At 28.3% G+C, this 115,343-nt stretch carries 118 protein-coding genes and 1 pseudogene (2 of these 119 cut by a window edge); 23 read left to right on the top strand and 96 right to left on the bottom strand.

Going from position 1 to position 115,343, the window contains the following annotated elements; genetic code table 11:
- The 3 genes from K0039_RS13890 to K0039_RS13900 form a co-directional block, all read right to left on the bottom strand.
- Window positions 1–1,395: the 5' portion of a YhgE/Pip domain-containing protein gene (locus K0039_RS13890; RefSeq protein ID WP_228105674.1), read on the bottom strand. The gene continues 753 nt to the left of window position 1, outside the view; the window shows 1,395 of its 2,148 coding nt (coding positions 1–1,395); it begins with the start codon at window positions 1,393–1,395; its stop codon lies beyond the left edge, outside the window.
- Window positions 1,396–1,716: 321 nt separating this feature from the next.
- Window positions 1,717–1,938 (bottom strand): NifU family protein, encoded by a 222-nt coding sequence (locus tag K0039_RS13895; protein ID WP_039678857.1) that lies wholly within the window; start codon window positions 1,936–1,938, stop codon window positions 1,717–1,719.
- Between the two features lie 126 nt (window positions 1,939–2,064).
- Window positions 2,065–3,414 (bottom strand): purple acid phosphatase family protein, encoded by a 1,350-nt coding sequence (locus K0039_RS13900; RefSeq protein WP_228105675.1) that lies wholly within the window; start codon window positions 3,412–3,414, stop codon window positions 2,065–2,067.
- 170 nt (window positions 3,415–3,584) lie between these two features.
- On the opposite strand from K0039_RS13900, the gene K0039_RS13905 reads away from it, so the two are divergent.
- Window positions 3,585–4,238 (top strand): HAD family hydrolase, encoded by a 654-nt coding sequence (locus K0039_RS13905; protein ID WP_306665650.1) that lies wholly within the window; start codon window positions 3,585–3,587, stop codon window positions 4,236–4,238.
- Window positions 4,239–4,276: 38 nt separating this feature from the next.
- Here the strand turns inward: K0039_RS13905 and aroF are convergent, their stop codons facing one another.
- From aroF to K0039_RS13925, 4 genes are all read right to left on the bottom strand, one after another.
- A complete protein-coding gene (gene aroF, locus K0039_RS13910; protein ID WP_228105677.1) occupies window positions 4,277–5,281 on the bottom strand; it encodes a 3-deoxy-7-phosphoheptulonate synthase in 1,005 nt (334 codons plus the stop codon).
- Window positions 5,282–5,298: 17 nt separating this feature from the next.
- Complete coding sequence (locus K0039_RS13915; RefSeq protein ID WP_228105678.1) at window positions 5,299–5,571, bottom strand: chorismate mutase; 273 nt, start codon at window positions 5,569–5,571, stop codon at window positions 5,299–5,301.
- 203 nt (window positions 5,572–5,774) lie between these two features.
- Window positions 5,775–6,470 carry a CPBP family intramembrane glutamic endopeptidase gene (locus tag K0039_RS13920; RefSeq protein ID WP_228105679.1) on the bottom strand — a complete coding sequence of 232 codons (696 nt, stop codon included), beginning with the start codon at window positions 6,468–6,470 and terminating at the stop codon, window positions 5,775–5,777.
- Between the two features lie 94 nt (window positions 6,471–6,564).
- Complete coding sequence (locus tag K0039_RS13925) at window positions 6,565–6,876, bottom strand: helix-turn-helix domain-containing protein (RefSeq protein ID WP_228105680.1); 312 nt, start codon at window positions 6,874–6,876, stop codon at window positions 6,565–6,567.
- Between the two features lie 394 nt (window positions 6,877–7,270).
- On the opposite strand from K0039_RS13925, the gene K0039_RS13930 reads away from it, so the two are divergent.
- Entirely contained in the window at window positions 7,271–8,377 is a 1,107-nt protein-coding gene (locus tag K0039_RS13930) for a DEAD/DEAH box helicase (RefSeq protein ID WP_228105681.1), read from the top strand.
- Between the two features lie 37 nt (window positions 8,378–8,414).
- Here the strand turns inward: K0039_RS13930 and K0039_RS13935 are convergent, their stop codons facing one another.
- The 8 genes from K0039_RS13935 to K0039_RS13970 form a co-directional block, all read right to left on the bottom strand.
- Window positions 8,415–8,681: a hypothetical protein gene (locus K0039_RS13935; RefSeq protein WP_228105682.1), complete on the bottom strand. Its 267-nt coding sequence runs from the start codon at window positions 8,679–8,681 to the stop codon at window positions 8,415–8,417.
- A 118-nt stretch (window positions 8,682–8,799) separates the two neighbouring features.
- Window positions 8,800–9,246 (bottom strand): YaiI/YqxD family protein, encoded by a 447-nt coding sequence (locus tag K0039_RS13940; protein WP_228105683.1) that lies wholly within the window; start codon window positions 9,244–9,246, stop codon window positions 8,800–8,802.
- A gap of 15 nt (window positions 9,247–9,261) precedes the next feature.
- Window positions 9,262–10,101 carry an anti-sigma factor domain-containing protein gene (locus tag K0039_RS13945; RefSeq protein ID WP_228105684.1) on the bottom strand — a complete coding sequence of 280 codons (840 nt, stop codon included), beginning with the start codon at window positions 10,099–10,101 and terminating at the stop codon, window positions 9,262–9,264.
- Between the two features lie 8 nt (window positions 10,102–10,109).
- Window positions 10,110–10,760: an RNA polymerase subunit sigma gene (locus K0039_RS13950; protein WP_228105685.1), complete on the bottom strand. Its 651-nt coding sequence runs from the start codon at window positions 10,758–10,760 to the stop codon at window positions 10,110–10,112.
- Window positions 10,761–10,950: 190 nt separating this feature from the next.
- A complete protein-coding gene (locus tag K0039_RS13955) occupies window positions 10,951–11,781 on the bottom strand; it encodes an aldo/keto reductase (protein WP_228105686.1) in 831 nt (276 codons plus the stop codon).
- A 150-nt stretch (window positions 11,782–11,931) separates the two neighbouring features.
- Window positions 11,932–13,788, bottom strand: a complete 1,857-nt coding sequence (locus K0039_RS13960; RefSeq protein WP_331476761.1) for an ABC transporter ATP-binding protein — start codon at window positions 13,786–13,788, stop codon at window positions 11,932–11,934.
- Complete coding sequence (locus tag K0039_RS13965) at window positions 13,781–16,084, bottom strand: ABC transporter ATP-binding protein (protein WP_228105687.1); 2,304 nt, start codon at window positions 16,082–16,084, stop codon at window positions 13,781–13,783. Before K0039_RS13965 ends, K0039_RS13960 begins: the two co-directional genes overlap by 8 nt.
- 29 nt (window positions 16,085–16,113) lie before the next feature.
- A complete protein-coding gene (locus K0039_RS13970) occupies window positions 16,114–16,581 on the bottom strand; it encodes a MarR family transcriptional regulator (protein WP_228105688.1) in 468 nt (155 codons plus the stop codon).
- A 359-nt stretch (window positions 16,582–16,940) separates the two neighbouring features.
- Between K0039_RS13970 and K0039_RS13975 the strand changes: the two genes are divergently transcribed.
- On the top strand, window positions 16,941–17,666 hold the full coding sequence (locus K0039_RS13975; RefSeq protein ID WP_228105689.1) for a hypothetical protein: 726 nt from the start codon (window positions 16,941–16,943) through the stop codon (window positions 17,664–17,666).
- Window positions 17,667–17,737: 71 nt separating this feature from the next.
- Here the strand turns inward: K0039_RS13975 and K0039_RS22010 are convergent, their stop codons facing one another.
- The 3 genes and pseudogenes from K0039_RS22010 to K0039_RS13985 all read right to left on the bottom strand — a co-directional run bounded on the left by K0039_RS22010 (window position 17,738) and on the right by K0039_RS13985 (window position 19,078).
- Entirely contained in the window at window positions 17,738–17,926 is a 189-nt protein-coding gene (locus tag K0039_RS22010) for a LysM peptidoglycan-binding domain-containing protein (protein WP_265589488.1), read from the bottom strand.
- Between the two features lie 24 nt (window positions 17,927–17,950).
- Window positions 17,951–18,055 (bottom strand): annotated as a pseudogene (locus tag K0039_RS22820) (LysM peptidoglycan-binding domain-containing protein); the annotation flags it as partial.
- Between the two features lie 12 nt (window positions 18,056–18,067).
- On the bottom strand, window positions 18,068–19,078 hold the full coding sequence (locus tag K0039_RS13985) for a GH25 family lysozyme (protein ID WP_228105690.1): 1,011 nt from the start codon (window positions 19,076–19,078) through the stop codon (window positions 18,068–18,070).
- Window positions 19,079–19,244: 166 nt separating this feature from the next.
- Here K0039_RS13985 and K0039_RS13990 point away from each other — a divergent pair, with 166 nt between their 5' ends.
- Complete coding sequence (locus K0039_RS13990; RefSeq protein ID WP_228105691.1) at window positions 19,245–20,576, top strand: CoA-disulfide reductase; 1,332 nt, start codon at window positions 19,245–19,247, stop codon at window positions 20,574–20,576.
- Window positions 20,577–20,591: 15 nt separating this feature from the next.
- Entirely contained in the window at window positions 20,592–21,095 is a 504-nt protein-coding gene (locus K0039_RS13995) for a thioredoxin family protein (RefSeq protein WP_228105692.1), read from the top strand.
- A 64-nt stretch (window positions 21,096–21,159) separates the two neighbouring features.
- On the opposite strand, the gene ilvA is transcribed toward K0039_RS13995, so the two are convergent.
- Both ilvA and K0039_RS14005 read right to left on the bottom strand, forming a co-directional pair.
- Window positions 21,160–22,377, bottom strand: coding sequence for a threonine ammonia-lyase (gene ilvA, locus K0039_RS14000; protein ID WP_228105693.1), 1,218 nt, complete (start codon window positions 22,375–22,377; stop codon window positions 21,160–21,162).
- A gap of 430 nt (window positions 22,378–22,807) precedes the next feature.
- On the bottom strand, window positions 22,808–22,978 hold the full coding sequence (locus tag K0039_RS14005) for a (2Fe-2S)-binding protein (protein ID WP_228105694.1): 171 nt from the start codon (window positions 22,976–22,978) through the stop codon (window positions 22,808–22,810).
- A 152-nt stretch (window positions 22,979–23,130) separates the two neighbouring features.
- On the opposite strand from K0039_RS14005, the gene K0039_RS14010 reads away from it, so the two are divergent.
- Window positions 23,131–23,556: a putative ABC transporter permease gene (locus tag K0039_RS14010; protein WP_228105695.1), complete on the top strand. Its 426-nt coding sequence runs from the start codon at window positions 23,131–23,133 to the stop codon at window positions 23,554–23,556.
- Window positions 23,557–23,899: 343 nt separating this feature from the next.
- Here K0039_RS14010 and K0039_RS14015 read toward each other — a convergent pair whose 3' ends face one another.
- The 13 genes from K0039_RS14015 to K0039_RS14075 form a co-directional block, all read right to left on the bottom strand.
- A complete protein-coding gene (locus K0039_RS14015) occupies window positions 23,900–24,868 on the bottom strand; it encodes a replication-relaxation family protein (RefSeq protein ID WP_228105696.1) in 969 nt (322 codons plus the stop codon).
- A gap of 246 nt (window positions 24,869–25,114) precedes the next feature.
- Window positions 25,115–26,080: an SPFH domain-containing protein gene (locus K0039_RS14020; RefSeq protein WP_228105697.1), complete on the bottom strand. Its 966-nt coding sequence runs from the start codon at window positions 26,078–26,080 to the stop codon at window positions 25,115–25,117.
- Between the two features lie 12 nt (window positions 26,081–26,092).
- Window positions 26,093–27,199, bottom strand: a complete 1,107-nt coding sequence (locus tag K0039_RS14025; protein WP_228105698.1) for a TFIIB-type zinc ribbon-containing protein — start codon at window positions 27,197–27,199, stop codon at window positions 26,093–26,095.
- Between the two features lie 75 nt (window positions 27,200–27,274).
- On the bottom strand, window positions 27,275–27,964 hold the full coding sequence (locus K0039_RS14030) for a PspA/IM30 family protein (protein WP_228105699.1): 690 nt from the start codon (window positions 27,962–27,964) through the stop codon (window positions 27,275–27,277).
- A 473-nt stretch (window positions 27,965–28,437) separates the two neighbouring features.
- Complete coding sequence (locus K0039_RS14035) at window positions 28,438–29,910, bottom strand: CapA family protein (RefSeq protein ID WP_228105700.1); 1,473 nt, start codon at window positions 29,908–29,910, stop codon at window positions 28,438–28,440.
- A gap of 180 nt (window positions 29,911–30,090) precedes the next feature.
- On the bottom strand, window positions 30,091–31,767 hold the full coding sequence (locus K0039_RS14040) for a formate--tetrahydrofolate ligase (protein WP_228105701.1): 1,677 nt from the start codon (window positions 31,765–31,767) through the stop codon (window positions 30,091–30,093).
- 291 nt (window positions 31,768–32,058) lie between these two features.
- Window positions 32,059–34,179: a PTS sugar transporter subunit IIABC gene (locus K0039_RS14045; protein ID WP_228105702.1), complete on the bottom strand. Its 2,121-nt coding sequence runs from the start codon at window positions 34,177–34,179 to the stop codon at window positions 32,059–32,061.
- Window positions 34,180–34,431: 252 nt separating this feature from the next.
- Window positions 34,432–35,187: a hypothetical protein gene (locus K0039_RS14050; RefSeq protein ID WP_228105703.1), complete on the bottom strand. Its 756-nt coding sequence runs from the start codon at window positions 35,185–35,187 to the stop codon at window positions 34,432–34,434.
- A 122-nt stretch (window positions 35,188–35,309) separates the two neighbouring features.
- The gene (locus K0039_RS14055) at window positions 35,310–37,049 is read right to left on the bottom strand and encodes a bifunctional diguanylate cyclase/phosphohydrolase (protein ID WP_228105704.1); all 1,740 of its coding nucleotides are present in this window, start codon (window positions 37,047–37,049) and stop codon (window positions 35,310–35,312) included.
- 87 nt (window positions 37,050–37,136) lie between these two features.
- Window positions 37,137–37,244 carry a cyclic lactone autoinducer peptide gene (locus K0039_RS14060; RefSeq protein WP_018592166.1) on the bottom strand — a complete coding sequence of 36 codons (108 nt, stop codon included), beginning with the start codon at window positions 37,242–37,244 and terminating at the stop codon, window positions 37,137–37,139.
- A 58-nt stretch (window positions 37,245–37,302) separates the two neighbouring features.
- Window positions 37,303–37,947, bottom strand: coding sequence for an accessory gene regulator ArgB-like protein (locus K0039_RS14065; RefSeq protein ID WP_228105705.1), 645 nt, complete (start codon window positions 37,945–37,947; stop codon window positions 37,303–37,305).
- The gene (locus K0039_RS14070; protein ID WP_228105706.1) at window positions 37,940–38,422 is read right to left on the bottom strand and encodes a hypothetical protein; all 483 of its coding nucleotides are present in this window, start codon (window positions 38,420–38,422) and stop codon (window positions 37,940–37,942) included. The genes K0039_RS14065 and K0039_RS14070 overlap by 8 nt, the downstream gene beginning before the upstream one ends.
- A 221-nt stretch (window positions 38,423–38,643) precedes the next feature.
- Entirely contained in the window at window positions 38,644–38,859 is a 216-nt protein-coding gene (locus K0039_RS14075; protein ID WP_228105707.1) for a small, acid-soluble spore protein, alpha/beta type, read from the bottom strand.
- A gap of 154 nt (window positions 38,860–39,013) precedes the next feature.
- Here K0039_RS14075 and K0039_RS14080 point away from each other — a divergent pair, with 154 nt between their 5' ends.
- On the top strand, window positions 39,014–39,385 hold the full coding sequence (locus tag K0039_RS14080; RefSeq protein ID WP_228105708.1) for a hypothetical protein: 372 nt from the start codon (window positions 39,014–39,016) through the stop codon (window positions 39,383–39,385).
- Window positions 39,386–39,453: 68 nt separating this feature from the next.
- Here K0039_RS14080 and K0039_RS14085 read toward each other — a convergent pair whose 3' ends face one another.
- The 3 genes from K0039_RS14085 to K0039_RS14095 all read right to left on the bottom strand — a co-directional run bounded on the left by K0039_RS14085 (window position 39,454) and on the right by K0039_RS14095 (window position 42,520).
- On the bottom strand, window positions 39,454–39,612 hold the full coding sequence (locus K0039_RS14085; protein WP_228105709.1) for a hypothetical protein: 159 nt from the start codon (window positions 39,610–39,612) through the stop codon (window positions 39,454–39,456).
- A gap of 84 nt (window positions 39,613–39,696) precedes the next feature.
- Window positions 39,697–41,226 carry a cardiolipin synthase gene (gene cls / locus K0039_RS14090; RefSeq protein ID WP_228105710.1) on the bottom strand — a complete coding sequence of 510 codons (1,530 nt, stop codon included), beginning with the start codon at window positions 41,224–41,226 and terminating at the stop codon, window positions 39,697–39,699.
- 130 nt (window positions 41,227–41,356) lie between these two features.
- On the bottom strand, window positions 41,357–42,520 hold the full coding sequence (locus K0039_RS14095) for a class I SAM-dependent methyltransferase (RefSeq protein WP_228105711.1): 1,164 nt from the start codon (window positions 42,518–42,520) through the stop codon (window positions 41,357–41,359).
- A 181-nt stretch (window positions 42,521–42,701) separates the two neighbouring features.
- On the opposite strand from K0039_RS14095, the gene K0039_RS14100 reads away from it, so the two are divergent.
- Entirely contained in the window at window positions 42,702–43,676 is a 975-nt protein-coding gene (locus K0039_RS14100; protein WP_228105712.1) for a tocopherol cyclase family protein, read from the top strand.
- Between the two features lie 40 nt (window positions 43,677–43,716).
- Here the strand turns inward: K0039_RS14100 and K0039_RS14105 are convergent, their stop codons facing one another.
- From K0039_RS14105 to K0039_RS14130, 6 genes are all read right to left on the bottom strand, one after another.
- On the bottom strand, window positions 43,717–44,922 hold the full coding sequence (locus K0039_RS14105; RefSeq protein ID WP_228105713.1) for a patatin-like phospholipase family protein: 1,206 nt from the start codon (window positions 44,920–44,922) through the stop codon (window positions 43,717–43,719).
- A gap of 118 nt (window positions 44,923–45,040) precedes the next feature.
- A complete protein-coding gene (nrdG, locus tag K0039_RS14110; protein ID WP_228105714.1) occupies window positions 45,041–45,550 on the bottom strand; it encodes an anaerobic ribonucleoside-triphosphate reductase activating protein in 510 nt (169 codons plus the stop codon).
- A 41-nt stretch (window positions 45,551–45,591) separates the two neighbouring features.
- Window positions 45,592–46,455: an FAD-dependent thymidylate synthase gene (gene thyX, locus K0039_RS14115; RefSeq protein WP_228105715.1), complete on the bottom strand. Its 864-nt coding sequence runs from the start codon at window positions 46,453–46,455 to the stop codon at window positions 45,592–45,594.
- The gene (locus K0039_RS14120) at window positions 46,455–47,306 is read right to left on the bottom strand and encodes a bifunctional 5,10-methylenetetrahydrofolate dehydrogenase/5,10-methenyltetrahydrofolate cyclohydrolase (protein ID WP_228105716.1); all 852 of its coding nucleotides are present in this window, start codon (window positions 47,304–47,306) and stop codon (window positions 46,455–46,457) included. The genes thyX and K0039_RS14120 overlap by 1 nt, the downstream gene beginning before the upstream one ends.
- Window positions 47,307–47,368: 62 nt before the next feature.
- Entirely contained in the window at window positions 47,369–49,498 is a 2,130-nt protein-coding gene (gene nrdD, locus K0039_RS14125; RefSeq protein WP_228105717.1) for an anaerobic ribonucleoside-triphosphate reductase, read from the bottom strand.
- A gap of 410 nt (window positions 49,499–49,908) precedes the next feature.
- Complete coding sequence (locus K0039_RS14130; protein ID WP_228105718.1) at window positions 49,909–50,391, bottom strand: deoxycytidylate deaminase; 483 nt, start codon at window positions 50,389–50,391, stop codon at window positions 49,909–49,911.
- 263 nt (window positions 50,392–50,654) lie between these two features.
- On the opposite strand from K0039_RS14130, the gene K0039_RS14135 reads away from it, so the two are divergent.
- Entirely contained in the window at window positions 50,655–51,044 is a 390-nt protein-coding gene (locus tag K0039_RS14135) for a 4Fe-4S binding protein (protein WP_228105719.1), read from the top strand.
- A 67-nt stretch (window positions 51,045–51,111) separates the two neighbouring features.
- Here the strand turns inward: K0039_RS14135 and K0039_RS14140 are convergent, their stop codons facing one another.
- Complete coding sequence (locus tag K0039_RS14140; protein WP_228105720.1) at window positions 51,112–51,585, bottom strand: ferritin-like domain-containing protein; 474 nt, start codon at window positions 51,583–51,585, stop codon at window positions 51,112–51,114.
- A gap of 213 nt (window positions 51,586–51,798) precedes the next feature.
- Between K0039_RS14140 and K0039_RS14145 the strand changes: the two genes are divergently transcribed.
- On the top strand, window positions 51,799–52,053 hold the full coding sequence (locus K0039_RS14145) for a hypothetical protein (protein WP_228105721.1): 255 nt from the start codon (window positions 51,799–51,801) through the stop codon (window positions 52,051–52,053).
- A gap of 140 nt (window positions 52,054–52,193) precedes the next feature.
- Entirely contained in the window at window positions 52,194–52,907 is a 714-nt protein-coding gene (locus K0039_RS14150; RefSeq protein WP_228105722.1) for a DNA alkylation repair protein, read from the top strand.
- A gap of 38 nt (window positions 52,908–52,945) precedes the next feature.
- On the opposite strand, the gene K0039_RS14155 is transcribed toward K0039_RS14150, so the two are convergent.
- The 22 genes from K0039_RS14155 to K0039_RS14260 all read right to left on the bottom strand — a co-directional run bounded on the left by K0039_RS14155 (window position 52,946) and on the right by K0039_RS14260 (window position 74,445).
- Window positions 52,946–53,779 carry a deoxyribonuclease IV gene (locus K0039_RS14155; RefSeq protein WP_228105723.1) on the bottom strand — a complete coding sequence of 278 codons (834 nt, stop codon included), beginning with the start codon at window positions 53,777–53,779 and terminating at the stop codon, window positions 52,946–52,948.
- Between the two features lie 11 nt (window positions 53,780–53,790).
- Window positions 53,791–54,255, bottom strand: coding sequence for a methylated-DNA--[protein]-cysteine S-methyltransferase (locus K0039_RS14160; protein WP_228105724.1), 465 nt, complete (start codon window positions 54,253–54,255; stop codon window positions 53,791–53,793).
- A gap of 275 nt (window positions 54,256–54,530) precedes the next feature.
- On the bottom strand, window positions 54,531–56,315 hold the full coding sequence (aspS, locus tag K0039_RS14165) for an aspartate--tRNA ligase (protein WP_228105725.1): 1,785 nt from the start codon (window positions 56,313–56,315) through the stop codon (window positions 54,531–54,533).
- A gap of 79 nt (window positions 56,316–56,394) precedes the next feature.
- The gene (gene hisS, locus K0039_RS14170) at window positions 56,395–57,657 is read right to left on the bottom strand and encodes a histidine--tRNA ligase (RefSeq protein ID WP_228105726.1); all 1,263 of its coding nucleotides are present in this window, start codon (window positions 57,655–57,657) and stop codon (window positions 56,395–56,397) included.
- A complete protein-coding gene (gene hemZ / locus K0039_RS14175; protein ID WP_228105727.1) occupies window positions 57,647–59,119 on the bottom strand; it encodes a coproporphyrinogen dehydrogenase HemZ in 1,473 nt (490 codons plus the stop codon). The genes hisS and hemZ overlap by 11 nt, the downstream gene beginning before the upstream one ends.
- A gap of 35 nt (window positions 59,120–59,154) precedes the next feature.
- Window positions 59,155–59,772 (bottom strand): MBL fold metallo-hydrolase, encoded by a 618-nt coding sequence (locus tag K0039_RS14180; protein WP_228105728.1) that lies wholly within the window; start codon window positions 59,770–59,772, stop codon window positions 59,155–59,157.
- 14 nt (window positions 59,773–59,786) lie between these two features.
- The gene (gene dtd, locus K0039_RS14185; RefSeq protein WP_228105729.1) at window positions 59,787–60,236 is read right to left on the bottom strand and encodes a D-aminoacyl-tRNA deacylase; all 450 of its coding nucleotides are present in this window, start codon (window positions 60,234–60,236) and stop codon (window positions 59,787–59,789) included.
- Window positions 60,237–60,245: 9 nt separating this feature from the next.
- Window positions 60,246–62,453, bottom strand: a complete 2,208-nt coding sequence (locus K0039_RS14190; RefSeq protein ID WP_228105730.1) for a RelA/SpoT family protein — start codon at window positions 62,451–62,453, stop codon at window positions 60,246–60,248.
- A 76-nt stretch (window positions 62,454–62,529) separates the two neighbouring features.
- Entirely contained in the window at window positions 62,530–63,042 is a 513-nt protein-coding gene (locus tag K0039_RS14195; RefSeq protein WP_228105731.1) for an adenine phosphoribosyltransferase, read from the bottom strand.
- A 12-nt stretch (window positions 63,043–63,054) separates the two neighbouring features.
- Window positions 63,055–65,514 (bottom strand): single-stranded-DNA-specific exonuclease RecJ, encoded by a 2,460-nt coding sequence (recJ, locus tag K0039_RS14200; RefSeq protein WP_228105732.1) that lies wholly within the window; start codon window positions 65,512–65,514, stop codon window positions 63,055–63,057.
- Window positions 65,515–65,675: 161 nt separating this feature from the next.
- The gene (locus tag K0039_RS14205) at window positions 65,676–66,173 is read right to left on the bottom strand and encodes a gamma carbonic anhydrase family protein (RefSeq protein WP_228105733.1); all 498 of its coding nucleotides are present in this window, start codon (window positions 66,171–66,173) and stop codon (window positions 65,676–65,678) included.
- A 2-nt stretch (window positions 66,174–66,175) separates the two neighbouring features.
- Complete coding sequence (gene scfB, locus K0039_RS14210) at window positions 66,176–67,549, bottom strand: thioether cross-link-forming SCIFF peptide maturase (RefSeq protein WP_228105734.1); 1,374 nt, start codon at window positions 67,547–67,549, stop codon at window positions 66,176–66,178.
- 141 nt (window positions 67,550–67,690) lie between these two features.
- Entirely contained in the window at window positions 67,691–67,834 is a 144-nt protein-coding gene (scfA, locus tag K0039_RS14215) for a six-cysteine ranthipeptide SCIFF (RefSeq protein WP_018592136.1), read from the bottom strand.
- A gap of 64 nt (window positions 67,835–67,898) precedes the next feature.
- The gene (locus tag K0039_RS14220) at window positions 67,899–68,261 is read right to left on the bottom strand and encodes a TIGR04086 family membrane protein (protein ID WP_228105735.1); all 363 of its coding nucleotides are present in this window, start codon (window positions 68,259–68,261) and stop codon (window positions 67,899–67,901) included.
- Window positions 68,262–68,316: 55 nt separating this feature from the next.
- A complete protein-coding gene (gene yajC / locus K0039_RS14225) occupies window positions 68,317–68,598 on the bottom strand; it encodes a preprotein translocase subunit YajC (RefSeq protein ID WP_018592134.1) in 282 nt (93 codons plus the stop codon).
- Window positions 68,599–68,669: 71 nt separating this feature from the next.
- On the bottom strand, window positions 68,670–69,791 hold the full coding sequence (gene tgt, locus K0039_RS14230) for a tRNA guanosine(34) transglycosylase Tgt (RefSeq protein ID WP_228105736.1): 1,122 nt from the start codon (window positions 69,789–69,791) through the stop codon (window positions 68,670–68,672).
- A 47-nt stretch (window positions 69,792–69,838) separates the two neighbouring features.
- Window positions 69,839–70,321 (bottom strand): hypothetical protein, encoded by a 483-nt coding sequence (locus K0039_RS14235; protein ID WP_228105737.1) that lies wholly within the window; start codon window positions 70,319–70,321, stop codon window positions 69,839–69,841.
- A 29-nt stretch (window positions 70,322–70,350) separates the two neighbouring features.
- A complete protein-coding gene (queA, locus tag K0039_RS14240) occupies window positions 70,351–71,376 on the bottom strand; it encodes a tRNA preQ1(34) S-adenosylmethionine ribosyltransferase-isomerase QueA (RefSeq protein WP_228105738.1) in 1,026 nt (341 codons plus the stop codon).
- A 117-nt stretch (window positions 71,377–71,493) separates the two neighbouring features.
- A complete protein-coding gene (gene ruvB / locus K0039_RS14245) occupies window positions 71,494–72,510 on the bottom strand; it encodes a Holliday junction branch migration DNA helicase RuvB (protein WP_228105739.1) in 1,017 nt (338 codons plus the stop codon).
- A 21-nt stretch (window positions 72,511–72,531) separates the two neighbouring features.
- On the bottom strand, window positions 72,532–73,134 hold the full coding sequence (gene ruvA / locus K0039_RS14250) for a Holliday junction branch migration protein RuvA (protein WP_228105740.1): 603 nt from the start codon (window positions 73,132–73,134) through the stop codon (window positions 72,532–72,534).
- A 10-nt stretch (window positions 73,135–73,144) separates the two neighbouring features.
- Window positions 73,145–73,648, bottom strand: a complete 504-nt coding sequence (gene ruvC / locus K0039_RS14255; protein WP_228105741.1) for a crossover junction endodeoxyribonuclease RuvC — start codon at window positions 73,646–73,648, stop codon at window positions 73,145–73,147.
- A 215-nt stretch (window positions 73,649–73,863) separates the two neighbouring features.
- Complete coding sequence (locus K0039_RS14260; protein ID WP_228105742.1) at window positions 73,864–74,445, bottom strand: hypothetical protein; 582 nt, start codon at window positions 74,443–74,445, stop codon at window positions 73,864–73,866.
- Between the two features lie 156 nt (window positions 74,446–74,601).
- Here K0039_RS14260 and K0039_RS14265 point away from each other — a divergent pair, with 156 nt between their 5' ends.
- Window positions 74,602–74,913, top strand: coding sequence for a hypothetical protein (locus tag K0039_RS14265; RefSeq protein ID WP_228105743.1), 312 nt, complete (start codon window positions 74,602–74,604; stop codon window positions 74,911–74,913).
- A gap of 184 nt (window positions 74,914–75,097) precedes the next feature.
- Window positions 75,098–75,421 carry a DUF1540 domain-containing protein gene (locus K0039_RS14270; protein ID WP_228105744.1) on the top strand — a complete coding sequence of 108 codons (324 nt, stop codon included), beginning with the start codon at window positions 75,098–75,100 and terminating at the stop codon, window positions 75,419–75,421.
- A gap of 50 nt (window positions 75,422–75,471) precedes the next feature.
- Here K0039_RS14270 and K0039_RS14275 read toward each other — a convergent pair whose 3' ends face one another.
- The 5 genes from K0039_RS14275 to K0039_RS14295 all read right to left on the bottom strand — a co-directional run bounded on the left by K0039_RS14275 (window position 75,472) and on the right by K0039_RS14295 (window position 79,420).
- Complete coding sequence (locus K0039_RS14275) at window positions 75,472–75,942, bottom strand: hypothetical protein (RefSeq protein WP_228105745.1); 471 nt, start codon at window positions 75,940–75,942, stop codon at window positions 75,472–75,474.
- 84 nt (window positions 75,943–76,026) lie between these two features.
- On the bottom strand, window positions 76,027–76,437 hold the full coding sequence (locus tag K0039_RS14280) for a hypothetical protein (protein ID WP_228105746.1): 411 nt from the start codon (window positions 76,435–76,437) through the stop codon (window positions 76,027–76,029).
- A 315-nt stretch (window positions 76,438–76,752) separates the two neighbouring features.
- Window positions 76,753–76,941 (bottom strand): RING finger protein, encoded by a 189-nt coding sequence (locus tag K0039_RS14285; protein WP_228105747.1) that lies wholly within the window; start codon window positions 76,939–76,941, stop codon window positions 76,753–76,755.
- Between the two features lie 149 nt (window positions 76,942–77,090).
- Window positions 77,091–78,365: a MerR family transcriptional regulator gene (locus K0039_RS14290; RefSeq protein ID WP_228105748.1), complete on the bottom strand. Its 1,275-nt coding sequence runs from the start codon at window positions 78,363–78,365 to the stop codon at window positions 77,091–77,093.
- A gap of 152 nt (window positions 78,366–78,517) precedes the next feature.
- Window positions 78,518–79,420: a LysR family transcriptional regulator gene (locus K0039_RS14295; RefSeq protein ID WP_228105749.1), complete on the bottom strand. Its 903-nt coding sequence runs from the start codon at window positions 79,418–79,420 to the stop codon at window positions 78,518–78,520.
- 211 nt (window positions 79,421–79,631) lie between these two features.
- On the opposite strand from K0039_RS14295, the gene K0039_RS14300 reads away from it, so the two are divergent.
- Complete coding sequence (locus K0039_RS14300; RefSeq protein ID WP_228105750.1) at window positions 79,632–80,798, top strand: MFS transporter; 1,167 nt, start codon at window positions 79,632–79,634, stop codon at window positions 80,796–80,798.
- Window positions 80,799–81,080: 282 nt separating this feature from the next.
- Here the strand turns inward: K0039_RS14300 and K0039_RS22025 are convergent, their stop codons facing one another.
- The 3 genes from K0039_RS22025 to nadE form a co-directional block, all read right to left on the bottom strand.
- Window positions 81,081–81,215, bottom strand: a complete 135-nt coding sequence (locus tag K0039_RS22025) for a hypothetical protein (RefSeq protein WP_265589490.1) — start codon at window positions 81,213–81,215, stop codon at window positions 81,081–81,083.
- A gap of 250 nt (window positions 81,216–81,465) precedes the next feature.
- Complete coding sequence (locus K0039_RS14305) at window positions 81,466–82,182, bottom strand: YebC/PmpR family DNA-binding transcriptional regulator (RefSeq protein WP_228105751.1); 717 nt, start codon at window positions 82,180–82,182, stop codon at window positions 81,466–81,468.
- Window positions 82,183–82,308: 126 nt separating this feature from the next.
- A complete protein-coding gene (gene nadE, locus K0039_RS14310; RefSeq protein WP_228105752.1) occupies window positions 82,309–83,064 on the bottom strand; it encodes an NAD(+) synthase in 756 nt (251 codons plus the stop codon).
- Window positions 83,065–83,223: 159 nt separating this feature from the next.
- Between nadE and K0039_RS14315 the strand changes: the two genes are divergently transcribed.
- Window positions 83,224–83,592 (top strand): sulfite exporter TauE/SafE family protein, encoded by a 369-nt coding sequence (locus K0039_RS14315; protein WP_018592117.1) that lies wholly within the window; start codon window positions 83,224–83,226, stop codon window positions 83,590–83,592.
- Window positions 83,592–83,957 carry a sulfite exporter TauE/SafE family protein gene (locus K0039_RS14320; protein WP_228105753.1) on the top strand — a complete coding sequence of 122 codons (366 nt, stop codon included), beginning with the start codon at window positions 83,592–83,594 and terminating at the stop codon, window positions 83,955–83,957. Before K0039_RS14315 ends, K0039_RS14320 begins: the two co-directional genes overlap by 1 nt.
- A 41-nt stretch (window positions 83,958–83,998) precedes the next feature.
- Here the strand turns inward: K0039_RS14320 and K0039_RS14325 are convergent, their stop codons facing one another.
- The 5 genes from K0039_RS14325 to hflX all read right to left on the bottom strand — a co-directional run bounded on the left by K0039_RS14325 (window position 83,999) and on the right by hflX (window position 88,779).
- Window positions 83,999–85,492 (bottom strand): tetratricopeptide repeat protein, encoded by a 1,494-nt coding sequence (locus K0039_RS14325; RefSeq protein WP_228105754.1) that lies wholly within the window; start codon window positions 85,490–85,492, stop codon window positions 83,999–84,001.
- A 63-nt stretch (window positions 85,493–85,555) separates the two neighbouring features.
- Complete coding sequence (locus K0039_RS14330) at window positions 85,556–86,200, bottom strand: YigZ family protein (protein ID WP_228105755.1); 645 nt, start codon at window positions 86,198–86,200, stop codon at window positions 85,556–85,558.
- A 73-nt stretch (window positions 86,201–86,273) separates the two neighbouring features.
- Window positions 86,274–86,705, bottom strand: coding sequence for an NUDIX domain-containing protein (locus K0039_RS14335; RefSeq protein ID WP_228105756.1), 432 nt, complete (start codon window positions 86,703–86,705; stop codon window positions 86,274–86,276).
- A gap of 110 nt (window positions 86,706–86,815) precedes the next feature.
- Window positions 86,816–87,487, bottom strand: a complete 672-nt coding sequence (locus K0039_RS14340) for a HEAT repeat domain-containing protein (RefSeq protein WP_228105757.1) — start codon at window positions 87,485–87,487, stop codon at window positions 86,816–86,818.
- A gap of 14 nt (window positions 87,488–87,501) precedes the next feature.
- Window positions 87,502–88,779 carry a GTPase HflX gene (gene hflX, locus K0039_RS14345; RefSeq protein ID WP_228105758.1) on the bottom strand — a complete coding sequence of 426 codons (1,278 nt, stop codon included), beginning with the start codon at window positions 88,777–88,779 and terminating at the stop codon, window positions 87,502–87,504.
- Between the two features lie 153 nt (window positions 88,780–88,932).
- Between hflX and K0039_RS14350 the strand changes: the two genes are divergently transcribed.
- The gene (locus tag K0039_RS14350) at window positions 88,933–89,196 is read left to right on the top strand and encodes a cysteine-rich small domain-containing protein (RefSeq protein ID WP_228105759.1); all 264 of its coding nucleotides are present in this window, start codon (window positions 88,933–88,935) and stop codon (window positions 89,194–89,196) included.
- A 63-nt stretch (window positions 89,197–89,259) separates the two neighbouring features.
- On the opposite strand, the gene K0039_RS14355 is transcribed toward K0039_RS14350, so the two are convergent.
- The 4 genes from K0039_RS14355 to K0039_RS14370 all read right to left on the bottom strand — a co-directional run bounded on the left by K0039_RS14355 (window position 89,260) and on the right by K0039_RS14370 (window position 93,226).
- Complete coding sequence (locus K0039_RS14355) at window positions 89,260–89,892, bottom strand: TIGR01906 family membrane protein (RefSeq protein ID WP_228105760.1); 633 nt, start codon at window positions 89,890–89,892, stop codon at window positions 89,260–89,262.
- A 60-nt stretch (window positions 89,893–89,952) separates the two neighbouring features.
- Window positions 89,953–91,509: an ABC-F family ATP-binding cassette domain-containing protein gene (locus K0039_RS14360; RefSeq protein ID WP_309164796.1), complete on the bottom strand. Its 1,557-nt coding sequence runs from the start codon at window positions 91,507–91,509 to the stop codon at window positions 89,953–89,955.
- A 156-nt stretch (window positions 91,510–91,665) separates the two neighbouring features.
- Window positions 91,666–92,403, bottom strand: a complete 738-nt coding sequence (locus K0039_RS14365) for a zinc dependent phospholipase C family protein (RefSeq protein WP_228105762.1) — start codon at window positions 92,401–92,403, stop codon at window positions 91,666–91,668.
- Window positions 92,404–92,416: 13 nt separating this feature from the next.
- Window positions 92,417–93,226, bottom strand: a complete 810-nt coding sequence (locus K0039_RS14370; RefSeq protein WP_228105763.1) for an N-acetylmuramoyl-L-alanine amidase family protein — start codon at window positions 93,224–93,226, stop codon at window positions 92,417–92,419.
- A gap of 159 nt (window positions 93,227–93,385) precedes the next feature.
- Between K0039_RS14370 and K0039_RS14375 the strand changes: the two genes are divergently transcribed.
- The 3 genes from K0039_RS14375 (at window position 93,386) to K0039_RS14385 (ending at window position 98,000) form a co-directional block, all read left to right on the top strand.
- Window positions 93,386–93,811: a hypothetical protein gene (locus K0039_RS14375; protein WP_228105764.1), complete on the top strand. Its 426-nt coding sequence runs from the start codon at window positions 93,386–93,388 to the stop codon at window positions 93,809–93,811.
- 363 nt (window positions 93,812–94,174) lie between these two features.
- On the top strand, window positions 94,175–95,023 hold the full coding sequence (locus K0039_RS14380; protein WP_228105765.1) for a SpoIVB peptidase S55 domain-containing protein: 849 nt from the start codon (window positions 94,175–94,177) through the stop codon (window positions 95,021–95,023).
- Window positions 95,024–95,360: 337 nt separating this feature from the next.
- The gene (locus K0039_RS14385; protein ID WP_228105766.1) at window positions 95,361–98,000 is read left to right on the top strand and encodes a transglycosylase domain-containing protein; all 2,640 of its coding nucleotides are present in this window, start codon (window positions 95,361–95,363) and stop codon (window positions 97,998–98,000) included.
- 42 nt (window positions 98,001–98,042) lie between these two features.
- On the opposite strand, the gene spoVAE is transcribed toward K0039_RS14385, so the two are convergent.
- The 9 genes from spoVAE to K0039_RS14430 form a co-directional block, all read right to left on the bottom strand.
- The gene (gene spoVAE, locus K0039_RS14390) at window positions 98,043–98,405 is read right to left on the bottom strand and encodes a stage V sporulation protein AE (RefSeq protein WP_228105767.1); all 363 of its coding nucleotides are present in this window, start codon (window positions 98,403–98,405) and stop codon (window positions 98,043–98,045) included.
- 12 nt (window positions 98,406–98,417) lie between these two features.
- Window positions 98,418–99,431: a stage V sporulation protein AD gene (gene spoVAD, locus K0039_RS14395; RefSeq protein WP_228105768.1), complete on the bottom strand. Its 1,014-nt coding sequence runs from the start codon at window positions 99,429–99,431 to the stop codon at window positions 98,418–98,420.
- A gap of 34 nt (window positions 99,432–99,465) precedes the next feature.
- The gene (spoVAC, locus tag K0039_RS14400) at window positions 99,466–99,924 is read right to left on the bottom strand and encodes a stage V sporulation protein AC (protein ID WP_228105769.1); all 459 of its coding nucleotides are present in this window, start codon (window positions 99,922–99,924) and stop codon (window positions 99,466–99,468) included.
- Window positions 99,925–100,062: 138 nt separating this feature from the next.
- Window positions 100,063–100,827, bottom strand: coding sequence for an RNA polymerase sporulation sigma factor SigF (gene sigF, locus K0039_RS14405; protein WP_228105770.1), 765 nt, complete (start codon window positions 100,825–100,827; stop codon window positions 100,063–100,065).
- A gap of 26 nt (window positions 100,828–100,853) precedes the next feature.
- The gene (gene spoIIAB, locus K0039_RS14410) at window positions 100,854–101,282 is read right to left on the bottom strand and encodes an anti-sigma F factor (RefSeq protein ID WP_228105771.1); all 429 of its coding nucleotides are present in this window, start codon (window positions 101,280–101,282) and stop codon (window positions 100,854–100,856) included.
- 21 nt (window positions 101,283–101,303) lie between these two features.
- Entirely contained in the window at window positions 101,304–101,636 is a 333-nt protein-coding gene (gene spoIIAA / locus K0039_RS14415) for an anti-sigma F factor antagonist (RefSeq protein WP_228105772.1), read from the bottom strand.
- A gap of 512 nt (window positions 101,637–102,148) precedes the next feature.
- On the bottom strand, window positions 102,149–102,664 hold the full coding sequence (locus K0039_RS14420) for a folate family ECF transporter S component (RefSeq protein ID WP_228105773.1): 516 nt from the start codon (window positions 102,662–102,664) through the stop codon (window positions 102,149–102,151).
- A gap of 511 nt (window positions 102,665–103,175) precedes the next feature.
- Window positions 103,176–104,840 carry a DEAD/DEAH box helicase gene (locus K0039_RS14425; protein ID WP_228105774.1) on the bottom strand — a complete coding sequence of 555 codons (1,665 nt, stop codon included), beginning with the start codon at window positions 104,838–104,840 and terminating at the stop codon, window positions 103,176–103,178.
- A 170-nt stretch (window positions 104,841–105,010) separates the two neighbouring features.
- A complete protein-coding gene (locus tag K0039_RS14430) occupies window positions 105,011–105,982 on the bottom strand; it encodes a calcium/sodium antiporter (RefSeq protein WP_228105775.1) in 972 nt (323 codons plus the stop codon).
- 359 nt (window positions 105,983–106,341) lie between these two features.
- On the opposite strand from K0039_RS14430, the gene pflB reads away from it, so the two are divergent.
- Window positions 106,342–108,573, top strand: a complete 2,232-nt coding sequence (pflB, locus tag K0039_RS14435; protein WP_228105776.1) for a formate C-acetyltransferase — start codon at window positions 106,342–106,344, stop codon at window positions 108,571–108,573.
- A gap of 271 nt (window positions 108,574–108,844) precedes the next feature.
- Window positions 108,845–109,585, top strand: a complete 741-nt coding sequence (pflA, locus tag K0039_RS14440; RefSeq protein WP_228105777.1) for a pyruvate formate-lyase-activating protein — start codon at window positions 108,845–108,847, stop codon at window positions 109,583–109,585.
- A gap of 78 nt (window positions 109,586–109,663) precedes the next feature.
- Here pflA and K0039_RS14445 read toward each other — a convergent pair whose 3' ends face one another.
- The 3 genes from K0039_RS14445 to K0039_RS14455 form a co-directional block, all read right to left on the bottom strand.
- Window positions 109,664–109,834, bottom strand: a complete 171-nt coding sequence (locus tag K0039_RS14445) for a fluoride efflux transporter FluC (protein WP_228105778.1) — start codon at window positions 109,832–109,834, stop codon at window positions 109,664–109,666.
- Window positions 109,835–110,138: 304 nt separating this feature from the next.
- Entirely contained in the window at window positions 110,139–111,335 is a 1,197-nt protein-coding gene (thiI, locus tag K0039_RS14450; RefSeq protein WP_228105779.1) for a tRNA uracil 4-sulfurtransferase ThiI, read from the bottom strand.
- A 13-nt stretch (window positions 111,336–111,348) separates the two neighbouring features.
- Entirely contained in the window at window positions 111,349–112,500 is a 1,152-nt protein-coding gene (locus tag K0039_RS14455; RefSeq protein WP_228105780.1) for a cysteine desulfurase family protein, read from the bottom strand.
- Window positions 112,501–112,989: 489 nt separating this feature from the next.
- On the opposite strand from K0039_RS14455, the gene K0039_RS14460 reads away from it, so the two are divergent.
- Window positions 112,990–113,985: an asparaginase gene (locus K0039_RS14460; protein ID WP_228105781.1), complete on the top strand. Its 996-nt coding sequence runs from the start codon at window positions 112,990–112,992 to the stop codon at window positions 113,983–113,985.
- Window positions 113,986–114,109: 124 nt separating this feature from the next.
- Here K0039_RS14460 and K0039_RS14465 read toward each other — a convergent pair whose 3' ends face one another.
- A complete protein-coding gene (locus tag K0039_RS14465) occupies window positions 114,110–114,832 on the bottom strand; it encodes an amino acid ABC transporter ATP-binding protein (RefSeq protein ID WP_228105782.1) in 723 nt (240 codons plus the stop codon).
- Between the two features lie 24 nt (window positions 114,833–114,856).
- Window positions 114,857–115,343, bottom strand: the 3' portion of a protein-coding gene (locus K0039_RS14470) for an amino acid ABC transporter permease (RefSeq protein WP_228105783.1). Its footprint extends 185 nt past the window's final position; the window shows 487 of its 672 coding nt (coding positions 186–672); the start codon falls outside the window, past its right edge; its stop codon occupies window positions 114,857–114,859.

Consider the following 115,343-nt stretch of genomic DNA (forward strand, 5'->3'; position numbering starts at 1 on the left):
ATTTAGCGCAGATTCTGCTTCTGGAACTTTTTTCTTTATATAGTCAATTGACTCATCTGCATCTCCTGATAAATTAATTGCTGTATCTAATATATTATTGATTTTAGGAAGTTTATCTTCTGCTTTTTCTAATAATGATATAACATCGCTAGATACAGTTATTCCCTTATTAAATATTTCATTAAGAGGAGCTGCTATTTTAGTGTCATAATTATTGAATAAGTTACTAGTAATTTTATTCACATCATTTAGCACAGTTACAATTCCATTTAAGTTATCTAATGAAGGTTTTTCTCCATTATTTATTTGTTCTTTAACTTTTGCTAAAGATGCCTTCACTGAATTAAGCTTACTATTTATTTCATTAATAGAGTCTATAGTTCCTTGAAGAGATGTATCAGGTGTTATTTTATCTAATTGAGTTAAAAAGTCTGATAGTTTAGTTGATATGGATAATAAGTGATCAACTTTGTTATAAAGACCATCTGCTAACTCTGGTGCATTTTCATATCCTTTTTCTATAGCTGTTATCAAATCTCCTACACCGCTAGCTACTGATGATGATATATCATTTATTATTTTTATATCATTTTTTATAGTTGGAGCAATATCATTCATACTAGATTTTGTTCCTTGTAAAAACTCTTTTACATCTTTAGATATATCAATAGAATTTTTTAATGTTGATTCTATTTGAGGCATATCATTTTGAAGTAATTTAGATATTTCACCAATTTGGCTAGACGCATCACTAGCTGTATTTAAAATATTATCTATTTTACCAAACTTGCCTTGAACTTCAATTAAAGAATTTTCTATTTTTGTAAGCATAGGAAGATTTTCTTCCAATGATATTCCCAAATCATTTAATGTTGTGAATACTGCTTCACTGGCTGTTTTTACAACATTTTGATCAACTTGTAGTTGTATTGTAGATGCCCCTTTATCTGTTATCTTTGGTGCAATTGCATTTATTTTTTCATTTACTGTATATTTGATTTCTGCTTTATGTATGTCCTTGCTTAATACTGATATAATATTTTTAGAGAAGTCTGGTGTAATTTCTATTGAAGCATAGTATTTACCTGTCTCAACACCTTTCTTCGCTTCTTCTTCATCAACAAATTTCCATCCTAAGGAGTTGTTATTTTTCAGCTCATCCACTAATTTATCTCCAACATTCAAATCTTTCTCGAATAAAGTTGCTCCTTTATCGTTGTTAACTACTGCCACTGATATATTAGATGTATTACCATAAGGATCCCAAGAAGCCTTTATATTGAACCAAGCATATAAAGATGGTAATACTGCAAGTGCTATTAGCACAATTATTAACGCCATATTCGTAGATATATCTTTTAAATCATCTCGAAATATTTTAAATATATTTTTCATAAGTATTCCTCCACTAAGTTGTAAGTTAAAAATGTCTTATTTGTGTTTTAACTTATTTTTTGATTTATTTTTAATATTTATACAGAAATCCTTCATATGTATTAAATACAATTAGTAAACAATTTTTGTTATTTACAAATTTTGTTAGATTTTTAAGCATTATATATTATATAACATATATTTGAAAATATAAATACAAATCCATATTTTAACATTAATTACTTACTTTATACAAGTTTTGTAAAATATAACTAAAATCATTATTTTAACACAATAAAAGACACTCAATAATGAGTGCCTTTCGTATATAATAAATAAAATTTATACTCCTACTACTTTTGTAACTCCTGGAACTTCTTTAACTAATAGGTTTTCTATAACTGCTTTTAAAGTCATAGTAGCACCTGGACATCCAGAGCATGCCCCTTTTAGTCTAACCAAAACAACCCCATCATCACTAACTTCTACTAATTCCACGTCTCCCCCATCTCTTTGTAAAACAGGTCTGACTTTTTCTAGCACTTCTGCAACTTTTTCTTTCATTATATGAACCCCCTTAAATATATTTTATATAATATATTTATAATTATATACCATGTCCAAATAACGCACCACAATGGAGCTTAATTATTTCATTTTATTATTATATAATAACAAAATTTGTATAAATTATTTTTGTATAATTATTTTATTATCAACAGGTTTATCTCTATTTACTTCGTAAGTAATTATATTTATTAAGTCCTGTTTAATTTCAATTACAGTGTATGTTGGTATTTCTTCAGAATAAATTTTTTTTATATACTTACTTTTATTTTTGTCTTGTTTATAAAACTTACTTCCTGTAGAAGAACTTCCTGTTATATAAGTTATTCCTTCATTATTTTTTATTATATCTACTTTTTCTTTTGAGTTTTCCAGCCTTTCCACTGTAAAATCCATTATTTTTTCATTATTTTTCAGTGGATAAGTTCTAGAGTATATATGATCATGACCGCATAAAACTAAATCAATTTTACTATCTTCTAATATTGGGGGCATTTCACTTCTTAATATTTTTATATCCTTATCATCCTCATGTTGTCCACCACCATAAATATCATGATGAAATACTGCAACTTTCCATTTCATATCTTTATTTTCTTCTACAGCTTCATCGATAAATTTTTTATGCTGGGATATATTTAAGTTATTTGTATTGACAAATAAATATAAAGTGTTTCCATAGGTAAAGTAGTAATCCCCTCCTGCTATAGTTTCTCCTAAATTAGTTAAGTTTGGCATATTAAAGTGATTACAAAAGTTCTCATTATCTTTGTCGTGGTTTCCAATGGCATTTGCTATTGGTATATGTCGCAAATAACTAGGTGATAAAAAACCAGAGTATTCTAAATTACTTTTATAAGTTTTGGATAAATCATAACTATCTTCTGTTGCATTAGTTACATCTCCACCACATACTATAAAGCTAGGATTATTACTTTTATCTACTGATTTTTTTATAACTTTATTCCAATTATAGGCATCCTTTTCTACTCCATCTTCATTAGATTTCATTTTTTTTGATGAAGCTCCAATTTGTGGATCTGCCATAAATACAAAAGTATAATTTTGAAAATCTTGTGTTTTATACTCTAATGGTTGGCTCCATAGTCCATCACACTCATATGAATAAATATAAGTTGTATTGGCTTTTAGGTTTGTAACAGTCACCTTATTACTTATAAATCCATTCCCTATATCAATACTTTCTCCCTCAAATATTCTTTCTTTTGCACCCTTTTCCCAAATTTTTATTTTGCTTGTTCCATGAGAATATTTGCTATACCAAGAAAAATTAAGCATGCTCTCATTTTCCCCTGGCGTTAAGCATATTTCTGAGAAATATTCTAATGATATCTGTTCTTTGCCATAGTTCAAAAAGCAATTTTTATTTTCTTTTGAAATAGACAATACAGGAAAAAATATTATAATAATAATAGACAATAAAATACTAATTATTTTCCTTTTATTTTTCATTTTTCACTCCTAAAATAATACTTGTTTTTAATATTATTTAATATTAGTGATAAATTATTTATCTTAATAATTAAAATGTAAAATTATATTAGAAATAAATTAGTAAAAATACCACATTAAAATTTATTCGTGGTGTATATAATAACTTAATAGAGATAAGGGGATTTATGATGAATTACAACACTTTGATTTTTGATTTAGATGGCACTCTTTTAAATTCTTTAGATGATTTAGCTGATAGTGTTAATTATGCTTTAGAAAAATTAAACTTTCCCATTAGAAGTAAGGAAGAGATTTGTTCTTATATTGGAAATGGTATTGAAAAATTAATTGAGCTTTCACTACCAGATAAAACTTCTTATGATAAATTTGCAGAATGTTTATTTATTTTCAAAAGGTATTATTCTAAAAATCTAAGAAATAAGACTAAACCTTATGATGGAATAATTGAATTACTTGATTATTTAAAAGAAAATAAATATAAAACAGCAATTGTATCTAATAAATTTCAAGATGGCGTTACAGAATTAAATGACCATTATTTTTCAGAGTATATTCAAGTAGCAATAGGGAAATCTCCTGAAAGAAGAAAAAAACCATACCCTGATACAGTGTTAAAAGCTATGAATGACTTAGATTCGTCTAAAGATAAGTGCTTATATATTGGTGATAGTGAGGTAGATTTTAAAACAGCAAAAAATGCGAATATAGATTTTGTAGGAGTTTCTTGGGGATTTAGAGATAAAAATGTATTAGAAGATTTAGGTGCAGATTATATAATTAATGCTCCAAATGATTTAATATCTATATTAGGTTGTAAATAGTTTCAATAAAAAAGGAGCATACGCTCCTTTTTTTATATTTAACCTTCTAAACTAGATAGTATTTTTATTTTTTTCATAAGTTTATCAAATTGTTCTGGTGTTATTGATTGTTGTCCATCAGATAAAGCCTTTTGAGGGTTATTATGAACTTCTATCATAAGACCGTCACATCCTGCAACTACAGCAGCTTTTGACATAGACTCCACATATTCACTACTTCCTGTTCCATGACTTGGATCTACTATTATTGGTAAATGTGAATGTTTTTTTACTACAGGAATAGCACTTAGATCTAAAGTATTTCTAGTATAAGTTTCAAAAGTCCTTATTCCTCTTTCACATAAAATTATATTTTTATTTCCACCTGCCATAATATGCTCTGCGCTAAGAAGCCATTCTTCTATTGTTGAAGATAGCCCTCTTTTTAATATTACTGGCTTGTCAGTTTTTCCTACTTGTTTTAATAAATCATAGTTTTGCATATTTCTTGCACCAATTTGTATTACATCAACAGTATTCATGAATTCATCTAAATAGCTAATTGACATAAGCTCAGATATAATAGGAAGGCCTGTTTCCTTCTTTGCAATTTCCATTAATTTAAGTCCATCTAGTTCTAATCCTTGGAAACTATATGGAGAGGTTCTTGGCTTAAAAGCTCCTCCTCTTAAAAAGTTGGCTCCACTTTTTTTTACTTTTCTTGCAATCTCAACAATTTGCTCTTCACTTTCCACAGCACAAGGTCCAGCTATTATTCCAAGGTGTTTATCTCCAATTTTATTACCATTTATATTTACAATAGTATCTTCTGGATGGAATAATCTATTTGCTTTTTTATATGGTTCTTGAACCTTTAATAATTTTGATACACATTTTAAAGCTTTAACTTTTTCTAAATCAGATTCTGATGTATCTCCTAATATTCCTATAACACAGTTGTGTTTTCCTTTTGAGACATTAACTCCTAAATTTTTATTTGTTATATAATTTACTACTTGATTTATATCGTCACTAGTGTAGTTTTTGTCCATTACTACAATCATAGTTTGCCTCCCTCTATTTAGCGGTGATTTTCTTCATTTTGTATCAGTTTGCTTAAATTCATTAGATTTCTAAAAAATCCTTCTAATACAAATCTATAATCCTTGTTTTTTAAATAAGATAAATTTTTTTGAATAACTTCTTCTTCTCTCTTAGCATTTAAAATTCCTATTTCTTGCTCTTTTTTGCATCTTGATATTTCTTTTGATATATCCATACGTCTTTCAAATAATTCAGTTATCTGCTTATCTATTTCATCTATCTCATCTCTATAATTCTTTAAGTTGTCCATAATTTTCTTCCTTTCTTATTCAATTTAAAAAAGAGAGCTTATGAGCTCTCTAATAATATCTAATTTATGTAGATATTTCAATAGTTTCTTATTTATTTTATTATTATAAGAAATCTATAAGTATAAGTGAACTCACAATCATGATCTTCCTTTTACTTATTATTTTATCAAGTCATTTTAGTTATTCCATATTTATTAAAAACTTACCTTGCAAAAAAAACATTTATCAAACTATGTACAAATATACATAAATAAATATCTTTATATTTTATTTTAACTATTCCAAGTATAAAGGCTATTATTAAGCCAAGGAATACTTTCGAAATAATTATATCTATTGTAAAAAATGAACTACCAACTACACTTAAGTTCTGACTTACTATGTCCCAATAACCTATTTTAAATAAAGCTGATAACAAACTTACAATTACTAAAACTTTTTTTTCATCTTTTTGGAAACTTCTAATATAGTTCCATACATAATCTCTAAAAATCACTTCTTCAAATATAGGTTGCGCTATTAAAGCTAATGTAAGTATTATTAAATTAGATGATACATATCCACCATAAAAATATGGTGATACAAATATGGCACATAAAGCTGCCCCACCTAATATTAATCTTATATATTTATTATCATATCTGTTATTTAACTTAACCAGCCTTTGTCCTGGTGGATTGAATAAATCATTTCCCCTCAAAATAAGAGAAAGACTTATGCCAACTAACATAATAGATATAATATTAGCAATATTAACATTTTCCAATGTGAAGTTTAACTGACTTAAAAATATATATTTTATAATTACCCTAGCAATCTGTACTATAACCAGCAAAATAATAGCATCTAAAACATATTCTTTATTTTTAGAAATATATCTATCTTCTTTTATATTCAAACATATCACCCACAATTTATTTTGTATAGTATTCATTATAGCACAGTATTAGTAATATATAGAAATATAAAATCATAATAATTTAAGTCTTTAATTAGTCATATAATCCATTTAAAACTCTACAAACTGTCGCCTTACTCCATGAAGTTTCTTTTGATATTTCTCTGTAACTAAGTCCATCATTTCTTAGTTCTTTTATTTGCTCAATATCTGAGTCCTTAATTTGTTTTTCTTTTGGTTTCAGATTGTTTCTTAATAATCTTAAATGTTCAATCTCCTCTTTTAAACTCTCTATTTCCATTTGTTTTGCTCTTAATTTTTCTTCGTAAGCATCTCTCATTTCATTAAACTCTTTAATATAATTAACTTTCCAATCATCTGGTGATTTTGTTTTAAATAATCCCATTTTATTACACCTCTATTCATATTTATTTCCTTCAATATAAGATAATTTCTTTATTTCCAACGAAATTCCTTGTAATTTACAATTAAATCTATTCTAAAAATTAGTCTAAAATTCAACCTTTTTTATTAATTTTCAAAATATTATTTTGTTTTTCTATGAATTAAGAGTATCTTCTTGGTTAAATATTAAAATAATAATATTTAATTTGTATTGACGTAGGATTTATTCTTGTAATGTGATATTATAAATTAGATAAAAAATATATAAAATTAACTTCTCTTTACACACTATATATCTTTCCTATGATATTAAACTAACATATGGGAATTTTTCTTTAGGTACATTTGTTGCTTAAAATTTAGAGAAGTAAAATTTATAAAGAGAGGTCGTAAATATGAATTTTAAAGAATTAGGCATAGGTAATGACTTTGTAAATGAGTTAAGTCAAATGGGAATAAAAACTCCTACACCTATACAAGAAGAAGCTATTCCTTTAATTTTAAATAAAAAAGATATAATTGCTCAATCTCAAACTGGTACAGGTAAAACTTTCGCCTTCTTATTACCAATGTTTGAGAATATTAACCCAAAAGATAATAATATTCAAGGATTAATTATTACCCCAACTAGAGAACTTGCTATTCAGATAAGTGAAGCTGCTCAAAAATTGAATAAAGCTGAAGAAATAAATATATTAGCTGCTTACGGTGGAAAAGATATAAAATCTCAATTAAATAAATTAAAAAGAAGTATTCATTTAGTAATTGCTACTCCTGGTAGGCTTTTAGATCATTTAGATAGAGATTCTATAAATCTTAGTAAGTTAAAAACACTTGTTATAGATGAAGCTGACCAAATGCTTTTAATGGGCTTTAAGAACGAGATGGAAGCCATTATAAAAGAAACTAATAAAAAAAGACAAACTTTGTGCTTTTCAGCAACTATGGATTCTGATGTAAAGAAACTAGCTTTCAGACATACAAAAGATCCTGCCGAAATAACAATAAAGAGTAAAGAAATAACTTTAGACAGTATTAGACAGGAAGTTGTTGAAACTACAGATAGACATAAAAAAGATGCTTTGTGTAAAGTGTTGAATGAAGATAATCCATTTATGGCAATTATTTTTTGTAGAACAAAAAGAAGAGTTGATGCTTTAGAAGAGGCTCTTGCTATTGATGGCTATAATTGTGAAAAATTACATAGTGATATTTCTCAATCTAAGCGTGAGAGAATAATGAAATCTTTTAGAAAAGCTGATATTCAGTATCTGATTGCTACGGATGTAGCCTCTAGGGGTCTTGATATTACTGGTGTAACCCATATTTATAACTATGATATACCAGAAGCTAGTGAAGATTATATTCATCGTATAGGTAGAACTGGTAGAGCTGGAGAAGATGGCTATACTTGTATGTTTGTTGATCCTAAAAATACTAGAACCTTAGAAGAAATTGAAAGTGATATTAAATATAAAATTCCTAGAAGAGTTTTAGAATAATTTAATAAAAAAACCTATCTAATTTTAGATAGGTTTTTTAATTATGATCAATCATAAATTTAAATTTAATACATAAATCATGCTTACATAAATCTATCAACTTGTAGGCAACGTGATTTTTCGGTTCATTATCATCCTCATCTTCATCGATTCCTATAGATACTATTTTTTGATTTTCATAATCAAATTTAATATTAATATTAGGTGTATAAAAGTCTTTTATATCCACAGAAAAGTCATATAGTTTATCTTGTTTATTACTTTCAATACTCTTAATTATTAAATGTTTATTTTCAAATAACAAATTATCACCATCCTTATATAATCTATATTTTCCATACTTAGTAAATTTATAAATAAAAAACAGTATTAATTTATTTATTAATACTGTTTTTCATATCTTTTTTATTTTAAGATTATTTTTAATTACTAATAAGGAATTTTTTGCAAACTTCAACTAAAGTTTTTTCAAAATTATTATTGTCTTCGTTAGATCTTTTCTTAGGTCCTTTAACTTTGCCTCCACTTTTTCTAATTTTTTTAGATATATGTCTGTTATAAAGTAACCTATCAATATTGTCATTTGTATAGATTAAACCATTTTGATTTATAACATAAGATGCTTTATTAATTGCCATTGCTGCTAAACCATAATCTTGTGTTATAACAATATCTTCTTTTTGAACAAGATTTATAAGTGCAAAATCAACAGAATCTGCTCCTTTCGAAAATACCATTGTTTTTGCTCCTTCTTTATTAAAAACATGGGAGGTATCACACATTATAATAACATCTATATTAAATTGTTTTGATACCTTTATTGTTAAATCTATTACTGGACATCCATCTCCATCAATTAATATTTTCATATTATCTCCTATTTTTTAATCATCATCTTCATTGCCATCATCGTCATCATCATCGTCGCCCTCAGATTCATTTTCAGTTCTATCTTCTAACTCGTCTTGCAACTCATCCATAACTTCTTCATTTAAATAAACATTATCTTTACCATTTGCACCTAAAAGAGTCATAATTTCATCTACAGACATGTTTTCTATTGTATCTTCTAAAGTATCTTCATCTAGATCACATAATGCCTCATATCTACCTATACTCACACCTTTTTCTTTTGCAAGTGCTATATCTTCTTCAGTTCCTTTTAAATAAACAAACTTTGTATTATTTAATCCTTTACTAACCATATCTTTTACTTCATTTTCATACTTATCATTACTAATTTTATTAGTAAAGGTAAATCCTACTATACCTTCTTTACTATCACCATGATTTTTACTTAAATACTGTTCTAATATCTTTATTCCTTCTTCCAATGTTTTACCCTTTAATTCCTCTAGGTTAATTCTCTTGCCATCATCATTAAATCCATAAACATTGACTATATTTTTATTTTTATCTAATTCAAACTCAATACTTGGGTTGATATCTATAGACATTAAGGCATAAGTCCCATCTTTAGTATTATTTTTTACTATAGGTACTACTAATAATACTAGCATTGCAGCAATAGTCAAAAAAGGTATGATTTTATTTTTCATAGTATTTCTACTTTTAGTTAATTTATATAAGTCCTCTTCTAAGAAAATTATTGTGTCTCCAACTTGCATGTTTTCCTTATTTCTTATCCTAACAACAGTAGAGTCGTCTTTTAGAACTAAGGAATATTTTTCTTTTACTTCAAGTATAATTCCTTTATTATACATAATTCAACCTACCTTTTTATCCATAATTTTAAATTTCTATAATTCTTATCAAATATTATAATTACTGTAATAATAAATTTTTTACTACCTTTAATTATTTTTTCTGTTACATTAAATTGAAGTGAAATTCTTTTTATTGGTAATCTCTTTTTTTCATACATAAAATCTACTAGGGGGTTTTCTTTGCTGACCTTTTCAGATAGGTTTATAGCATTTTCTCTTGTTTTTTTATGTTTTGGAGCGTCATCAACTAAATCCTCAAAATCAAAACCAAATTCCTTCATATGCAACTTTAAATTTTCTATTTCATCTTTTAAATGGTTTTTGTCTTCTTTAGGATTAATAATTTCTTCACTAAATTCTATACCTTCTTTTTTTAAACTTTCTAAGGATGGGTCTAAACGATGTTTGTTTTCTTTTAATAAATAGTTTTTTATTCTACTACTTATTACTAAACTTGCAAATGGTAGAAATGGACCTTTATCTTCACTATATTTTTTCATAGCTTCATGAAATGCCAGTACACCTATACTAAACTCTTCATCATTTTCAATGGAAACATATCTCTTAGTTACTTTGCTTATTGATTTAATGATAAAAGGAAAATGTTCTTCAATAAATTCATTTTCCTCTGTGAAATTGCTTATTTTTAAATTCATTTATCTTCCTTTCTTTGTAATTTATATTCACTTATTTATAATAATTAAAATTGTAATCCTAGTTTTATGGCGAAAGAATCCAACTTCAATTCCTTTTGTATTATATAATACAATTACTATTTATTATTTAGGTACTTTTTCCCTTGTTAGCAGAATTTTTTTAACAAAAAAAGAGATTTAAAAATCTCTTTTATACTACTTTATATAAATTTTCATATTTTTGTGGTTTCATTCTTTCATTTTTATTAATAGAATCTATTTCGTCAATATCTTCTTTTTCTATCTCAAAATCAAATATATTAATATTTTCTTTAATTCTATTAAGTTTACTTGTTTTTGGTATGGCAATGACGTTATTTTGTAAATGCCATCTTAATATTATTTGTGCCTCACTTTTATTATATTTTTGAGATAATTTTTTAATTATGGTATTGGATGACAACTGTCCTCTCATTATGGGACTCCATGCTTGAACTACAATATTATGTCTTTTGCAGACTTTTAATAATTCTTTTTCTGAACGTTTAGGATGTATTTCTATTTGATTTACCATAGGGTTTATTTCTGAAAAACCTATAATTTCTTCTATTTGCTTTACTGTAAAATTACAAACGCCTATTGCTCTAACCTTTTTTTCTTTGTATAAATACTCCATAGCTCTCCAAGTTTCTTTAATGTTTTCTGTTGGCCAATGTACTAAGTATAAGTCTATGTATTCCAATCCCAACTTGTCCAAAGATTTATTAAAAGCATTTATTGTATTTTCATATCCATCATCATCAATCCATACCTTCGTAGTTACAAATAATTCTTCTCTATGTATACCAGACTCTCTGATACCTTTACCTATACCTTCTTCATTATTATAAAATGATGCTGTATCTATATTTCTATATCCTAAATCAATTGATTCTTTTATAATATTACAAGCTTCATTATTTTCGTTTTGTAACTTATATGTTCCAAAACCTACAATAGGAATTTCTACCCCATTAGATAATTGTCTAATCCTTCTTTCCATTTTTTAACCTCCACTAAAATGTCATTCACATACCCACAATTTTAATAATATATTATTTATTGTGAACCAGCAACTATATTAATATAACCAAAAACACCTTAAATATATATAATATATTTAAGGTGTTTTTTTCTTTATATATAATTATATTTACATAGCTTCTTTATCTGCAAATTGTGAATTATATAAATTTGCATAGAAACCATCTTTTGCTAATAATTCTTCGTGATTTCCTTGTTCAACAATATCTCCATCATTAATAACTAATATTAAATCTGCATTTCTTATAGTAGATAATCTGTGAGCAATTACAAAACTTGTTCTTCCTTCCATTAAATTATCCATAGCTTTTTGTATTAAAAGTTCAGTTCTTGTATCAACAGAACTTGTTGCTTCATCTAATATTAATATTTTAGGATCTGCCAATATTGCACGAGCTATAGTTAATAATTGTTTTTGACCTTGTGATATATTACTTGATTCTTCATTCAATAACATATTATATCCATCTGGTAAAGTTTTTATAAAGTGGTGAACATGGGCTGCTTTAGCAGCATTTATTACTTCATCATCACTAGCATTTAATCTACCATATCTAATATTTTCTTTTATTGAACCACTAAATAACCAAGTATCTTGAAGAACCATTCCAAATAATTCTCTAAGTTCTCCTCTATTGAAATCTTTAACATTATGACCATCCACAAGAATAGCTCCAGAGTTTACATCGTAGAATCTCATTAATAATTTTATCATAGTTGATTTACCTGCTCCTGTAGGTCCAACTAAAGCAACTTTTTGTCCTGGTTTTACATGAGCTGTAAAGTCTTTAATTATAGTTCTGTCTTTATCGTATCCAAACTTAACATTTTCAAAATCAATTCTACCTTCTAATCCTTCTATACTTACAGGATTTTCTACTGTTACATCTTCTTCCTCTTCATTTAGGAATTCAAATACCCTCTCGGCTGCAGCTGCTGTAGATTGTAACTGATTTGATATTTGAGCCATTTGTGCTATTGGTTGATTAAAACTTCTTACGTATTGAATAAATGACTGAATATCACCTACTTCAATTCTATTTTTTATAACTAAATATCCACCAAGTATTGAAACCACAACATAACTTAAATTTCCAACAAACATCATTATAGGCTGCATTGTACTTGATAAAAATTGAGCTCTCCATGCTGAATCATATAATTTATTATTAATTTTATTAAATTCTTTTATAGATTCTTCTTCTCCGTTAAATGCTTGCACTACTATGTGACCACCATATAGTTCTTCCACCTGTCCATTGACATTACCTAAGTATTCTTGTTGGCTCTTAAAGTACTTTTGAGATTTTTTAATAACAAAAGAAATTATAAATAATGATATTGGTATAACTACTAATGCACTAACTGTCATAAGTACACTTATAGTTAACATCATTATTAATACTCCTACTAAAGTAGTAACAGATGTTATTATTTGTGTTAAACTTTGATTTAAACTCATTGCTAAAGTGTCTATATCATTTGTAAACCTTGATAATACTTCCCCATGAGTTTTTGTATCAAAATATTTCATAGGTAATCTATTTATTTTTTTCACTAATTCATCTCTAAGGTTATATGCTACCTTTTGAGAAATACCACTCATTACGTACCCTTGTATAAATGAGAATATAGCACTTACTACATACAGTATAACTAAAGCTATTAATATTCTCTTTATAGCTTCAAAATCTATTCCAGTACTATTTCCAGATACTTTACCAACCAAACCATTAAATATTTCTGTTGTAGCTTTACCTAATATTTTAGGTCCTATTACTGAAAATGTTACGCTTCCTATGGCAAATATAAATACTATTATTATCGATAATTTATATTTAGCCAAGTAAGACATTAATGTTCTCATTGTTCCCTTGAAGTCTTTTGCTTTTTCTATTGGTCCACCTATTGCAGGACCACCCATAGGTCCTCTCGGTCTTCTTTGTCTATTGCCTTCTCTACTCATTTTCTAACTCCTCCTTTGAAAGTTGTGATAATGCTATTTCTTTATAGATTTCACAATTTTTTAGAAGTTCTTTATGCGTTCCTATTCCAACTATTCTTCCTTCATCTAATACTACGATTTGATCTGCATCTAAAATTGTACTAATTCTTTGAGCTACTATTAAAACTGTACTCTCTTTAGTTTCTGTCTTTAATGCTTTACGAAGTTTTGCATCTGTTTTAAAGTCTAGGGCAGAGAAACTATCATCAAATATAAATACTTCTGGATTTTTTGCTATTGCCCTGGCAATAGATAATCTTTGTTTCTGACCACCTGATACGTTTGATCCACCTTGAGATATTTCAGAATCAAATTTATCTTCCTTATCATTTATAAAATCTATTGATTGAGCTATCCTTGCTGCTTTTATTATCTCTTCTTCTGTAGCATCTTTTTTACCATATCTTAAGTTTGAATCAATCGTTCCAGAGAATAATACTCCTTTTTGTGGAACATAACCAATTTTATCTCTTAAGTCATGAAGCGATACATTTTTTATATCAGTCCCATCAACTTTAATTTCACCTTCTGTGACATCGTGGAATCTTGGTATTAAATTAATTAATGTTGACTTACCACTTCCTGTACTTCCAATAAATGCTGTTGTTTCACCTGGTTTTGCTGTAAAGTTGATATCATGTAATATTTTTTCATCTGCATCAGGGTACTTAAATGAAACATTTTTAAATTCAACTAAACCTTTTTTATTGTTGTCAAAAGTTTTAGGATTTTTATCTTCTTTAATTACTATATCTTTGTCTAATACTTCATTTATACGTTTAGCTGATACTGCTGCTCTTGGCAACATAACAGAAACCATTGATATCATTAAGAATGACATTACTATTTGCATTGTATATTGAATAAATGCCATCATATCTCCAACTTGCATTGCTCCAGTATCAATATTTTTTGCACCTACCCAAACTATTAATACTGATATAACGTTCATAACAAGCATCATAGCTGGCATCATACAAGACATCATTCTGTTAACAAACATATTTACTTTAGTTAAATCTTTATTAACTCCATCAAATCTATTTTCTTCAAATCTTTCTGTACTAAATGCACGTATAACAGGAAGCCCTGTTAGTATTTCTCTTGTTACTAAATTTAATTTATCTACTAAATTTTGCAATAATTTAAATCTAGGCATTACTGTTGAGAATAATATCCCTACTATTATAACAACACCTATAACTGCTACACCTATAATCCATGTCATTGATGTATTTGTATTCAGTGCTTTGTATATACCTCCAAGTGCCATAAATGGTGCATAAAATACCATTCTTAGCATCATAACTGTCATTTGTTGTATTTGTTGTATATCATTTGTACTACGTGTTATTAACGAGGCTGTAGAAAACTCAGTCATTTCTTTACTAGAAAATCTCATTACTTTTTCAAAAGTTTTAGATCTTAAAGTACGTCCTAAAGATGCTCCTACTTTTGATGCCAAAAATCCTACTGTAATAGCTGCTATCACACTTAGTACAGTTATTCCAATCATTATTGCTCCTGTAGTAAGTATGTACTTTGTTTGAAGACTTCCAGTATCTATACCAATTTCATTGTATTCATTCTTAACAAAAGATACAGCACCTTGACTAATCATGGCATCTGGTAAATCAATAAGTTGTTTATCAATTTCTTTAATCATGTCATCTCTTTGATCTTTTGTCATTGACTCTAATATTGTAAACATATCCATATTTTCTAAATTAGTATTCATTGAAGAATTTGGCATATTTCCTTGTGACATGTTTTGTGATGCCATATTAGACGTCATGTTCTTTTTCATTTGTTCTTGAATCATTTTACTTGATTCATCATCACTTTGTAATCCATATAGAATTAATTCTGGCTTACCAAGTATATCCTCTAATTTTGATAAAGTATTTTCTTTATCTGTATTTAATAAATATAAATCTTCTTTATCTAATGCTGGATATGATTCTTTGTATTTATTAAATTCATCACTACTTAAAGAATCCTTACTTAATAATTTATAATTATCTAGTATAGTATTTTTATTTTTATCACTCATAAAAATAAAAAGTTTATCCATTTGACTTTTTCTTATTACCTCTGGAACAGAATTTTCTATTCCTCCTTGTTGTATACCTATATTAATAATATTTGAAGTATAAGTAGGTAAAGATAGTTCACAACTTGCTTGGCCTGCTAAAAGTAATATAATAATAAAAATTATAAAACTTGAATTTTTTAAATGCTTAAATATTTTTAACATCTTTTCTCCCTTTCTTCATTTTTATGATTTTATTTCTCTGACTGTAATTCTTCTATGACATCATAAAGTTTTCCAAACAGACGAATTAAATTATCTGTATCTTCTTCGCCCATTCTTTCAATTACTTGACAAGTAAAGTTTTCAAATTTTTTATTTTGATCCTTTCGAAATTTCTCTCCTTCTTTCGTCAGTTTTACATACACAACTCTTCTGTCACTTTTATTAGAAGTCCTTTCAATATATCCTTTTTCCTCCATAACATTTAACATCTTTGATGTAGCTGGCTTCGTAATACACAGATCTTTCGTTAATTGCGATGTTTTCATCCCATAATAATTTTCATCTTCTTTATTGCTCAAGCAATCATTATAAATAACTTTCATTGTCATAAGCATGCCTGGTTGAAATTCTTGAGATTTTTTATGCTTATGAGCTAGCTTTTTTATTTTTGCTATAGAATCTAAAAACTCTTTAGATTTTTTTTGTAGCATACTCATTTGTTCTATCCCTTTCCGTTTATTTTAGTTACCTATACAAATAGTTAACTATGGCAACTATTAGTATAAGGAACTTTTTTTATTTAGTCAAGTTAAATTTTATATTGTTAACACAATAACATTTTAAGGATATAATATACTATTATTCCATTATTATTTGTATTTATCTCCTATGAATAATATGTTTTTGATGTTGTAAATATTTTATATTTTAAGTAAATATTTGTGTTTTATTTTCATTGATGACTTTTTAGAATGATTGGTAAATTTTTCACATTTATTAGTTATAAATGATATAATTATATTAGATATATTTTTATGTATTATATATTTTTTTTATAAGGGTGGGTTGATGAGTTATGAAGTTTGATTGTTTTTATTATCCTATTTTAAGTAAAGATGAGTGTGTAGTTAAATGTATTGAAGGAATTCGTAGTTTTAATTTTGGAGATAAAGTTCCTACAAAAACTTTATATTACAACTATAATTCTAGTTTTGTTATTTTCCAAAATAGTAAGTTATTTATTGTTGAGGATGGCGTCCTAAAAGAAGAAGCTAATATAGATGATCTTAAGTTCCCATTAAAAATCATATTTAATCGTGGAACTCAATTAACAATTGATAAAAAATCAGATCTATCATCTATAAGACTACTAGTGCCTGGATTTTTTGAAGATGAAAAATATTTAGGTGAGTTATTCTTCCTATCAGAAGTTTATACAAGAAGAATAAGAGATGCTCAATATCGTGTAATGAATGACCTTACTAATTCAGTAAGAGATGTTAAATACCTTAATGATGAAATTCACAAGGCAACAAAAAGCTTATTAAGTCAATTAAAAGTCATACAAGAAAAATTCATAAAATTAATTAAAGATAATCCTTCTTTAATTGACGATTATCTAAATTATATGAACTTTGATAATGAAGAAGATATGTTACAAATTGGAATCAATAAATATTTTGAAGAAGATACAGAGCAATATAATGAATATAGAAAAAATTCTTTAATATACAATAGGAAGCCTATCTATCCTAAATTCAAATTAGAACATCTAGTAAGTTCAATTAATAAATATAAATAATATTATAGATTTCATAAGATATAAAAAAGCTATATCAAAACAAATTTATTGTTCTGATATAGCTTTTTAAATTAATTCAATCTAATTACATGACCTTCATATAATTCTTTATCACTTGTTAAGTTATTATTTTCTAGTAAATCTTTTTCTGTTTTATTAAATTTTTTAGCTATTTTTGATAAAGTGTCTCCTTTTTGAACAACATAGTAGTCCCTAAATCCTTTTCCATCTTTTATCCTTCCTGAAGATTCTATTTTCAATACTTCACCTGCATATATTAAATTAGGATTTAATAATCCATTTAATTCTACTAAATCTTCAACTGTGGTATGAAATCTTTTAGCTATACTATAAAAAGTATCTCCTGATTTAACAATATACGTTATTATATACTGTTTATTTTAAATTGATTTACTTGGACCCTTTTTAAGGCTTGGTATCTTTAGTATTTCTCCTGGATATATTAAGTTTGGATTTGATATATCATTTAATTGAACAAGTTCATCCACTGTTGTATGAAACTTACCTGCTACACTTGATAGTGTATTTCCACTCATTACAACATAAGTGCTATAGAATTTTTTTCTAAGTTTTTTTCTTTCTTCTCTTTTTTCTTTTGGATAAATTTTTAATATTTGTCCTGGATATATTAAATTAACATCTGTAATACCATTAATACTTCCCAATTCCTTTACTGAAACCCCATATCTCTTAGCTATTTCACTTAATGTATCTCCATCTTGTACTGTATAGTAAATTACTCTTTTATCTTTTGACTCTTCTTTTCTAGTGCCCGGAATATGTTTTTTATCATCTAAAAATATTGTCTCATTAAATATATCTAGATCTGTATTTGTATCTATTCCTTCTACCCTACCTGTATCAGAATACTGCCATGCTGCATATTTATCTCCCCATATTGGGTTTGACTGAGGTGCATTTGTGTCAATCTGAGCAATCCATAAAGGGTAATTCTCTAACCCTATACCTGCATATAAGTTATTCTGTGCAAAGTTTGTATAAGTATATACAGCTACATCCATTCCACTTAGTCTTCTAACTTCTTTTAAAAATTCAATTGCTTGCTTAGTCAACTCATAATTACCAAGTCCTCCTGTTTGTTCTAAATCTAGCACTAATTTAATATCTGCATGAAGACCACTTATTGCGTCTATAAAATATCTAGCTTGCTCCACTGGTGTTGGAGAAGATCCTGGATTAAAAAAATGATAAAAACCAATTTTTAAATTATTTCTTTTTGTACCATCATAAAATTCTTGTAAATATGGATCTCTATAAAAAGTTCCTTCTGATGCTTGGATAATAACCGCTTCTATACCGCTATTAGCCACATCTTTCCAATCGATTGTTCCTGACCAGTTACTTACATCTATTCCTCTGTATTTAGACATATGTTTCCTCCAATATAATAAATTCTATATAAGAAAAATAAACTAAATACCTTGATTTATTATATTTTTCTTATATAAATCTTGTGATTAGATTATTTATGCTCTTTTCAGGGTATTATCATAATGATAGAATAAATATTAATAATTTATACTTAAGGAGATAAAAATGAAAATTGTTATAATAGGAGCTGTAGCTGCAGGTATGTCTGCTGCTGCAAAATTAAAAAGAATAAAGCCTGATTATGAGGTTATAGTGTATGAAAAAACTGACATAGTATCTTTTGGAGCTTGTGGCCTTCCTTATTATGTGGGCGGATTTTTCCAAGATTCTAATATGATGATTGCAAGAGAAAAGTCAAAATTCATAGAATCAGGAATAGATTTAAGAACTTTTAAAGAAATTATAGATGTAAATACTGATAGCAAAATTCTTACTATAAGAGATTCCTTAACTGAGGAAATCTTCACAGATAATTATGATAAATTAATGATTGCCACTGGAGCAAGTAGCATTATGCCTTCTTTCGATAAATCATATGAAAATTTAACTACTCTAAAAGATATGAATGATGGCATAAAGCTTAGAGAGTTAATGCATAAGGAAGAAAATAATAATATAGTTATCGTAGGAGCTGGATTTATAGGAATAGAAACTATTGAAGCCGCTAAAAAATTAAATAAAAATGTTCATTTAATCGGCAAAAGTAATAGAGTTTTAAACAAAGTATTTGATAAAGAAATTACGGATTTATTAGAAGAGGAATTAATAAAAAATAATATACATTTACATCTTGGTGAAACTGCTAAAGAATATGTTGGAAATAATAAAATAACAAAAGTTATAACTAATAAGTGTGAAATAGACACAGATTTAGTGGTTATGGCCATAGGTGTAAAGCCTAACACTTCATTCTTAAAAAATACAAATATAGAAATGCTTCCTAATGGTGCTATAGTAGTTGATGAGCGTGGTAGAACATCAGTTAAAGATGTTTATTCTGCTGGAGATTGCGCAACTATAAAAAGTTTAGTGACTAATGAGGATATGTACGTTCCTTTAGCTACTGGCGCAAATAAATTAGGTAGAATTGTAGGTGAAAATTTAGGCGGTATAGAATCCTCTTTCCCTGGATCTTTAGCTTCTAGTTGTATAAAAGTTTTAGATATGGAAGCTGCTGTTACTGGTCTTACAGAAGAAAAAGCCAAATCGCTTAACATTAATTATAAAACTAAATGTATAACTAATTATAATCAAACACACTACTATCCAGGTCGTGAAAAATTATTAGTTAAATTAGTTTATGATGCAAAAACTAAAGTTATCCTTGGTGGTCAAATAGCTGGGTACAAAGATGCTGTTCAAAGATCCAATGTAATAGCTGCAGCTATTACAGCAGGTATGAATACAGATCAACTTGGCATGCTAGATTTATGCTATGCACCTCCCTTTGCTACTACATGGGATGTTTTAAATGTTGCAGGAAATGTAAGTAAATAATCTAGGAGGAAAGTTATGAATAAAATGACATTGAAAGAATTATACCAGGTTGGCTGCTCTTTTGAAACTTCAGTTGGTGAAGGTTCAAAAAGTGAAAGAGCTAGGATAGCAAAAAATTCATCAAGAATAATTTTAGATGATGAATTAACAAATAATATTATGAGCTTTGACAAAGAAATAAAGTTCTTAGTTGCTGGAGAAATATGGTGTCCTGATTATCAACTAAATGGATCCGTACTAAAAAGATTTATAGATTTAAATACTAATTTTGATATGTCTATAGTTACTATGGCCAGAGGAAAGAAATTTTTAGAACCTATTTTAGGTATAGAAAATGCTAAATATCCATTAATAGTTGTTTTAGACAAGGACTTTAATATCCTTGGATCATTTCAAGAAAGACCAGAAATCGTAAAAAACATAAAAAACTTTGATGAAATAAAACTTGATTATTATAAAGGCCAGTATTTAATAAATTCTGCAAATGATATTTGGAATATAATAAAAAATATTAAATAATAAAAAAGACTATCATATTGATAGTCTTTTAATCTATATTTTATTCCCTAATAACTATATATTTTTATAATTCAGTTACTTTAAATCCAGCTGCTTCTATTTCACTTCTTATTTTAGCTATATGATTATTATCAAATGTTTCAAGTATGAACTCTGCTGATTGTTTTCCTATAGCTCCACCTGAAGATAATCTCGTTTGATTAGCATTTAATATATTTGCATTATTTTCGCTTATTATTTTTATTAATTCTAAGAATCCACCTGGTTTGTCAGTCATTATTGTAGAGAATGAATATCTTCTTCCCTCTTTAGCTAAACCTGCGCCTATAACTCTGTATAATGTGTTAACATCTACGTTACCACCAGAAACTATACAAACAACTTTTTCCCCTGAAGCTGGTTGATATTTCTTAGATAATAAAGCTGCTGTTGAAACTGCTCCAGCACCTTCAGAAACTATTTTTTGATGTTCTAATAAGAATAACATTCCTTGAGCTATTTCTTCTTCAGTTACAGTTATTACTTCGTCAACTAATTCTTTTATTATTTCAAAAGTAGCATCTCCTGGAGTCTTAACAGCTATACCATCAGCTATTGTAGCAGCATGGAAAGCGGTTGTAACTTTTCCATTTTTTACTGATTCTTGCATTGAAGGTATATTTGCAGTTTGAACACCTACAATTTTTACATTTGGGTTTAAAGCTTTTGCAGCTACTGCAACACCAGCTATTATTCCCCCACCGCCAATTGGGCAAAGTATAGTATCTACTTCATTATTTAATTGTTTAAACATTTCTAAAGAAATTGTTCCTTGTCCAGCCATTACATATTCGTTGTTGAATGGATGTATGAAAGTAGCACCAGTTTCTTTTTGTATTTCTACAGCTTTTGCATAAGCATCATCGTAAACTTCCCCGTTTAATACAACTTCTGCTCCATATCCCCTAGTAGCAGAAACTTTTGCAAGAGGTGCAGTAGCAGGCATTACTATTGTAGCTTTAATCCCAGTCATTTGTGCTCCTAATGCAACACCTTGAGCATGGTTTCCAGCACTTGAAGCTATGACACCGTTTGCTTTTTGTTCGTCAGTTAAATTTGCTATTGTGTTAACAGCTCCTCTTACCTTGAAAGATCCTGTCTTTTGTAAGTTTTCACACTTATAGAAAACGTTAGCCCCTGTCATTTCACTTAAAGTTTTACTTTCTAAAACAGGAGTTTCTTTAACTACACCTTTAATAGTTTCTTGAGCTTTTTTTACATCATTTAAAGTAACTTTTAACATATTAATCTTCCCTCTCTTTGTATATATAATAAAATGTTTTGTATTAGTAAATCATTTTCCCACCTTGTAAAACATTTTCCCAATCCATTCCTTAAGTACGAATTTATTATACAATAATCATATAAAAATATCAAACAACTTTATTTTATATTCCCAATAAAAATTATTCATATTATTTTCTTATTATATTTAGAATATTTAGCATATTTTTTAAAGTTGGCTTTAATACTTAATTGGAGAAAATACCCATATTATAAAGCATGACTTTTTTACCAAATTTTTACATATAAATATCCTTAAATTACCAGCATAATTTATTAATTTTAGGGTAAGTTTTGTATAAATTTCTGATATAATATCTAAAAAATTTTTACATATCCACAAAAAAATAAGAGGACTTTCCAGTCCCCTTATTACCATGTATTAATTGTTATAATACTTCTTTAAGTGCTTCTTCAATTTCACAGTCACATCCACCACAGATTGTTCCCGCTTCAGTGATTTCTTTTATATCGTCTACTGTTTTAGCTCCACTAGCCACAGCTTTTTTTATATCTTCTAATGAAGTTCCCATGCAATCGCATATTATTCTATCTGACATTATAATTACCTCCTAATTGTCTTTTGTAATATATATTTACCCCCTATTTATTCTACCTAAACAAAATTTGTTACTTTTTTTGCCATGTATGTTAATTCATTGGTTAGAAAAAATAATTACTAATATTAAGAAATTTATAAGGAGTAGAATATATGAAAATTTTAAATACTATACTAAAATATTTAACATTATTTCTCATCGGAGGTATAACATATTATTTCATTGAAATTGCATATAGAGGATATTCCCATTTTTCAATGGTAATAGTAGGTGGTCTTTGCTTTATACTTATAGGATCTATAAACGAATTCTCAAATAAAGAAATCCCTTTATTACTTCAAATGTTAATTTCTGTACTTCTTGTTGATATTGTAGAATTGTTTTCAGGAATTATAATAAATAGAATATTATTATTAAATGTATGGGATTACTCACAACTAAAATATAATTTTTTAGGTCAAATATCATTAAATAGCTCTATTGCTTGGTTCTTTTTGTCACTTTTTGCTATATATATGGATGATTTATTAAGATATGTTATTTTTAAGGAAAAGAAGCCAAGATATAAATTTATATAAAAAAATAAAGCCCTGCTACGAGGGTACAGGGCTTAAGGTTCATAATGATAGATAAAAGAGTGTGAGGGAATCTATCATTATACGGGTATTTAAGTAAATTATTAAGCTAGTCTTTCTATGCTTTAATAATACCTTATTAATATGAATTTAATGTAAATTTTTTATGAATGAATGTAGAATTTTAGCTATAAATACTTTTTTATTCTATTTTTCAAAAATAATTCAATCTAATTTATTAAACAACAGCATATTTTATTTTTCTACAATAACTTTTTTAAATTCAGAAATATTTTGCTAATAAAAATATCACCGTGGATAAATTCTATCCATGGTGATATTTTTATTAGCATTTAAATAAGAATGAGAATAAGTTCTTTTTACTTTGCTTTTCCTCTAATGCAAAGAATGCTTCTTCTAAGTTATATAGTAATATCCTATCAAAAGTGAATATTATATCTATATTAACTTCCTCTTGTCTGCCCTTAATCATACTCATGATTTCTATCATATGATCATAAGACTCACCTTGTACTATTAAGCTTGGCTTTTCACTAAATTTAATATTTAAATTATCATAATGTTCAATTACATTCTCATATCTAAGTAACTTGTTTGAAAATTCTTCTTTCCAGTTATCTGTTTTTCTAACAACTTCTACTAGATAACTTTTACCATCATTTGTTAACATTGACTGAGGTCTCACTATGCAATTTCTTATATTCTCATTTAGTATTATTTTAGAAACTTTAAATTCTGTATCTGTTTCCATCACTTGTGTCAATAATTGATTAGATGCTAATAAACACTTAATTTTTGCAGTTTTGATTTCGCTTACATATCCTTGTGAATATGTTTTCCTGTCCAATGCTCTTAATAATCCTATTCCATGATAACCTAAGTAATAAGCTTTATATGAACTTGTACTATTTTCTGATACAAACTCAATTTGTTTTATAAAGCTTTTTTCCTTCAATCTTGTTAGTTTTCTGGCTACTGATTTTGATTCTACATTTACCCCACCTTTATTTAGATATGTAGTAATTTGTAAAGAAGTTGCAAAAACTAAATTATTAATAGCAAATAGTATCATTTTTTCAACTTCACCAATATGGCCCTTTTCCAATAAAAAATCTACTTCTGATTTTGATGTAGTTCTCTTTGGCCTATTGATCTTATGATTGTCCCCTTTATAAGATGCAAATGGTGATAATTTAGTTTCAATATACTCTTCATTTGGATTTTTTAAATCTACTGCTGTACAGTACTTTCCTATAGGTGAAACCAACTCTGTACTCTTTCTTTTGTTCCTCATAATACTCCCCCCCTGATGTGTCTAGGAAACATAATTAATACTTCCATTAAATAGCATATCTATATTATAATATTTTTTAATATATTTTACATTTATAATTATTTAAAATTAAATAAAATTTTTATTTTTCGTTTAATTTAATAAGATATGTTATTATTTTTTTATATTTGAATAAGCCAAATATATTCTAATATAGATAACAATAAAAAAGATATAAGTTATATATAACTTATATCTTTTTTATTGTTACGCTAATTTTGCTCCACAATTTGGGCAGAAGTTGGATCCTTCATTTTTTGCCCCACAGTTTGGACAGAAGTTAGGTTTTTTTTCTCCAGATGAACTTTCTTGAGTTTCATTATTTTGTGGCTTTTTATTCATATTCTCAACCATTTGTTGGCCCATCATCATTCCAACTTGCATTCCTGCCATATCAGAAGCCATAGAACCTCCAGAGCTACCTTTTGATAAAGAGTCTGCCATGGCAACTTGATTATATTTATTCATATCACCAATCATGCTATGAGATGCAGCTTTTGTAGCCATTTCTTGTATCTCTTTTGGATATGATACACTTGATATAGTGAAGTTTGTAATGGCTATTCCTATCTTCTCCATTTCCATATCCAAGTCTTCCTGTATTCCCTTAGATATTTCAAATGCATTTACTTGAAGGTTGAAAATATCTTTACCTTCTTTTACTATCCATTTCATGATAACTTGATCCAACATAGACATGATACGTGATTTTACATCTTCTATGGTAAATTGTTTTTTAATCCCTGCAATTTTATCAATTAGTACTTCATAGTCTGATATCTTACAACAGAATGTACCAAAAGATTTTATTGGCATTCCTCCTGGAAGTCCTGGTGATGGTATATTAATAGCATTTTTTGTTCCCCATTTTACTGTTAATTCCTTTGTATTAACAAATAAAACTTCAGCTCTAATGCCACTATTAAATCCAAATCTAAATCCTTTTAATGTTGATAAAAAAGGAATTATTTCCGATTCCATATCGAAACTTCCTTCATCTTTAAAAATTCCTTCGATTTTACCATTATACATAAAGATAGCATCTTGACCCATTCTAACAACTAGTCTACTACCTTTTTTTATTTCTTTATTGTCCCATTTCCAAAATAGCATGTCATCTCTAAATTCTTCCCATTCAACTACATTGGAAAATTGGTTGCTAAATAGTCCCATAATACTAACCTCCTAAAACGTTATTTCTTCCAAGGAAGAAACAGTTTCATCTTTAACTAATTCACTATACTTAATTTTTTTGTCATCATTATAACTCACATCTTCATCTGATGATGCTAAATAAATTCCAAATAATATACCTAATATTACTATAACTATGGCTGCAATTTTAACAAGGCTCTTTGGGTATTCGCCTTTAATTTTCCCATTTTCTCCATTTATTAAAACATTGTATTGTCTATCTTTGTATGTATAAGCAGTTGAATAAACAGGTATAAAAATATGTTTATATGTTTCATCTGAGTAAGAAGTATGAAGTCTTACTGAACGAACTCTATTATAGCGCCTTAACACATCTCTTTCAGCCATATAATGAATATCATTTCTCATTTTATTCATGGCATTACTGTGTGCATCCTTCAAATCTACAGTATATATTTCTGAGCAATAGCCTGACATATAATCTGGTGAATATGATGCCACATCCTTTGTATTATATGGTTCAATCCACCCTAAAAGATTCTCACTCAATTTATTTGATGCTCTAACTAAAACATCATCAAAAAAATGATTTATATGGCCACTGGTAGGATACCACTTAGTTTCTATTCTTGTATGTTTTTCACCTTCACTATCTTCATATTCCACTCTATAATCGATTCCACCCATTGCAGTATAGTTAGTACTTGTATCAGCATCAAATGTCCAATAAGGCATGTAAATTCCTTGAACCTTATCCTTTTGATATAAAGTTTTTAAAACATTTGGAGCAAGCCATCTTTTTTTTATCCATTGACTAAATATAGATTCTACATCGTACTTATCTATTTTAAATGGAATTACACCATCTGGAATTATAGATTCAATTTGTTTTTGAGATAAAACATAGTGAGATCCACAGTATGGGCAAGTAGTTGCTGTACTAGTTGCATCAACTTCTACTCTAGCTCCACATCCTTCACATTCCATACTTGTAGAATTTTTTTCCTCTACTTTTATTGTCTTAATTGCATGAATATCAAGATTATGTTCTATAACATACTCTGGATTATTTTTTATTTCAACTTCAGTGCCACAGTTAGGACATTTTAGGGCTTGAGCTGCAGCATTAAATTCCATAACTCCCCCACATCCTTCACAATAATAAGACTTACTTATAAAATCACCCCCATAAAACATAATCTTTTAAAAATTTTATAATCCTAATTTCTTTTTTAAAGCTTGTAATTCATTATCTACTTCAGAATTACTCTCTTTATTATTATCATATTTGCTCATTAAATCTTCTATGCTTTCTTCTTCTTTTAAAGAATTTAATTCAGACATCGCATTAGCTTCATCTAACTGTTTATTTATTTTATCTTCCATTTTATCAAAAGCATATAAATTTCCTTTGGCTCCGTTCACACTTGAGCCAATCTTATTTAATCTTTCTTGTGTTTTAGCAACTGCTAGCTTAGCTTTTAATTGGTCTCTTCTTGCATTTAATTCACCTATATCTTTAACAAGTTTATCATGCATGCTTCTCATTTTTGTAGCATTATCTGTAGCTATATCATAAGATTGTTGTAAACTTTGTTGATTTTTAGATAATTGGGTTTTCTTTTCTAAGAACAGTTTTGCATCAGATTCATTTCCTGCTATTAAAGCTTTCTCAGCATATTTTTGCATTTTATTTATCTGTTCATTGCATTCATCTAACTCTCTTTTCGCTCTTTTTTCTTCAGCCATTACAGATGCAGTTTCACCTTTAACTTTTCCCAAATCACTTTCTAAATTTCTTAAGTATTGATCAATTATTTTTGATGGATCTTCTGCCTTATCCAATAATGCATTAATGTTTGAAGACATAATGTCTTTGAATCTTGTTATTATACCTGCCATTTAAAACCCTCCTATTTACAACTCTTTAGCATGTAATAATTATTAAAAATTTTAGTCTAATATACCTACTTTTTTAAATAATATTAATATAAAAAGTATACCATGTTACTTATAATTCTTTGCAAGTTTAAACAAAAAAGTTGAACTCTATAAGAGTTCAACTTAAATATTTTTCTAAAATTATTTTTTATTTCTTTCTAGATTTTTTATTTAATATAAAAATGGCCAAAACAGCTAATATACTTCTGCTAATCCATAAAATCAAATTATTTTCATCTCTTGTTTTTGGTGCTTTTTCACCATTTTTCAGATAATAGATATTTATAACTATATCTTTATATATCTCTTATTACTCCTTTTACATTTCCTATTATTTTAATATGTTTATAATTATGATTATTAATATTACAAACCTTTAAGTTTATCATATTCATTCACAAATAATTATGTAAAAAATAAACCCTTATCAGGATTTATTTTTTTAATTGACTATAAGATGTTATCTCTGGCATGGTTGCATTTACAACATCCTGTATTCTCATATATGATTCATTTAATTCAGAATTTTCTATTCCACCATTAAAGTCTTTCGATATTGGTGTTACTAAATAAGGAATGCTATCGTATTCTTCAAAAACATAACAAGGAATATACCCTTCATCTGCTAAATATACTTTTCCTTCTTTATCTCTCTTTAAGTTTAAAGTTAATATAAAGTTATCTTTAGTTACAGGTTTATATTGATGTGATATAAAGTTTCCTAAAGAATAGACAACAGGTACCTTTCTATTATCCCTTGTTTTTATAACTTCAAATGTCTGAAGTGCATGAGGATGAGAACCTATTATAAAATCTACACCTGCATTAGCCATTTCTTCAGCACTTTTTGCTTGATCTTCATTATAATCATTTGTATACTCTTCGCCCCAGTGATTATAAGCAATAATATACTCTGCTCCCATAGCTTTTGCATCCTTTACATCTTTTTCTATAGCTTCTTTAGTATATCTATTAATCATAACCTCCTTTATATCTTCATCCAATGTTATATCTTTTTCGTTAAAATCTTCACTGTAAGACATTAGTGCAATTTTTATCCCATTTACATCTACTATAATAAATCTTTGCTCATCTTTATCTCTAAAGGATCCTGTATATGCAAATTTATATTGCTCAAGTAAATCAAGAGTTTGTAATATACCCATTTCGCCATCGTCAGCTATATGATTATTTGAATTAACTAAAGCATCAAATCCTGCATATTTTAAAGCATCTAAATACGTAGATGGTCCATTACAATGAGGTTGACCGCCTAGTTCTTTTTCTTCACTCATATAAGGGGATGTATTCGATAGTAGACTTTCTAAATTTCCTGCCACAAAATCTGCTTTAGAAAATATATCCTTAACCATATTAAAACTATCATTAAACACATAAGTTCCATCTTCTGTTTTGCCTGCTTCTTGCTGCCTTGTTTGACACATTAAGTCTCCAGTAAACATTAGTAAAGCATCATTTGTATTCTTTGCAGATTTATTTGTATAAACACCATTTTCTAAAGTATACCTCGGTTCTGATATCTCACTTAAAGGCTCTAATAAATCTCTATAAACTATAACTACTGTCTCTAATACATCTCCACCTTTGTCTTTACCTACAACAGTTGTACTTCCTATCATATTTCCTATTATATTCCCATTTGGATCTATAGTTGCTACCATTCGATTATTTGAATAATATTCTACATCATTATTTTGATTTGCTGTATAGTTTATATTTGTAGCTTGTCCTAATTTTAAGGAGACAATTCTTTTTTGAACACTTATATGTTTATTATCTGCAGCTTGTACTTCAACTTCTATTATTCCTACAATTAAAAGAGCAATAGTACTTATACATATTAAATTTTTTAATATATTATTTTTTTTCTGATTGTGATTAGTCACTCTATCTCCTCCTGATCTTTTTTTAATTAAAATACTTTCTGATTATATCAGATTTATTTAATATTTTTCAATAATTACTTATTACCATATACATGTTCAAACTTATTTGTGCCAAAAATAAAAGTAGCAATAACCATAAACTATTGCTACTTTTGTATATACTTTTATCATTTGTCTAATTTAGAATAATCCCACTATTACACCATTTTCATCAATATCTATTCTTTCAGCTGCTGGTATTTTAGGTAATCCTGGCATTTTCATAATATCTCCTGTTAAAGCAATTATAAATCCGGCTCCAGCACTTATATTAATTTTTCTAACTGTTATTCTAAAATTTTCTGGTCTACCTAATTTCGAAGGGTCATCTGTTAATGAATATTGAGTCTTCGCCACACATATAGGAAGATTTGCAAATTCTAATTTTTCTAAATTAGCAATTTCTTTTTCTGCTTCTTTAGTAAAGTCTACACCTTCAGCTCCATATATTTTAGTAGCTATTTCATTTATTTTTTCTTTTATGCTTCCTTCTAGTGGGTAAGCATATTCAAAGTTATTTTCTTCTTGGCAAAGCCTTACTACTTCTTTAGCCAGATCAACTCCACCTTCTCCACCTTTTGCCCATACTTGTGATAAAACTACATTTACACCTAAATCATTGCATCTTTCTTTTATTAAGTCAATTTCCTCCTGGCTATCTGTTGGAAACTCATTAATTGCAACAACTGCAGGTAACTTAAATACTTGCGTAATATTTTCCACATGCTTTAATAAGTTTGGCAATCCAGCTTCTAAAGCTTCTAAATTTGTATCATTTAAGTTAGATTTATCTACCCCACCATTATATTTTAAAGCTCTTACAGTAACTACAATTACTACTGCATCTGGCTTTATATCAGCCATTCTACATTTTATATCTAAGAATTTTTCTGCTCCTAAATCTGCTCCAAATCCACCTTCTGTTACAACGTAGTCTGCAAAATTCATAGCCATTTTTGTAGCTATTATAGAGTTACATCCATGAGCTATATTAGCAAATGGCCCTCCATGGACAAAGGCTGGTGTTCCTTCTAAGGTTTGAACTAAATTAGGTTTTAAAGCATCTTTTAATAAAGCTGCCATTGCCCCATTAGCATTTAATTCTTTAGCTGTTACAGGTAAATTTCCGTAAGTATATCCAATAATTATATTCCCTAACTTTTCTTTTAATTCATTAATATTATTTGCTAAGCAGAAAGCTGCCATAACTTCTGATGCTACAGTTATATCAAATCCGTCTTCTCTAACTATACCATCAACTTTTCTACCCATACCACAAACTATATTTCTTAATTGTCTATCATTCATATCTACGCATCTTCTCCAAGTTATAGTCCTTGGATCAATATTTAATTTGTTGCCCTGATGTATATGGTTGTCTATCATTGCTGCTAATAAATTATTTGCTGCTCCTATTGCGTGAAAATCTCCTGTAAAGTGTAAGTTTATATCTTCCATTGGTATAACTTGGGCATAACCTCCACCAGCGGCTCCACCTTTTATTCCAAACACAGGTCCTAAAGAAGGTTCTCGTAGTGCAACTATTGAGTTTTTACCCATTCTTTGTAAACCATCTGCTAAACCTATAGTTGTCGTAGTCTTCCCCTCTCCTGCTGGAGTTGGATTTATTGCTGTAGTTAAAATTAACTTAGCTTTTTTATCCTTTTTATGTGTTTTCAATAAGTTGTAATCAATCTTAGCCTTATATTTTCCATAAAACTCTAATTCATCTTCATTTAATCCTAATTTTTTACCGATTTCTCTAATATGTAGAGGTTTTGATTCCTGTGCTATTTCTATATCTGATTTAAAATTCATTACATTTATCCTCCAAAATATTACAATTATTTAACTATATTATAAAATAATTTGTAAAAATAGTATATATGAAAAACATATTTTATGAACATTTTTATATTTTTACGAGTTAAAATACGTCTTTTTGCAAACATTATTTACTATGTAATTTTATCCAATATAATTTATACCCTCATTTATGCTTTTTCACACTAAATAATTAAATATGTTTATCCTGCTTCTAATAAATTTTATACTTGATATTTTATATATTAAAAAAGATGTAGGTATTTAGACCTACATCTTTATAAACTATTTAACTGATATCAATTTATCTTTTTCTTTTACTGAACCTTTAGCCATAGCTTCCACACCTTCATAACTATCTGTGTTAGTCACTATTACAGGGGTAACAGTTGGATATCCAGCTTCTTTTATTTTTTCTATATCAAATTCTACTAAAAGATCCCCTGCCTTAACTTGGTCACCTGCTTTAACATGAGTAGTAAAATGCTTACCATTTAGTTTAACAGTATCTAAACCTATGTGTATTAATACTTCTACACCGTTGTCCGAAGTTAATCCCACTGCATGTTTTGTATCAAATACTGTTGAAACCACTCCATCTACTGGTGATACCGCTCTACCAATAGCTGGCTCTATTGCAACACCTTTTCCTAACATACCTTCAGAGAACACTCCGTCCCCTACTTCTTCTAAAGATATTGCATTACCTTCTATTGGAGCTACAATTATATAATTATTTTCAACTTTATCTTCTTTTTTTTCTTGCTTAGTCTCTACTACATCTAAATCTGCTGCAACCTCAATATTAGCACCGCTTGCTATAAAATCTTCTAAGTTTGATTTTATAACTGTAACCCTTGGTCCATATATAACTTGTATTCCATTACCTTTTATTATAACACCTGCTGCTCCACTTGACTTTAGTAAAGATTCACTTACCTTAGAAGAATCTTTTACAGTAACACGAAGTCTTGTCGCACAACAGTCTAAATCACTTAAATTATCTTGTCCACCTAAACCTTTTAATATCATAGCTGATATCTTATCATCTTGATTTGATGAGTTTGCTGAACTTCCTTCTTTTTTAGCATTTACATCTGCTCTTGTATATAATTTTACTTCTTCTTCATCATCATCTCTACCAGGAGTTTTGAAGTTAAATTTCTTAATTAAGAAGGTAAATAAGAAATAGTAAACTGCAAAGTATATTAAACCAACCCATATTATATTTAACCAATGAGTTTTAGCATTCCCTTGTAATATACCAAATAATGTTAAGTCTATTAAACCTCCAGAGAATGTCATACCAACTCCAACATTTAGCATGTGCATTATCATATATGAGACTCCTGCAAGTACTGAGTGTATTACATATAATATTGGAGCAACAAATAAGAATGTAAATTCAATTGGCTCAGTTATACCTGTTAACATTGATGTTAATGCCGCTGATAATAATAAACCTCCGACAACTTTACGCTTTTCTGGTTTAGCACATTTGTACATTGCAAGTGCTGCACCTGGTAAACCAAATATCATAAGTGGGAATTTACCAGACATAAATCTAGTAGCCTCTACACTAAATTGTACAGTAGATGGATCTGCTAGTTGCGCAAAGAATATATTTTGAGCACCTTCTATTAATTGTCCTCCCACCATTGCAGTACCACCAACAGCAGTTTGCCAGAATGGTAAGTAGAATACGTGATGAAGTCCAAATGGTATTAAAGCTCTTTCCATAAATCCATATACCCAAGTTCCTGCATATCCTGAACTTTGTACTATATTACCAACTGAATAAATAGCACTTTGTACATTTGGCCATATATAGAACATTAATATACCAACAAATAAATAAGTTATTGCAGATATAATAGGAACAAATCTAGTTCCACCAAAGAATGATAATACTTGAGGTAACTCGATTTTGTAGAAACGATTATGTAACGCTGCTACACCAAGTCCTACTATCATACCTCCAAACACACCCATTTGAAGTGAGTTTATACCTAATACACTTGCTGTAGAACCAGCAAGCATAGCTTCTGTTCCACCATTAATGTTTATCATTGCACCAATAGAAGCATGCATAATTAAGAATGCTATTGCTCCAGATAAAGCTGCTACTTCTTTTTCTTTTTTAGCCATACCAATTGCAACACCCATTGCAAATAATAATGGTAAGTTTGCGAATACTATATCTCCTGCATTACTTAAAACCGTTAAGAATGCATTTATAGGTGTTCCTGGTCCCATAACACCCATTAATCCATAAGCATTTAACATTGTTTCATTAGTGAATGATCCACCAATTCCCAAAAATAAACCTGCTACTGGTAAAATAGCTATTGGTAGCATAAACGATCTACCTACACGTTGTAAAACACCAAATATTTTGTCTTTCATTAATTTCGGCCTCTCCCTTATTTAATATTATATAATCGTCTTCACAATCATATATAGTTTACCTTAATTTCTATAATGATACTATCATAGCTTGAATATTCATGTCAATATTTTAATGCAACCGTTTGCATTATTATTTTTTATATTTATATTTATTTTTTTTTACAACTAAATTATATATAATTTACCCATTTTATTTAATTTCAAACAAAAATAAGTGCCCTTAATGAGCACTTATTTATAATATTATTTCTATTTTGACAATAACTCCAACATATCTTCCAGTTCATCATAAGGCATTTTATTTAAAGACATGCAATTATATAGTAATGTTCCCACTCCTTGAACTTTTATCTTAGAAGGATTTATTTGAACCACATCTAACACTAACTTTCCACTTCCATTTAGTATTGATTTTTGTATCATATCTAAAGTATCTTGTAAAATTCCTAATAGTTTATAGTCTCTTATACCTAGCTTAGTATAGTCTTCTCTCTGTAATATTGGAATTTGAATAGTTTGAGAAATTACGTACATATTAATTAATTTAATTTGACAATAAGTTAATTGTCTAGATAATTTTATTAATCTATTACATTCATCTCTATCTAAATCATCCTTAAACATTATATTTCCAAGTAAATATCCATAATATTTTAACTTGCTTTCCTCATGTTCGTTTCTAGAAGATATAAGTATTCCATTCATTATTTCTTCCGCCAAATATTGATTATTTAAATTTTCTTCCAAAAAAAGCTCTTTTCTAATAAAATTATTATTGTCTAGATTTTCTTTTATTATTTCTAATGAATAGTACAAGGTAATTAATATTCTTTTACTTTCTTTATATGTGTATATATTTTCATATAAATCATTTATAAAACTCTCATATAGTTCTTCTACTTCACCATTATAATCTTTATGCTTTAATGTCTTCAATATATTTTTAATGTTATTAGTTAATTGGTCATTTGATTCAAATATGTATTTGACTCCTACATCTCCCATATCTCTATCTCCTTCGAATATATTTTTATAATCTAAACTTAACTTAATTGTAGCAAAAATATTTTAATAAACAATATAAAAAGCTTTCTAAAAATAATATTATTCTTAGAAAACTTTTCATTTTAAGCACTTCTATTCACATCATTCATTAATGGTAAAATATTCTTTAATCCTTCAGGTTCCTTTTTCTTTATCATATCATTTTGAAGCATATCTATAAATTTAGATACTAATTCTACATCGAAATGAGTTCCTGCACATTTTTTTAACTCTACAATTGCTTGATTATAATCTTTTCTTATATTATAAGGTCTTTTCGATGTCATAGCATCAAAGCTATCTATTATTGTTAACATCCTAGCTAGATATGGAATTTTATCTCCTTTTAAATTACAAGGATACCCATTTCCATCATATCTTTCGTGATGATATTTTATTATAGGCTCAACTGCATTAAAGTCTTTTATATTACTTACTAAATCAGCCCCCAATGTTGGATGTTGTTTTAAAACATTAAACTCACTTTGAGATAATTTTTCTCTTTTATTTAATAATTCTTTTGATATTTCTAACTTTCCTATATCATGCAAATAAGCCGCCAAAAGTAAATCTTTTCTAGACTGCTCATCTAAATTTAAATATGTTGCAAATTTTTTAGCATAAATAACTACTCTTTCCGAGTGACCGTAAGTATATTTATCTTTTTTATTTATTTTATTTAACATACTTGCAATAGATTCTAATGCCCTTTTGTCAATGCTACTATCTATTTCATCCAATATATTATAATATCTTTCAACACGATTCTTATCAAAAGATTTTGCTCTATACAGTGCATTATCCGCAAGTTCAATTAATTGCTTTTTATTTTTCGCCACCTTTGGATAAGTTGATACACCAATAGACACTGTTATATGCTTATTAGGTTGATGTTCTTGACCTGAAAAATATGTTTGTTGTATATTCTGTCGAATTAATTCTCCTAAGTTTAGCGCAGCTTCTTCTGTTTGATTATATAAAATTACAGCAAACTCTTCGCCTCCATAACGAGCTACTTCTCCTAAATCGTCAACTGTATTTCTTAAAATTTCGCCTAACCTTGTAAGGAGCCAATCTCCTTTTTGATGTCCATTTATATCATTATAATTTTTAAAATTATCTATATCCATAAACAATAAAGAAACTTCTTTATCTTCTTTTTGAGAATTAACTATATATGAGCCTAATACATCCTGAAAACTCCTATGGTTTAATAAACCTGTAAGTCCATCCTTTACTGCTAATTCTTTTAATTTTAAATTATAATCGCTTTCTATATTAATGTATAAAGAAATAATAAAAGATGTTATTAATAAAGAACTTACTAATATTATATCCCCTTCAAAATGTCTTGCTGTATCCATACTACTAATTAGAGGTGTATAATCTACATTTACTAAGTTAAATGCAAGTATTATCAATGATACAGCTACAGTTATAGCAAAACTTATTTCTTTCTTATATTGTATAGAACATATTAATATTATAATTGTACTGATATATTTAAAAGAGCTATTTGACCCTCCTGTTTTCGACATTAAAATAATAAATAAGCCTAATAATATCAAAACTTCTATTACATTGTAAATTGTTGGCATATTAAAGAAACTTTTTTCTGTATCTCCATACATCATTTTTGAACAAAATATCATAAATGGTGCTATACAACAGGCTAAAACAATTACAAGAAGTATATTATCCATATCTAGCGCTATATTGTAATAGCTTATAATATTTAAAGTTGCTAATATAATATATAAAAATTTTAACCCAACTAAAATTTCTAATATTTTCAATCGTCTTTCATAATCAAATTCGTTCATATGTATTCACCTATATATTAAATAATTACTATAAAAATAACATATCAAAAGAACCATAAGAATATTTTCCTATGGTCCTTTAACCTATTACTCTTCTCTTAAAGATTTTGGAACTTCAGGCTCAAAGAATATCGCAAAACAATATGTACTTGTATTTTTTGCAATTTTAGTAAAAAAATTCGCTAATACTCCCATCGTTACATCTCCTTTGTAATAATTTTTATATTAACACATACTTCGTTAATATCACAATCTAAATTTTAAACTTTAATAAAACCTTATCTATAAATAATATGGATTTGCTTCCTACAATTGTTAAGGATAACATTTGCATATATATACCTAAGGATATACATAACACTAATGAATTCAAATTCAAATTTAACAAGTTTAACAATATATTAAATATAAATAATATTATACACACAAAATATACACAAAATGAGTTTTTTCTTAATTTTTTCCTTATCGCTTCTTTTTTTAATGGCTTATTTTCTGATGGCACAGGACATTTTTTGTATAAAATAATAAAAGAATGAATTAATATAATTACATCTATTGAATATAGCACTCCTAATTTTGCATTTATCAAAGACTTACCTATTAGAGCAAATATATATGATAATATTATCCCTGTTATTAAGCATCTATTTGGACTTGAACAATGTATGCCTCCAGAGTTTCTTTTCATCAGTCCCGCTACTAAAGATATTATAACTATCTGAAATAATGTACTAGTTAAAATTCCAAATAAAATAGTTAGTATTGCTGCCATGCATATATGTAGAAATGCAAATATTCCATATTTTAATACTTCAAATTCATCACTTGACTTATCTTTAGATCCACATAATCTAAAGGCAATCTTGTCAGAAAGATTTTCAGTTATACTATTCATTATGTTTAACTATACTCCCCTCTTGAAGTTTTTTTATGATAAATTCTATTACAAAAGCTAAAAGAACAAGTATGATAAGAGATGGCAATGTATAAAATGCGCCCCTTATAGTATAATTGTTTACTAAAGCATTTCTAGAAACGTTAAATACGTTGGTTAATAAACTTATATAAATAAATTCACTAAGTATTAAACATAAAAATAGCTTACACAATGCTATTATACAGTTCATGAAACTATCTTTCGATACATCTACTAGTATAAATAAAACAAGAGCCATTCCTATAATCGTGTGTATGCCAAAACTAATTGGAAGCATTCTAATAAATGACTGAATTATTCCTAACATTAATGTCTTTTTGCATAAAGTTCCTATTGATATTTTTAAATTTAAAAAGTAACATCCTACTAGTAGCATTATCGCACACTCCGGAAAACTTCTAACTAAAATATAATCCAGTGATGTATGTAACATAATTTTCTCCTTTAATTTAACTATTACAAGAAAATTGTAACACAAATATAGAAAATTTCTACATATTTTACCACTTTTTTTATATATAATTTTTTATTAGCATCCAGTCAATATGTTATTTTGTAATATTTACTACAACAACAATTTGTATTATAAACATTTTCATAACTATATTTTAGCATATAAATAATAAAAAAGACTGCATCAGCAGTCTTTTTTATCTATTTTTTATAATATTGTCTAATTAATTCTTCTTTTCCCATATTTACTAGAGTTTTACTCATTAACCCTCCTAAATCTCCACCTTTCTTGCCATTCGCATAAGAGGTTTTATCTCCTCCTGATATATCATGTTCCATACCTAATTCATTTGCTATTTCCATTTTCATTTGATTTAAAGCTTCTCTTGCATTTGGATTTACAATTTTATTAGCCATAAAAACCTCCCATTATACTTTTAATATTATTTTTTACAATTACTCATTCTATTATTTTGAAAATTTTGGTTTATAACTATTACCATGATTTACATGTATATAAATATTAATTTATAGTAAATCCTATAATTAATAATTTAATGGAGGTGCTAATATGAATAATTTACATCTAAGTGATGATGAATTAGTTGAAAATTTTGAAAGTGCCAGTCCTTGGTTTGTCGGCTTATATATGGAGACCTTTCTAAATAATCTAAATTTCTTATCCAACAGGCAAACTAAAAATGAATTTACAGCAGATATACATAGATATGACCCCATATTAATTGATGAAAATATTCTAGATATTTATAATAGGGTTGAATCATTATTGAGAATAATTAAAGGCAATAGGGTTCTTGATGCATTAAAAATGGTGCTTGATTATGATACTGATACAATTTATGATATTTATGCTCGAGAAGAAGCAATTTACTTATTAGCTTTAATAAAAAATGGTAAAGTTACCTTACCAAAGTCTAATTAAATAAAAAAATTAATGCTCTCAACAATAAACATAAAATTTATTACTGAGAGCATTTTATTGGTTATACTCTAATTTAGCGATGTAAAAAAATAATCATACCCCATAGATGTGGCAACATTACAAAACGCCCCCATAGGATCTTCTTTATTTCTTATTTCAAGGAACTTTTTCCTAATTAGTTGATTATTTCTTGATTCTTCAAGAATTTTCACTAATTTTTCATTCATAGTAGCAACCCACTTACTTATATAAAATACTTTACATATTTCTTATTTTTAGGATAAAATTGATTTATTTGTCAATTTACATTGCTACATAAGTGGTGCAAATACTCTAAGTATTGCTTGCCATAAGGCATATCTTCTTCCGGCCTTTATGTCTTCCTCAGAAAATTCTCTACTTTTTAAAATTGTATCTAAAGCATCTTTTTTAATATCACTTAAACACTTGCATTTATATAAATACACACCACACTCAAAATGTAAGTATAAGCTTCTATAATCCATATTTATTGTACCTACAGTTGCAACTTCATCATCACAAACAAATACTTTAGCATGAATAAATCCTGGAGTATATTCATATATCTTCACGCCGGCTCTTATTAATTGAGGATAATAAGATCTTGTAAGCTTAAATACAGTCTTCTTATCTGGTATTCCTGGCGTTACTATTTTTACGTCTACTCCTTTTTTAGCAGCTAAACAAAGGGCTGTCATCATTTCATTATCAATAATCAAATATGGTGTAAAAATATATACATAGTTTTTTGCACTATTTATAATATTTAAATATACATTTTCTCCTACAACCTCTTCATCTAAAGGTGAATCTCCATAAGGTTGTACAAATCCATCACTTACAGTAGTTTCAAATTGATGTACTTCTGGTTTATAAATAGAAAAGTCTTCATCTGTTTGTCTAGTAGAATTCCACATTTCTAAAAACATCATGGTTAAATTCCATACACCTTGTCCTTTTAACATAACCCCTGTATCTTTCCAATGCCCAAACCTAACTTTTTCATTAATATACTCATCAGCTAAATTTATACCACCAGTAAACCCTGTATGTCCATCTATTACTGTAATTTTGCGATGGTCTCTATTATTCATAACAAGAGATAATAAAGGTTTAAAAGGATTAAAAGCAATACATTTTATTCCCTTCTTGTCTAAAATTTTATCATATCCATAAGGAAGAAGAGATATACAACCCATATCATCATACATAAGTCTTACATCTAATCCTTCTTTAGCTTTTTGCTCTAGTATTTCTAAAATACCATCCCACATCTTACCTTCTTCAATAATAAAGTATTCCATAAATATATATCTTTTTGCTTTTTTTAGTTCTTTAATTAAATCTTCGTAATTATCCTCTCCCAGACTATAATATTTAACCTCCGTGTTTTTGTACATAGGATAGCCAGCTGCACAGTTTATATAATTCATGTGACCATAAATTGTTTTATTTTCTTTTTCAACTTCTTCTGATATATCTTTATCTTGTCTTAAATATTTACTTGTCTTTTCCTGAACTTTCTCTAAACGGTGTCTCATCTCTTTAGAAGGTTTTTTATTACCTAGTATAAGATATAATATACCTCCTGTGATATTAAAAATTAATATTGGTATAATCCAAGCCAATTTATAAGCCGGATTATCACTTTTATTTATAATCCAAAGTACTACTAAAGCACTTATGGCAGTACACATAATAGGTACTATTGCTGAAAAATGACTGAATTTTATTAATAAATATAAAAATATTCCAAGTTGAATAGCAATCATTACCCCAATGACTACCATTCTGCTAAATAATAATCTCAATATCTTCATGAACTGTCTCCCTTCAAAACTATATATGAATAAAATATAATTCTTTAAATTATAACATATGTAAATTTTTAAGCAAACTATTTATTACATTTATAAAACTCAAGAACCATGGGCCCTTGAGTTTTTGCATCTAAATTAAATTATCTTCTTTTAATAAATTGTATAAAGTTGGATTAAAATTAAATTCTTTCATTAATATTTGTACTTGTTGTAGCGATTTTTCTTTTTTATCTTTTGATAAATTGGATTTTGAGGCTCTTATTAAAATATTTTTAGGCGAATGCGATATATCAATAAACTCTAATAGTTGAGCCTTATATCCTACATATTCTAATAAATTACCTCTCACTGAATCTGTCATAAGAGCTGCCACTCTTTCTTGTATGATCCCATACTTATTTAAAATATCTAAGTTTTCAGCCTTCATTTGATAATTAAATTCATGTTGACAACAAGGCACAGAAAATATCATTTTTGCATTCCATTTAATTGCATTATATAGCGCATAATCAGTTGCTGTATCACATGCATGAAGTGTAATAACCATATCTACCTTATTATTATATTTAAATCCATTTATATCTCCAAGTTCAAAATGTAAATTATCAAACTTATATTTTTTTGATATTTCATTACATTTTTTTATTACATCTTCTTTTAAATCCAATCCTATCATTTTTACATTTATCTTTTTAATTTCTACAAAATAATAGTAAAGAACAAAAGTTAAATATGATTTTCCACAACCAAAATCTAATATTGTTAATTCTTCATAATCATTTTTCTTAATTTCATCATCAATTATCTCAATAAATCTATTTATTTGCTTATACTTGTCATATTTTGAATTTACAACTTTACCCTCTTTAGTAAAAACCCCTAAGTCTATAAGAGGTTGAATAAGCATACCTTCTTTAAGAATATAGTTTTTTTCTTTGTTATGTCCTTTATTAACTACATTTTCATTATTATTTTTCTTTTTCCCTAAAAAAACTTTACCTTTTTTAGATATTTTAACATCATAAGTTGTATTATTTGACCAAGCATTTAATTGTTTGAAGTCTTCCTTCATATATTCAAGTACTTTATAATTTAAGTCTTTTGTTTCTATATTTTCATGAAATACTTGCTTGTCTGTAAATTTTTCTATTTGATAATATTTTTTATTATTTTTTTCTTTTAGCTGAAAAACTATTTTATTGTATTTTATCTCTTTATTCTTTTTATTACTTATAACTACTTTTATTATATTATCTTTACATATTTCATTTATTATCTTAACTGTATCTTCCATTCATATCACCTATTTTTCATTATCTTCATTGCACTACTTATTATACCATTAAGTATTATCATATAATTAAATTTTTTATATACTTATAAGACTTTTTCTGTAAATAATAAGGATATTTGTTGTTTTTGTTATATTTTTTCTTATTTTTCATATTAATAATGATATAAGCAGGAGGTATATTATGAAAGAAACTTTTAATCCACATTTATATCATGGAAAACACAAAAATAAAAACTTCTTCGAAGGGTGGTATTTTAAAATAGTCGACAAGAAAAATGATTATAAACTTGCCATAATTCCTGGTATTTCTTATGGCAATAACGAAGATGAGCACCACTCTTTTATACAAATTTTAAATGGAAAAGAATCTACTTTTAATTATTTATCTTATGATGTAAATGATTTTAGATATAATAATAAGAGATTTAGGATATGTATTAATTCTAATATTTTTTCTTTAGAAAACATAAGTCTCTCTATAGATTCTAATGATCTAAATATTCATGGTAATCTAATATTAAAAAATTTAGTAAAATGGCCAGGTAGTATCGTTAATCCTGGTAGTATGGGATTTTATAATTATTTAAAATTCATGGAGTGCTATTCACATGTATGTGCTTTGAATGGATCTATTGTTGGAGATTTAAATATTAATGGCATAAATGTGAATTTTACAGCAGGAAAAGTATATATTGAAAAAAATTGGGGTAAAAGCTTTCCAAAATCTTGGTTATGGATTCAAAGTAACTCTTTTAAAAGTAGAAAAGCTTCTATAACTTGTTCTGTAGGAACCATACCTTTCCCCATAAAGGACTTCACAGGCTTTATTATAGGCCTTACTTTGGAAAATGAATTCTATAGTTTTACCACAATTAACCATAGTAAAATTAATATACAAAATTTTGGAGATGATATTACTTTAACAGTAACTAAAAATAACCTTAAATTAACCATTAAAACTTATACAAATCCAAAAGATTTTTTAGTATTAAAAGCACCTAATCAAGGTTCTATGACATCTACTGTAAAGGAAACTATAAATGGTCAAGTGTATATACTTCTAGAAGATACTAAAATAAATAAAAAAATATTTGAAGATATAGGTCTTAGTACTGGAGTAGAGTACGGTGGAAATTTTTCTTCACTTTTTAAATAAAAAAATAGATAAGTTTGAAAAATACAAACTTATCTATTTTTTATTCTTCATCTTCAAGTAAACATAATAATTTTTCATTTATTATATTCATATCTACTTGAGTAATATTTTCAATAGCTTTTCTTTTTAATCCTCTTAGACTAATTTGAACCTTTTTATGGAAACTACTTTCTTTTTCATTATCTTTTATTATGTTAAAAAAATCTAATAAGGAATATATTTTAAATTTTTCTATTTGTCTTTCCTTTGCCATATTTTCCAAAAGTGCAATAATAATATCTTGATAGTTATCTTCTTTATTTAAATTTAAATACTTTGATAAATTAGGTAATATAAATTCAAATAACATTCTTTTGGGAGGAATATCTTCTAACCCCATACTTATTCCTATATCTATAATCAATTCATCAGGTAATCCTAAAAGTTTGCTAAAAATTAAATCCTCATCTACTGGCTCTATATAGTACTCTCTTCCTTTTAACTTTCTTATAGACTTAATTGCATCATAATAACCCAGTTTAATATTTCTATGGGCTAAATCTTTTGTAAAAATAAAAGTTCCACCTAAATCCATAGACGGCTGAATTTCAACCACATTTACACTTTCATCAATATGTCTTAATTTTCTACTAGAATTTAACCTTATGGCTATTATTTTGTCATAATTTTTTTTTGCTAAAAGACTCACAGGGCAATTATCATAAAGTCCTCCATCTAAGTATGCCTTCCCATCTAAGGGTTCCATTTTTAGTCCTGGATATCTGGCACTTGCCATTATAAAATTTTTTATTTTTCCATTTGGAATATCTTCTTTAAACACTTCTATAGGACTTAAAGGTCCTAATTCCACAGTAACAAGGCCGAAGTCTATATTACTATTTCTTAATTTTTCCTCATCAATTAATTCATCTACAACTTTTCGTAAATTATCCGTATCAATCCCTCTGTTAGTAATTATTTTTTTTGCTTCACTAGAAAAATAGGTTATGGTTTTTATATTAAGATTTCGATTTATTACATTTGCCATATGCCTATCCTCTATATCAAATAGTTGTTGTGGAGTAACATGACTCCACATTTCAAAACATTTTTTAAAATCTCCTTGAGCAACCATAGCTGCATTAAAGGCCCCAATAGAAGTTCCTACTATTCCATCTATCTCATACCCCTCTTCTAGTAAAGCTTTAATGGCTCCAACATGAAATGCACCTCTTGCACCTCCACCCTCTAAAGCTACTCCTAACATAAGCTATCATCTCCCCAATTAAGAGTATTTTTCTTCTTTACTTTATATTATATCAACTTGTTAGATTTGTAAGTAATTTAAAATAAAAAAAGAAGCTATTTAATAGCTCCTTATTATATTATTTATTTTCTAAATCAAATAATATTAACTTATTTTCTTTTAATGTTTCTTTAACATTTATAACCCTTTGGTTTGATGATCCTCTCAATGTAAGAGATATATTTTTTCTCTCTTCTTCAAACTTGCCATCTACTAAAACATCTGCATATTTTAAAATTTCGCTTTGAAGTTCATTAAAGTTTTCAACAGTATAGCCCGTCCATAAATATATTTTCTTTTCAGGATATTTATCTTTAAATTGCTTACATACATAAATAACTCCCTCAATATTTTCAGGACAAAGAGGTTCACCTCCTAGTATGGATAAATCTCTTTTTATATTATGTTTATCAATGTTGTTCATAATATAATTTAGTTTTTCCTCAGTAAATTCTTCACCATCTGTAAAACTCCAAGTTTCACCATTAAAACATCCTTTACACTTGTGAGGGCATCCTTGGGTCCAAAGAGACATAGTAATTCCAAATCCATTAGCTATATCATTATCTTTAATTCTATTTATTCTCATATTATTATGCTCCTTTTAGTGTCTGGATCTAAAAATTCACCTTATTTATTTTTCTTTTCATAAGGCATCATACAGCACATAGAACCTTCTGGACATGGCCCAAATTGACAACTTGCACCAAGAGTTTTTCCAAGTAAAGGACTTTCTTTTTCCACTTCCTCTACCATAGTCCATGCTAATTTATTTATTTCTTCTTGTGCTCTTCTGCAACATCTATGATGACAGAAGTTAATTAAACTTCTTAAGTTCATTGTGCATATTATTTTTGTTTCACACGCATTTGGGAATATATATCTAGCGTTTTCAATTGCTTTCTTCTCTAAAGTTGAACATAACTTTTTATATGATGTTCTTAAAGATTCTACAAACTTTTCACAAGATTCATTCACATTTTTCCATGCTTCAAATTCATCTTTATCTATATTACATTTTTTTAATTGAATATCTACTAGTTTACCGTACTGCTCTTTATTATAAACATAATCATATATTAATTTATCAACTATATCATCATATAACCTTTGACCATCTTCCATATGATTTTTATAGCTTTGCTCAAGTATAGGGTTGTTTTTTATGTCTTGAGGAATCACATATTCAAACTGAGTTTCTTTAACATATCTTTGAGATTGCTGACTATAAGATGCTATTCTATGTCTAACTAGTTGATGTGTTAAACTTCTTGAAACTCCTTCTATTGCAAAAGTAAAGCTAGTATGTTCTAACACACTGCCATGACCAATAGAAGTAATCATATTTACAAATCTTTCAATACTTTCTGGTGTTTGCTTTTCCATTAAATCATCAATATTTGATGGTGAATAACAAAGCTTCCCTGCTGTAGCTATAACAAGCTCTGGATTCATTGTATGAGATATAAGTTTTACTTTTAATTTTGTTTCCATTATTTACTCTCCCCTTTTTCAGCAATTTCTATTGTTTGTTCAATTAATTCTATAACAGTCATTTGGCCTACTCCATTTGGCACAGGAGTCAAATGACATTGTTTTTCATTTACTATAACGTCATAGTCTTCTTTAGACACATCTCCACACATTTTTCCTGCTTCATTAAAGTTAATTGATACATCTATTATTGTAGTATTATTAGAAAAATCTTGTGCGCTTAAGAAGTTATTTCTTCCTACCGCTGTAACAACTATATCTGATGCTTTAATTTTTTCCTTTAAATTTTTAGTTTTACTGTGAGCTATAGTCACTGTGGCATTTTCTTTTAAGAATAATTGTGATAATGGCTTTCCAACTATATTAGAACGATTTATTATAAGAACATCCTTACCTTCCATATCTATTTTAAATTCTTTTAATAAGGTCATTATACCTCTAGGAGTACATGCCACATTCCCCTCTAAATTAAGAGATAATTTTCCCATATTTCCTATGGTAAATCCATCTACATCTTTTTCATCTTCTATAAGATTTGTAAGGTAATCTTCATTTAAATGCTTTGGTATAGGTAATTGTAATAAAACTCCTGTGGCATCTTTAGCTTTATTTAAATCTATAATAATTTTTTCTACTTCATCTTGACTAATATTTTCATCTAAATGAATTATTTTTGAACTTATTCCAACTTCTTCGCATTTTTTAACTTTATTTGATACATACTTTCCGCTGGCAAAATCTTCGCCTACTCTAATTATTACTAGAGAAGGTTTTTTACTTAATTTATTTACTCTATCTTTTAATTCGGCTACTTTTTTTGTTACTAATTGTCTAGCATCTAGTAATGTCATTTTCTTCCCATCCTTTTACTATTTTTATGTATAATAGAAAAGGTGCATATGCACCTTTTATTTTATAAATGTAAGACTCTTTCTCCGATTTCTTGAGTACGACCTTTACCCCACATATTTGAACCTATATAACCACAAGTTCTTCTCATAACTTGCATCTCATCTTTATTTCTATTTCCACAGTTTGGACAATACCATTCTAAATTTTCATCTAGCTTTATTTCTCCAGTATAATCACATGCGAAACAAACATCTGGTTTAGTATTTATTTCGGCGTATTGTATATTATGATATATATAGTTGATTATTTGTTCTACAGCTGGTAAGTTTTTACTCATATCCGGCACTTCTACATAACTTATACATCCACCTAAACTTATATCATGGAATTGACTTTCAAATTTTAATTTAGAAAATGCATCTATTTCTTCAGAAACATGAACATGATATGAGTTTGTATAATACATTCTATCAGTTACATTTTTTATTTCTCCAAATTTTTGTTTGTCTATTCTACAGAATCTTGAAGTTAAACTTTCTCCTGGCGTTCCATAAAGACCAAATCCAAGACCTGTTTCTTTTTTCCACTCACTACATTTATCATTTAAATAACTCATTACTTCAAGGGCAAACTTTTCACCTTCTTCAGTTGTATGAGATATACCTAACATCGCTTGTGTCATTTCATATACACCAACATACCCTAAAGAAAGTGTTGAGTATCCTCCTTCTAATAGAGAATCTATTTTTTCACCTTTTTCTAATCTAGATATTCCACCATGTTGCCAGTGAATTGGTGATATATCAGATGTTGTACCTTTTAATAAATTATGTCGAATCATTAGTGCTTCTTTACAAAGATCTAATCTTTCATCTAATATACTCCAAAACTTTTCCATATCTTTTTCTGCTGTTAATGCGACTTGCACTAAGTTTAAAGATATAACTCCTTGGTTGAATCTTCCGTACCATTTATAATTTCCGTTTTCATCTCTCCAGTTGCTTAAGTGCGATCTGCAACCCATTGGAGGGAATGTTTCTCCATCATAATTTTTTCTCATCATTTTTGCACTTTGATAATCAGGTACTAATCGTTTTGTATTACATTTTGCAGCAAGTTTTGTTATATAGTCGTATTTACCGCCTTCTAAACAGTTATGTTCATCTAGCAAATAAACTAATTTAGGGAATTCTTCTCCTATTGTTTGACCTTTATAGTTTTTCATTCCCTCTAATCTTTGTACTATCATTTCTTCACAAATTAATGCCATTTCTCTTTCATACTCATGACCTTCTTCTATTTCTAAGTAGATTGTACAAAATGGTGATTGTCCATTACTTGTATGAAGAGTTGACAACTGATATCTAATAGTTTGAATACCAGATTTTAATTCTTCCATCATTCTCTCTTCAGATAATTCTTTAGCCATATCAAGAGAATATTTTTGTTTATATTTATTTAAATATTTATTGTATGATACCCTTAAAAATGGTGCTATATGTTTTATTGTTATTGTATTTCCCCCATATTGAGCACTTGCTATTTGAGCTATAATTTGAGTAACTATAGTACATGCTGTTCCAAAAGATTTTGGAGATTCTACTAGTTTATTGTTAATAACTGTTCCATTTGTTAACATATCTTCCAAGTTGATTAACATACAGTTGTGTATTGGTTGCATTGCATAGTCCATATCGTGATAGTGAAGAACACCTTCATCGTGTGCATGAACTATATGAGCAGGTATTAGTTTTCTTCTAGACATATCTTTTGATACTTCTCCTGCTACTAAATCTCTTTGAGTAGAGGCTAATATACCATTTTTATTTGAATTTTCGTTTAAAACATCTTCATTACTTCTATCTAATAAACCTAGGATGCTATCGTCTGTTGTATTTATTGTTCTTTTAAATGATTGTACCGCTCTGTATCCTTCATATGCCTTAGCTGTTAATTTTTGTTTATAATCAATTAGCTTTGTATATACCATTTCTTCTACTTTGTATACTGTCGCGTTGGTATCACGTTCCATATAAATAGTTTCTATATCTTCAGCTATTTCTTTTGCAATCTCTGGGATATAAACTCCACTACCATATTTCATTGCTTTTAATATAGCATTTTCAATCTTATCTTTATCAAATTTGGCAACTGTTCCATCTCTTTTGATTATATTTAACTCTTTTTTCATAAGCATCTCCTTTTGTACATAGTGATATCTATTTTTATCTATATAGATTAATCTTTTAATTTTTTTATGTAAACCTATTGACTTTTATAGACGTTTTATACCCATTGTCCTTTGGATAAAACACTATATATAGTAACCACCTTGTATATTCTATACCACATGTGGTGCTTAATCAAGTGATTTATTTTTAATTTTTGAACTTTATTTTTGTCAATACTATATAAATTTTTCGTTTATATTCTGAAATGTAGCCATTCAAGTACATTGGTTTTTTTTTATAATTTTTTCCATAAATTTACAAAAATTCATTATTTTATATTGATTAAAAATCAAACAATGCTAATCAGATTTTTTCACAAAAAAAGAAATATAAAATAAATTTTCATATTTTATATTTCTTTTTATTAACTTTATTTAAATAATATTTCTATTTTTTCTATACTTGCTTCTAATTTTATACATTGTACTTTTGCTTTTTCAAACATATACTTAGATGCTTTTGTTGAATCTGTTTCAGCATATTTATCATCTAAATAGTATATTTTCTTTATACCAGACTGAATTATATTTCTAGCACAGTCGTGACAAGGGAATAGATTAACATAGATACTACACCCTTCTAAAGATTTTCCTCTAGCATTTAATATTGCATTTTGTTCTGCATGTACTACGTATGGATATTTGGTTTGAAGAAACTCTCCTTCTCTTTCCCATGGAAAATCTTCATCACTACATCCATTAACAAAACCATTGTAGCCAATTGATACTATCCTGTTGTTTTTATCTACTATACAAGCGCCCACTTGTGTTGATGGATCTTTACTTCTCATTCCTGATAATAAAGATATTCCCATAAAATATTCATCCCACGATATATAATCTGTTCTCTTCATTATTTCCTCCTTTATATAAAAATCCGATTAATTTTGTATTATTTATTTTATAATATAACACTTAATTTCTATTATTCAAATATTTATTTCTAATTTTAACATAAAGTACAAAAATATTATTAATGATTTTTTAGCTTTCCAAAAAGTAATCAGTTGATTTTCTTACTTCGTTGATTTTACAATAACAATCATATACACTAAAAATAGGATGCTTTATTTTCAAACAAATAAATTATCTACATATCAGGGGAGGGGAAAAAAAATTGAAAAAATTAGTTGTTAAGGACAAATCTTCATGTCAAGCTTGTTTAAGTTGTGAACTAGCTTGTTCTGAAGCCTTTTATAAAAAAGAAGGTTTCTCTTGTATATCTATAGGGGTTAACAAAAAAAATGTATTAGATGTAAAAGCTTGTAACCAATGTGGTATCTGTGCTAAAAAATGTCCAGAAGAAGCAATATCTAAAAATGCTAAAGGTATTTATACAATAGACAAGAAAAAATGTACAGGATGTTTAACTTGCGTAGAAGCATGTCCAAAAGGAATTATTGTTAAATCAGAAGGAAAGCCAGCTCCATCTAAATGTATGGCTTGTGGAATATGTGTTAAAGTATGTCCTCAAGAAATACTTGAAGTTGTCGAGGTTGCTGATTAATTTAACTTTTATTGAAATATCAAAGATGTAACTAGTACTAGTTACATCTTTTTATTTTACCTATCTATTAAAGAACAGAAACTACTGTATAAATATAATTATATAAATTTCCATGTCTTAATTCATCACTCAATATATGAAAAACTTGATCCCTATAATATAAACTTGGAAGTCCTTCCATTATTTCACGATAAATTTTAACTGCATTTAGTTCTCCCATCATAGCGTCTGCTACCCCATCTTTAAAACTTGCTGGCGGAATAAATGTTTCTTCTTCAGGCTGTATTTTCATTCCTGTAATTTGAAAGTACATATTTTTGTACATTTGATTATGGCGCAACTCATCATCTCTAATTGATTCTATTATTCCTTTTATTTTTTTTGTTTCTTTGGGTGGTAATTGATTTGCTGGAATATTGTCGATTAGCCATTGATAAAACATAGAATCTTTCTTTTCTGATTCTATTGATTTTCCAATTAACTTTATAGAATTTTCTAACTGATTTGGATTTGGATGTATCCACTCATAAGTATAACTCATAGTTTTTCCCCCTTTAAGTAATTTAATATAATATATACTTAAAAGTAGAAATTTGTTACTTGATTGATAATCAATATATTTTTGTTTTTATAAAATTTTTTTGTTTTTATTTTTATTACTGTCAATTAATTGGATTTATTGTTTTTTCTTCTTACCATATTTTTATGGTTTTTTAGCATACTATTAATGAGAAGTATCTTAAGGAGGTATTTTATGACTAATCAAAATGTATATAGAAATAAGCCTCAATTTGAAACTAATCCAACATTAAACAAGAATTTAACTCCTAATGTTCCTGAGTTTAATTCCAATGCAATGGATAATCAAGGTTTTGTCCCATTATCCAATTCTTCTAATGGATGTTGTGGTCATGAAAAAGCATACAAAGAGAATTCTGACCACGAGTATTGCCATGGAAAACATGCTGAAGGTCACAAGGATAAAAAGTGTAATTGTGATCATAAATAGCTAAATATTACTTTCCTTCAATACTTTGCTTCAAAAGTTAAATGTAAGAAGTCTATTTTTATAATAATAAAATTTAGACTTCTTTCTTCTCGTTTATTAATTTATTATATGTGATATACTCATTTATATGAGGTGATTGTATGATTAATAATAAAAAAGAAGAAATTAGGCACGAATTAATTGAATTAGCTGACGATAAATATAGAAGTTTTCATAGTAATTTATGTCCTGGTGTGGAAAATATTTTAGGTGTTAGACTCCCACTACTGAGAAAAATAGCTAAAAATTTATCTAAAGAAGAAGATTATCAAAATTATTTAAATAATGATGATACAAAGTATTATGAAGAAATAATGATTAAAGGGTTAATAATCGGATATTTGAAAACTGATAATGAAAATAGATTTAACTATATAAAAAATTTCATACCTAAAATAGATAACTGGGCAATTTGTGATAGTTTTTGTAATAATTTAAAATTTACAAAGAAGAATGTAAATGAAGTTTGGAATTTTATTTTACCTTACACTTCATCAGAAAATGAATTTGATATTAGATTTGCCGTTGTTATGATGCTTAATTTTTATATAATTGAAGATTATATTGATGAAGTATTAAATACTTTAAATAATATTCACCATGATGGCTATTATGTAAAAATGGCAGTAGCTTGGGCTTTATCATATGCATATATTGATTTTCCAGAAAAAACCTTAGTATTTTTAAAAAATAATAACTTAGATAATTTTACATATAACAAATCTTTACAAAAAATCATTGAATCTACACGTGTCAGTAAGGAAGATAAAGATTTAATGAGAAGCATGAAAAAAATAATATTAAATAGAAAATAAAAATGCTTGAGATAAATTTTATCTCAAGCATTTTGTAATTAATCATTATATACACTTTTTAGTAATTCAATTTCTTTTGCATATCCATCTAATTCATTTGGTGTTTCAAGTAGAAATGGTAAATGTTTAAGTTTTGGGTGATTTATTATTCTAGTTATAGCTTCTAAACCTATATTTCCTTCACCTATTTTTGCATGTCTATCTTTATGACTTCCACGAACATTTAAACTATCATTTAAGTGAATTGCTTTTAATCTATCTAAACCTAAAACCCTATCAAATTCTTCTAATACACCATCTAAATCATTGACTATATCATAACCGGCATCGAATACATGACAAGTATCCATGCATACACCTATTCTGTCGCCTAATTCAACCTTATCTATTATGGCTCTTAATTCTTCAAAGTTTCTTCCTATTTCTGTCCCTTTTCCAGCCATAGTTTCAAGTAATACTGTAGTAGAGTGCTTAGGTGTTAAAGTTTGGTTTATCATATCTGCAATATATTGAACTCCAACTTCTACACCCTGTTTCACATGGCTTCCTGGATGGAAGTTATATAAATTTCCTGGCACCATTTCTAACCTTCTTAAATCATCTGCAAAAGTCTGTATAGCAAATTCTCTTTTACTTTCATCTGCTGCACAAGCATTTAAAGTATATGGTGCATGGGCTAATAATTTAGCAAATTTATTTTCTTTAGCTAATTCTAAGAAAACTTGTATATCTTTTTCATCTAAATCTTTAGCTTTTCCACCTCTTGGATTACGAGTAAAAAACTGAAAAGTATTAGCATTTATACTTAAAGCTTCATCTCCCATATTTTTAAATCCTTTTGATACTGATAAATGACATCCTATATTTAACATTTGGCTCTCCTTTATTTTACGTCTAAATTTTCTATATTAAGTAATTTTTCTTTCACATTAAGTCCACCAGCATATCCAACTAATTTTCCATTAGAACCAATCACTCTATGACATGGAATAATTATTGGTATATGATTTTTATTATTTGCCATTCCTATTGCTCTGCATGCTTTTTCATTTCCAATAGCTATAGCAATGTCTTTATAACTTTTAGTTTCTCCATAAGGTATTTTTAAAAGTTCATCCCATACTTTCTTTTGAAATTCTGTTCCTCTAGTCTCTAACGGTAAATCAAATTTTATTCTATTTCCTTCAAAATACTCTTTTAACTGCTTAAAACATTCTTTTATTAAATCTGTTTCTTCTATATTATCATTAGTATCTACTTTTGAAAAAAATATATCTGTTATTGATTTATTATTTTCTCTAATTCCTATAATACCTATCTCTGTTTCATAAAAAAATATATTATTCATCCTCTTATAATATAAGACTTATTAATAATCTTATATCTCCTCTCTATAAAACTTTGTACTACTTATATTATAGATATTATTTTTGCTTTATCATCATTTAATCCTAAAATTTTTCTATTCTTTTTATTAGTACCCTTTTAATAAATTTTAAAACTTAATATAAAACGTTAAAAATTAAAATACTATCCATAAATTAGAATTAAAAATAGCATCATCTTCTTACTTAAAATAGGCAGATCATAACTAAGTTATAACCTGCCTATTTATATTAAATATTATTCTTCTATGTTTAGTTTTATAGATAATTCATCTAACTGGATATCATCAGCAACACCTGGTGCATTTGTCATTGGACATATTGCATTTTGATTTTTAGGGAATGCTATTACTTCTCTGATATTGTCAGCTCCAGTAAGTAGCATTATTAATCTATCAAATCCAAATGCTAATCCAGCATGTGGTGGTACACCATACTTAAATGCTTCTAATAAGTATCCAAATTTATCATTAGCTTCTTCATCACTAATTCCTATAGCATCAAACATTTTCTTTTGGATGTCGCTGTTAGATATTCTAACACTTCCTCCACCTATTTCATATCCATTTAACACTATATCATAAGCTTTAGCTCTTAAACTAGTTTTGTTGTCACCAGTTAAACCTTCAACATCTTCATCTAATGGAGATGTGAACGGATGGTGCATTGCTATCATTCTTCCAGTTTCTTCGTCTTTTTCGAATAATGGGAATTCAGTTACCCATAATAAGTTGTATTTATTTTTATCCATTAGATCAAGCTTTCTACCAACTTCTAATCTAACTTGTCCTAATGCATCATAAACTACGGAATTTTTGTCAGCTACAAATAATAATAAGTCTCCAGCCTCAGCCTCCATTCTTTCTAATATAGCATTTATTTCTTCTTCAGAGAAGAATTTAGCTATTGGAGATTCTATTCCAGCTTCAGTTAATTTTATCCAAGCAAGTCCTTTAGCTTTGTAAGTTTTAGCATGCTCTTCTAATTTTTTCATTCCTTTTTTAGAGAAAGCTTCTGCGTTGCCTTTTACATTTATACCTCTAACGCTACCTTTTTCATCAGAAGCAGCACCTGCAAATACTCCAAATCCACACTCTTTAACTATATCAGATATATTTACAAATTCTAATCCAAATCTAGTATCAGGTTTGTCAGATCCAAATCTATCCATAGCTTCTTTGTAAGTTATTCTTGGAAGTGGTAACTCTACATCAACATTTAAGGTCTCCTTGAATATTTCTTGAATCATTTTTTCCATTATGCCCATTACATCATCTTCATCAACAAATGACATTTCACAGTCTATTTGAGTGAATTCTGGTTGTCTATCAGCTCTTAAGTCTTCATCTCTGAAACATTTTACTATTTGGAAGTATCTATCCATACCACTTACCATTAATAATTGTTTAAATAATTGTGGTGATTGTGGTAAAGCGTAGAATTTACCTGGGTTAACTCTACTTGGTACTAAATAGTCTCTAGCTCCTTCTGGAGATGGCTTTATTAAGAAAGGAGTTTCTATTTCTATAAAGTTATTGTCTGTTAAATAGTTTCTTACTATTCTAGCAACTTTACTTCTAAGTATTAAGTTTTGTTGCATAGCAGGCTTCCTTAAATCTAAGAATCTATATTTTAATCTTAAATCTTCAGAAACATTGTCATTATCTTTTATATATATTGGTGGAGTTTCTGATTTACTTAAAACTCTAAGTTCAGTTGCTTCTATTTCTATATCTCCTGTTGGCATGTTAGGATTTTTAGATTGTCTTTCTCTAACTATACCTTTAACAGCAACAACATATTCTGAACCTAATTTTTCAGCTTTGTTAAATGCTTCTTCACTTACATTTGTATCAAATATTATTTGACTTATTCCTCTAACATCTCTTAAATCAACGAATACTAATCCACCTAAGTTTCTTTTCTTTTGTACCCATCCATTTAAAACTACTTCTTCACCCACGTTGGCAATTCTTAAATCGCCACAATAATGAGTTCTTTTTAATCCTTTTAAGTTCTCCATATTTCCTCCTTCGTCATTTACGCACTAAAAGGTGAAAGAATAAAAAAATTCTACCACCTTATGTTTATGTCAATTATAATCATAATCTATTTTTTAACTCATTTACTAATTCACTAAGTTTTACAGTAGTTTGCTCTGATGTTTCCATATTTTTAAGACTAGCTGCGTCATTAGCTAACTCATCATCACCTATAACTATTGTATATTTAGCATTTATTTTGTCTGAGTATTTAAATTGAGCTTTTAAGCTTTTTCCTAAGTGATCTATATCAGCACTTATGTGATTATCTCTTAATGCTTTTATTAAACTAAAACTCTTAGTCTTAGCTACATCACCTATTGTTGCTATGTATATATCTGTAGCTTTTGGATTTTTTATTTCTATGTTATTATTCTCTAGAGTTAATAACAATCTTTCTGCTCCAAGTCCAAATCCTATACCACTTATGCCTCTTGGTCCTCCAAGTTGTTCAACAAGACCATCGTATCTCCCTCCACCACAAACTGTACTTTGTGATCCTATATCATTTGATATTATTTCAAAAGCAGTTTTCTTGTAGTAGTCAAGTCCTCTAACTATAGTTTTATCAACTACAAATTTTATATCCATTTCTCTTAAGTATTCTTGTAATTTAGCAAAGTGTTCCTTACAATCATCACATATGTGATCTACCATAAAAGGTATATCTTTTATGTTTTCTTTACATGTAGGGTTTTTACAGTCTATAACTCTCATTGGATTTTTGTCTTTTCGCTCTAAACAAGTTTCACACAATACATCAGATTTAGCATCTAGATATGCTTTTAAATTTTTATTATATTCTTCTCTACAAACAGGGCATCCTACTGAGTTTATATTTACTGATAAATCTTTAAGCCCTAATTCATTAAAGAATTGTACTGCTAAAGATATTACTTCTGCATCTATTGATGGTTCGTCACTTCCTAATGCTTCGATTCCAAATTGGTGGAATTGTCTTTGTCTACCAGCTTGTGGTCTTTCATATCTAAAGCATGGAGTTATGTAAAATAATTTTGTTGGTTGTGTATCAGCATACAATTTATTTTCAATAAATGATCTTATTGTACCAGCAGTTCCTTCAGGTTTTAAACTTATTTGTCTATCACCTTTGTCTGTAAAAGTATACATTTCTTTTTGAACTATATCTGTTGTATCTCCAACACTTCTTGTGAAAACTTCTGTATGTTCAAATATAGGAGTTCTCATTTCTTCGTATCCGTATAATGCACAAATTTCTCTAAATTTTTGCTCTACGTAATGCCATTTATAAACTTCCTTTGGTAATATATCCCTTGTTCCTCTTGGCGCCTTACTTAGCATTTTTCTCTACCTCCTCATATTTTCTTCTTATCATCTCGTCAACTCTGTCTATATATTGTTCAACATTTTTGACGTTTTCTACCCTTTCAATTCTATCTTCATCTGGATATACAAATTTAGTTATAGAGCCAGCACCTAGTGCATAATTACTTTGTTTTTCCTCCATAATTTGCATATTATAGATACATTCATAACCTTCTTTAGCATAACCTATGTTTTCTAAGTTACCTAGCATGTGTTTTTGTCTGTACATATAATAAGGATTTAATCCCATATCTCTTGCATATTCCATAGCTAAATTAATCATCTTTACCATTTCTTCGTACTGAGCAAGTTCGTAGTCTTTAAGATTTTCCTTTAGCTTTGATGTTCTTTTTACTGCTAAGGTATGAACAGTTAGACTTTCTGGAGATAGTTCTTTTATTTTATCTAAAGTATTTCTAACCATATCTAAATTTTCATCTACTAGGCCTAGTATTATATCCATATTTATATTATCAAAACCTATTTCCCTAGCTAAGTGGAAGCAGTCTATAATTTCTTGTACACTATGATTTCTACCTATTTTTTGTAAGGTTTCATCATTCATACTTTGTGGATTTATACTAATTCTATCAACATTGTTCTTCTTTAAAACTTCTAACATTTCTCTATCTATTGTATCAGGTCTTCCTGCCTCTACTGTAAACTCTTTAATCCCGCTTAAATCAAATCTTTCAAATAAGCCCTTAATTAAAATATCCATCTCTTCAGGAGTTAAAGTAGTTGGAGTTCCTCCACCAATATATAATGTTTCAATTGTTTTATTTTGTTCTTTTAGTAACCTAGCTACACCTTGGACTTCTTCAAGTAATTTAGCTACATACATAGGCTTTAAGCTGCCAAATTGCTTAAGAGAATTAGCTGGGAATGAACAATAATAACATCTTGTAGGGCAGAACGGAATACTCACATATAAAGATACTTTATTTTCATCAATTGGGTAAATAAACTTTCTTTCTCTTTTTGCAATATCAAGAGCTAAGTTAATTTTTTCATTACTTATAAAATAGTCTAACATTAATTTTTCTTTTATTAGAACATCGCTATAATTATCATCAAGTAATGAATGAACTATTTTAACAGGTCTTATGCCTGTCAGTATTCCCCATGGCGGAGCAATGTTAAACTTCTTTTCTAAAATCTTAAACATGCTCCTTTTTATAGTTTCCTTTATAACCTTCTTATTCTCCCTTTCACATAGTCCCTCTAAGTTTCTATGCTCTACATGTTCTAGAATAACTTGATAATTTTCACAATAAACTGTTTTTGAAAAAACATTGTTATTGTGGAAAAATACAGTATTCTCCACAACCATCATGCAATCTTTGCTGTCAATAAATCTAAAGTCAGAAGTAAATAATTTGATTAATTCACTTACTTCGTATTTAAAGTCATGACCTTTTAATACAACACCTATCATTTTCTAGCTCCTTCTGAAATCCTTGAAGTGTTAATTTATCTCATAAAAGGATTTGTCATTTTTTCTATTTTTAAATTAGAATTTGGTCCATGACCTGGATAAATAGTAATATCATCATCATGTTTTTCTAATTTTTCAAGTGACTTTTCCATTTTTTTATAGTCTCCACCATAAAAATCTGTTCTTCCTATGCTTCCTGCAAACAAAGTATCTCCTGTAAGCATATGCTTATCAATTTTTATGCACATACTTCCTGGAGTATGACCAGGTGTATGAATAAACTTTAACTTCATATCTCCTACTTTTAATGTATCATTATCTTTAACATATATGTCAGCATCAAATTCTACTGTATTTGATGGAAGAGAAGCACTTAAATTTTTCTTCTTATCTTGTAGTATTTCTTTTTCTTCCTCATGGGCTACTATTTTAGCATTTGTTGCTTCTTTTAATGTTAAAACATTTGTTATGTGATCTCCATGACCATGAGTTAAAACAATATATTCTATGATTAAGTTCATTTTTTTTACATAATTCATTATGTCAATAAAGTTTGCTCCTGGATCTACAACAATACACTTTTTACTATTTTCATCTCCAACTACATAAGTATTTTCACCCATGCAGTTTTCAACAATCTTTTCTAATCTCATAGTTTACCCCCTACCTAGAATTCTTTTCTTGATTCTAATAGTATAGTCACAGGTCCATCGTTAGTTAAATCAACCATCATATGAGCCCCAAATTTTCCTGTTCCTACATTAATTCCTTGATTTTTTACCTTCTCAACAAATTCTTCATACAGCGGATTTGCTACTTCTGGCCTTGCTGCATCAGAAAAACTAGGTCTTCTTCCCCTTCTAGCATCTCCGTAAAGTGTAAATTGAGAAACAGCTAAAACTTCCCCATTAACATCTTTTAAAGATAAATTCATTTTTCCTTCTGCATCTTCAAATATTCTTAAATTTGTTATTTTATCCACCATATAATCTACATCTTTTGATGTATCATCATGAGTAACCCCAAGTAAAACCATTAAACCTTGATTTATTTGTCCAACAATTTCTTCATCTACTGTTACTTTAGAAGATGAAACTTTTTGTACAACTGCTCTCATATTTTCCTCCTAATTTCTTACTCTGAAAACATCGTCCACACCAGGTATAGCCTTCAGTTTTTTCATTAAACTTGTTAGTTCAGAAATATCATTTACTTCAATTAATAAATTAATATGAGTTATTCCCTCTTTTGTTTTTCTTGCATTAATTCCATTTATATTTAATTTTTGCACAGCAATCATATGTGTAACATCGTTTAGCATACTTTTTCTATCTGTAGCAACTATTTTAACTTCGCCCTCAAATTTAGACTTTTTAGGATTATTCCATTCCACATCTACTAACCTTTTTTGGAAAAGTTCATCATCTAGTTTACAATTTGGACAATCAGCACGGTGTATGGCTACACCTCTTCCCTTTGTTACATATCCAACGATTTCATCTCCAGGAAGTGGATTACAACATTTTGCAAATCTAACTAAAATATTATCTAATCCTCTTACTATAACTCCAGAACTACTTTTTTTCCTTTTTTCTTTGTATTCCTTGTCAGTTATATTGTATTTTGATAAGTCTTCATTTTCTTTTTGCCTATTTTCTTTTTCTTTTTTCTTTTCTTCTTTAAGATAGAAATCCCTTACTTTTGGAACAACTTGACTTGCTACAATACCACCATATCCTATAGTAGCAATTAAATCTTCCAAGCTTGGTTGGTTGAATTTCTTTGCTATTTGTTCCATAAACTTTTCTATAGAAGAATCTTTTAAAGGAATTCCATATTTTTTGAATTCTTTTTCTAAAATTTCATATCCTTTTTCAATATTTTCTTCTCTTCTTTCCTTCTTAAAGAATTGTCTAATTCTATTTCTTGCATTTGGAGTTTTGACAATTTTTAGCCAGTCTCTACTTGGGCCATTTGAATTTGTTGATGTTATAACCTCAACAATCTCTCCATTTTGCAATTTATAATCAATAGGAACTAACCTTCCATTTATCTTTGCACCTACACACTTGTTTCCAACTTTTGAGTGAACTCTGTATGCAAAATCTATTGGTGTAGATTCTGCTGGTAGCTCTATTACATCACCCTTTGGTGTAAATACATAAACTTGACTATTAAATACATCTTCTTTTAGTGAATCTAGGAATTCTTGTGGGTCTTTTACGTCCTTTTCCCACTCCATCATTTGTCTTAGCCATTTTAGCTTTTCTTCCATCTTTTCATCATTACTCATTGTACCTTCTTTGTATTTCCAGTGAGCTGCTATACCATATTCAGCAATATTATGCATTTCATGAGTCCTAATTTGAATTTCTACTGGCTCACCTTCTGGTCCAATTACTGTAGTATGAAGAGATTGATACATGTTTGCCTTAGGCATTGCTATGTAGTCCTTAAATCTTCCTGGCATTGGTACCCATAAAGTATGAACCATACCAAGAACTGCATAACAATCTTTTATTGTATCTACAACTATTCTTACAGCAGTTAAATCAAAGATTTCTTCAAAAGTCTTATGCTTATTTTTCATTTTTTTATAAATACTATAAAAATGTTTTGGTCTTCCATAAACTTCACAATCTATATTAACTTCACCAAATTTTTCCTGTAATAAATTTACTATTCTGCTTATATATTCTTCCCTTTGGCTTCTTTTCATGGAGACTTTGTCTACTAAATCATAATATCCATCTGGATCTATATATCTTAGAGCCAAGTCTTCTAATTCCCATTTAATTTTAGATATACCTAATCTATGAGCTATTCCACCATAAATTTCTAAAGTTTCTTTTGCTTTATATTTAGCTTTTTCTTCTGGCATATATTTTAGTGTTCTCATATTATGTAGTCTATCGGCTAACTTTATAAGAATTACTCTAATATCTTTTGCCATAGCTAAAAACATTTTTCTTAAATTTTCAGCTTGAGTTTCTTCCTTTGACTGATATTTTATCTGACCAAGTTTTGTTACTCCATCAACTAAATCTGCAACTTCCTTGCTAAACATTTCTTCTATATCATCATAAGTATAGTCCGTATCTTCAATTACATCATGTAAAAGTCCTGCTGATATAGTTTCTATATCAAGTTGCATTTCTACAAGAATATTTGCAACAGCTATTGGATGAATTATGTAAGGTTCACCTGATTTTCTTAATACACCATCATGGGCAGATTTTGCCAAATAGTAAGCTTTTTCTACAAGAGTAGTATCCGTATTAGGAGCATATTCTTTTATTTTATCTAATATCTCCTGTAATTCCTTATCATGCATATAACCACCTATTCTCTAAAGTATAAATTTTATTATATATGAAAATAGTTGGTAAAAAACCAACTATTATTATTGTCTAGTATTTTATAAGAGAATTAACATTATATTTTGCTAATTTTGCTCTTCCATCTAAGTCTTCTAATTCTATTAAAAATTGCATTGAAACCACTTCTCCACCTAACTTTTCTATAAGTTTAGCTGCTGCTTCCATAGTTCCACCTGTAGCTAATAAATCATCTACTATTGCAACTTTTTGTCCTGGCTTAATAGCATCCTTATGTATTTCTAATCTATTAGAACCATACTCTAAATCATACTCATAGGCTTCAACTTCCCATGGTAACTTTCCTGGTTTTCTAACTGGTATAAAACCAACTTCCATACCATAAGCAACTGGTGTTCCCATTAAAAATCCTCTTGCTTCTGGACCTACAATTAAATCTACATCCTTATCTTTCAAGTCCGCTATTATTTCATCAATCGCAAATTTTAGTGCCTTACCATCTTGTAATAATGTTGTTATGTCTTTAAAGCTTATTCCTTCCTTCGGAAAATCTTCAATTACTCTTACTGTTTGTTTTAAATCCATTTAAAACTCCTCCTAATAGCTTTTTACATACTCTTGTTTTAATTCTTTTAGATTATTAAGTATTACACTTTCATCCAAATTAAGTTTTTTATCAGGTTTTTCTAATAAATATATGGTTATAGTATTCTCTTCGTAATTAGTTTTAAAATTTAATAAATTTAATTCTTTAAAAACTTTAAGTATTATAAATGTTTTTAAAGGTAGAAGTTTAAATACTCTTTTTAATTCAGTTAATTTTAGCTGTAATTCTTTACTTACAAGCATTTGCTTGTAAATATTGATAAATTCTTCTCTATTTGGAACTATATTATCCATAATATTTTTTAAATATATTTTATCTTCACTACTATAATACTTAATAACAACTTCATTATTTAAAATGTTCTTATTTAGATACGAATATTCTCCTTTATTATATAAAAAATCATAAAGAATAATACTATTATATCTTTTTAAGTCTATTTTATCAATATTAGGTGAAAATATAAGTTGTACTTTCTTATTTTTTTCATTAATATAATTATAATTTATATCATATTCTAAATCTGCCAATGAAACATCTGATAAAGCCCTATAAAATCCATTTAATGTATTTGTTATAATCAAAGTCTCTTCTTTTATATAATCAAAGACGTTTATATTTTTATCTCCATCCATATTAATTGATATCTCATCATCGTCATTATAAATATGGTATAAGCTATCACTATCCGTTGGACTCATCTTTTCAAATAACTTAAGAGATAAATTATTTGATATGGCTGTTTTAGGATGAGATAATCTTATATCTTTTAATAAAAATTGTACTTTTCTCTCATTATTGAAATTATTTTCGTCTACTTGGAATAATACGTCTATCTTATCTCCCTCTTGGAAGTCATCAGCTAAATAAGCCATATTAAATCCTACACATTCATAAGATTTTTCATTTTCACATATTAACTTTAGATGTTGTTTATTTTTACCCATTTTATAAATATTAGTTAATAGTAAGTCTCTCATAATAAATCTTGGAGACGGATTACTCAAACCAAAAGGTTCCAATTTATGTAAGTTGTCTACTAAGTCTAATGTGGCACTTTCTTCTTCAAGCTCATATTCAACTTTTATATTTTCAATCAAATCTTCTTTACTCAGATTGTAATCTGCTATTTCATTTACTTTTTTTCTTAATTCTTCTATATTTTCTGCACTTAAAGCCAATCCTGCTGCCTGCTCATGTCCACCAAATTTATTCATTAAGTCTTTGCAACTTACTAAGGCATCAAATATACTAAATCCTTTAATAGATCTGGCTGAACCTGTTGCTTCACCATCTTCTATAGTAAGTAATATTGTAGGCTTATAATATTTTTCTGTTAACTTAGAAGCGACGATTCCTATTATTCCATGTTGCCACCCTTCTTTTGCTATTACAAGCACTTTGTCATCCTTATAGTTTTCATTGCTTGATATAACATCTTCTGCTTCCTTATACATCTTACTTTCTATCATTTGTCTCTCAATATTTTTTGCTTCCAGTATATTAGCTATTTCTTTTGCTTCATCTTCAAAATCAGTAGTGAATAATTGCACTCCCAAGTATGAGTGTCCTAACCTTCCCGATGCATTAATTCTAGGGCCTACTGAATAACCTATATGTGATGATCCTATTTTACTAGTTTCAATACCACATACTTTAATTAGTTCTCTTAACCCTAAATTTTTGCCCTCTTTCATTAGTTTTAAACCATTTTTTACAATTATTCTATTTTCATCTATTAAAGGTACAATATCACATATTGTTGCTAAAGTTACTATTTCTAAATAATCAAACATTGATGTTTTAAATTCTTCTTCATCTGTCAATGCTTGAATCATTTTAAATGCTACTCCACATCCACAAAGCATATCAAAAGGATAGTTGCAATCTTCTTGCTTTGGATTTACAATTGCATAGGCATCTGGTATATCACTTTGGCATTCATGGTGATCTGTTATTATAACATCTATACCAAATTCATTGGCTAATCCCACTTCATTAACTGATGTTATACCACAGTCCACAGTTATTATAAGATCACATCCATCATTATTTATCTTCCTTATTGCCTCCTCATTAATTCCGTATCCTTCTTCTAATCTATTTGGAATATAATATTTAACTGGATAATCTATAGATTTGAAATAAATATATAAAATTGATGAGGATGAAACGCCGTCTACATCATAGTCTCCATAAATATAAATTTTTTCTTTATTTTCAATAGCTTTCTTTATTCTTTCAGTTGCTTTTTTCATATCCTTCATTAAGAAAGGATCTCTTAAATATTCTAAAGATGGATTCATAAAAATTTCTGCATCTTTTTCGTCATTTATACCTCTATTATTTAATATTTGGCTAATTTCCGGGGAAATATTTATTTTCTTGCTTAACTCTGTTTCTTTAACTTTTCCTTTATGTTTTAATGTCCATTTTTTATTATATATCAAAAGCTCTCACCTCATATTTTCTTTGTCCTACATTTAAATATTATAATATTATTAACTTATATGCCATAATATAGTACTAAAAAAATTTTTATTGCATTAAAAAGGAGCAATTTGTAAATTGCTCCTTTTTAAGTTTGTATAATTTTTATTTAAATTATAAATTACTTATGTTTTTTACCCATTTCTACATAATGTAACGCTGATTGCTTTAAACTTTCTTTTTCTTCATCAGTTAATTCTCTTGCAACCTTTGCTGGTGAACCTAATAATAAAACTCCTGGTGGGAATTTCTTACCTGTTACTAAGCTACCTGCTCCAACCATGGTAAGTTCTCCAATTTCTGCATTGTCTAAAACTGTTGATCCCATTCCGATTAGAGTATAATCGCCTATTTTGCAACCATGAATAACAGCAGCATGTCCAATAGTTACATTTTTTCCTATTATAGTTGGTTCATCATATCCACAATGTACTATAGTTCCATCTTGTACATTTGAATTTTCTCCAACTATAATTGAACTATCATCGCCTCTTAAAACTGCTTTGTACCAAATACTTGCGTTTTTTTCAACAATAACATCACCAATTATGTCTGCAGTTTCTGCTACAAAAGCAGAATCATCAATAGTAGGTTTTATCCCTTCAAACCCTTTTATCATTTTTATTCTCCTTCCAGCATTAGTTTTGCTTGAATCATTATAGAACATTCTGTTCTTTTCTTTTGCATTTCACAACCAAGCTCATATGGCTTTCTTATATCATTATTAAAGTTTATTGCGTTGGCATGACATCCACCTGAACAGTAGAATCTATTCCAGCACTTTTTACAATCTTCTTTAGAGTAAACATGAGCATCTCTAAACATATTACTTATTTCTTTAGGTATAACAATTTCTTCATCCATTATGTTTGCTAATTTAAAATCATCATTTCCCGCAAACTGATGACATGGGTATATATCTCCATTTGGTGTTACTGATAAGTACTCATTTCCAGCACCACATCCAGTTATTCTTTTTATTACACATGGTCCTTGATTTAAATCTATTACAAAGTGGAAGAAAGTGAAATCATCTCCATTTAATTTTCTTCTTGCATACTCTTTTGCTAGTTTTTCATATTCATCAAATACTTTTTCCATATCTTCTTCTCTTAATGCATAAGGATTGCTTTCATCACCAACAACTGGTTCAATTGATGTTAATTCAAATCCTTCATCAGCAAAATGAAGTACATCTTCAGAGAAATCTAAGTTATCTCTAGTGAATGTTCCTCTTATATAATAGTATTTGTCCTTAGGTCTTTTTTCTACTAACTTTTTAAATTTAGGCATGATAACATCGTAACTTCCTTTATCATTAACTGTTGGTCTCATGTTATCATTTATTTCTTTTCTTCCATCTAAACTTAATACTGCATTGTGCATATGTTCATTTATATAATCAATTTTATCATCATCTAATAATATTCCATTAGTAGTTATAGTAAATCTTATGTTTTTATTATTTTCTTTTTCAACTTTTCTACCATAAGTTACTAGTTGCTTAACTACTTCAAAGTTCATTAGTGGCTCTCCACCAAAGAAGTCTATTTCTAAATTTCTTCTATTTCCTGAATTAGCTATAAGATAATCGATTGCCTTTTTACCTATTTCAAAGCTCATCATTTCTTTTTCTCCACCAAAATCACCTTGTGAAGCAAAGCAGTATTTACATTTTAAGTTGCAGTCATGTGAAACGTGTAAACATAATGCTTTAACTACTTTTTTTCTATTTACAAAACTTGGGTGAGTTTCATATGTATCCTCAGTAAATAAAAGCCCCTCTCCTTTTAAAGATTTTATTTCCTCATAAGCTTCTTCTATCTGTTCTTTAGTATAATCTTTATTTAAAGATTCTACTATTTCTTCCATAGATTTTTCTTCAAATAAATCTACAAGATTATATGCAACATCATCTAGTACATGAACACTACCTCCATTCACATCTAAAACAATATTGTATCCATCCATGGAAAATTTATGTATCATACTCATAATATGTCCTCCTAATTTTTAATACTCTTATTATATACCCTAAGCAAAATATATGTAAATTTTTTCTAGAAACAATTTATATGCAAACAAAGTGAGGGTATTATTTGTAATACCCTCACTTTTAAAATAATTATGTTTAAATTATCTTTCACACTCTTGGTTTGCAACTGTACAAGAAGTTTTACAAGCAGATTGACAAGATGTTTGACATTCTCCACATCCACCTTTAGCTGCGCTTTCTTTTAATGTAGCATTTGATAAAGTTTTTATATGTTTTTTAGCCATTTTACTACCTCCTGTTTCTAATTAACTGCTACTAATTATACCATAATTCTGTATATTTTGGAACTTATTTGAAGTTTACTCCTAATACTCCACCTATTCCTCCTGCTACTGAAACAAGTATCGCTTTATAAAGTACTGTAATATCAAATATGTAATTTTCTTTAGCTAAATAAAACATTGTTATAAGTAATATTATATAAACTACACCAACTATAAAACCATATATAAGTCCCTTTTCTTGTATATGTTTACAAGAATAAAATCCACCAAAAGCTGCAGAAACCGTGGTAATAAATGATGTAACTATTGAAACCGAATCTGCCGAAACATTAGTATAAGTTAGCAATAGATTGTAAATTAATAATACTATTAACGTAATTATGTAAGCATAGCCTAAACCTTTTAATATATGTATAGTTTTTGCCATAAAAAAACCTCCCCTCGAAATATATATATTCCTTAGGGAGATTTAAAATTACTATTTATTTATCTTCTTCTTTTTTCTCAACAGAAGCTATAGCCCATTTTTTAAATGGCATCTTAGTTCTGTTTGGTCCTACTTCTAAAACAACAAACTCATCTTCAACTTTAGCTATTGTTGCTAACATTCCACCTATTGTAGTAACCATTTGTCCTACTTCTAAGCTTGATCTTAATTGATCCAATTGTTTTTCTTTTTTTCTTTGAGGTCTTATAAATAAGAAATAGAAAATTGCAAATAACGCAACCATGTAAACAATCGACATTATCATTTGAGTATTCATATGCTTCACTCCTTCATATGTTTATTACTTCTTAAAAACAAAAGTATAATAAACATTATAACTCAATTTTCTTATAATTTATACCCATATTTGGAGAAAAATTCATCTTTAAAATCTAATAACCTATCTTCCATTATTGCTTGTCTTACATCTTCCATTAATTTAAGTAAAAATCTTAAGTTATGTGTAGATATAAGTCTCGCTGCTAATATTTCATTTGCTTTTACTAAGTGTCTTATATAAGCTTTTGTATAGTTTTTACAGCAGTAGCAATCACATTCTGGGTCAAGTGGAGTAAAATCTCTTGCATATTTAGCATTTCTTACTACAACTTTACCTTGGCTAGTCATTGCAGTACCATTTCTAGCTATACGAGTAGGAAGTACACAGTCAAACATATCTATTCCTCTTATTACACCTTCTAATAAATCATCTGGCGAACCAACACCCATTAGGTATCTTGGTTTGTCTTCTGGCATTAGAGGTACTGTATAATCAAGTACTTCGTACATTAATTCTTTAGGTTCTCCAACACTAAGTCCACCTACTGCATATCCTGGTAAATCTAATTCTAATATTTCCTTAGCTGATTGCTCTCTTAAGTCTTTGTACATACCACCCTGGATTATTCCGAATAATGCTTGGTTTTCTGTATTTTCATGAGCTTCTTTACATCTTCTTAACCATCTAGTAGTTCTTTCTAATGAATTTTTAACATACTCTCTATCTGCTGGATATGGAGCACATTCATCAAATGCCATCATTATATCAGAACCTAAGGCATTTTGTATTTCCATAGCTTTTTCTGGAGATATAAAATGTTTAGAACCATCTATATGTGATCTAAAGTGAACACCTTCTTCAGTTATTTTTCTAAGTGGTCCTAGTGAAAATACTTGGAACCCACCACTATCTGTTAATATTGGTTTATCCCAGTTCATAAATTTATGAAGCCCACCTGCTTCTTTTACCAAATCGTGACCTGGTCTCATATATAAGTGATATGTATTACTTAATATTATTTGAGATCCAATTTCTTTTAATTCTTCTGGCGTCATTGCCTTTACTGTTGCTTGAGTTCCAACAGGCATAAATATAGGTGTTTCTATAACTCCATGAGGAGTGTGTAATCTACCAAGTCTCGCACCACTTTGTTTACAAGTTTTTATAAGTTCATATCTTATTGCACTCATATTTATTCTCCTTACTCTGTCTGATTATAGTCTAAAATATTAAACTACTAATTATTATTTATTTCTTCTGTGTCTAAAGTTTCTTTTTCTTTACTATTATTATTTTTTAAATTATATAACCTACTAAGGCTCATTGCTCTTTCTTCTGGGGACATTAAATATTTTCTAATTGCAAATATTGCACCTATAGAAAGTATTCCTAATAATAAATCTCCCATTCCAGAACTTTTTGGAAGCAAAATAAGCTTTCTAGCTATTGCATATAATAACACTTCCAAAAGTACTCCTGGTGTATGTAAAGATAGCATTACTACCAATTCAACACCTATGACTAACAATAATGCTTCCGCTAAAAAACTATTTAACTGGCTATATTGAACTGGAGTTGAAAAATCTACTATATAAGCTAGATATACACTTCTTCCTAAATCCATCATACCCAATAATACAAGAATTAATATCACTATTGCTAAGGCTGTTTCAAAGTTTTTTGAAATATTCAACAAACTTTTGTCATGCTTTTTTATCATACACTCTCCCCTTTTTACACACATTATATTTATTTTATAAACATTGCATCTCCAAAACTAAAGAATCTATAATGATTTTCTACTGCACAGTTATATGCATTTAATACATTCTCTTTTCCAGATAGTGCACTTACTAACATTATTAGTGTTGACTCTGGTAAATGGAAGTTTGTAATTAAGTTATCTACAACTTTGAATTTATATCCTGGATAAATAAATATTTTTGTCCATCCTGATGTTGCTTTCATTTTTCCATTTTCATCTGCTACAGACTCTATAGTTCTAGTACTAGTTGTACCCACTGTTATTACTTTATTACCATTTTCTTTTGCTCTATTAATTTTATCCGCTGCTTGCTGTGTAACCATATAATACTCAGAATGCATATCATGTTCTAAAACATCATCTACTTTTACTGGTCTAAATGTTCCAAGACCCACGTGTAAAGTTACAAAAGCTAAATCTACACCTTTATCTTTAATTTTTTGTAGTAATTCATCAGTAAAATGTAGACCTGCTGTAGGCGCTGCTGCTGAACCATTATGCTTAGAATAAACAGTTTGATATCTTTCTCTTTCTTCTAATCTTTCTGTTATATATGGTGGTAATGGCATATTTCCAAGTTCATCTAAAACCTCTTCAAAAATACCTTCATACTCAAATTTTACTATTCTAGCTCCGTCATCGCCCATTCCAACAACTTCCGCTATAAGTTTATCTTCTCCAAATGAGAATCTTGTGCCTATCTTAGCTCTTTTACCTGGTTTAACTAAAGTCTCCCAAGTATCATCTTCATTTCTTTTTAAAAGTAAAAACTCTATTTTCCCGCCAGTTCCTTCTTTAGAACCAATTAGTCTTGCAGGGATAACCCTTGTATCGTTTAATACAAGACAATCTCCTGGATTTAAATAATCTATTACGTCTTTAAAAATTTTATGACTTACTTCACCAGTTTCTTTGTCTAATACCATTAATTTAGAACTAGATCTATCTAAAATAGGCACTTGAGCAATTAATTCTTCTGGCAAATCAAAATAAAAATCGCTTGTTTTCAATGTTAAACCTTCTTTCAATAATATATTACCTTAAACATACAATTACCATAATAACAAAAAATTTAATTTTTTTCTACTATGAGAATTTATACTTTTATTTGTAGTAATATTATTATTCTACTTTTCTGGATAATTTATATTTAAATGTTTATAAGCATTTGGCATGGCTATTCTTCCTCTTGGACTTCTGTTAATAAATCCTAGTTGAAGTAAATATGGTTCATAAACATCTTCTATTGTATTTCTATCTTCTCCAATAGAAGCAGCTAAAGTGTCTAAACCTACAGGTCCACCTTTAAATTTATTTATTATTGTTAACAACAATTTTTCATCTACATAGTCTAATCCTAAACTATCTACACCAATCATTTCTAGGGCTTGATCTGCAACTTCTGATGTTATATTTCCATCGGCTCTAACTTGAGCATAATCTCTAACTCTTTTTAGAAGTCTATTTGCTATTCTTGGTGTTCCTCTAGATCTTCTGGCAATCTCCATAGCTCCTCTATGTTCAATTTCTGCACCTAGTATATTGGCTGACCTTATTACTATCTTTGTTAATTCATCAACTGTATAATAATCAAGTTTGCATATAACACCAAATCTATCTCTAAGTGGGTTTGTAAGCATACCTGCTCTTGTTGTTGCTCCAATAAGAGTAAATTTAGGTAAGTCAAGTCGTATACTTCTAGCTGATGGTCCCTTACCTATTATTATATCTATACAATAATCTTCCATTGCAGGATACAATACCTCTTCCACACTTCTATTTATTCTGTGTATTTCATCTATAAATAGTACATCATTTTCATTTAAATTCGTTAGTATAGCAGCCAAATCTCCAGCTCTTTCTATGGCTGGGCCTGATGTTATTCTTAGGTTAACTCCCATTTCACTAGCAATTATACCAGCTAAAGTAGTTTTTCCAAGACCAGGTGGTCCATATAAAAGAACATGGTCTAGTGGTTCATTTCTGTTCTTTGCAGCTTCAATAAATATGGATAGTTGTTCTTTAGCTTTTTCTTGTCCTAAATAATCAGCCAATAACTTAGGTCTTAAGTTATTTTCTATATCCACATCATCATTTTGCATACTAGATGTAATTATTCTGTCTTCATCTTCAAATCCGTACAATTAACTTCCCCCCTTTCTTTATTATCTTAAAGATTTACTCATTAAATAACTTAATGATTTTTTAATAATATCCGCTGTATTTAGTCCGTCTTTTTTGCATTTTTGTACTGCATCTTTTGATTCTTGTAAAGAATATCCTAATGCTACTAAGGCATCTACTGATTCATCTTGAGAAACTGCTACTGGCTGATTATTTAATAAAGTTGCCTCGAACTCTACGTTGTTTTTGTCTATTTTATCCTTAAGCTCTAAGACTATTCTTTCTGCTGTTTTCTTACCCACTCCTGGAGCTTTTGATAGTTTTGCTATATCTTCGCTTAATATGTATGCTCCGATTTGTTTTGGAGAAGCAAAAGATAGTATTCCAAGTCCAACTTTAGGTCCTATTTTTGAAATAGATGTTAGCAATTCAAACATTCTCAATTCTTCTTTATCATAAAATCCACAAAGGCTCATATCATCTTCTTTTACTATAAGCTTTGTGTAAATTTTGCATTCATGTCCTAATTGTACCTTCATTATAGTATTTGCCGAAGCATTAATCTTATATCCTATACCATTATTCTCAATTACAACATGATCTAAACTAATTTCTTCTATTATTCCCTTTATATAGCTATACATAATTTTCTCCTTATTTTATATCTATGTTTTTTAATGTCTTTTCAAGTTTATTTGCATGAGCATGACATATTGCTACAGCTAAAGCGTCTGCAACATCATCAGGCTTTGGTATTTCCTTTAAATTCAACATAGATGTAACCATTTGTTGGACCTGCGATTTTCCTGCTCTTCCATATCCAACCACGCCTTGTTTAACTTGTAAAGGTGTGTACTCATAAATCGGCTTATCATTATGGGAACACCCTAGCAAGATTACTCCTCTGGCTTGTGCCACTGTAATTGCTGTTTTTACATTTTTGTTGAAGAATAATTCCTCTACCCCAACTTCATCTATATTATAATTTTTTATAATAAGGTCTATACCTTTATAAATTCTTTCTAATCTTTTCGTTGTCTCCATAGTTGATGGAGTTGTTATTGCACCATAATCAATAACTCTAAATTTATTATTTTTATATTGGATTATTCCATAACCTACTATGGCTATTCCCGGATCTATTCCTAATATTATCATAAAACTCAAGACCTCCTATTAAGTTTTATACAAAACTTATGTTCTCTAATATTATACCATAGGATTTCAAAATTAGAGTGATGTGATGCATTATAAAAATTCACCTCCAACTTTCGCCTAAGCTAAAATACATTATAACTTTCTAAAAAATAAAACACCCTTATATAAAATTTTATATAAGGGTGTTTTATTTTATTATGAAAATGTATTAAGAATTAGCTTTCAAAATTTTCCAATCTTGTGTATGCCTCATCTTCACTATTCACTAATATTCCTGATGATAATTCCTCTTGCACAGATTTTGGAAGAGAGTCTACTGATATATTTGTTTTTTCTAAATCAGTTTTTGTTCCATCTTTGTCATATTTATATACATGCACAAATCCATCTTTTTCTTCAATAGCATATTTATTTGCTTTTGAAGGTTCTTTTGCCTGTGAATTACATAAAATAATTTCATACTGATTCATACTTGCTATTTCTTTATTTGGATATTTATCTTTGAAGTAAGACACTATTTCTTCTTTACTTTTATTTAATAAGTCCTTTGGTATAGTTCCAATCATTTTTGGACTCTCATAAGTTCCACTACTTGTTATTTGACCTTGTACCCAAACTTCACAATCTGTATTAAGACTAAAAACTTCTTTAGATTCTGTTTTTGCTTGAAGGGCTTGTCTAGTTTGATTGGTATCTTTAACTTTTACACCTATACCTATTCCACACGATAAAACAATTACTCCTAATAATACTAACATTGGTACTTTCCAAGAAAATTCCTTTTTCTTTTCGAACATAAAATAACCTCCTTACTTACGTTATTCTTTATGATATATTTCCTTCATATTTTAGAAAAAAATAGTAACTTTTATTAAGGTATTTTTGTCTCATTTGCCCAGTTTTATACATATTATAAAGTAATATTTTATTTTCAATAGATGGAGGTGATTTTATTGAGTGAAAATATTAAAAATTTGGTTGATAGATTAGACTTTATAGAGTTTAAACAAAATATAATTTTTTTAAAACCTCCCCAACATAGTACACAGCTTTTCTATGAGCTTACATTGGAAGATTTTTTAAAAATTAGAGACTTTACTAGGGAATATTCATTAAAAATAGAAAATGAAGAGCTTGTTTCTTTAAGTGATTTTGAAAAGAATTTAATTAATATTTGGCAACCTGCAAAATCTTATCCTTTATCATCTTCTTTAATTGCTCGAGTGTTAATGGGAAAAAACTTATATGATAGATTAATATCTTAAATATTTTACTTAATTTTATAAGTATAATTTTTAAAGCCATCTCTTAATCTAAGTCTTGGCTTTTATTTTTATAAAAATAAAAAGTATACAATGTAAATTATTCAAATTTAATTTTTTATCATCATATTTTTTGTAAATTTAGTCCATACTAATTATTGATTAATAAAAAAAGGAGGTTTTTATTATGGCATTAGTAGGTTGTAATGTTAATAATTGTGCACACAATACCGATGGTACTTGTTACGCAAATAAAATATCCGTAAATGGCAAAAAAGCAAGAACTAGTAATAACACTTGTTGTAGTTCTTTCGTAAACGAATCTGGTTATAGTGATTTTAGTAATAGTGCCTTAGACAACACTCAATGCAGTTCTCTAAGTTGTAACGTAAAAACATGTGTAAATAATGCAGGTATCATCTGCGCATTAAGAGATGTATCTATAACATCTAATGCAGATAGCGCGAATGCTTTATCACAAACATATTGTGGGAGCTTCAGATGTAAGTAATTACAATAATCTTTACATAAAAAAAGATTGGAACCTAAGTTCCAATCTTTTTAATCTTCCATCAAATCTTTATACAAATCTTCGTCTTCTCTATTTAAATACACATATCTAGTAACTATTTTTTCTTCATCGTCATGTTTATCTAATACTTTTATAGCATGATCATCTGTTACTACAGTAACAATATCATTTTCATATTCATCAAATATATTATTAATAACCTGTCTAAGTTCTCTCATACTTCCATCAAATAATTCTACAGAGTCTATACTTACATATTGCTCTTTTATACTACCTTCAAATGTAGTCATTAAAAAATATACTTTTTTACAGTGATTACAAGATGCTATTATCTTTTCTTCTCTTAGTATGTACGCCCCTGTCATGCCTTCTTCTGGCTTAATTCTAAGCTCCGATTCACTAACTTCTTTAAACAAAACTTTTAATTTTTCTTCTTCCTTGCAATCACATATTTTTCTTTTTAAATCCGTTTGTGTTAAATACTTTGTAACAGTAACCATATTTGTTATCTCCTATATTTTTATTCAGAAAAATAAAGGCATTAAGCCTTTATTAATAATTTTATCTACATATACAAGGCTCTACTACTTTTCCATAAATACATACTCTGATACTTTTAAATCTCCTTCTCTGTCATCTTTGATAAGTTTTGTTAAAAAATTTTCTGATTTTATTATTGATACAACTTCGTAAGAGTCATAGTTTTTTGTTATATTTTCTTTTATTTGAGGATATTTTTCTTCTATGAAATTTACTTTTCCTACTTCGTAGTTATCTCCACTTATATTTGATAAATGTTTCAAATTAAATCTATATGTACTTCCACATTTAGAACAAACAGCTATAATATCACTGTTAATTTCTTTAGTAGATTCCTTTTTATTTTCAATCATATTGGAATGGCAATATAATATTCTATATTTTTTACATTCTGAACATTTACATATCTTCTTATCTAAATCACTATTATAAATATATTTTGGTGTGTATAACATACGTTTTACCCCTTTCTATTTCCATGATTTTATTTTTATTCTAAACCTATGTATATGTAGCTCTTTATCGATGTAAAAAATTCACTTCTCCTGAGCAACATGTCAGCAAAACTCTTTATGTGGCCAACTAGATATCTTCACTACTACTTCAGATAAATCTGTTGCTCAAAATTTAATTTTTATGTCATTTCCTCTTTATACTATTGTATCATCATATTTTATAGTTTTAGGAATATTTTGTAATTTTTTATTGTTTTTATTCACAAAAAAAGCTAGATATTTTCCATATCTAACTTTTACATTATAAATTTATTACTATTTACTTTTATCATTATCAACTTCCTCTTTTTTGATTTTATTATGACAATATATACATTCTTCCTTTACCTCTTGCCAACATATCTTGTGGTAAATATTATCGCAATTTTCACATACAGTTAAATCTTCTTCACTCATTATTCTTCCACCGCAAACACTGCATCGATTATTTAGAACCTCTTTCATATAATCCCACCTCTCCTAATTAAATTATAATATTATTATTAAATATATATTAATATTTCTTTTATTTTAAACATAAAAATATACCTTAGATTAAAAATTATAATCTAAGGTATATTAGCTTATAGGAATATTATAAAAATCTATCTATTTTAATTTTCAATTATTCTTAAAAACCTATCTACATATCTTTTATCTAAATCACATAACTTATAATTTTCTTTAGATGATATTTTTTTTGCATTACTTTTATCTAAGGCTAACTTATCAAATATTTCTAGTTCTAAATATGTGTCATCAAAGTTACTTGTAGCTTGGTAAAGATCGATTGTTTTCTTATTTTTTAAGGTTATTTTATAATAAAAATCACCCTTATTGCCATGTAACAATTTTCTTTTGCCTAAAAAGCCAGTATTAATATTAGCAATATCCTCATATGCATACTCTACACCCAAAGGATTATAAAAATTGTAATCTATTATTTTATCTTTAGTTATGACAGTTATACCTGTAACACACATATATAATAAAACCAAATTTAACACTACAACCTTAACAACATTTCTTTTTATAAAACTGAATAAATTGTATGACCATTCATGTTCATCTGAATCTGATTTTCTTATTTTGTACAAAATAGCAATTATCATAATAAGTACTTCTATTTCAAATAAAAATATTGTATAGCTATATGGTGGTTTAAATACATACATTAAGTAATCATTTGGAACAAATATTTTAAACTGCAACCAATCAATACCTACAAATATTAATAAAGTTAAAATTAGCGCCAAAATAATACCTAATATATATCCAAATGTTCCACTTATTTTTTTATCTTTTTGCTGTAAGTAAGATTTCCAAATTAACGTAAGTATTATGGTTACTATTATTGATAAACTACCTTTAAACCCAATTGAACTGTAGTTTTTTTCTGCAATATCTAGATAAAACCCCAGTATTGGTGCCATTAAACTTATTGTAATTAATATTTGAAAAATCAAACTCCGTTGTGCAATTTTATCTAAATCAGATATAAGTTCTGCATATTCTCCATTATCTATGCACTCAATATCTTCTATATATTCATTTATATTTATGTCTTTCTTTTTATTTATATTTTTTAATAGATCTTTAATAGCATCTTCCTTACCTTCTATATTAACTTTATAATTTTCTAACTCTTTTATTTTTTCTTCCAATATACATTTTAGAGATATTTTCTTATTCTTAAGTTCCTTTATTTTATAAATTGGAATATCTAGTTTTAATAATAGTTTTATATATTTTAACTGTTCGATATTATCTTCATCATATTCTCTATCTAAATTAGAGTTTCTTTCTACAAAAATCAATCCTTCACTCTCATAAAAATAAATTGTATCTTCTGATAAACCCGTGGCTAACTCCACATCTTTAATCTCCATATTCTCTCCCCTTAAACATTTTGTTGAATATATTTATAAATAAATGATAAAAGTGTTATTTGGTCTAATATAATTAATAGTGTAATAGTAAAAAAAATCTAACAAATAAATTTACTAACCTATCATAGATAAAGTAACTAGACATATAGAAATCAACTATTATGATATTCATAAAATTCATTCATCATTCCATCAACAAAATCATTTATTTCACTATTCATATATTTTTTATTGATAGCTGCGGAGTATTTATATTTATGATTTGTATTTTTAATGTTGACAAAATTTATGTTTTCCAAATTAGTTTTAGATAAAGACTCCTTAGGTAATACAGCTATACCCTTATTTAAAAATACCATAAGTATAAGTTCTGAAAAAGAATCTGCTATATGTACTATATTTGGTTTAAATCCATCAATTTCAAAATTTTTTATTATCTCTTCATGATAGAACATGCTATATTCTTTTGAAAATATCACTATTTCCTCAGATGCTAAAGCTATTCCTTCTATCTCATCTACATCATTTAAATAATGATCATTACTAGTAATTGCAACCATATTACATTCAATAGTTTTAGCTATTTCAAATTCAGCTAACTTGCTTAATTCAACTAAATTTCCTAATATCACATGAAATTCATCAGTATAATTTTTTATTATAGCATTTGGTTTATCTTCCTTTATTTCTATATTTACATCTGGATTTTTTTTTATATAAGTTTGTAAAAATTTATAAATATAGCTATTTTTCATCTCTTCAGATAATCCAAGTTTTATCTTATACGTATATTTTTTATTTATGTTTTGTATTTCTATAATAGCTCTATTGTAATCATCTAATATATGTTTACATCTTCTATAAAATTTTTTACCTTCTAAGGTAAGTCTTGCGCGATAACCGCTTCTATCAAATAATACAATACCAAGTTCATCCTCTAAAGCCCTTATTTGTTGGCTAATCCCAGTTTGGGATATATTGCAATGAATAGCAGCCTGTGTAAAACTTTTATAATCTACACATGCAATAAAGTATTCTAATTTTCTTAAATCCATTTTATATCTCCACCTAATTCATTTTTATTATAAGTATTATATAGTCCATTACCCCCTTTCTATTAAAAAATATAAATGCTAAACATCATAATATTTTCTTATGATGTTTAGCATTTAATTGTATTATCTTTTTTTTGTTGTCTTATCTATAATTAGATACATCAAATAATTTTTAAGATTTGTAAATTCATAAAAGCTAGGAGTTAAAAAAATGAATAAAAAGAAAATACTATTAACATTAACTATAATTTTTATATCAGCGAATTTAAGAGGACCTTTAACTATGGTGGGTCCATTAATTCCATCTATGAAAGAAAGTTTTACATCCGGTAATTCAATATTTGGTATATTAACATCAATTCCGTTATTTGTATTTGGGTTAATATCAATAATCGCACCCAAATTAGATAATAAATTTGGTAAAAGAATTACAATTACAACAAGTTTAATTTTACTTTTAATTGGCTTAATAATAAGATCTTTAGGTTCAGTAAGTAATTTATTTATAGGTAGTATCTTAGTTGCTTTAGGAATAGGAATTTCTAATGTACTTTTACCTAGCGTCATCGTCGAAGGTGCTCCTCAAAAAGATGTTGGTAGATTAACAGGAACTTTTACAACAACAATGGGGTTATTTGGATCTATTGCATCTGGATTAAGTATTTTTCTTGCATCTATTGTAGGTTGGCAATTTGCACTTGAGTTTTTTGTCATAACAGTAATTATAGCTTTAGCTCTTTGGCTAACTTACAGTAAAACTGTAGAAGAAATAGAAAAAGAAGAACAACTAGAACCTGAAATTAAACTTTCATACTTATTAAAATCAAAGTTAGTTTCGGCAATAGCATTGTTTATGGGCTTACAGTCATGGATAGCATATGCATTATTTGCATGGGTTCCTTCTATATTAATTGATAGGGGTATGTCTTCAAACTTCTCAGCTCTAGCACTTATGATTATTCAATTATGTAGTATGCCAACTATGTATATTATACCAATTATTGCAGGTAAAAAGAAAACCCAAAGTATGTTTGTTGCAGTAACTACAATAATTTCATTTATTGGATGCTTATCTTTATTTGCAACTAATCCAATTATACTTACACTAGGACTAGTTTTAATAGGAATAGGACAAGGAGCTAGTTTAAGTTTTTCCTATTTATTCTTTACTGTAAGAACAAATAGTGCTAAAGAGACATCTTCATTATCTGGATTATCACAAACTATAGGATACTTTATTGCATCAACTGGTCCAATACTTTTTGGATATATTCATGATATAACTAATTTTTGGAGTAGTTCACTTATATTTATGTTATTTATTCATGTTATACTATTATTTGCTGGTATTCTATCGGGTAGAAATAAAAAGATTTAGAAATTTTCAACTGGCTCTCAAAATACATTAATTTAGATTTTAAGGTGATTTTTGCTAAACATCTTTAAATTTCAGTTCAGGAACTAGTTATATAGTTAATATAAAGTTAAAGCCATTATAATCCAAATAAATGGATTCTAATGGCTTTTTTGCTAGACACCTTTAAATATGCTTTTTTAAGAACTAGTTGAAAATATAAGTTTTTTATTTTATAGCACAATTATTCTGTGAACACTAAACAAATATATTTTCATTAAAATTTTTTCGGTTTAATTTGTCTTTTTACTTTTTTAATATAGCTTTTCTTTTATCTTTCCAATGACTTGTCTTTAAATAGTTTTTATAATCTTTATTTTTTATTAAGATTAAGTGATAATAATCTTCTAGTATACTCTTATTTTCATCAACTAATCTCATAAATATACTCTTTAATAATATTCTCTAATAACAAAAACACCCCCTTATTAATCTGTACATCTTAATTAAAAGTTTGTACATCATAAAAGAAAGTGTTTTGTATATTCCGTAATTAAGACAATGTATTCCATAATTATTTTATTAACATTTCATACATATTACTTAATTAACATTAATTTAAGCTATTTTTTGATATTCACAAAATATCTAAACGTTCATAACCATTGAAAATGCTACATTTCATTTATTATTATGCTTGTTCCCAGTTATGGAATACATTTTGTACATCATCGTCATCTTCAAGTAAGTCTATTAATTTTTCCATAGATTTAACTTGACCTTCTTCTGATAATACAGTTGTAGTTTGAGGCACTAATTTTACATCAGCAGATACGAATTCATATCCTTTTTCTACTAGTGCATCTTTAACCATATTGAAGTCTTCTGGAGTTGTTACAACTTCGAATCCGTCTTCTTCTGTTATTATATCATCTGCTCCAGCTTCTAAAGCATCATCCATAAGTTGATCTTCAGATATACCTTCAGCAGCTATTAATATTTGTCCTTTTCTATCGAACATAAACCCAACACAACCAGTAGTTCCTAAGTTACCACCATTTTTATCAAAGTAGTATCTCATGTTACCAGCAGTTCTGTTTTTATTATCTGTTAATGTTTCAACTATAACAGCTACTCCACCTGGTCCATATCCTTCGTAAGTGTTTTTGAAGTAGTCTTCACCTGCACCAGCTCCAGCACCTTTTGCTACAGCTCTACTTATATTATCATTTGGCATGTTATCAGCTTTAGCTTTATCTATAGCTGTTTTTAAAGCTGCATTGTATTCTGGATCTCCTCCACCTTCTTTAGCTGCAACAGCTATAGCTCTTGCATGCTTAGTGAATATTGCTCCTCTTTTAGCATCTTGTTTACCTTTTCTATTGATAATGTTACCTATACGACCCATAGTTCCACTCCTTATTTCTTATGTGTTTACCACATTAAAATTAAATGTTATTAACACCGTAAATTTTAACATAAAAAATCAAATTAGTAAATGTATGTACTTCTTATTGGAATTTTTATATTAAATTTAATCAAATATTGGTGGCTTAGGAGCAACTTGTCTCTTGTGCTCACTTATTCTATGAAGTCTATCTATTATTTCTAAGTCCTTCTGAGGAACCTCATCTCTTTTTCCTTCAACTACTTTATCTATCATATTATAAGTTGTCCCCATTTCATTTTCATCAGTTTGGCCTTCCCATAAACCTGCTGATGGAGCTTTATTTATTACATCTTCGTGTACACCAAGCTCTTTTGCCCATTCATAAACTTCAGCTTTTGTTAAATTTGCAAGAGGTACTAAATCTACTCCACCATCTCCGTATTTTGTAAAGTAACCCGTATGCACCTCTGCTGCATTATCTGTTCCTACAACTAAATATCCTAAATCATTTGCAACAGTGTATAATGCACACATTCTAACTCTAGCTCTTAAGTTTGAGTCTGCCGTTCTTTCTCCATCTGGATTAAATAAGTTTTTTTCTTTTAGTGCATTTAGCGCTATATTTCTAATTGCCATTTGTGGTTCTGTTAAATCAATATCTATATAATCAATCCCGCATCCGTCAATTACTTTAAGTGCATCTTCTCTATCTTTTGGATTGCTATTTATGCTCATTATAACACCTATAGAGCTATCCGGACATGCTCTCTTTATAAGGTTTGCAACTACTGCTGAATCTATTCCTCCTGAAACTCCAACTACTAATCCTTTGCAGTTAGCTTCCTTTACTTTTTCTCTTAGCCATTCAACAGTTTTTTTAATTTTTTCACTTCTGTTCATAATTTTGCCCCTTTCACTAAACATTTTTAAGTCTATTATAGCATATATCCTTATTATGTTTTGTATACATTATATTAAATAATCTTTTAACAGAATTTCATTATTTATTAAATAAAATTCCTGTTTTGGTTAAAACTAATTCAAGGTAGGTGAATTTTTATGAAAAAACAATCCACTCCTTTTAATATTAAAAATTCTGTAATAGGTTTATTTACTGGATTTATCAATGGTGTTTTTGGTTCTGGTGGTGGAACCTTATTAGTTCCCATACTAAATAATATTTTAAAGGTAGAAGAACATAAATCCCACTCTACTGCTCTTGCAGTAATTATATTTTTGTCTACAACTAGTTCAGTTATCTACATATCAAAAGGTACCTTCGATATAAATTTAACTGTACAAGCAGCTATAGGTAGTATAATTGGTGGGATTATAGGTGCAAAACTTTTAAATAAATTAAATGGGAAATTTTTAAGAATTGGATTTGGAGTAGTAATGATAATTGCAGCATGTAGGATGGTGTTTTAATGCTTGTTGGTATAATTGGATTTTTTGCTGGAATTATTGGTGGAATGGGAATGGGCGGTGGAACCATACTAATTCCCGCCTTGGTCTTATTTGCAAATATAGACCCTAAGTTGGCACAAAGTATAAACTTAATTTCTTCCATACCCATGACTATTGCAGCATTAATTATCCATATAAAAAATAAAAATGTAATATACGAGTTAGTACTTCCCATAGCAATATTTGGTATAGCTGCTGCCATAGGTGGCTCTTTATTGGCTGAATATCTAAATTCAGAAATACTACGAAAAGCCTTTGGAATATTTTTATTTTTCATAGGATTATATGAAGTAAAAAATGGTTTTTATGATAACAATAATAAATAAAAAAGGTACTATATCTTTTACAAGATTTAGTACCTAAAATTTTATTTTAAATCTTCTTCCAATTGAGATACCATAGCAAAATCTTTTATTGCTTCATCATAATTTCCCATATTACAATAGGCATCTCCTCTGTTTTGATATGCTTTTAAATCATCTGGATCTATTTCTATGGACTTTGTAAAATCAGCTATGGCATTATTATATTGTCTCAGTTCATAATATGCTAAACCTCTATAGTAATATGATATGGAACTTTTAAGCAAACCTAATGAAGAAGTGAAGTCATCTATGGCTTCTTCATATTCCTCAAGCTCTAAATTTACCATACCTCTTACATCATATATCCTAAACTCTTCAGAGTTGTATGCTAAAGCAGTAGTTAAATCTTTTTTAGCACCTTCTAAATCCCTTATTAGTGACTTAGAAGTACCTCTATTATAATAAATATTTTCATCTTTATAGTCTAATTCAATAGCTTTTGTAAAATCTTTTATTGCTTCTTCATGTCTTTCTAAATTATCTAAAGCAAAAGCCCTTTTATAATAAGCATTTGCATTATTATCATTTAAATATAACACTTCATTAAGATCTTTTATTGCTTCTTTGTAATTATCTATTTTTAAATTCACCAAAGCTCTACCATAGTAGGCTTGCTCATATTCATTATTCATTTCTAAAGCTGTATCAAAATATTCTATAGCCTCATAATATTCCTCTAATAAATAATAAGAAAAACCTGCATAATAATATACATCTGCAAAGTCTTGATTAATATCAATAGCTTCTTTATAATCTTTTAATGCTTCTTCATGCCTTTCTAAAAGTGAATAAGCAATTCCTCGATTATAATATAATCTATCATCAAACTTTTCTAACTCTATGGCTTTTGTAAAATCTCCTATAGCATCTTCATATCTAGTTATCCTACTATAGTTTCTTCCTCGATTATAATATGCACTAATATCGTTTTGATCCAAGTTTAAAGCTTTTGTATAAGAATCTATAGCCTTTATATATTTTTTTAATTTAGAATAACAAACACCCATATTATAGTGAACAACTTCATAATTTTCATCAATATCTATAGCCTTTTTATAATTTTGTATAGCGTCATAATAATAACCTTGTCGAGATAAACAAACTCCTTTACATCTATATGCTTCCTTATAATTGTTATCAAGCTGAATAGTTTTATCAAAATCTTTTATTGCTTCTTCATACATTTCAAACTTCATATATAAATTCCCTCTAAAATAGTATCCTATAGGTTCATCTTTATATGCTTCAATGATTTTATTCGCATAGTAGACTTTTTCATTAATCTCACTTTCTATATTTATATGATTTAAAATATCTTGAACAAATAATTTTTTTTCTAAGTAACTTACTTTTGAATTTAATTCTTTTATCTTGTTCTCTTTACTTCTCTCAGTAGAATGCTTATTAAATTTTCTTTTATTAATTCTTGTGACTATCATTATGACAAAATACATTAATAAATTGCATAGAATAATTAATACTATATTTTTTAACATAGCTCCCCCCAGTAATGTATTTTTTCATTTTAAATTAGTTTACTTAACTTTTTATAAACTAATTTATAATATTAATTCACCATCCTTTTCTGATAAATAGTCTTCATCTCCTAAACTTACATCTGCTGTTGCGCTTGTTATATCAATCATTCTTTCCTTTAATGATTGTACATCTTCAACTTTTGAGTATACTATTATTTCCACATCTTCTGAGTATATAGTATCCTTAACTGTAAAACCAAGATTCATTATTTCATTTTGTATTTTACCAAGTTGCGTGTACTCAATTTTAATCTTTACTTCAGTATATTTAACTTTTTCAATTACAATTCCTGCTTCTATACCTATTTTTGCACCTTTAGTATAAGCACGAACTAATCCTCCTGCACCTAATTTTATTCCACCAAAATATCTTGTTACAACCACCACCACATCTCTTAGATCTTCCTTTTTTATTACTTCTAAAGTAGGAATACCTGCTGTACCTTGAGGTTCGCCGTCATCACTATATCTTTGTATATTCATATTTTCCCCAACAGTATAAGCCCATACATTATGAGTGGCATCCTTATGTTTTTTCTTTATTTCATTAACAAACTCTATAGCTTCTTCTTCTGTCTTTATTGGTTTTGCATATCCTATAAATGTTGATTTTTCAACTATATACTGGTCTGATCCAAACTTATGTAATGTTTTATAGCTACTCATCAATTCCTCCTGTATTATAAAAAAGAAAGGGATTTACCCTTTCTTGAATTTTTCTATTTAATTATATTATATTTTACTTCGCAATTTCTGTATTACTTTTCTTCTCTTCTTTATATTTTTTATATGAAACATCAACTAACGCTTTTTCTTTGTTATGAGATAACATATCCATGGCATCTTTTATTTTGTAGAAACCACCATCTAAGAAATCTTCTCTTATTATGTATTCTGGGTTTTCAGCTTCCATTACGTACCAAACTATGGCATTACAAACTTGTTGTTTTCTACTTCTTGAGTAAAATTCATACATAGTATCTCCTGCTACTACTAATGGACAAGCCTCTACTCCTGTCTCGTTCTTTACTCTACTTACAGCGCTATCTGCTGCCAATTGACCTTCAATAACTTTTCCTTTTGGCAATGTCCATTCATGTCTATCATTTTTTAATAAAAGTACTTTATTTGCGTAAAAAACAACTCCACCTGCACAACGTCTTACTATCATTTTAAAACCCCTCCTATTAACCTTTGAATTATTTTTCATTACATTTTGTTAAATTATGGAGATAAATCTCTGATAACAATTAATTATTAAGTTGTCTGTTGCTGATACTGCTAAAAACTTTCTTCCTCAAGAGCTTTAATTGCTTCTTCATAAGCTCTTAATACATATTCTTTTTCGTGATTACTTTTTAATAATAGTTTTCTTAAAATTTGCAAACTATTATTGTTGCCAACTACAGATAAAGCTTTTGCACAATACTGTCTAGTCTGTGGATTAGAATCGTATAATCCTTTTTCTAAGCATGATCTACTTCTAGGTGACTGGATTTTTCTAATAGCTGAGTATGTAATTCTTCTAACATCTGAATGTCTATGCATTGTTAGAGAGTGCAATAAATCTAAATATTTTTCCTCTTTTAATTCCCCAGTAGTCCATATTAAAATTATTAGATCTTCAGCATTTTTTTCTAGCCTGATTCTTTTATAAAGCTCTCTTTTGAACTTTAATATCCTGTCTTCATCTAACCCTAATTCGTCAATAAAATCAAGTCTCTCAGGTTTCTCTAGCTCCAAATACTTATCTAATATGTCTTTAGAGCTTTCAATTTTATTCTTAGATACTGACTTTATCTCTAGTTTTGCCTTAATTAGTTGATCCTTTACTTCCATTGTAGGTATGTTTCTAATTTTACTTATTTGTGGTACTGTTTTGGATTCCTTATAAAGAAGATAGGTAATGAAGTGATCTTCAAGTTGGTCTATATTACTCCAATTTATATCCATTTTATTACCCAAAATTATTTTATATAGTCCTTATATATATTATAATCTTCTTCATCTAAATTTACATCAACAGAAATACCATTTTCTTCATAATTAAAATCATTAACATTATATTTGTCTTTTAATTTGCTAAATATATCTCCTCTTTCATAAGGAAGTAGAAGACTTACTTCATGAGTATCTTTCATTAAGGCTTCTTCAATTAATTTTAATAACTTATCCATATTTATTCCTTTTTTTGCAGAAATATATACTTTATCTTTTTGATTTTTTGGATAAATATCAAGTTCTAGCTTATCAACTTTGTTATATACTATAATTGTTTTCTTTTCGCCAACTTCTAAATCTTTTAAAACAGATTCTGTTGTTTGCTTTTGAAGTTCATAACTACTATTAGTTGCATCGATAACATGAAGTATTAAATCTGCATATTGAACCTCTTCAAGTGTTGCTTTAAAAGCATTTACTAAGTCATGTGGAAGTTTGCTTACAAATCCAACTGTATCTACAACTAAGAAGTCTCTTTTATTAGGCAGAGTTGCTTTTCTTAAAGTTACATCTAGTGTAGCAAATAGCATATTTTTTACAAATACTTCTTTTTCCTCTTCATAATCTTTGTGTGTTTTTATTAATTCGTTTAATAAAGTTGATTTTCCTGCATTTGTATATCCGACTAATGCAACTATTGGCATATTTGATTTCATTCTTTGAACTCTTTGAGTTTCTCTATTTTTTGATACTTCTTTTAATTCTCTTCTTATATCTGCTATTTTATTTAATATAATCCTTTTGTCTATTTCTAATTTTTGTTCTCCTGGTCCTCTTGTTCCAATCCCTGCACCAGTTCTACTCATTTCTCCACCCATACCATAAAGTCTTGGCATTCTATATCTAAGCTGAGCAAGTTCAACTTGTAGCTTCCCTTCTTTACTTAGGGCTCTTTGAGCAAATATATCTAATATAAGTGTAGTTCTATCTATAACTTTTCTACCTATAGCTTCCTCTAAGTTTCTTATATGAGCTCCCGATAACTCGTCGTTGAATATTACCATAGTAGCACCAGTAGCTTCACAATATGCTCTAAGTTCTTCTACCTTACCTTTTCCAACATAGTACGCTGCATCAATAGATGGCCTATTTTGAATTAAGCTTCCAACGACTTCTGCTCCAGCAGCCTTAGTTAATTCTTTTAACTCTTCCATTGATTCATTTATATCTATGTCATCTATTCTTTTCACATTTGTTGTTATATTAAGCCCTATAAGTAAAGCTCTTTCTTGTTGTTTTTCCATTTTTACACCTCTTTATCTTAATGTATGTATATGTTTAAAATCATTTTCTTTGCTATATTTTTTGTAATTAAATAAATAATAATTTTTTATAATTATACCATTAAAGTTAATATTTAGTATAATTAAATTATTAATAATAGGAGGTTTTATCTTATGAGTGAAAATTATAAATTCTTTAGCCATAAAGAATGTGAATACTTTCCTTGTCATAAAACAAATGACTCTGACAATTTCAATTGTCTATTTTGTTATTGTCCCCTTTATGCTTTAAAAGATAAATGCGGAGGCAATTTTAAGTATACTGATAGTGGTATTAAAGATTGCTCTAACTGTGGTCTTCCTCACAAAAGAGATAACTATGATTATATTATTGGAAAATTTAAAGATATTATTAATATAACTAAAAAATATGATTAATAATCTACATAATAAAAATGATACCGACTGATTTTAAATTAAATCCGTTGGTATCATCTTTTATTATTTATATCTTTTATTCAACACTCTATAAGACATTTGTAGCAAAATACTTATCATAAGTATTATTGCTAAAATAAATATTCCTATATGGAAAAACACATCCTGTGGCAACATATTAATTACTGGATCTATATTAGGATCAAATATCCAATAATCATTTGAAAATACTGCCTCATGAAATTTTATAAAGAAATAATTAAAATTAATCATAAGTGGAATTACTGTAATTATTGGTAGCAATATGGTCATTATAGATGCAGTATTTAAAAACTTTATATTTTTATTTTTAATACTTAAAATAATGCCCAAAACAGAAATTAGTCCACTTATATAAAATACTTTTTTAACTACCTGAAAAATATTCCTTACTTCTTCAAAATGAATTTTTCCTTCTTTAGAATATTTAATTGTAGGCAAATGAAATTTTGCCACATTCTTATTTAGATTATAGTCAATTAAATAATCATAGTTTTGCTTAATTTCTTCTTCAGTGAATCCACTCATTTCACTTATGTTTAATTTTTTTACATCATAGTAATATAAACTTTTACATTTTAAACCTATTATGACTGAACCACTAATTATAAAAATAGCCAATGAAAATGAAATTAAGATATTTAATAATCTTTTCATTTGTACTCCCCTTGAAATATAATTACTACTTTCCCTTTTTATATTTTATCAAAAATTAAATTATACTATTTTAGTAGTGAAATCTTCTATGTTCCACACATCATCTACTATATCACTGTAGAATTCAGGCTCATGGCAAACTAATAAAACAGTTCCTTTGAACTCTTTTATAGCTTTCTTTAACTCATCCTTAGCTTCCACGTCTAAATGGTTAGTAGGCTCGTCAAGTACTAAAAAGTTTATATCTTTAAGCATTAATTTACAAAGTCTAACCTTAGCTGCTTCTCCCCCACTAAGAACTCTAACTTGAGAAGTTATGTGCTCATTTGAAAGACCACATTTAGCTAATGCTTGTCTTACTTCATAGTTTGTTAATACTGGATATTCATTCCATACATCATCTAAGGCAGTGTTGTAGTTGTCCTTTGAAGACTCTTGCTCGAAGTATCCTACTTCTAAATAATCTCCCAATTGTACTGCACCATCAAATGCTTTTTGCATTCCAAGTAATGTTCTTAGTAATGTAGACTTACCTATACCATTCATTCCTTTAAGAGCTATTTTTTGTCCTCTTTCTAATTGGAAGTTTAATTGTTTAGTTAAAGGATCATTGTAACCTAATACTAAGTTATCTGTTTGGAATATAAATCTAGAAGCTGCTCTAGCATTTCTAAAGTTAAACGTTGGTTTTATTTTCTCTTTTGGTCTTTCTAAAACCTCCATTTTATCTAGAACTTTTTGTCTTGAGTTAGCCATACCACGTGTAGCAACTCTTGCTTTATTTCTTTGCACGAAATCTTCAAGCTTTCTTCTTTCTTCAACTTGTCTTTCGTAAGCGCTCTCTTCTTGTTTTTTCTTAATTTCATTAAGTCTTACAAACTCATCGTAATTACCTTTGTATCTAGTAAGTTCACCATTTTCTATATGATAAATTACATTACAAGTATCATTTATAAATGGAACATCATGTGATACTAAGATAAAGCTGTTTTCGTAATCTTGTAAATATCTAGTAAGCCATACTATATGTTCCTCATCTAAATGGTTAGTCGGCTCATCAAGTATAAGTATTGTTGGGCTTTCTAAAAGTAATTTAGTTAAAAGTACTTTTGTTCTTTGTCCTCCACTTAAATCATCAACATCTCTATCTAATCCCACTTCTCCAAGACCTAATCCGTTAGCTACTTCTTGGATTTTTGCATCTATTGTATAGAATCCACTATTTTCTAATATTGTTTGTATTTCAGCAGTTTCCTCAAGAAGTTTAGTCATCTCCTCGTCACTTGCTTCACCCATTTTGTCGTACATAGCAAGCATTTCTTGCTCTAATTCAAACATGTGCTTAAAGGCACCTCTAAGTATGTCCTTTATTGTATTTCCTTTTTCAAGAACTGAATGTTGATCTAAATAACCAACAGTTGCTCTTGAAGACCATTTTATATTTCCTGCATCTGGCATAAGTTTTTTTGTTATTATATTTAAAAAACTAGATTTACCTTCTCCATTTGCACCAACAAGTGCTATATGTTCACCTTTTTTAAGTCTAAAAGATACATTTTCTAGTATAACTCTAGCCCCGAATCCATGACTGACATTTTCTACTACAAGCATTTTCACACCTCTTCATAAATTTTTTGTCTATAATATCTATACTATTATATTTCATTTTAATAAAAATGTATATTTATTATTTTTACCTTTTTCAATAAGTACAATATGTTTATACAAATAAAAAGAGTCACCTTAATTTTTTAAGTTAACTCTTTTTATTTATTAGTTATATTTATTTACTCTTTCTTTTTTTCTAATCATATCTAAATCGTCATAAAACATTAGCATACATCCAGCTGTACTTCTTTGAGCAAGATTTAGTGCATTAAAAGCTACTAGATAAAACTTTGTTTTATCTTCATGTACATTTTTGTACATATAATCAAAGTTCAAAGCACTTCTAGAATTAGACTCTATATAGTCGCTTACACTATTATAAACTAAAGGACCTTCCTTAGTTTTAAAGCGTTTTACCTTTTTATAATTTGATTTCACATAAGTCTCAAATTGTTTATGGCTATCTAGTAGTTTTCTTTTAGCATGTTGAGGTATGGTTACATCTTGAATTACATGACACATAGCTCCAAAATAAGCCATTCCATTTACATAATCATCTTCATTGATAAAATGTAATGCATTTTTGTAATAAGTATTTGCTAGTGTCATTGCATTTGTAGTATGCCCATACATTCCTCTTTTGTCTTCTGGATTATAAAAATGAAAATATGACTTAAAATCTTGATCAGCCCATATTAACCCTTTATTTATATATGACTCAAAATTATTATAAAATTGGAACTGCTTCTCATATCCTTCATCTCTTATTACATCTAAAGCGCTTTTTTGAATAAATAAATGTACTTCGCAGTTTGTGTTTATTATTTTCTTTTTAATAGGATTCACTACCCTAAAAGTTTGAGATATTAATCTACCATAAGCCTTTTCTAAACGATTTTTCATTTATATCACCACTTTAATTAGTCTGAAAATACTCTTCTACTCCGTCAGCAATACTTTGCATCATTTTTCTTTGATATTCTTTATTAGACATCATTTCATCTTCATTATAATTACTCATAAATCCCATCTCTACTAATACTACTGGCACCTTAGACCAATTGAAGCCTGTTAAGTCATCTCTTTCAAAGATTCCATTAACTTTGAATCCTCCATCGTCCATTTTATTTTTTATTAAATTAGCGCATTCGTAGCTAGCTTCAAAGATTGATGATGTATATTTACCTTTTTGTGATGGAATTAAAATAGATGCACCTGTTATTGATGTATCGTCAGAACCATCAGCGTGGATTCTAATCACCATATTTGCATTATGATCATTAGCAAATGTAGCTCTCTCTAGATTACTTATATTTACATTGTGACTTTCCCTAGTCATAATAACGTCAAAACCTTTACTTATTAATATATGTTTTAAAACTTCAGATGCTTCTAAATTCAAAATATATTCTGGTTTTTTTGTACTTATCCCAACCGTACCAGAAGAAACTCTAGCTTTTTGGTATGGTGAGCCTGGACCTACAGGTTCACTTTTCCAATCACCCTTAGCTTGGTGACCTGGATCTATACAAATTAAATATTTTTCAACTTTCTCTTTTTTCTTTGCACCTTCATTTTTAGTTGAGTCTTTGTTTTTATCATCTATTTTTAATCCTGTAATTATAGATGCACTATTTTTATATAAGTTTTTCATGGGATCTGACTTTCCTATAAAAATTATTCCTAAAACCATTATAACAATAAGAGATACTTTATAAACTTTCATAAGCCTTCCTTTCTTTTTCTATAATATTTAATATAAGTTATTATTTCCACTTTCCATCGGCTTATTTATATTCATAGTTTTTTATTTTGTATTTTTAACATATATATTTATATACCTAGATTGGAGGTGATTATAAATCTCTATTTAGGGATTAAATAAATGAGTGAATCTAAGGGTAAGTCAAATAAAAAAAAGAAATCTAAAAAAAGAAGTAGCTACAAAAAAGAAAATACTAGTAACTCAAACAATAATGACAAAAACTCTTCCAATAGTAATTCAAGTAATAAATCTAATAGCGGTCAAACTAAAGATTCTAAACTTTGTTGTTTTAGCTCTGTAGATTACATTGTCCTAGCTTCAACTCTTGCCATTGCTTTGGGAGAAGAATTATCTTCAACAGATTTAGGAATATTATCTACCTTTTTTGCTGTTTTATCTGATGAATTAGCTTTAATACAAAGTGTAAACAATTGTAATAGCAATACTAATAATCCAATCTTTGTTCCTCCTGTTGCTGATGTTGCAGTAACTTCGTCACAGAGTAAAGGCAATGAAAATAAAAAAAATATCAAAAAAAAGAAATAAAAACATATTTTACAATAAATTACATGTTTTTATTTCTTTTATTTTTTGGTCCTTTAAATTTAGCCATTTTAAATTATCCTTTGTTTTTTTATGAAATCTTCGCCCTTCTTGAAACTCATTTCCAAGGATTAAAACTTTTATACTGCGCAACATAATATTAAAGCACCAACATGAACACATGACAGAAAGAAGGTGTTTTATATTTTAAATAAAAATTTAAAAGATGAAGTTGCTTTAAAAAAGATAAAAAATAAAATTAATGGTTTAGTTTTAATATTTTTTTATGTTTTTCTATATTTTTTCTCAAATAATTTTATTTATTCACAATCCTTAGAAAAAAGCGATTGCGAATACTTAATACCAATGGGAAATATATTGCAAATTGATGCTCAATTAAAAAATATCATTGTCAGAAATGAAATTAATGGTTGTCCTTTAAAAATAGGTGATTCTATTTTGAAAGTTGAAGATAATGATATTGATTCTTACGAAGATTTTAATTATGTTATTTCTTCCTTAAATAAAACTGACGATATATCAGTTTTAATAAGAAGAGAAAATTCAGTTTTTTGCTTAAAATGTGATAAAAATGCCTTAGAAAAAATTAATTTTAATAACTTAATATCAGGTTTTGCTACTTTAACTTATATTAATCCTGATACAAAGGAATTTGGTGCTGTAGCTCATTCTATTAACATTGGAACTACTAAAAAAATTCCTATAAAAAAAGGGTGTATTTCTTGCACCAATAATTTAAATATTAAAAAATCTTATAAAGGTAATGTTGGTTGTATAAATGCTGTAAAAGACAATGTAATTGGTGAATTTGAAGACAACACTACCTTTGGTATTAAAGGCTCAGTTAACAATGTTGATTTATCTAACTATAAAAAATATAAAGTTGCAGAAGTAGATGAAGTTAAGTTAGGAAAAGCTCAAATTATTTTACAAAATAAAAATAATATTTGTAAGAAATACAATATTGAAATAATTAATATTGAAAAACAGAGAAAGCCTGATTCAAAAGGAATTAAAATTAGAATTACTGATCCTCAACTCTTAAAAGAAACTGGTGGTATTGTACAAGGAATGAGTGGGACTCCAATAGTACAGGGTAATAAAATAGTTGGTGCTGTATCACATGCTTTAGAAAACAATCCTACTATAGGATATGGTGTTTATATTAAATGGATGTTAGAAGAATCTCATTAAAAGAACTGCTTAAAAGCAGTTCTTTTTTAAAATTTTTTTTTATATCTTTTTAAATCTCTAAAAAATAGTTAATACTAACAATATGAACTAAAATATAAATAAATATTTTTTAATTAAATTATTAAAATACAAATATTAACATAATTTAATGTTATACTTAAAATCAAATGTTTTTATTAATTATTGTATAAAATTAATAATTTTACTTTATTATTTGTATATTATAAATGTATAATTATATTGTATCTTTTACTTAAACTGAAATCAGCATAAAGGAGATTTTGTAAAAATCCTTAAATATGTTATAATTATTCATTAATATAAGGAGGTTAATCTTATGGGAAGAGATAATCGCGATGATAAAAATAAGATCAAGAGAAGAAAAGTAAGCTCTTCAGATAAAAGAAATACATCTCAAGCCTCGAGTAAATCAGGCAAGTCCAGTAGCTCTAGTAGTAAAAGAAAAGTTTCTAGGAAAAAGAGCTCTGGAAGATTTAAAGGTGTTAAGACAGTTGCTCTAGTATTTCTAGTACTTTTAGTAGTAGGTGTGGCAGCAGTATCTGGTATTGTGTTTGCTTCACTTAGAAATACAGACACTATTAATAAAGCTTACGTAGATAAAAAAACATTCCAAACAACAGAAATTTTATATGCTGATGGTCATTTACTAGCAAAAGCACAAACTTCTAACAAGAAGGAACCTGTAGATAATATAAAAGATATAGATAAGGATTTACAACATGCTTTAATTTCCGCAGAGGATGAGCGTTTTTACGAGCATAATGGTGTAGACATGAAAGGTTTAGCACGTTCTGTAGTAAACACTCTTATGGGTAATAAGCAAGGTGGTTCAACAATACCAATGCAGGTTTCAAAGATGTTAATTACATCTCAAGAACGAAGTGTTACTCGTAAGATAAAAGATATTTACTATGCTTTTGAAATGAGTAAGACAATGTCTAAAGAAGATATATTACTTGCTTATTTAAATAATTTTTATGCTGGTAATGGTTTATATGGTGCTGAAGCTGCAGCTCAAGGTTACTTCAGTATATCTGCAAAGGATCTAACTCCAGGTCAAGCTGCTTTATTAATGGCCTCTACTAATAATCCAAGTAAGTATTCACCATATATAAAAGAAAAGTTAGATGGATCTGAAACTAAAGAAGATGTAGAAAACAAATTATTATTCTACACTAATACAACAGAGGATACTTGGGATGAGCCATCTGAAGTAGAGTTACAAATGATACAAAAAATATACTCTTGGCAACTAATCGACTACGAAACATATACTCAATTGATAAATAAAACTATTGTTGTTAGAAAAGCCGTACCTAGAGAGGCTGCTAAAGAAAAGCAAAAAGCTATTTTATCAAAAATGCTAAGATTAGGGTATATTACACAAGAACAATATGACAAAGAGGCTGCTACTCCAATTGAAATAAAACTACCAAAAGCTAAAGAAACTGTTGTTTCTTCTGTTGAAGATTATGTTTATTCTGAAGTAGTAGAAGCTTTAATGAATCAAGGATATACAAAAGAAGAAGCACAAAATATGTACTATAATGGTGGACTTAGAATTTCTACTACTATAGATGCTGGTATGCAAAAAAACCTAGAAACACAATATGATAATAAAAGTAATTTCCCTGAAACTAGAAAAGGTGCTGACGGGGTTGTTCAGCCTCAATCAGCCATGGTTATATTAGACTATAGAACAGGTCAAATTAAGTCCTTAATCGGTGGTAGATATGTTAAAGGTAAAAGAACTTTAAACAGAGCTACTAATCCAGAACAGCCTGGATCAACTATAAAACCTTTATCAGTTTATACTCCTGCTATAGACACTAAAAAGACTACACAGTCTAGAGCATTTAGTGATGCTAGAGGCGGATATGAATTTGAAAAGAATCAAAAATGGAATCCAAAAACTACTACTGCTGGATCTGGTATAATGAGTGCACGTAAGGCTTTAGCCTGGTCATCAAATACTGTTGCTGTAAAAGTAGGTGAAACATTAGGTAACTCATATGACGAATCTATTGATGTAATGATAGACTACCTTAAAAACTTTGGTATAACTACTGTAAAGGATAGCAAAACTGATAAGGATACAGATAGACAATTTCCTTCTTTAGTATTAGGTGGTATGTCTTATGGTATATCTCCACTAGAGATGGCTGCTGCTTATGGTACACTAGCTAATGGTGGTAATTATATAGAACCTACAGTATTCACTACTATTCAAACTTATGATGGTAATTTAATAGCTAAATCTAACCCACAAGAAAATAGAGCTGTTAGTGAAGATGTTGCTTTTGTTGTAACTGATATGCTTCAAGCTGTTGTTAAAGAAGGAACTGGTAAAAATGCAGCTATAGATAATATGGCTGTTGCAGGTAAGACAGGTACTACTAATGATGCTTTAGATGCATGGTTTGTTGGTTATACTCCATACTATGTTGGAGCAACATATATAGGTGACGATGCAGGAACAGGGAAAGCAAGACAAAGTGTTGTTGGAACAAGTTCTTCAGCAGCTTCTCTTTGGTCAAGTGTTATGACCCCTATACACAAAAACTTAACACCTGTAGAAAGTTTTACTAAACCTGAAGGCGTTTATTTTGCTAAAATAAATCCAGTAGATGGCGGAACTTCATCTTATGGTGTAAATGCTGCATTTCTTGAAGGAACATCTCCTCAACGTGCAAGTACTCAAGCACCTCCAGTTCAAGAAAAACAACCTGCTGAAGAAAAGCCAAATACTGATGCTGGTGCTGGTGATAATCCTCCAGATGATGGTAATACAGAAAAACCAGTAGAACCAACACCTCCTGAAGATACAGGCGGTAATAATGGTGGTAACGATAATGGTGGTAACAATAATGGTGGAGGCAATGAAGATAATTCAGGAGATAAGCCTGTAGATAAGCCTGTAGATAATACCACAGAAAATACTGACAAAGTCAATTAATAAATAAAAAAACTTCCTTAATAATTAAGGAAGTTTTTTTTATCATGGTTTTGTCTTTGGATTAAAAATTACAGATATTATATAACCAAAGAATATTGCAGCAGCCACACCTCCAGCTGTAGCAGTTATTCCTCCTGTAAATATTCCTAAGAATCCATCTGTCTCCATTCCCTTCATAACTCCTTTTGCCAATGAATATCCAAATCCTATTATAGGTACTGTTGCACCTGAACCACCAAAATCAACTATTGGTTCATATACTCCTAAGAATGTTAAGATAGCTCCTAAGCTTACATAAGTAACCATTACATAAGGTGTCTGCATCTTAAAATAATCCATCATTATTTGAGCTATTACGCATATTAGGCCACCAACTATAAATACTTTTATATAATCTAGTAACATAAGCTTTGCCTCCTATTCATTTACAATTACTACACCATGAGCTACTGATGGTATAGTCTGCTTTTGAAGTGTACTTGTTGGAGATAATAAAGCGCCTGTTGATACAAGCATAACTTTATTAAATTCTTTTTTAAGTAATTTATCGTATATATATGAACAAAATACTGAGGCTGAACATCCACATCCACTTCCACCACAGTGCACATCTTGTTCTTCTAAATTAAAAATTTCTATGCCACAGTCTGTGTATACTTTTGATATATCTAACTTCATTTGTTTTAATAAATCTATCACTATTTCTTTTCCAAGTTTGCCTAAATCTCCAGTAGCAATAATATCGAAACTATTAGGATCATCTTTTGTATCTTGAAAATACGAATATATGGTGTCTATTGCTGCTGGAGCCATTGCTGCACCCATATTATTTCCATCATCAATTCCTTTATCTATAACCTTACCTGGTATAATATATTTTACTTTAGGTCCTTTACCATCTTTGGTAAGTAAAACACTGCCAGCACCTGTAACTGTCCACTGAGCTGTCATTGGTTTTTGATTACCTAATTCTAGAGGGAATCTAAATTGTCTCTCTGCTGTACAATAGTGGCTAGAAGTCCCACATAGTACATATTTAGCATATTCTCCGTCTATGGCCATAGAACCTAAACACAGCCCTTCTGACATGGTAGAACAAGCACCATATATACCAAAGAAAGGTACACCTAATTCTCTAGCTGCAAAAGATGCTGGAAACAATTGATTTATTAAATCTCCTCCGAATAGAAAGTCCACATCTTCCATAGTCTTATTTGCTTTTTCCACACTCATTTTCATTACAGTTTGCACCATTTTGCTTTCTGCTAATTCCCAAGTTTTCTCACCATATAAATCATCCGATAAAATCAAATCAAATTTATCTTTTAAAGGTCCTTGTCCTTCTTTAGGGCCTACTATTGATGATGCTGCAATAATCGTAGGCATATTATTTAATTCTATAGTTCTTTTTCCAATTCTTTTTTTATTCATAATTTCACATCCTTAAATATTAATTTCTAATTTATTAAAAAATTAATTTAATGAAGTAATATAGTAGCCCGCATATTATGGATGATGAAATACCATAAACTAAAACCGGGCCTGCTATTTTAAATAAATTTGCTCCTACTCCTGTTACATATCCTTCTTTTTTGAACTCCATAGCTGGAGACACAATTGAATTTGCAAAACCTGTTATAGGAATAATTGACCCTGCTCCTGCTCTTTTACCTATAAGGTCATAAACTCCTAAACCTGTAAGAAATGCTCCTAAAAAGATTAATGACATTGATGTGGCAGAAGCTGCTGCTAGTTCATCTAAATTAATGATTTTCATATAAATATCATTAATACCCTGTCCTATACAACAAATTAGTCCACCTACTAAAAAAGCCATTATACAGTTTTTTAAATAAGTTGGCTTAGGGCTCATTTTTTCTACATATTGTTTATATTCATTTTTATCTGGTTGCATATCAGGCATATATTTTTCCCTCCAATTTTTATAAAGAATTAAATACAATATATATTTATTATTTGAAGAAAATTGAAAAATAAACTAAATATTTTTGTAATCAAAAAAGTCCCTTTGATTTTTCAAAGAAACTTTATTGTATTTAAATTAACTTATATAAGATTTTAATTTTAATAATACTCTTTTCTCTATTCTTGAAACCTGAACTTGAGATATTTTTAAGATTTCTCCAATTTCACTTTGGGTTTTATCTTCAAAATATCTAAGCATAATTATCTGTCTTTCTCTTTTTTCTAGTTTTCCTAATACTTCTTTTAACAATATATTATCTACTACTTTCTCTTCGTTATTTTCTTCTTTTAAACTAATTTTATCTATTAAACAAATTGGAGAACCTTCTTCTTCATGTATTACTCCATGTAAATATTCTACAGAGAAATTTGCCTCCATTGCCATTACTAAATCTTCTTTTTCTACTTCTAGTTCTTTTGCAATTTCTTCAACTGTTGGTTCTCTGCCAAATTTTTTTGTTAAAGCTTCTCCCTGTGCTTTTGCTTTTATTGCTAATTGTTTAAGTGATCTAGATACCTTCACCATTCCATCATCTCTCAAGTATCTCTTTATCTCTCCAAGAATCATAGGTACAGCATATGTAGAAAACTTAACATTAAATGTTGGATCAAACTTATATATAGCTTTTATTAGTCCTATTGAGCCTAATTGATATAAGTCATCTCTCTCATATCCTATATTAGAAAATTTAGATACAACGCTTCTGACTAATCCCAAGTTGTTTGATATGAGCACTTCCTTAGCTTCTTCGTCACCATTTTGAGCTTTTTCTAGTAATTCTAAGGTTTCTTCATGACTAAGCAAGTGTCTTTTTTCTTCTTTTTTAGCAACTACACTCATATTCAAACCTCTATCCTTTTTTGACTTTATTTAGGTAATTCTATAGTTTTAGTCATTACTACCTTAGTTCCTTCTCCCTTTATAGAAACCACATCTAAGCTATCCATAAAACTTTCCATAAATGAAAATCCCATGCCTGATCTTTCAAGCTCAGGTTTAGATGTGTACATAGGTTGCATTGCTTCATCTACATCTTCTATACCATTTCCTCTATCTTCTACAACTACTTTTATTGCTCTATCTTCGATTTCACATCTTAGGTAAACAAATTTTGAATCATCTTCATCATATCCATGTATAATGGCGTTTGTTACTGCTTCTGATACAGCAGTTTTGATATCTGACAGTTCTTCTATTGTTGGATCTAATTTTGCTGCAAAAGATGCAACAATTACCCTAGATAAACTTTCATTTTCTGATTTTGCAGAAAACTTAACCTCCAAAATATTACTCATCCTAAAAGTTCCCCCTTTTAATTAAGAATTTATTGCATCTTCAAAGGTATCGTAAATATTAATAATTTTGCTCATTCCAGATAAGTTAAATAATTTTCTCACTCTAGAATTCATATTTATAACAGATACTTTACCACCATGGTTGACTATTTTTTTATATCTTCCAATTATTACTCCTATTCCAGAAGAATCCATAAAGTTTACATATTGAAAATCAAATATTATATAATCAATTTGTTTCTTCATTAAAATTGAATCTACTTCTTCTCGAACATCTCTAGCTACATGGTGATCAAGTTCAGCAGACAAAATTTCTACTAATAAGGTTTTATCTTCAAGATAACATTTAATCATATATTTCCCCCCTTATGAAAGATTTACAAGTAATCAATTCTATTAAAGTCTTTTGTATCCTTCAATGAAATTTAACTAGTTTTGTTATATTATGTATATTAATAATATTCAAAACAGCATAACAACCTATTATTACCTATATCTATATATTTTCCATAATTTACTTGTTATATTCTTATAATTTATAATTTTTTCAAATAAAAAAGTGTCTAAAAGGTATAAAAATACTCTTAGACACTTGTTACTTACACTAAAGCTATTAAATTTATAATTTATAGACATTTTCTCCAGTCCTAGCCGTTCTGGTTTTGGTATGAATTTTTTTATACAACCATTTTACCCTATCTAAATTCGCAGTGGTTGCTCTGCTACACACTATATCCTGATTACGTCATTATTTAATAAATTTTAGCAGCTATACCACTTTCAAGTAAATTATCTACTATATTTATTGCTGAATTATTTGATATAATTAATTTTCTATTGTTTGCATTTAAAATATAATTAAAAAGTTAAGCATGTGATACTTTCACAAATTTTATAACAACTTTTTTCCATATGATTCCTATTATAAGTGATTGTACTGGTATCATAAGAGCAGCCTTCATTATACGAGTTGGTAATAATGCTAAATACCCTTTACCCATCATTATAGATAGCCAATAAGTGTCTAATCCTAAATTTAAAACAAGACATACAGTTAAAACTGCACCTATTATTCTAGGCCATGTTTTTGGTTTATTATATAAAAATACTCCATATACTATTCCTGTTAAAAATGCTGTTAATGTAAATCCAGGGAAAAATGCTCCCGATGGAAATAAGGCAACTCCTAAAAGATCTCCTATTGTATATGCTATACCAGCACTTAATGGTCCATACATCATTGCTATTATTGCAATTGGTAAGAACCCAAATCCTATTCTAACTATTGGTGTTTGTATAGAACAGAATCTTGTTAAAATAACTTCTATTGCTATTAACAAACTTATTTGTATTAATTTTTTTACATCAAATTTATTATCCATAAATTTCCTCCTATTCTAGCTAGACACATAAATAAGTGATCCATGTGTATGGAGGTATTAAAAATGATAATTATTTTATTTAATTGTACTACTACTTATCATTAATTTAATATAGTCTATCTTTATAATTTAAATAACTATCAGATTTAAACAAATACAAAAGTGTTATATTTGTTTAAAATAAGTAAAATAATTTGTTATTACAATTATCACAATACTTCTGACTAAATTTGTAATGTCATATAGAATTGAATTTTAAAATGAATAGATAACTCCTCTTTTAACGTCCTTCTTCTAATGTCATTAAAAGGTGTATACCCCTGTATACATACAAATAGGAAAGATTTCATATTATGATAATTATACTAACATCTCATCTAAATTATATCATAAATGTATACCATTTGTATTGTATATTGCCTATATATTAATAACTAAAGCTATAAATTTATCAATATTTACATTCAAAAAAAGTAACTTGATTTATTAAATCAAGTTACTTTCATTTATATTATTTTCTTCTTGTATTGGTATTGGCTTTTTCTATATTAATTTTATTACCTTTAATTTTTATATTTTTCATTTTATCTAATACTTTTTTAGCATTTTCCTTTGGAACTTCTACAAATGTATATTTGTCATATATGTCTATTGTTCCAACTAATTTACCTGGTATACCAGCTTCACCTGCTATAGCACCAACTACGTCTTTAGCTTGTACTCTTTGGTTTTTACCAACGTTGATAAATAGTCTTACCATTCCAGCTTCAGCATTTCTACCACGTTTTCTATCACTTCTGTCGCCTCTGTCTCTATCTTTACGATCTCTTCTTCCAGATCCATCTCTGTAGTTTGAAGTTTCTTCTACTATTTCTTGTTTTTCTTCGTCACCTAAAGCAAGTTTAACAAGAGCTGCTGCTATTTCTATAACTTCTAATCCTTCTTCTTCACAAAGATTTTCCAGCCATTGAGTTTGCTTAGATAAGTTACTTTCTTTTATTGTTTCTTTAACTTCTTTGAAGAATGCAGTTACTTTCTTTTCCTCAACATCAGCTATTGTTGGTATATCATGTCTAACTAATTTAGATTTTGTATATCTTTCGATATCTTTCATTTTTCTTACTTCTTTTCCAAATACAAATGAGAAAGATATACCTTCTCTACCAGCACGACCAGTTCTACCGATTCTGTGTACATAATATTCTTCGTCTTGTGGAAGGTCATAGTTAAATACTGCTTCAACATCATCAACATCTATACCCCTAGCTGCAACATCTGTAGCAACAAGTATATCTATTGTACCTTGTCTGAATTTATCCATTACTATATCTCTTTGCGTTTGCTTTAAATCTCCGTGAAGAGCATCTGCAAAGTATCCTCTTGCTTGTAATTCACTAACTAACTCATCAGAACCTCTTTTTGTATTACAGAATACTACTGATAATTTTGGATTATATACATCTATTAATCTACATAATACTTCTAATTTATTAGCTCTTCTTGTTTCAATATAATATTGTTTTATATTTGGTACAGTTAATTCTTTTCTTACAATTTTTATTAGTTGAGGATCATCTTGATATTTTTTAGTTAAGTCTAATATTTCTTTTGACATTGTTGCCGAGAAAAATGTCGTTTGTCTTTCACTTGGAGTTTGCTCAAGTATTAATTCAATATCTTCTCTGAATCCCATATCTAACATTTCATCCGCTTCATCAAGAACTAACATTTTCACTTTGTCCATTTTTAAAGTTCTACGATTTATATGGTCTATAACACGTCCTGGTGTTCCTATTACTACTTGTACTCCGCTCTTTAGTGATTTTATTTGTCTGTCTATTGGTTGTCCGCCGTAAACTGGAAGTGTCTTTATTCCACTTTTATATTTACCTAATTTTTTCATTTCACTAGAAACTTGAATTGCAAGTTCTCTTGTAGGACATAATACTACTGCCTGTACACTTTTTTTATTAGGATCCACCATGTCTAACACTGGTATAGAGAAAGCTGCCGTCTTTCCTGTTCCCGTTTGCGCTTGTCCTATAACATCTTTTCCTGTTAAAATTACTGGTATAGATTGAACTTGAATCGGAGATGGCTCCTCAAATCCTAGTTCCGCCACTGATCTTTTTATTTCTTCACTTATTGGTAAATCTTCAAATTTTATTATATTCATAAATTATTTATTTCCTTTCCGTTATCATAAATATTAACTTTTCTATTATATAGTTTATTTCAATATTATGCAATTATATTTTTACCTAAAAAAAAGGTCCTATTCAGTTAATCACTTATTTTCGTAATTATCTAAATAAAACCTTATATAAATATGTATAAAATTTTTGTTTATGTTAAGTATGTAAAATATATTGTAGCTATGTAAATTATGTAAGTTCCTAGTAACACCAACCCCTGTAATCTATATATCTTGCTACTTTTAATTGTTGGTATCATTAAAGTTAATAAAAGAATTATCATAAAGACAAAATCTACCCTTATGTTTTGCGCTAATATAGGTAAATCATTAATTAATGACGAAATTCCTATAACTGAAGTAATATTTAATATATTAGCCCCTAATATGTTACCTACTGATATTCCATGGTGATTCTTTCTTATTGCAGTTAATGAAGATACTAGTTCAGGTAAAGATGTGCCTAGAGCTATTACAGTTAAGCTGATTACCCCTTGTGGAATTCCTATGTAGCTAGCAAGTTTCACTCCATTATCCACTAACAATTTGGAGCCTATAACCATCATTATTAATCCAAGAACAAATGAAGCTCCTATTTTTAAGCTTTCGTGTTTATTAGGTTTACTATTATTGCCAGAGTCCGCTCTCATATTACTTAGGCCACCAACTTTATTTTTACCCGATACACTTTTTATATTTGAGTACATATAAACGGAAAGTAATACAATTAATAGTAATCCATCTCCTTGGGTGATAGTTCCATTAGCCCCTAAAATCATTAAGGCTATTACAGAAATTAATAAAATGACTGATTTAGAAAAAAACATTTTTCTATCAACTTTAAAAGGGCTAATAAATGCAACTAAACCTAAAATTAATCCTGTATTACATATTATAGAACCTACAGCATTTCCCAAACTCATGGTTGTATGATTGTCCATGGACGCAAATACAGAAACTGTTAACTCTGGTAATGTAGTTGCAAAACTTACTATAGTGGCACCCAAAATCAACTCTGATATTCCAGTTTTCTTCCCAATCTTTACTGTACACTCTATAAATATGTCGGCACCTTTAGTGATTAAAAGAAATCCAATCAAAAATAAAATTATAACTAAAGTCATGCTATTCCCCCCTATATTTATAGCTATTCAAAAACTTAATCTTTATGCACCAAAATGTTTCTTTATTAAGAAGTAGACATCTGCTTTTTTACTAAGGTTATAAGCATTTTTTCAATTAAATAAATTCTCCGATATTTCTATAGGATATTGTTTAAAGCATTAAATAGCGGGTATTTATGTAGTATAACAAGTCAGATATAATTCTTATTATAAAGGCATAATATTTTTACAATATATTTTTTGTATACAATATACTTTGTTTATGTTAGAATATATTTGTTGTTACTTATTGAATTACAACATTAATTAACTAATTATTTATATTAAAAAGTAATAATCACTTTTAGGAGGATATCTTAATGAACGCATGGCAAGGTTTTAAAACTGGAAGATGGACTAAAGAAATAGACGTTAGAGGATTTATCCAAGCTAACTACACTCCATATGAAGGAGACGCTTCTTTCTTAGCTGGTGCTACTGAAAACACTAAGCAATTATGGGACGAAGCAATGGAATTATTCAAGAAAGAAAGAGAAAATGGTGGAACTCTTGATGTTGACACTAAAACTGTTTCTGCAATAGATGCTTACGCACCTGGATATATAGATAAAGATAGAGAAACTATTGTAGGTTTACAAACTGATGCACCTTTAAAAAGAGCTATAATGCCTGAAGGTGGTATAAGAATGGTTGAGTCTTCTTGTGAAGCTTACGGATTCAAATGTGACCCACAAGTAAGTGAAATATTCACTAAATACAGAAAAACTCACAACCAAGGTGTATTCGATGCTTATACTGCTGAAATGAGAGCTGCTAGAAGATCTGGTATAATAACAGGACTTCCAGATGCTTACGGAAGAGGTAGAATAATAGGTGACTACAGAAGAGTTGCTTTATATGGTGTTGATAAATTAATAGAAGACAAAATGGCGCAAAAAGACTCATTAGAAGTTTCTTGCATGGACGAAGATATAATCAGATTAAGAGAAGAAATATCTGATCAAATAAGAGCTTTACAAGCATTAAAAAGAATGGGTGAATCTTACGGATTCGACTTATCTAAGCCAGCTACTAACTCAAAAGAAGCTGTACAATGGTTATACTTCGGTTACTTAGCAGCTATAAAAGATCAAAATGGTGCTGCTATGTCAATAGGTAGAACTTCTACTTTCTTAGATATATACTTCGAAAGAGATTTAGCTGCTGGAACTATAACTGAAGAGGAAGCTCAAGAATTAATGGACCACTTCGTTATGAAATTAAGAATGGTTAAATTCTTAAGAACTCCAGAATACAATGATTTATTCTCTGGTGACCCAACTTGGGTAACAGAATCAATAGGTGGACAAGGTATAGATGGTAGAACATTAGTAACTAAAAACTCATTCAGAGTTTTAAACACTCTTTATACTATAGGACCTTCTCCAGAACCAAACTTAACTGTACTTTGGTCAAAAGATTTCCCACAAGGATTCAAAGATTTCTGTTCTAAAGTATCTATAGATACAAGTTCAGTTCAATACGAAAATGATGACTTAATGAGACCTTACTGGGGAGACGATTATGGAATAGCATGTTGTGTATCTGCAATGAGAATAGGTAAACAAATGCAATTCTTCGGAGCTAGAGTAAACTTAGCTAAAACTTTATTATACGCTATAAACGGTGGAGTTGATGAAAAATCAGGTGCTCAAGTAGGACCAAGATTTGAACCAATAACTTCAGAATACTTAGATTACGATGAAGTAATAGCTAGATTCGAACCTTTCACTGATTGGTTAGCAAACTTATATGTAAATGCATTAAATGTTATCCACTACATGCATGATAAGTATTCTTATGAAGCATTAGAAATGGCTTTACATGATAGAGATGTATTCAGAACTATGGCTTGTGGTATAGCTGGTTTATCAGTTGCTGCTGACTCATTATCTGCTATAAAACATGCTAAAGTTAGAACTATAAGAAACGAAGCTGGTGTAGCTGTTGATTTCGAAATAGAAGGAGATTTCCCTAAATACGGAAACAACGATGATAGAGTTGATGATATAGCTGTAAACTTAGTAGAAAGCTTCATGAACAAAATAAGAAAGAACAAAACTTACAGAAATTCTGTTCATACTCAATCTATATTAACAATAACTTCAAACGTTGTTTACGGTAAGAAAACTGGTAACACTCCATGTGGTAGAAGAGCTGGTGCTCCATTTGCTCCAGGAGCAAACCCAATGCACGGAAGAGATACTAACGGAGCTTTAGCTTCATTAGCATCAGTTGCTAAATTACCATACGAGCATTCTCAAGATGGTATATCTAATACTTTCTCTATAGTACCAGGTGCTTTAGGAAAAGATATGAGCGAAAGAGTAACTAATCTTTCATCAATGATGGACGGATACTTCACTGATGGAGCTCATCACTTAAACGTTAACGTGTTTGATAGAGCTACTTTAGAAGATGCTATGGAACATCCAGAAAAATATCCTCAATTAACTATAAGAGTTTCAGGATACGCTGTTAACTTCATCAAATTAACTAAAGAACAACAATTAGATGTTATAAACAGAACATTCCACGGAAAAATGGCTTAAGCTTAATTGATAAAATACAAGTAAAAAGACTAAATTCATTTTAGTCTTTTTATTTTACCCTTTTACTATAAAAAATCAATTTTTTTGGTAATAATAATTAGAAAATTAACATACACAATCAAAACTTAAAAAGTCAAGATATAAAAATATATGAAATATTCTTATTTATAGATTTATTTATGCAGTTAATCTATAATCTTCTTAATTTTAAATTTTGTATACATATTCTTTATCTTTTTTAGTTTTAATAATTAATTTTACGAGGTGCAATATGACTAAAGGAAGAATTCATTCAATAGAAACATTTGGAACAGTAGACGGACCAGGAATAAGAAGTATCTTATTCTTCCAAGGATGTCCATTAAGATGTAAATACTGCCATAATAGAGATACTTGGGATACAAAAGGTGGAACTGAATACACAGCAGAAGAATTAATAGAAAATGTATCTAGATATTCTTCTTATTGGAAATCATCTGGTGGTGGAATAACAGCATCTGGTGGAGAAGCTACTTTACAAGCAGATTTCCTTGCTGAATTATTTGCAAAAGCTAAAGAAAAAGATATTCATACTTGTTTAGATACTTCTGGTTTTGTTGATATAGAAAAAATCGAGAAAGTTCTTGATAACACTGACTTAGTGCTACTTGATATAAAACATATAGATGAAGAAGAAGCTAAAAAATTAACTGGTGTTGGTATAGAAAAAACTTTAAAATTAGCAAGATATTTAGATGAAAGACATATACCAATTTGGTTAAGACATGTGTTAGTACCTGGTATAACAGATAGTGAAGAAAACTTATCTAAAATTGGTGAGTTCGCTGCTTCTCTAAATAACGTAGATAGATTAGAGGTCTTACCATACCATACTATGGGTGTTCACAAATGGGAAAACATGGGTATTGAGTACGAATTAAAAGATGTTAGAGATGCTGATGCTGATGATGTGGCTAGAGCTGCAGAAATCATCGAAAGACATGGTGTTAAAGTATTTAATAGCAAAAAATAATTAATATTTTAAATATATTAACTATATAAATATTTGTATAAAATCATGAAAGAAGTCTTATTAAGAAGGCTTCTTTTTTTAAATTAAAAACTTACCAATTGATAAGCCAATTAAACTTAAAAATAAATTTAAAATTATATTAAGCGCTGCAAAAACAAACTTTCCTCCCTCTATTAAAATTACTGTTTCATAGCTAAATGTAGAAAATGTAGTTAAACCTCCCATAAGGCCTGTTGCTAAAAATAGCACCTATAAATCCACCTATTCCTATGCATAAAATATTATCTAAGGCTTTTATTTCTATTATTATTTTTTTAATATAATTACTTTATTTATTATATTTTTATACAAAAAAAGTGGAGTGTACCCTATTCACTCCACCTTTCTTTCACTACAAACACTACTTCTTGGAAATATTTTCGGCCAATTTATATTATTTCCAAATACCAAAACATCTACTCATTAATGTTTTATAAGTTAATGTTATCATACACATTTTATTTTTACAGTATACTTTTTTATATGAAAAGTATACCGTAGTATTACTACCTTTTTAGAATTCTATAACTTCTACTTCTATGTTAGCTATAGCATCTTCTATTAACTTTTCAACGTCTAGTGCTTTCTCTGAATCCTCTATTCTCTCTAATCTAGGCTTAGTTACAGGCTTTTTAGGAGCAAACACTGAACAACAATCTTCTTCTGGTATTATAGATGTTTCAAAAGTATCTATTTTCTTAGCTATATCTATTATTTCAGTTTTATCCATAGCTATAAGCGGTCTAAACACTGGTAAGCTTACAGAAGCATTTGTACAAGTTAATCCTTGTATAGTTTGAGATGCAACTTGTCCTATACTTTCTCCTGTTATTAAAGCATCACAGTTTCTTTGAATCCCTACTCTTTCAGCTATTCTCATCATAAATCTTCTTGAGATTATAGTCATTTCTTCATCTCTACAATTTAAGCCTACAGCTTTTTGTATTTCAAGTAAGTTAATTTTGTGAAGTCTTACTCTTCCAACATATTTAGCTAATATTCTTGCTAAATCTTTTACTTTCTCTTGTGATTTTTCACTTGTGAAAGGATATGTATGGAAATGTATAGCCTCTACTTCCATACCTCTTTTCGCAACCATCCATGTAGCAACTGGTGAATCTATTCCTCCTGATAATAAAGACATAGCCTTACCATTAGTTCCTATTGGAAGCCCTCCATAACCTGGAACAGTATCACTGTAAACTACCACATTACTTTCTCTAAGTTCACATTTTATTTTAACTTCAGGCTTATTTATATCTACTTTTATTCTATCTCCTACATTAGATAATAAGTATCCACCTATATCTATACTCATGTCTTGAGAAGTTAATCTAAATGATTTATCTCCTCTTCTACTCTCAACTTTAAATGATTTACCTCCACTTGATATTTTCTCTTCTAAAACTATAAGTGCTGTTTCTTTTAATTTTTGGTAAGCTGCTTCCACATCTTCGCCCTTATTTCTAAGCACTTTAACAGCTGGACAAACTCCAACTACACCAAATACCTTTTTAACTTCTTCACATACTTCATCATAATCATAATCGTCTAAATCCACGTAAACCCTTCCGTATTCCTTGTATACATTAAATTTATCTATTGGCTTTAGCATATTTTTTATGTTTTTTATTAACTTATTTTCAAAGATATATCTATTTTTACCTTTGATACCTATTTCTCCGTATTTTACTATAATTGAATTATACATATTCCACCTCTTATTATCGTCTTTTTATTATCATTCTTAGGTCACTTATTGAATCTTTCAATACTTTTACAGTTTCTAAAATTTCTTCTTCTGTATTAAAATCTGATAAACTAAATCTTACTGCACCTTCTATTTCTTCTGGTTTAAGCTTAATTGCATTTAGTACATGGCTCCCTTTCTTCTTAGAAGAACATGCTGAGCCTGTAGATACAAAAATATTTTTTTGTTCTAAGAAATGAAGTAAAACTTCTCCTCTCATATTTTCAAAAGAAACATTTAATATGTGACAAACTCCGTCTTCTGGTGAATTTACTTTTACGCCATCTATATTTTTTAATATTTCTTCTTTTAATAATTCTTTTAAACTTTGTATTTTTTCAATTTTATTATCTAAGTCTTTATTCATTATTGCCACTGATTTTCCTAAACCATAAATTCCTGGTACGTTTTCAGTACCTGATCTTACACTAGATTCTTGTCCTCCACCAGTTATAATAGGCTTTAGTTTACTATTTTCCTTAATATACATAAAACCTATTCCTTTTGGTCCGTGGAACTTATGACCACTTACTGTCATAAAATCAATATTATATCTAGTTGGTCTAAATTTAATTTTTGTGTAAGATTGAACACAGTCCACATGGAAGTATATTTTTTGTTCTAAAGTTTTTAGATATTTTCCTATTTCTTCAATTGGTTGAATACTTCCTATCTCATTATTAACGTGCATTGTAGAAATTAATATAGTAGAAGGCTTTATTGCCTTTTTTACATCTTCTACACTTATTTTTCCACTTTCATCAACTTCTAACAGTGTTATTTCAAATCCTTCTTTTTCTAAATCAGCTAATGTACTTAGTACTGATGGATGCTCTATATTAGTAGATATTATATGGTTTTTCGTTTTTCTAAAATTATAAGCAACTCCTCTAATAATTGTATTATTAGACTCAGTTCCTCCTGATGTGAAAAATATCTCTTTATCCTTAGCACCTAAACTTCTAGCTATATTTTGTCTTATTTCTTTAATCTTTCTGTCCACTTCTATTCCTTTTTTATGCAATGAAGAAGGATTCCCGTATTCTGTAGTAAGAGCTTTCACCATTTCTTCTACTACTTCTTCATAAGGTTTTGTAGTTGCACTATTATCTAAATAAATTTCCATTTATTACACCGTCCTATTATATTTTTTATTAATATATCCATCAATTATGTGCTTTAATTAATTCGTCAAAAATATCAGCATTTTTTATTATACCATTTTTAGACCTATTTTTTAATCTTATAGTATAAAGTTTTACAAATACATATTAATTATATTAACATTTTAGGCTATAAATATAATCAAAAAAATTTTCTAAAAAATTTGTAAAATTATGTTGCATTATTTGTCGAATATTGCTATTATATATAAGTAGTTATCCCCTTGATAACCCAATTAAAGTTTCTATTCAAATACCCCTTTTTATGAATAGATATATATTATGTCTAAGACGAATTAGATTTAATTTATCAGAATAAAAAAAGAGCTTCCCCGGCTCTTTTTTTATGTTTAATTTTAAAGTGAAATACTGAAATTTCTTTAAAAATAATAATTTTTAGTTTATATTTTTGGTATAATTAAAGTAGTATTTAAATTCAAGGAGGTAATGTTATGTCTACTAAAAAAAAGGTAGGTATCCTATTTACTGGTGGAACTATATCTATGACAATAGATAAAGAAATCGGTGCAAATGTACCATCTTTATCAGGAGAACAAATAATGTCTATGGCAACTAACGTTAAAGATGTTGCTGATTTTGAAATAAAAGACTTTGACGAAATTCCAGGACCTCATATGACACCTGAAAAACTAATTCAATTAAAATCTGCTATTTTAGAATTATTAAACAGAAAAGATATATGTGGCGTTGTAATAACTCACGGTACGGATAGTCTAGAAGAAACTGCTTATTTCTTAGATTTAATAATAAATCATGAAAAACCTGTTATCGTTACAGGCGCTATGAGAAGTAGTTCTGAACTTGGATATGATGGGTCAAACAACTTATCATCAGCTATTTGTGTTGCTATATCAGAAAATGCGAAAAATAAAGGTGTTCTTGTTGTATTAAACAACGAAGTTTTATTAGCATCTGAAGCAACTAAAACAGATACTATGGCTCTAAATACTTTCCAATCACCTGGCAAAGGCTCTTTAGGCATAGTTGATAGTAACGAGCTTTTACTATTTAAAAATGTAGCCTCTAGAACTTTTATTGATACTGATAAAGTAGAAACTAAAGTTGCCCTATTTAAATCAGGAATAGGAATGGATTATACTTTTATAAATCACGCTGTAGATATGGGATATAAAGGTATTATAATAGAAGCAATGGGAAGAGGAAATGTGCCTCCATTAATGTATGAAGGTGTTAAATATGCCAGAGAGAAAGAAGTTATCGTTGTTATAACTTCTAGATGTTCCACTGGTAGAGTGTACGATTCTTATGGGTATTTAGGATCAGGAAGAGATTTAAGAAATTTAGGATGTATCTTCGCTGGTGACCTAAACGGACATAAATCAAGAATCAAATTAATGTTAGCATTAGGTAAAACTAATAATCTTGATGAGCTTAAAGACTATTTCGAAAAAGGAATATATTATTAAGATTATTTAATTTATAAAAAAATTTAGTATTATCCAATTAAATTACAGTAATATTATATACCTTCTTTATTACAATAAAAAACTTCCAGGTTATCTCTGGAAGTTTTTTATTGTAATAATATATTTATAAAACTTTAGCTAAAAATTCTTTTGTTCTTTCATTAACGGGATTATTAAATACATTTTCCGGCGTATCCTCTTCTATTATTTTTCCACCATCTACAAATATAACTCTGTCTGCTACTTCTTTTGCAAATCCCATTTCATGAGTAACTATTGCCATAGTCATTCCTTCATCAGCCAACTCTTTTATAACATTAAGAACTTCTTTTACCATTTCTGGATCTAATGCTGATGTAGGCTCATCAAATAACATCATCTCAGGCTCCATTGCCAAAGCTCTAGCTATGGCGATTCTTTGTTTTTGACCACCTGATAGTTGGGATGGATATGCATCTTTTTTGTCTATCAATCCTACTCTATTTAATAACATCTGGGCCTTTTCATTTGCCTCTTCTTTACTTAATTTTTTTATTTTAATAGGAGCTAAAGTTATATTATCTAAAACAGTCATATGAGGAAATAAGTTGAAATTTTGAAAAACCATTCCTATATTTTGTCTTACTTCATCAATATTAACTTTTTCACCTGTTATATTTTTTCCTTCAAATATTATTTCACCTTCAGTAGGTTCCTCAAGTAAATTCATGCATCTAAGTACTGTACTTTTTCCTGATCCACTGGGACCTACTATTGCAACTATTTCACCTTTATCAATTTGTAAATCTATGCCTTTAAGCACATGCAAATTTCCGAAAGATTTATGCAAATTATTTATTTTTATCATATTATCACTTTCCCTTATATTATTCTAGTTTGACTGAGCTAGCTTTTTCTCTAATATGCCTACTAATTTAGATAATACAGATGTTATCGCAAGGTATGTAGCTGCTGCTACTAAATAAGGTTCCATCGGGCTATAAATTGCTGTAACTACTATACCTGCTTTAAACATTAACTCTTGAGTTCCTATAACAGAAAGTACTGCTGATTCTTTTACTAATGTAATAAACTCATTTGCTAAGGCTGGCAATACATTCTTTATAGCTTGTGGGACTATTATAAATCTCATTGTATCTTTGTATCCTAAACCTAATGATCTACTAGCCTCCATCTGACCTTTATCAACAGATTGTATTCCTGATCTTAATATTTCAGCCACATAAGCACTTGAATTTATAGATAATGCAAATGCACCTGCTATAAATTTAGAAGATATAGGACCTACATCAGGAAAGTCGAAGCCTAATTGGGGAAATCCATAATAAATAATATATATTTGCACAAATAACGGTGTA

It is taken from the genome of Terrisporobacter mayombei (assembly GCF_020748465.1).
GTDB lineage: Bacteria > Bacillota > Clostridia > Peptostreptococcales > Peptostreptococcaceae > Terrisporobacter > Terrisporobacter mayombei.

Excerpts from the sequence above, each read along its gene's own strand:
- K0039_RS14305 (WP_228105751.1), bottom strand. The coding sequence starts at position 82,182 with ATGGGTCGTATAGGTAACATTATCAATAGAAAAGGTAAACAAGATGCT.
- K0039_RS14060 (WP_018592166.1), bottom strand. The coding sequence starts at position 37,244 with ATGGGAGTATTAGCGAATTTTTTTACTAAAATTGCAAAAAATACAAGT.
- spoIIAA (WP_228105772.1), bottom strand. The coding sequence starts at position 101,636 with ATGATTAAATGTTATCTTGAAGATAAAACCTTATTAGTAGAAATTTTG.
- K0039_RS14105 (WP_228105713.1), bottom strand. The coding sequence starts at position 44,922 with ATGTTAGGAGTAGCTTTAGAGGGTGGAGGTGCAAGAGGTGCATTTCAT.
- K0039_RS14080 (WP_228105708.1), top strand. The coding sequence starts at position 39,014 with ATGAATAATTTACATCTAAGTGATGATGAATTAGTTGAAAATTTTGAA.
- K0039_RS13965 (WP_228105687.1), bottom strand. The coding sequence starts at position 16,084 with ATGTTAAAAATATTTAAGCATTTAAAAAATTCAAGTTTTATAATTTTT.
- yajC (WP_018592134.1), bottom strand. The coding sequence starts at position 68,598 with ATGAATACTCAAATGATAATGTCGATTGTTTACATGGTTGCGTTATTT.
- hflX (WP_228105758.1), bottom strand. The coding sequence starts at position 88,779 with ATGGAAAAACAACAAGAAAGAGCTTTACTTATAGGGCTTAATATAACA.
- hisS (WP_228105726.1), bottom strand. The coding sequence starts at position 57,657 with ATGCTAAGTAAGGCGCCAAGAGGAACAAGGGATATATTACCAAAGGAA.
- sigF (WP_228105770.1), bottom strand. The coding sequence starts at position 100,827 with ATGAGTGTAGTTGCTAAAAAAGAAGAAAAAAGACACTTGCTTAGTCAT.
- pflA (WP_228105777.1), top strand. The coding sequence starts at position 108,845 with ATGACTAAAGGAAGAATTCATTCAATAGAAACATTTGGAACAGTAGAC.
- K0039_RS14180 (WP_228105728.1), bottom strand. The coding sequence starts at position 59,772 with ATGAGATTAGAAAAGATTGTTGAAAACTGCATGGGTGAAAATACTTAT.
- K0039_RS13970 (WP_228105688.1), bottom strand. The coding sequence starts at position 16,581 with ATGAGTATGCTACAAAAAAAATCTAAAGAGTTTTTAGATTCTATAGCA.
- K0039_RS14155 (WP_228105723.1), bottom strand. The coding sequence starts at position 53,779 with ATGTTAAATATAGGATGTCATTTATCAGTATCAAAAGGATTTAAAAAT.
- K0039_RS14290 (WP_228105748.1), bottom strand. The coding sequence starts at position 78,365 with ATGGAGATTAAAGATGTGGAGTTAGCCACGGGTTTATCAGAAGATACA.
- K0039_RS14145 (WP_228105721.1), top strand. The coding sequence starts at position 51,799 with ATGACTAATCAAAATGTATATAGAAATAAGCCTCAATTTGAAACTAAT.
- K0039_RS14355 (WP_228105760.1), bottom strand. The coding sequence starts at position 89,892 with ATGAAAAGATTATTAAATATCTTAATTTCATTTTCATTGGCTATTTTT.
- spoIIAB (WP_228105771.1), bottom strand. The coding sequence starts at position 101,282 with ATGAGTAATATTTTGGAGGTTAAGTTTTCTGCAAAATCAGAAAATGAA.
- K0039_RS14270 (WP_228105744.1), top strand. The coding sequence starts at position 75,098 with ATGGCATTAGTAGGTTGTAATGTTAATAATTGTGCACACAATACCGAT.
- scfB (WP_228105734.1), bottom strand. The coding sequence starts at position 67,549 with ATGAGTATGATACATAAATTTTCCATGGATGGATACAATATTGTTTTA.
- K0039_RS14045 (WP_228105702.1), bottom strand. The coding sequence starts at position 34,179 with ATGAAAGACAAAATATTTGGTGTTTTACAACGTGTAGGTAGATCGTTT.
- K0039_RS14320 (WP_228105753.1), top strand. The coding sequence starts at position 83,592 with ATGCTTGTTGGTATAATTGGATTTTTTGCTGGAATTATTGGTGGAATG.
- K0039_RS14140 (WP_228105720.1), bottom strand. The coding sequence starts at position 51,585 with ATGAGTTATACTTATGAGTGGATACATCCAAATCCAAATCAGTTAGAA.
- K0039_RS14460 (WP_228105781.1), top strand. The coding sequence starts at position 112,990 with ATGTCTACTAAAAAAAAGGTAGGTATCCTATTTACTGGTGGAACTATA.
- K0039_RS14365 (WP_228105762.1), bottom strand. The coding sequence starts at position 92,403 with ATGAAAAATCGTTTAGAAAAGGCTTATGGTAGATTAATATCTCAAACT.
- aroF (WP_228105677.1), bottom strand. The coding sequence starts at position 5,281 with ATGATTGTAGTAATGGACAAAAACTACACTAGTGACGATATAAATCAA.
- K0039_RS14325 (WP_228105754.1), bottom strand. The coding sequence starts at position 85,492 with ATGTTAAAAAATATAGTATTAATTATTCTATGCAATTTATTAATGTAT.
- K0039_RS14075 (WP_228105707.1), bottom strand. The coding sequence starts at position 38,859 with ATGGCTAATAAAATTGTAAATCCAAATGCAAGAGAAGCTTTAAATCAA.
- K0039_RS14280 (WP_228105746.1), bottom strand. The coding sequence starts at position 76,437 with ATGTTATACACACCAAAATATATTTATAATAGTGATTTAGATAAGAAG.
- K0039_RS14315 (WP_018592117.1), top strand. The coding sequence starts at position 83,224 with ATGAAAAAACAATCCACTCCTTTTAATATTAAAAATTCTGTAATAGGT.
- K0039_RS14055 (WP_228105704.1), bottom strand. The coding sequence starts at position 37,049 with ATGAACGAATTTGATTATGAAAGACGATTGAAAATATTAGAAATTTTA.
- K0039_RS14375 (WP_228105764.1), top strand. The coding sequence starts at position 93,386 with ATGAGTGAATCTAAGGGTAAGTCAAATAAAAAAAAGAAATCTAAAAAA.
- K0039_RS14010 (WP_228105695.1), top strand. The coding sequence starts at position 23,131 with ATGAAAATTTTAAATACTATACTAAAATATTTAACATTATTTCTCATC.
- K0039_RS14465 (WP_228105782.1), bottom strand. The coding sequence starts at position 114,832 with ATGATAAAAATAAATAATTTGCATAAATCTTTCGGAAATTTGCATGTG.
- K0039_RS14350 (WP_228105759.1), top strand. The coding sequence starts at position 88,933 with ATGAGTGAAAATTATAAATTCTTTAGCCATAAAGAATGTGAATACTTT.
- K0039_RS14220 (WP_228105735.1), bottom strand. The coding sequence starts at position 68,261 with ATGGCAAAAACTATACATATATTAAAAGGTTTAGGCTATGCTTACATA.
- K0039_RS13930 (WP_228105681.1), top strand. The coding sequence starts at position 7,271 with ATGAATTTTAAAGAATTAGGCATAGGTAATGACTTTGTAAATGAGTTA.
- K0039_RS14065 (WP_228105705.1), bottom strand. The coding sequence starts at position 37,947 with ATGAATAGTATAACTGAAAATCTTTCTGACAAGATTGCCTTTAGATTA.
- K0039_RS14335 (WP_228105756.1), bottom strand. The coding sequence starts at position 86,705 with ATGATAGTAAGACGTTGTGCAGGTGGAGTTGTTTTTTACGCAAATAAA.
- K0039_RS13975 (WP_228105689.1), top strand. The coding sequence starts at position 16,941 with ATGAAGTTTGATTGTTTTTATTATCCTATTTTAAGTAAAGATGAGTGT.
- nrdD (WP_228105717.1), bottom strand. The coding sequence starts at position 49,498 with ATGAAAAAAGAGTTAAATATAATCAAAAGAGATGGAACAGTTGCCAAA.
- K0039_RS14095 (WP_228105711.1), bottom strand. The coding sequence starts at position 42,520 with ATGGAAGATACAGTTAAGATAATAAATGAAATATGTAAAGATAATATA.
- dtd (WP_228105729.1), bottom strand. The coding sequence starts at position 60,236 with ATGAGAGCAGTTGTACAAAAAGTTTCATCTTCTAAAGTAACAGTAGAT.
- thiI (WP_228105779.1), bottom strand. The coding sequence starts at position 111,335 with ATGTATAATTCAATTATAGTAAAATACGGAGAAATAGGTATCAAAGGT.
- nadE (WP_228105752.1), bottom strand. The coding sequence starts at position 83,064 with ATGAACAGAAGTGAAAAAATTAAAAAAACTGTTGAATGGCTAAGAGAA.
- K0039_RS14025 (WP_228105698.1), bottom strand. The coding sequence starts at position 27,199 with ATGGAATTTAATGCTGCAGCTCAAGCCCTAAAATGTCCTAACTGTGGC.
- K0039_RS14005 (WP_228105694.1), bottom strand. The coding sequence starts at position 22,978 with ATGTCAGATAGAATAATATGCGATTGCATGGGAACTTCATTAGAAGAT.
- K0039_RS14070 (WP_228105706.1), bottom strand. The coding sequence starts at position 38,422 with ATGTTACATACATCACTGGATTATATTTTAGTTAGAAGTTTTCCGGAG.
- K0039_RS13960 (WP_331476761.1), bottom strand. The coding sequence starts at position 13,788 with ATGAGTAGAGAAGGCAATAGACAAAGAAGACCGAGAGGACCTATGGGT.
- K0039_RS13905 (WP_306665650.1), top strand. The coding sequence starts at position 3,585 with ATGAATTACAACACTTTGATTTTTGATTTAGATGGCACTCTTTTAAAT.
- K0039_RS14085 (WP_228105709.1), bottom strand. The coding sequence starts at position 39,612 with ATGAATGAAAAATTAGTGAAAATTCTTGAAGAATCAAGAAATAATCAA.
- K0039_RS14050 (WP_228105703.1), bottom strand. The coding sequence starts at position 35,187 with ATGGGAGATGTAGGAGTCAAATACATATTTGAATCAAATGACCAATTA.
- K0039_RS14160 (WP_228105724.1), bottom strand. The coding sequence starts at position 54,255 with ATGAATAATATATTTTTTTATGAAACAGAGATAGGTATTATAGGAATT.
- spoVAE (WP_228105767.1), bottom strand. The coding sequence starts at position 98,405 with ATGTTACTAGATTATATAAAAGTATTTATAGTTGGTGGCCTAATATGC.
- K0039_RS14100 (WP_228105712.1), top strand. The coding sequence starts at position 42,702 with ATGAAAGAAACTTTTAATCCACATTTATATCATGGAAAACACAAAAAT.
- K0039_RS13900 (WP_228105675.1), bottom strand. The coding sequence starts at position 3,414 with ATGAAAAATAAAAGGAAAATAATTAGTATTTTATTGTCTATTATTATT.
- K0039_RS14195 (WP_228105731.1), bottom strand. The coding sequence starts at position 63,042 with ATGGATTTAAAACAAACAGTAAGAGTAATTGAAGATTTTCCGAAGGAA.
- ilvA (WP_228105693.1), bottom strand. The coding sequence starts at position 22,377 with ATGTTAAAAGTTACTTTAAATGATGTAAAAAAAGCTCAAGAAACTATT.
- K0039_RS13985 (WP_228105690.1), bottom strand. The coding sequence starts at position 19,078 with ATGTCTAAATACAGAGGAATAGATGTAAGTAACTGGTCAGGAACAATC.
- spoVAD (WP_228105768.1), bottom strand. The coding sequence starts at position 99,431 with ATGAATAAAAAAAGAATTGGAAAAAGAACTATAGAATTAAATAATATG.
- K0039_RS14385 (WP_228105766.1), top strand. The coding sequence starts at position 95,361 with ATGGGAAGAGATAATCGCGATGATAAAAATAAGATCAAGAGAAGAAAA.
- K0039_RS14260 (WP_228105742.1), bottom strand. The coding sequence starts at position 74,445 with ATGTTCGAAAAGAAAAAGGAATTTTCTTGGAAAGTACCAATGTTAGTA.
- K0039_RS13915 (WP_228105678.1), bottom strand. The coding sequence starts at position 5,571 with ATGGACAACTTAAAGAATTATAGAGATGAGATAGATGAAATAGATAAG.
- nrdG (WP_228105714.1), bottom strand. The coding sequence starts at position 45,550 with ATGAGAATAAATAGAATTAAAGATAATGATATAGCTAATGGATTTGGA.
- K0039_RS13995 (WP_228105692.1), top strand. The coding sequence starts at position 20,592 with ATGAATAAAATGACATTGAAAGAATTATACCAGGTTGGCTGCTCTTTT.
- K0039_RS13925 (WP_228105680.1), bottom strand. The coding sequence starts at position 6,876 with ATGGGATTATTTAAAACAAAATCACCAGATGATTGGAAAGTTAATTAT.
- K0039_RS14370 (WP_228105763.1), bottom strand. The coding sequence starts at position 93,226 with ATGAAAGTTTATAAAGTATCTCTTATTGTTATAATGGTTTTAGGAATA.
- K0039_RS13945 (WP_228105684.1), bottom strand. The coding sequence starts at position 10,101 with ATGTATAATAAAGGAATTATACTTGAAGTAAAAGAAAAATATTCCTTA.
- K0039_RS14040 (WP_228105701.1), bottom strand. The coding sequence starts at position 31,767 with ATGAATTTTAAATCAGATATAGAAATAGCACAGGAATCAAAACCTCTA.
- K0039_RS14330 (WP_228105755.1), bottom strand. The coding sequence starts at position 86,200 with ATGAGTAGCTATAAAACATTACATAAGTTTGGATCAGACCAGTATATA.
- thyX (WP_228105715.1), bottom strand. The coding sequence starts at position 46,455 with ATGGAAACAAAATTAAAAGTAAAACTTATATCTCATACAATGAATCCA.
- K0039_RS14275 (WP_228105745.1), bottom strand. The coding sequence starts at position 75,942 with ATGGTTACTGTTACAAAGTATTTAACACAAACGGATTTAAAAAGAAAA.
- cls (WP_228105710.1), bottom strand. The coding sequence starts at position 41,226 with ATGAAGATATTGAGATTATTATTTAGCAGAATGGTAGTCATTGGGGTA.
- K0039_RS14015 (WP_228105696.1), bottom strand. The coding sequence starts at position 24,868 with ATGAGGAACAAAAGAAAGAGTACAGAGTTGGTTTCACCTATAGGAAAG.
- K0039_RS14455 (WP_228105780.1), bottom strand. The coding sequence starts at position 112,500 with ATGGAAATTTATTTAGATAATAGTGCAACTACAAAACCTTATGAAGAA.
- K0039_RS14300 (WP_228105750.1), top strand. The coding sequence starts at position 79,632 with ATGAATAAAAAGAAAATACTATTAACATTAACTATAATTTTTATATCA.
- K0039_RS14020 (WP_228105697.1), bottom strand. The coding sequence starts at position 26,080 with ATGGGACTATTTAGCAACCAATTTTCCAATGTAGTTGAATGGGAAGAA.
- K0039_RS14420 (WP_228105773.1), bottom strand. The coding sequence starts at position 102,664 with ATGGATAATAAATTTGATGTAAAAAAATTAATACAAATAAGTTTGTTA.
- K0039_RS22025 (WP_265589490.1), bottom strand. The coding sequence starts at position 81,215 with ATGAGATTAGTTGATGAAAATAAGAGTATACTAGAAGATTATTATCAC.
- ruvC (WP_228105741.1), bottom strand. The coding sequence starts at position 73,648 with ATGATAATATTAGGAATAGATCCGGGAATAGCCATAGTAGGTTATGGA.
- K0039_RS14190 (WP_228105730.1), bottom strand. The coding sequence starts at position 62,453 with ATGCATGATAAGGAATTACAGGAGATATTAGATAAAATAAAAGAATAT.
- aspS (WP_228105725.1), bottom strand. The coding sequence starts at position 56,315 with ATGGAGAACTTAAAAGGATTAAAAAGAACTCATTATTGTGGCGATTTA.
- K0039_RS13940 (WP_228105683.1), bottom strand. The coding sequence starts at position 9,246 with ATGAAAATATTAATTGATGGAGATGGATGTCCAGTAATAGATTTAACA.
- K0039_RS13895 (WP_039678857.1), bottom strand. The coding sequence starts at position 1,938 with ATGAAAGAAAAAGTTGCAGAAGTGCTAGAAAAAGTCAGACCTGTTTTA.
- K0039_RS14205 (WP_228105733.1), bottom strand. The coding sequence starts at position 66,173 with ATGATAAAAGGGTTTGAAGGGATAAAACCTACTATTGATGATTCTGCT.
- K0039_RS14425 (WP_228105774.1), bottom strand. The coding sequence starts at position 104,840 with ATGAATATAATAAAATTTGAAGATTTACCAATAAGTGAAGAAATAAAA.
- K0039_RS14285 (WP_228105747.1), bottom strand. The coding sequence starts at position 76,941 with ATGAAAGAGGTTCTAAATAATCGATGCAGTGTTTGCGGTGGAAGAATA.
- K0039_RS14030 (WP_228105699.1), bottom strand. The coding sequence starts at position 27,964 with ATGGCAGGTATAATAACAAGATTCAAAGACATTATGTCTTCAAACATT.
- scfA (WP_018592136.1), bottom strand. The coding sequence starts at position 67,834 with ATGGCTAAAAAACATATAAAAACTTTATCAAATGCTACATTAAAAGAA.
- hemZ (WP_228105727.1), bottom strand. The coding sequence starts at position 59,119 with ATGATAGGTGTTGTATTAAAAGGTCATGACTTTAAATACGAAGTAAGT.
- K0039_RS14380 (WP_228105765.1), top strand. The coding sequence starts at position 94,175 with ATGGGAAATATATTGCAAATTGATGCTCAATTAAAAAATATCATTGTC.
- tgt (WP_228105736.1), bottom strand. The coding sequence starts at position 69,791 with ATGAGTGCAATAAGATATGAACTTATAAAAACTTGTAAACAAAGTGGT.
- K0039_RS14430 (WP_228105775.1), bottom strand. The coding sequence starts at position 105,982 with ATGACTTTAGTTATAATTTTATTTTTGATTGGATTTCTTTTAATCACT.
- spoVAC (WP_228105769.1), bottom strand. The coding sequence starts at position 99,924 with ATGCCTGATATGCAACCAGATAAAAATGAATATAAACAATATGTAGAA.
- K0039_RS13990 (WP_228105691.1), top strand. The coding sequence starts at position 19,245 with ATGAAAATTGTTATAATAGGAGCTGTAGCTGCAGGTATGTCTGCTGCT.
- ruvA (WP_228105740.1), bottom strand. The coding sequence starts at position 73,134 with ATGTATAGCTATATAAAGGGAATAATAGAAGAAATTAGTTTAGATCAT.
- pflB (WP_228105776.1), top strand. The coding sequence starts at position 106,342 with ATGAACGCATGGCAAGGTTTTAAAACTGGAAGATGGACTAAAGAAATA.
- K0039_RS14340 (WP_228105757.1), bottom strand. The coding sequence starts at position 87,487 with ATGGATATAAATTGGAGTAATATAGACCAACTTGAAGATCACTTCATT.
- K0039_RS14150 (WP_228105722.1), top strand. The coding sequence starts at position 52,194 with ATGATTAATAATAAAAAAGAAGAAATTAGGCACGAATTAATTGAATTA.
- K0039_RS14235 (WP_228105737.1), bottom strand. The coding sequence starts at position 70,321 with ATGATAAAAAAGCATGACAAAAGTTTGTTGAATATTTCAAAAAACTTT.
- K0039_RS13950 (WP_228105685.1), bottom strand. The coding sequence starts at position 10,760 with ATGAATTTAAAAATAAGCAATTTCACAGAGGAAAATGAATTTATTGAA.
- K0039_RS14295 (WP_228105749.1), bottom strand. The coding sequence starts at position 79,420 with ATGGATTTAAGAAAATTAGAATACTTTATTGCATGTGTAGATTATAAA.
- K0039_RS14130 (WP_228105718.1), bottom strand. The coding sequence starts at position 50,391 with ATGAAGAGAACAGATTATATATCGTGGGATGAATATTTTATGGGAATA.
- K0039_RS14120 (WP_228105716.1), bottom strand. The coding sequence starts at position 47,306 with ATGACATTACTAGATGCTAGACAATTAGTAACAAAAAAAGTAGCCGAA.
- K0039_RS13955 (WP_228105686.1), bottom strand. The coding sequence starts at position 11,781 with ATGGAAAGAAGGATTAGACAATTATCTAATGGGGTAGAAATTCCTATT.